General features: G+C 69.3%; 109 protein-coding genes, 3 tRNA genes, 4 pseudogenes and 1 riboswitch (1 of these 117 only partly in view). Of the genes and pseudogenes, 61 read left to right on the top strand and 55 right to left on the bottom strand.

All coding sequences use genetic code 11. From position 1 onward, the window contains the following. A protein-coding gene (locus ACIBK5_RS33420) for a S16 family serine protease (protein ID WP_399025493.1) crosses the window boundary here: on the top strand, window positions 1-595 show its 3' portion. The gene continues 197 nt to the left of window position 1, outside the view; the window shows 595 of its 792 coding nt (coding positions 198-792); the start codon falls outside the window, past its left edge; it ends in the stop codon at window positions 593-595. On the opposite strand, the gene ACIBK5_RS33415 is transcribed toward ACIBK5_RS33420, so the two are convergent. The 7 genes from ACIBK5_RS33415 to ACIBK5_RS33385 are packed head-to-tail and all read right to left on the bottom strand — an operon-like array spanning window position 592 to window position 5579. Beyond that, window positions 592-777: a hypothetical protein gene (locus ACIBK5_RS33415; protein WP_399025491.1), complete on the bottom strand. Its 186-nt coding sequence runs from the start codon at window positions 775-777 to the stop codon at window positions 592-594. The genes ACIBK5_RS33420 and ACIBK5_RS33415 overlap by 4 nt on opposite strands. Window position 778: 1 nt before the next feature. Beyond that, the gene (locus ACIBK5_RS33410; protein ID WP_399025641.1) at window positions 779-1366 is read right to left on the bottom strand and encodes a helix-turn-helix domain-containing protein; all 588 of its coding nucleotides are present in this window, start codon (window positions 1364-1366) and stop codon (window positions 779-781) included. Between the two features lie 56 nt (window positions 1367-1422). Then, on the bottom strand, window positions 1423-2379 hold the full coding sequence (locus ACIBK5_RS33405; RefSeq protein ID WP_399025490.1) for a glycine betaine ABC transporter substrate-binding protein: 957 nt from the start codon (window positions 2377-2379) through the stop codon (window positions 1423-1425). Then, window positions 2376-3191 carry an ABC transporter permease gene (locus ACIBK5_RS33400; protein WP_399025489.1) on the bottom strand — a complete coding sequence of 272 codons (816 nt, stop codon included), beginning with the start codon at window positions 3189-3191 and terminating at the stop codon, window positions 2376-2378. Before ACIBK5_RS33400 ends, ACIBK5_RS33405 begins: the two co-directional genes overlap by 4 nt. Then, window positions 3188-4450, bottom strand: coding sequence for a betaine/proline/choline family ABC transporter ATP-binding protein (locus tag ACIBK5_RS33395; RefSeq protein ID WP_399025486.1), 1263 nt, complete (start codon window positions 4448-4450; stop codon window positions 3188-3190). Before ACIBK5_RS33395 ends, ACIBK5_RS33400 begins: the two co-directional genes overlap by 4 nt. Continuing rightward, window positions 4443-5090 carry an ABC transporter permease gene (locus ACIBK5_RS33390; RefSeq protein ID WP_399025484.1) on the bottom strand — a complete coding sequence of 216 codons (648 nt, stop codon included), beginning with the start codon at window positions 5088-5090 and terminating at the stop codon, window positions 4443-4445. The genes ACIBK5_RS33395 and ACIBK5_RS33390 overlap by 8 nt, the downstream gene beginning before the upstream one ends. An 18-nt stretch (window positions 5091-5108) precedes the next feature. After that, window positions 5109-5579 (bottom strand): Lrp/AsnC family transcriptional regulator, encoded by a 471-nt coding sequence (locus ACIBK5_RS33385; RefSeq protein ID WP_382580320.1) that lies wholly within the window; start codon window positions 5577-5579, stop codon window positions 5109-5111. Between the two features lie 123 nt (window positions 5580-5702). On the opposite strand from ACIBK5_RS33385, the gene hppD reads away from it, so the two are divergent. Continuing rightward, window positions 5703-6848, top strand: a complete 1146-nt coding sequence (gene hppD / locus ACIBK5_RS33380; protein WP_399025481.1) for a 4-hydroxyphenylpyruvate dioxygenase — start codon at window positions 5703-5705, stop codon at window positions 6846-6848. 51 nt (window positions 6849-6899) lie between these two features. Here the strand turns inward: hppD and ACIBK5_RS33375 are convergent, their stop codons facing one another. Beyond that, window positions 6900-8360: a tetratricopeptide repeat protein gene (locus ACIBK5_RS33375; RefSeq protein WP_399025479.1), complete on the bottom strand. Its 1461-nt coding sequence runs from the start codon at window positions 8358-8360 to the stop codon at window positions 6900-6902. A 92-nt stretch (window positions 8361-8452) separates the two neighbouring features. Between ACIBK5_RS33375 and ACIBK5_RS33370 the strand changes: the two genes are divergently transcribed. After that, window positions 8453-9868 carry an FAD-binding oxidoreductase gene (locus ACIBK5_RS33370; RefSeq protein ID WP_399025477.1) on the top strand — a complete coding sequence of 472 codons (1416 nt, stop codon included), beginning with the start codon at window positions 8453-8455 and terminating at the stop codon, window positions 9866-9868. An 11-nt stretch (window positions 9869-9879) separates the two neighbouring features. Here the strand turns inward: ACIBK5_RS33370 and ACIBK5_RS33365 are convergent, their stop codons facing one another. After that, window positions 9880-10290, bottom strand: a complete 411-nt coding sequence (locus tag ACIBK5_RS33365; RefSeq protein ID WP_399025475.1) for an SsgA family sporulation/cell division regulator — start codon at window positions 10288-10290, stop codon at window positions 9880-9882. A gap of 257 nt (window positions 10291-10547) precedes the next feature. Here ACIBK5_RS33365 and ACIBK5_RS33360 point away from each other — a divergent pair, with 257 nt between their 5' ends. Together ACIBK5_RS33360 and ACIBK5_RS33355 are read left to right on the top strand one after the other, a co-directional pair. Next, window positions 10548-12224, top strand: coding sequence for an RDD family protein (locus ACIBK5_RS33360; RefSeq protein ID WP_399025474.1), 1677 nt, complete (start codon window positions 10548-10550; stop codon window positions 12222-12224). A 93-nt stretch (window positions 12225-12317) separates the two neighbouring features. Beyond that, window positions 12318-12992, top strand: coding sequence for an RDD family protein (locus tag ACIBK5_RS33355; RefSeq protein ID WP_399025472.1), 675 nt, complete (start codon window positions 12318-12320; stop codon window positions 12990-12992). 23 nt (window positions 12993-13015) lie between these two features. Here the strand turns inward: ACIBK5_RS33355 and ACIBK5_RS33350 are convergent, their stop codons facing one another. Beyond that, the gene (locus ACIBK5_RS33350; RefSeq protein WP_399025639.1) at window positions 13016-13294 is read right to left on the bottom strand and encodes a hypothetical protein; all 279 of its coding nucleotides are present in this window, start codon (window positions 13292-13294) and stop codon (window positions 13016-13018) included. Window positions 13295-13699: 405 nt separating this feature from the next. On the opposite strand from ACIBK5_RS33350, the gene ACIBK5_RS33345 reads away from it, so the two are divergent. After that, window positions 13700-16060, top strand: coding sequence for an immune inhibitor A domain-containing protein (locus tag ACIBK5_RS33345; protein WP_399025471.1), 2361 nt, complete (start codon window positions 13700-13702; stop codon window positions 16058-16060). Window positions 16061-16182: 122 nt separating this feature from the next. After that, window positions 16183-16524, top strand: a complete 342-nt coding sequence (locus ACIBK5_RS33340) for a hypothetical protein (RefSeq protein WP_399025469.1) — start codon at window positions 16183-16185, stop codon at window positions 16522-16524. 220 nt (window positions 16525-16744) lie between these two features. Here ACIBK5_RS33340 and ACIBK5_RS33335 read toward each other — a convergent pair whose 3' ends face one another. Next, window positions 16745-17335: a nicotinamidase gene (locus ACIBK5_RS33335; RefSeq protein ID WP_399025467.1), complete on the bottom strand. Its 591-nt coding sequence runs from the start codon at window positions 17333-17335 to the stop codon at window positions 16745-16747. Between the two features lie 113 nt (window positions 17336-17448). Further along, window positions 17449-18846: a nicotinate phosphoribosyltransferase gene (locus tag ACIBK5_RS33330; protein ID WP_399025465.1), complete on the bottom strand. Its 1398-nt coding sequence runs from the start codon at window positions 18844-18846 to the stop codon at window positions 17449-17451. Window positions 18847-18961: 115 nt separating this feature from the next. Between ACIBK5_RS33330 and clpS the strand changes: the two genes are divergently transcribed. The 7 genes from clpS (at window position 18962) to ACIBK5_RS33295 (ending at window position 23883) form a co-directional block, all read left to right on the top strand. Beyond that, on the top strand, window positions 18962-19270 hold the full coding sequence (gene clpS / locus ACIBK5_RS33325) for an ATP-dependent Clp protease adapter ClpS (protein WP_020132202.1): 309 nt from the start codon (window positions 18962-18964) through the stop codon (window positions 19268-19270). A 32-nt stretch (window positions 19271-19302) separates the two neighbouring features. Further along, window positions 19303-19911 carry a DUF2017 domain-containing protein gene (locus ACIBK5_RS33320; RefSeq protein WP_399025462.1) on the top strand — a complete coding sequence of 203 codons (609 nt, stop codon included), beginning with the start codon at window positions 19303-19305 and terminating at the stop codon, window positions 19909-19911. 386 nt (window positions 19912-20297) lie between these two features. Beyond that, window positions 20298-21722 carry an amino acid permease gene (locus tag ACIBK5_RS33315; protein WP_399025460.1) on the top strand — a complete coding sequence of 475 codons (1425 nt, stop codon included), beginning with the start codon at window positions 20298-20300 and terminating at the stop codon, window positions 21720-21722. A 134-nt stretch (window positions 21723-21856) separates the two neighbouring features. Further along, on the top strand, window positions 21857-22279 hold the full coding sequence (locus ACIBK5_RS33310; RefSeq protein ID WP_391097849.1) for a Mov34/MPN/PAD-1 family protein: 423 nt from the start codon (window positions 21857-21859) through the stop codon (window positions 22277-22279). Window positions 22280-22435: 156 nt separating this feature from the next. Continuing rightward, window positions 22436-22531: a putative leader peptide gene (locus ACIBK5_RS33305; RefSeq protein WP_391097848.1), complete on the top strand. Its 96-nt coding sequence runs from the start codon at window positions 22436-22438 to the stop codon at window positions 22529-22531. A gap of 116 nt (window positions 22532-22647) precedes the next feature. Then, window positions 22648-22926: a MoaD/ThiS family protein gene (locus tag ACIBK5_RS33300; protein WP_399025459.1), complete on the top strand. Its 279-nt coding sequence runs from the start codon at window positions 22648-22650 to the stop codon at window positions 22924-22926. Between the two features lie 6 nt (window positions 22927-22932). Beyond that, window positions 22933-23883: a PLP-dependent cysteine synthase family protein gene (locus ACIBK5_RS33295; protein WP_399025457.1), complete on the top strand. Its 951-nt coding sequence runs from the start codon at window positions 22933-22935 to the stop codon at window positions 23881-23883. Window positions 23884-23981: 98 nt separating this feature from the next. Here ACIBK5_RS33295 and ACIBK5_RS33290 read toward each other — a convergent pair whose 3' ends face one another. Next, window positions 23982-24425: a type II toxin-antitoxin system PemK/MazF family toxin gene (locus ACIBK5_RS33290; RefSeq protein ID WP_399025455.1), complete on the bottom strand. Its 444-nt coding sequence runs from the start codon at window positions 24423-24425 to the stop codon at window positions 23982-23984. Window positions 24426-24639: 214 nt separating this feature from the next. Between ACIBK5_RS33290 and ACIBK5_RS33285 the strand changes: the two genes are divergently transcribed. Then, the gene (locus tag ACIBK5_RS33285; RefSeq protein WP_399025453.1) at window positions 24640-25392 is read left to right on the top strand and encodes an MBL fold metallo-hydrolase; all 753 of its coding nucleotides are present in this window, start codon (window positions 24640-24642) and stop codon (window positions 25390-25392) included. A 61-nt stretch (window positions 25393-25453) separates the two neighbouring features. On the opposite strand, the gene ACIBK5_RS33280 is transcribed toward ACIBK5_RS33285, so the two are convergent. Continuing rightward, window positions 25454-26716, bottom strand: coding sequence for a PTS transporter subunit EIIC (locus ACIBK5_RS33280; RefSeq protein WP_399025451.1), 1263 nt, complete (start codon window positions 26714-26716; stop codon window positions 25454-25456). A 262-nt stretch (window positions 26717-26978) separates the two neighbouring features. Between ACIBK5_RS33280 and ACIBK5_RS33275 the strand changes: the two genes are divergently transcribed. The 4 genes from ACIBK5_RS33275 (at window position 26979) to rdgB (ending at window position 29377) form a co-directional block, all read left to right on the top strand. After that, the gene (locus tag ACIBK5_RS33275; protein ID WP_189723936.1) at window positions 26979-27212 is read left to right on the top strand and encodes a glucose PTS transporter subunit EIIB; all 234 of its coding nucleotides are present in this window, start codon (window positions 26979-26981) and stop codon (window positions 27210-27212) included. Window positions 27213-27340: 128 nt separating this feature from the next. After that, entirely contained in the window at window positions 27341-28078 is a 738-nt protein-coding gene (rph, locus tag ACIBK5_RS33270; protein WP_399025448.1) for a ribonuclease PH, read from the top strand. Window positions 28079-28220: 142 nt separating this feature from the next. Next, complete coding sequence (locus tag ACIBK5_RS33265) at window positions 28221-28619, top strand: hypothetical protein (protein WP_399025446.1); 399 nt, start codon at window positions 28221-28223, stop codon at window positions 28617-28619. Between the two features lie 155 nt (window positions 28620-28774). Then, a complete protein-coding gene (rdgB, locus tag ACIBK5_RS33260; protein ID WP_399025445.1) occupies window positions 28775-29377 on the top strand; it encodes an RdgB/HAM1 family non-canonical purine NTP pyrophosphatase in 603 nt (200 codons plus the stop codon). A 63-nt stretch (window positions 29378-29440) separates the two neighbouring features. On the opposite strand, the gene ACIBK5_RS33255 is transcribed toward rdgB, so the two are convergent. The 4 genes from ACIBK5_RS33255 to bcp form a co-directional block, all read right to left on the bottom strand. Beyond that, a tRNA-Leu gene (locus ACIBK5_RS33255) sits at window positions 29441-29516 on the bottom strand. A 7-nt stretch (window positions 29517-29523) separates the two neighbouring features. Beyond that, the gene (locus ACIBK5_RS33250) at window positions 29524-30324 is read right to left on the bottom strand and encodes an HNH endonuclease signature motif containing protein (RefSeq protein WP_399025637.1); all 801 of its coding nucleotides are present in this window, start codon (window positions 30322-30324) and stop codon (window positions 29524-29526) included. 56 nt (window positions 30325-30380) lie between these two features. Then, window positions 30381-31004 carry an HNH endonuclease gene (locus ACIBK5_RS33245; protein WP_399025443.1) on the bottom strand — a complete coding sequence of 208 codons (624 nt, stop codon included), beginning with the start codon at window positions 31002-31004 and terminating at the stop codon, window positions 30381-30383. Window positions 31005-31144: 140 nt separating this feature from the next. After that, window positions 31145-31612 carry a thioredoxin-dependent thiol peroxidase gene (bcp, locus tag ACIBK5_RS33240; RefSeq protein WP_399025442.1) on the bottom strand — a complete coding sequence of 156 codons (468 nt, stop codon included), beginning with the start codon at window positions 31610-31612 and terminating at the stop codon, window positions 31145-31147. 94 nt (window positions 31613-31706) lie between these two features. On the opposite strand from bcp, the gene ACIBK5_RS33235 reads away from it, so the two are divergent. From ACIBK5_RS33235 to ACIBK5_RS33225, 3 genes are all read left to right on the top strand, one after another. Beyond that, the gene (locus ACIBK5_RS33235; RefSeq protein WP_399025439.1) at window positions 31707-32036 is read left to right on the top strand and encodes a DUF3618 domain-containing protein; all 330 of its coding nucleotides are present in this window, start codon (window positions 31707-31709) and stop codon (window positions 32034-32036) included. Window positions 32037-32080: 44 nt separating this feature from the next. Continuing rightward, window positions 32081-32437: a co-chaperone GroES gene (locus tag ACIBK5_RS33230; protein ID WP_094052261.1), complete on the top strand. Its 357-nt coding sequence runs from the start codon at window positions 32081-32083 to the stop codon at window positions 32435-32437. A gap of 50 nt (window positions 32438-32487) precedes the next feature. Continuing rightward, window positions 32488-32558, top strand: a riboswitch (guanidine-III (ykkC-III) riboswitch). 34 nt (window positions 32559-32592) lie between these two features. Continuing rightward, complete coding sequence (locus ACIBK5_RS33225; protein WP_184593181.1) at window positions 32593-32913, top strand: multidrug efflux SMR transporter; 321 nt, start codon at window positions 32593-32595, stop codon at window positions 32911-32913. A gap of 6 nt (window positions 32914-32919) precedes the next feature. Here the strand turns inward: ACIBK5_RS33225 and ACIBK5_RS33220 are convergent, their stop codons facing one another. Further along, a complete protein-coding gene (locus ACIBK5_RS33220) occupies window positions 32920-35277 on the bottom strand; it encodes a transglycosylase domain-containing protein (protein ID WP_399025635.1) in 2358 nt (785 codons plus the stop codon). Between the two features lie 904 nt (window positions 35278-36181). Here ACIBK5_RS33220 and ACIBK5_RS33215 point away from each other — a divergent pair. The 5 genes from ACIBK5_RS33215 (at window position 36182) to ACIBK5_RS33195 (ending at window position 40372) form a co-directional block, all read left to right on the top strand. Beyond that, entirely contained in the window at window positions 36182-36613 is a 432-nt protein-coding gene (locus ACIBK5_RS33215) for a hypothetical protein (RefSeq protein WP_399025436.1), read from the top strand. A gap of 421 nt (window positions 36614-37034) precedes the next feature. Further along, window positions 37035-37835, top strand: a complete 801-nt coding sequence (locus ACIBK5_RS33210) for an ABC transporter permease (protein WP_399025633.1) — start codon at window positions 37035-37037, stop codon at window positions 37833-37835. Continuing rightward, entirely contained in the window at window positions 37828-38649 is an 822-nt protein-coding gene (locus tag ACIBK5_RS33205) for an ABC transporter permease (RefSeq protein ID WP_399025434.1), read from the top strand. The genes ACIBK5_RS33210 and ACIBK5_RS33205 overlap by 8 nt, the downstream gene beginning before the upstream one ends. Before the next feature lies 1 nt (window position 38650). Further along, window positions 38651-39652 carry an ATP-binding cassette domain-containing protein gene (locus ACIBK5_RS33200; protein ID WP_399025432.1) on the top strand — a complete coding sequence of 334 codons (1002 nt, stop codon included), beginning with the start codon at window positions 38651-38653 and terminating at the stop codon, window positions 39650-39652. Between the two features lie 33 nt (window positions 39653-39685). Beyond that, on the top strand, window positions 39686-40372 hold the full coding sequence (locus tag ACIBK5_RS33195; protein ID WP_399025430.1) for a DUF1707 domain-containing protein: 687 nt from the start codon (window positions 39686-39688) through the stop codon (window positions 40370-40372). Between the two features lie 57 nt (window positions 40373-40429). On the opposite strand, the gene ACIBK5_RS33190 is transcribed toward ACIBK5_RS33195, so the two are convergent. Further along, window positions 40430-41767, bottom strand: a complete 1338-nt coding sequence (locus ACIBK5_RS33190) for an SGNH/GDSL hydrolase family protein (RefSeq protein WP_399025428.1) — start codon at window positions 41765-41767, stop codon at window positions 40430-40432. Window positions 41768-41960: 193 nt separating this feature from the next. Between ACIBK5_RS33190 and ACIBK5_RS33185 the strand changes: the two genes are divergently transcribed. Then, a complete protein-coding gene (locus ACIBK5_RS33185; RefSeq protein ID WP_399025426.1) occupies window positions 41961-43301 on the top strand; it encodes a DUF445 domain-containing protein in 1341 nt (446 codons plus the stop codon). 67 nt (window positions 43302-43368) lie between these two features. Continuing rightward, window positions 43369-44892: an MFS transporter gene (locus ACIBK5_RS33180; protein ID WP_399025425.1), complete on the top strand. Its 1524-nt coding sequence runs from the start codon at window positions 43369-43371 to the stop codon at window positions 44890-44892. 127 nt (window positions 44893-45019) lie between these two features. Here the strand turns inward: ACIBK5_RS33180 and ACIBK5_RS33175 are convergent, their stop codons facing one another. Both ACIBK5_RS33175 and ACIBK5_RS33170 read right to left on the bottom strand, forming a co-directional pair. Further along, on the bottom strand, window positions 45020-45448 hold the full coding sequence (locus tag ACIBK5_RS33175; RefSeq protein WP_399025423.1) for a hypothetical protein: 429 nt from the start codon (window positions 45446-45448) through the stop codon (window positions 45020-45022). A gap of 184 nt (window positions 45449-45632) precedes the next feature. Beyond that, window positions 45633-47051, bottom strand: a complete 1419-nt coding sequence (locus ACIBK5_RS33170) for an alginate lyase family protein (RefSeq protein WP_399025631.1) — start codon at window positions 47049-47051, stop codon at window positions 45633-45635. A 400-nt stretch (window positions 47052-47451) separates the two neighbouring features. Between ACIBK5_RS33170 and ACIBK5_RS33165 the strand changes: the two are divergent. Both ACIBK5_RS33165 and ACIBK5_RS33160 read left to right on the top strand, forming a co-directional pair. Continuing rightward, a pseudogene (locus ACIBK5_RS33165) lies at window positions 47452-49851 on the top strand (polymorphic toxin-type HINT domain-containing protein); the annotation flags it as partial. Continuing rightward, window positions 49848-50492: a hypothetical protein gene (locus tag ACIBK5_RS33160; protein ID WP_399025421.1), complete on the top strand. Its 645-nt coding sequence runs from the start codon at window positions 49848-49850 to the stop codon at window positions 50490-50492. The pseudogene ACIBK5_RS33165 and the gene ACIBK5_RS33160, both read left to right, overlap by 4 nt. A gap of 168 nt (window positions 50493-50660) precedes the next feature. Here ACIBK5_RS33160 and ACIBK5_RS33155 read toward each other — a convergent pair whose 3' ends face one another. The 4 genes from ACIBK5_RS33155 to ACIBK5_RS33140 form a co-directional block, all read right to left on the bottom strand. After that, window positions 50661-50975, bottom strand: a complete 315-nt coding sequence (locus ACIBK5_RS33155; protein ID WP_399025419.1) for a hypothetical protein — start codon at window positions 50973-50975, stop codon at window positions 50661-50663. 84 nt (window positions 50976-51059) lie between these two features. Further along, window positions 51060-52220 carry an oxygenase MpaB family protein gene (locus ACIBK5_RS33150; protein ID WP_399025418.1) on the bottom strand — a complete coding sequence of 387 codons (1161 nt, stop codon included), beginning with the start codon at window positions 52218-52220 and terminating at the stop codon, window positions 51060-51062. A 144-nt stretch (window positions 52221-52364) separates the two neighbouring features. Continuing rightward, the gene (locus tag ACIBK5_RS33145) at window positions 52365-53435 is read right to left on the bottom strand and encodes a polyprenyl synthetase family protein (RefSeq protein WP_399025416.1); all 1071 of its coding nucleotides are present in this window, start codon (window positions 53433-53435) and stop codon (window positions 52365-52367) included. Then, window positions 53425-53709, bottom strand: coding sequence for a polyprenyl synthetase (locus ACIBK5_RS33140; protein WP_399025414.1), 285 nt, complete (start codon window positions 53707-53709; stop codon window positions 53425-53427). The genes ACIBK5_RS33145 and ACIBK5_RS33140 overlap by 11 nt, the downstream gene beginning before the upstream one ends. Window positions 53710-53944: 235 nt before the next feature. On the opposite strand from ACIBK5_RS33140, the gene ACIBK5_RS33135 reads away from it, so the two are divergent. From ACIBK5_RS33135 to ACIBK5_RS33120, 4 genes and pseudogenes are all read left to right on the top strand, one after another. Beyond that, the gene (locus ACIBK5_RS33135) at window positions 53945-54778 is read left to right on the top strand and encodes an alpha/beta fold hydrolase (RefSeq protein WP_399025411.1); all 834 of its coding nucleotides are present in this window, start codon (window positions 53945-53947) and stop codon (window positions 54776-54778) included. 17 nt (window positions 54779-54795) lie between these two features. Next, a complete protein-coding gene (locus tag ACIBK5_RS33130) occupies window positions 54796-55281 on the top strand; it encodes a MarR family transcriptional regulator (protein WP_399025410.1) in 486 nt (161 codons plus the stop codon). Between the two features lie 79 nt (window positions 55282-55360). Beyond that, window positions 55361-55756, top strand: coding sequence for a VOC family protein (locus ACIBK5_RS33125; RefSeq protein ID WP_399025408.1), 396 nt, complete (start codon window positions 55361-55363; stop codon window positions 55754-55756). Beyond that, a pseudogene (locus ACIBK5_RS33120) lies at window positions 55757-55861 on the top strand (IS5/IS1182 family transposase); the annotation flags it as partial. A 9-nt stretch (window positions 55862-55870) separates the two neighbouring features. Here ACIBK5_RS33120 and ACIBK5_RS33115 read toward each other — a convergent pair. The 11 genes from ACIBK5_RS33115 to ACIBK5_RS33065 all read right to left on the bottom strand — a co-directional run bounded on the left by ACIBK5_RS33115 (window position 55871) and on the right by ACIBK5_RS33065 (window position 63205). Beyond that, the gene (locus ACIBK5_RS33115) at window positions 55871-56398 is read right to left on the bottom strand and encodes a GNAT family N-acetyltransferase (protein WP_399025405.1); all 528 of its coding nucleotides are present in this window, start codon (window positions 56396-56398) and stop codon (window positions 55871-55873) included. 302 nt (window positions 56399-56700) lie between these two features. Continuing rightward, window positions 56701-57258 carry a DUF5753 domain-containing protein gene (locus tag ACIBK5_RS33110; RefSeq protein ID WP_399025403.1) on the bottom strand — a complete coding sequence of 186 codons (558 nt, stop codon included), beginning with the start codon at window positions 57256-57258 and terminating at the stop codon, window positions 56701-56703. 11 nt (window positions 57259-57269) lie between these two features. Next, window positions 57270-58112: a hypothetical protein gene (locus tag ACIBK5_RS33105; protein WP_399025401.1), complete on the bottom strand. Its 843-nt coding sequence runs from the start codon at window positions 58110-58112 to the stop codon at window positions 57270-57272. Continuing rightward, window positions 58096-58998 carry an aldo/keto reductase gene (locus ACIBK5_RS33100; protein ID WP_399025399.1) on the bottom strand — a complete coding sequence of 301 codons (903 nt, stop codon included), beginning with the start codon at window positions 58996-58998 and terminating at the stop codon, window positions 58096-58098. The genes ACIBK5_RS33105 and ACIBK5_RS33100 overlap by 17 nt, the downstream gene beginning before the upstream one ends. Beyond that, entirely contained in the window at window positions 58995-60188 is a 1194-nt protein-coding gene (locus ACIBK5_RS33095) for a cupin domain-containing protein (protein ID WP_399025397.1), read from the bottom strand. Before ACIBK5_RS33095 ends, ACIBK5_RS33100 begins: the two co-directional genes overlap by 4 nt. Window positions 60189-60200: 12 nt before the next feature. Continuing rightward, window positions 60201-60332 carry a hypothetical protein gene (locus tag ACIBK5_RS33090; protein ID WP_399025395.1) on the bottom strand — a complete coding sequence of 44 codons (132 nt, stop codon included), beginning with the start codon at window positions 60330-60332 and terminating at the stop codon, window positions 60201-60203. 96 nt (window positions 60333-60428) lie between these two features. Then, window positions 60429-61274, bottom strand: coding sequence for a helix-turn-helix domain-containing protein (locus tag ACIBK5_RS33085; protein ID WP_399025393.1), 846 nt, complete (start codon window positions 61272-61274; stop codon window positions 60429-60431). 15 nt (window positions 61275-61289) lie between these two features. After that, window positions 61290-61760 (bottom strand): DUF6879 family protein, encoded by a 471-nt coding sequence (locus ACIBK5_RS33080; protein WP_399025629.1) that lies wholly within the window; start codon window positions 61758-61760, stop codon window positions 61290-61292. A 43-nt stretch (window positions 61761-61803) separates the two neighbouring features. Next, a complete protein-coding gene (locus ACIBK5_RS33075; RefSeq protein WP_399025391.1) occupies window positions 61804-62031 on the bottom strand; it encodes a hypothetical protein in 228 nt (75 codons plus the stop codon). 90 nt (window positions 62032-62121) lie between these two features. Beyond that, window positions 62122-62358: a DUF397 domain-containing protein gene (locus tag ACIBK5_RS33070; protein ID WP_399025389.1), complete on the bottom strand. Its 237-nt coding sequence runs from the start codon at window positions 62356-62358 to the stop codon at window positions 62122-62124. Between the two features lies 1 nt (window position 62359). Then, complete coding sequence (locus tag ACIBK5_RS33065) at window positions 62360-63205, bottom strand: helix-turn-helix domain-containing protein (protein ID WP_399025388.1); 846 nt, start codon at window positions 63203-63205, stop codon at window positions 62360-62362. A gap of 217 nt (window positions 63206-63422) precedes the next feature. Here ACIBK5_RS33065 and ACIBK5_RS33060 point away from each other — a divergent pair, with 217 nt between their 5' ends. Beyond that, entirely contained in the window at window positions 63423-64055 is a 633-nt protein-coding gene (locus ACIBK5_RS33060; RefSeq protein ID WP_399025386.1) for an ATP-binding protein, read from the top strand. Between the two features lie 56 nt (window positions 64056-64111). Here ACIBK5_RS33060 and ACIBK5_RS33055 read toward each other — a convergent pair whose 3' ends face one another. After that, window positions 64112-64576: a very short patch repair endonuclease gene (locus ACIBK5_RS33055; RefSeq protein WP_399025385.1), complete on the bottom strand. Its 465-nt coding sequence runs from the start codon at window positions 64574-64576 to the stop codon at window positions 64112-64114. An 82-nt stretch (window positions 64577-64658) separates the two neighbouring features. Between ACIBK5_RS33055 and ACIBK5_RS33050 the strand changes: the two genes are divergently transcribed. Then, a complete protein-coding gene (locus ACIBK5_RS33050; protein WP_399025382.1) occupies window positions 64659-65921 on the top strand; it encodes a DNA cytosine methyltransferase in 1263 nt (420 codons plus the stop codon). A 30-nt stretch (window positions 65922-65951) separates the two neighbouring features. Here the strand turns inward: ACIBK5_RS33050 and ACIBK5_RS33045 are convergent, their stop codons facing one another. The 4 genes from ACIBK5_RS33045 to ACIBK5_RS33030 form a co-directional block, all read right to left on the bottom strand. After that, window positions 65952-66815: an NgoMIV family type II restriction endonuclease gene (locus ACIBK5_RS33045; protein WP_399025380.1), complete on the bottom strand. Its 864-nt coding sequence runs from the start codon at window positions 66813-66815 to the stop codon at window positions 65952-65954. Between the two features lie 13 nt (window positions 66816-66828). Beyond that, a complete protein-coding gene (locus ACIBK5_RS33040; protein WP_399025378.1) occupies window positions 66829-67626 on the bottom strand; it encodes an HNH endonuclease in 798 nt (265 codons plus the stop codon). Window positions 67627-68002: 376 nt separating this feature from the next. After that, window positions 68003-70993, bottom strand: a complete 2991-nt coding sequence (locus ACIBK5_RS33035; RefSeq protein WP_399025377.1) for a Z1 domain-containing protein — start codon at window positions 70991-70993, stop codon at window positions 68003-68005. Window positions 70994-71047: 54 nt separating this feature from the next. Then, on the bottom strand, window positions 71048-72601 hold the full coding sequence (locus ACIBK5_RS33030; RefSeq protein ID WP_399025375.1) for an ATP-binding protein: 1554 nt from the start codon (window positions 72599-72601) through the stop codon (window positions 71048-71050). A gap of 639 nt (window positions 72602-73240) precedes the next feature. Between ACIBK5_RS33030 and ACIBK5_RS33025 the strand changes: the two genes are divergently transcribed. Then, window positions 73241-73828, top strand: coding sequence for a hypothetical protein (locus tag ACIBK5_RS33025; RefSeq protein WP_399025373.1), 588 nt, complete (start codon window positions 73241-73243; stop codon window positions 73826-73828). 15 nt (window positions 73829-73843) lie between these two features. Here the strand turns inward: ACIBK5_RS33025 and ACIBK5_RS33020 are convergent, their stop codons facing one another. Both ACIBK5_RS33020 and ACIBK5_RS33015 read right to left on the bottom strand, forming a co-directional pair. Further along, window positions 73844-74863: an SEC-C metal-binding domain-containing protein gene (locus ACIBK5_RS33020; protein WP_399025371.1), complete on the bottom strand. Its 1020-nt coding sequence runs from the start codon at window positions 74861-74863 to the stop codon at window positions 73844-73846. Between the two features lie 137 nt (window positions 74864-75000). Next, the gene (locus tag ACIBK5_RS33015) at window positions 75001-76476 is read right to left on the bottom strand and encodes a beta-1,6-galactanase (protein ID WP_399025369.1); all 1476 of its coding nucleotides are present in this window, start codon (window positions 76474-76476) and stop codon (window positions 75001-75003) included. A 248-nt stretch (window positions 76477-76724) separates the two neighbouring features. Between ACIBK5_RS33015 and ACIBK5_RS33010 the strand changes: the two genes are divergently transcribed. From ACIBK5_RS33010 to ACIBK5_RS32980, 7 genes are all read left to right on the top strand, one after another. After that, window positions 76725-77036, top strand: a complete 312-nt coding sequence (locus tag ACIBK5_RS33010; protein ID WP_399025368.1) for a DUF6412 domain-containing protein — start codon at window positions 76725-76727, stop codon at window positions 77034-77036. Window positions 77037-77123: 87 nt separating this feature from the next. Continuing rightward, the gene (locus tag ACIBK5_RS33005; protein WP_399025366.1) at window positions 77124-77837 is read left to right on the top strand and encodes a YidC/Oxa1 family membrane protein insertase; all 714 of its coding nucleotides are present in this window, start codon (window positions 77124-77126) and stop codon (window positions 77835-77837) included. Window positions 77838-77981: 144 nt separating this feature from the next. After that, entirely contained in the window at window positions 77982-78839 is an 858-nt protein-coding gene (locus ACIBK5_RS33000) for a fumarylacetoacetate hydrolase family protein (protein ID WP_399025364.1), read from the top strand. A gap of 277 nt (window positions 78840-79116) precedes the next feature. Further along, window positions 79117-80964: a serine/threonine-protein kinase gene (locus tag ACIBK5_RS32995; protein WP_399025362.1), complete on the top strand. Its 1848-nt coding sequence runs from the start codon at window positions 79117-79119 to the stop codon at window positions 80962-80964. A 307-nt stretch (window positions 80965-81271) separates the two neighbouring features. Further along, window positions 81272-81511, top strand: coding sequence for a hypothetical protein (locus tag ACIBK5_RS32990; protein WP_399025360.1), 240 nt, complete (start codon window positions 81272-81274; stop codon window positions 81509-81511). Next, window positions 81486-82049 (top strand): hypothetical protein, encoded by a 564-nt coding sequence (locus ACIBK5_RS32985; RefSeq protein ID WP_399025358.1) that lies wholly within the window; start codon window positions 81486-81488, stop codon window positions 82047-82049. The genes ACIBK5_RS32990 and ACIBK5_RS32985 overlap by 26 nt, the downstream gene beginning before the upstream one ends. 125 nt (window positions 82050-82174) lie before the next feature. Then, the gene (locus ACIBK5_RS32980) at window positions 82175-83317 is read left to right on the top strand and encodes a hypothetical protein (RefSeq protein WP_399025356.1); all 1143 of its coding nucleotides are present in this window, start codon (window positions 82175-82177) and stop codon (window positions 83315-83317) included. Window positions 83318-83334: 17 nt separating this feature from the next. Here ACIBK5_RS32980 and ACIBK5_RS32975 read toward each other — a convergent pair whose 3' ends face one another. The 4 genes from ACIBK5_RS32975 to ACIBK5_RS32960 all read right to left on the bottom strand — a co-directional run bounded on the left by ACIBK5_RS32975 (window position 83335) and on the right by ACIBK5_RS32960 (window position 86370). Then, entirely contained in the window at window positions 83335-84201 is an 867-nt protein-coding gene (locus ACIBK5_RS32975; protein WP_399025354.1) for an LLM class F420-dependent oxidoreductase, read from the bottom strand. A 98-nt stretch (window positions 84202-84299) separates the two neighbouring features. Next, complete coding sequence (locus ACIBK5_RS32970; protein ID WP_399025351.1) at window positions 84300-84698, bottom strand: ACT domain-containing protein; 399 nt, start codon at window positions 84696-84698, stop codon at window positions 84300-84302. Between the two features lie 50 nt (window positions 84699-84748). Continuing rightward, window positions 84749-85270, bottom strand: a complete 522-nt coding sequence (locus ACIBK5_RS32965; RefSeq protein WP_399025349.1) for a heme-degrading domain-containing protein — start codon at window positions 85268-85270, stop codon at window positions 84749-84751. Next, entirely contained in the window at window positions 85267-86370 is a 1104-nt protein-coding gene (locus ACIBK5_RS32960; RefSeq protein WP_399025347.1) for a Gfo/Idh/MocA family oxidoreductase, read from the bottom strand. Before ACIBK5_RS32960 ends, ACIBK5_RS32965 begins: the two co-directional genes overlap by 4 nt. Before the next feature lie 96 nt (window positions 86371-86466). Here ACIBK5_RS32960 and ACIBK5_RS32955 point away from each other — a divergent pair, with 96 nt between their 5' ends. Next, a complete protein-coding gene (locus tag ACIBK5_RS32955) occupies window positions 86467-87567 on the top strand; it encodes an ROK family protein (RefSeq protein ID WP_399025627.1) in 1101 nt (366 codons plus the stop codon). On the opposite strand, the gene ACIBK5_RS32950 is transcribed toward ACIBK5_RS32955, so the two are convergent. Further along, on the bottom strand, window positions 87525-88340 hold the full coding sequence (locus tag ACIBK5_RS32950) for a TetR/AcrR family transcriptional regulator (RefSeq protein WP_399025345.1): 816 nt from the start codon (window positions 88338-88340) through the stop codon (window positions 87525-87527). The genes ACIBK5_RS32955 and ACIBK5_RS32950 overlap by 43 nt on opposite strands. A 129-nt stretch (window positions 88341-88469) precedes the next feature. Here ACIBK5_RS32950 and ACIBK5_RS32945 point away from each other — a divergent pair, with 129 nt between their 5' ends. The 8 genes from ACIBK5_RS32945 (at window position 88470) to ACIBK5_RS32910 (ending at window position 95476) form a co-directional block, all read left to right on the top strand. Continuing rightward, window positions 88470-88688 carry a hypothetical protein gene (locus ACIBK5_RS32945; RefSeq protein ID WP_399025343.1) on the top strand — a complete coding sequence of 73 codons (219 nt, stop codon included), beginning with the start codon at window positions 88470-88472 and terminating at the stop codon, window positions 88686-88688. Window positions 88689-88830: 142 nt separating this feature from the next. Next, window positions 88831-90507: a DUF4157 domain-containing protein gene (locus tag ACIBK5_RS32940; protein WP_399025341.1), complete on the top strand. Its 1677-nt coding sequence runs from the start codon at window positions 88831-88833 to the stop codon at window positions 90505-90507. Between the two features lie 12 nt (window positions 90508-90519). Further along, the gene (locus ACIBK5_RS32935; protein ID WP_399025339.1) at window positions 90520-90642 is read left to right on the top strand and encodes a hypothetical protein; all 123 of its coding nucleotides are present in this window, start codon (window positions 90520-90522) and stop codon (window positions 90640-90642) included. Between the two features lie 108 nt (window positions 90643-90750). Beyond that, window positions 90751-91542 carry a hypothetical protein gene (locus ACIBK5_RS32930; protein ID WP_399025337.1) on the top strand — a complete coding sequence of 264 codons (792 nt, stop codon included), beginning with the start codon at window positions 90751-90753 and terminating at the stop codon, window positions 91540-91542. Window positions 91543-91681: 139 nt separating this feature from the next. Next, window positions 91682-92461, top strand: a complete 780-nt coding sequence (locus ACIBK5_RS32925; protein ID WP_193478283.1) for an HAD-IIA family hydrolase — start codon at window positions 91682-91684, stop codon at window positions 92459-92461. A 123-nt stretch (window positions 92462-92584) separates the two neighbouring features. Then, window positions 92585-93409 (top strand): hypothetical protein, encoded by an 825-nt coding sequence (locus ACIBK5_RS32920; protein WP_399025334.1) that lies wholly within the window; start codon window positions 92585-92587, stop codon window positions 93407-93409. Next, window positions 93406-94089: a class F sortase gene (locus ACIBK5_RS32915; protein ID WP_399025332.1), complete on the top strand. Its 684-nt coding sequence runs from the start codon at window positions 93406-93408 to the stop codon at window positions 94087-94089. Before ACIBK5_RS32920 ends, ACIBK5_RS32915 begins: the two co-directional genes overlap by 4 nt. Before the next feature lie 349 nt (window positions 94090-94438). Continuing rightward, complete coding sequence (locus ACIBK5_RS32910; RefSeq protein WP_399025331.1) at window positions 94439-95476, top strand: glycoside hydrolase family 6 protein; 1038 nt, start codon at window positions 94439-94441, stop codon at window positions 95474-95476. Here ACIBK5_RS32910 and ACIBK5_RS32905 read toward each other — a convergent pair. From ACIBK5_RS32905 to ACIBK5_RS32885, 5 genes are all read right to left on the bottom strand, one after another. Next, on the bottom strand, window positions 95473-99699 hold the full coding sequence (locus tag ACIBK5_RS32905; protein ID WP_399025329.1) for a trypsin-like peptidase domain-containing protein: 4227 nt from the start codon (window positions 99697-99699) through the stop codon (window positions 95473-95475). The genes ACIBK5_RS32910 and ACIBK5_RS32905 overlap by 4 nt on opposite strands. Window positions 99700-99926: 227 nt before the next feature. Further along, the gene (locus ACIBK5_RS32900; RefSeq protein ID WP_399025327.1) at window positions 99927-101867 is read right to left on the bottom strand and encodes a kelch motif-containing protein; all 1941 of its coding nucleotides are present in this window, start codon (window positions 101865-101867) and stop codon (window positions 99927-99929) included. Continuing rightward, window positions 101864-103864, bottom strand: coding sequence for a glycosyltransferase family 2 protein (locus ACIBK5_RS32895; protein WP_399025325.1), 2001 nt, complete (start codon window positions 103862-103864; stop codon window positions 101864-101866). Before ACIBK5_RS32895 ends, ACIBK5_RS32900 begins: the two co-directional genes overlap by 4 nt. A 325-nt stretch (window positions 103865-104189) precedes the next feature. Next, window positions 104190-104903: a FadR/GntR family transcriptional regulator gene (locus ACIBK5_RS32890; RefSeq protein WP_399025323.1), complete on the bottom strand. Its 714-nt coding sequence runs from the start codon at window positions 104901-104903 to the stop codon at window positions 104190-104192. 234 nt (window positions 104904-105137) lie between these two features. After that, window positions 105138-105211: transfer RNA gene (locus tag ACIBK5_RS32885), tRNA-Lys, on the bottom strand. A 201-nt stretch (window positions 105212-105412) separates the two neighbouring features. On the opposite strand from ACIBK5_RS32885, the gene ACIBK5_RS32880 reads away from it, so the two are divergent. The 7 genes and pseudogenes from ACIBK5_RS32880 to ACIBK5_RS32850 form a co-directional block, all read left to right on the top strand. Next, window positions 105413-106759 carry a peptidoglycan-binding protein gene (locus tag ACIBK5_RS32880; RefSeq protein WP_399025321.1) on the top strand — a complete coding sequence of 449 codons (1347 nt, stop codon included), beginning with the start codon at window positions 105413-105415 and terminating at the stop codon, window positions 106757-106759. Between the two features lie 70 nt (window positions 106760-106829). Then, window positions 106830-107951, top strand: a complete 1122-nt coding sequence (locus tag ACIBK5_RS32875; protein ID WP_399025319.1) for an SPFH domain-containing protein — start codon at window positions 106830-106832, stop codon at window positions 107949-107951. 101 nt (window positions 107952-108052) lie between these two features. Further along, window positions 108053-108658 carry a lytic polysaccharide monooxygenase gene (locus ACIBK5_RS32870; protein WP_382494414.1) on the top strand — a complete coding sequence of 202 codons (606 nt, stop codon included), beginning with the start codon at window positions 108053-108055 and terminating at the stop codon, window positions 108656-108658. Between the two features lie 89 nt (window positions 108659-108747). Beyond that, window positions 108748-109212 carry a DUF3592 domain-containing protein gene (locus ACIBK5_RS32865; RefSeq protein ID WP_399025318.1) on the top strand — a complete coding sequence of 155 codons (465 nt, stop codon included), beginning with the start codon at window positions 108748-108750 and terminating at the stop codon, window positions 109210-109212. A 70-nt stretch (window positions 109213-109282) separates the two neighbouring features. Further along, window positions 109283-109486: pseudogene (locus ACIBK5_RS32860) on the top strand (acyl-CoA synthetase); the annotation flags it as partial. A 71-nt stretch (window positions 109487-109557) separates the two neighbouring features. After that, the gene (locus ACIBK5_RS32855) at window positions 109558-110781 is read left to right on the top strand and encodes an RNA-guided endonuclease InsQ/TnpB family protein (protein WP_399025625.1); all 1224 of its coding nucleotides are present in this window, start codon (window positions 109558-109560) and stop codon (window positions 110779-110781) included. Window positions 110782-110840: 59 nt separating this feature from the next. Further along, a pseudogene (locus ACIBK5_RS32850) lies at window positions 110841-111334 on the top strand (acyl-CoA synthetase); the annotation flags it as partial. Here ACIBK5_RS32850 and ACIBK5_RS32845 read toward each other — a convergent pair. Next, a tRNA-Lys gene (locus ACIBK5_RS32845) sits at window positions 111300-111373 on the bottom strand. The pseudogene ACIBK5_RS32850 and the gene ACIBK5_RS32845 overlap by 35 nt on opposite strands. Between the last annotated feature and the right edge of the window lie 281 nt (window positions 111374-111654).

The raw sequence follows: 111654 nt of genomic DNA, 5'->3' as shown, positions 1-111654 counted from the left end.
GCTGCGCATGACGACCATCGAGGCGACCTCCCCGGACACCCGCGTCTCGCTCCCCGACGTCATCGACGGCTGGTTCCGCACCGACCAGGCGGTCATGCCGCGCGACGCCGTCTATCCGAACGGGGACAGCGTCAAGGAGATCGAGCGGCACAACGAGGAGCAGATGAGGGAGTCCCAGGACGCGGCGACGCAGGCCGCGCTGGGCTACCTCGGTCTGGACGCCGAGGACGTCAAGGTGAGCCTGAAGCTGGCCGACGTGGGCGGGCCCAGCGCGGGGCTGCTGTTCTCCCTGGGGATCATCGACAAGCTCGACGGCGACGGCAGCGGCGGGGACCTCACGGGGGGCCGTGTCATCGCCGGTACGGGGACGATCGCCGAGGACGGCACGATCGGTGCGGTGGGGGGTGTCGCCCTCAAGACGCAGGCGGCGAAGCGTGACGGCGCGACGGTGTTCCTGGTCCCGAAGGCGGAGTGCGGGGACGCGCGTGCGGAGCTGCCGAAGGGTCTTCGGCTGATTCCCGTGACCACGCTGAAGAGCACGGTGAGTTCCCTGGTGGCCCTGGAGACGGGCAAGGGGTCCGTGCCCAGCTGCTAGTGGGCCGTGGCAGGGCCCGGGGTTCGGGTGGCGAGCCGCAGTCCGACCTCCACGAGGGTCCAGCCGAGGCGGGTGCGGAGGCGGTGACCCTGCCTGGCTCTGACGGGCCTCGGGGCCCCGGCCTCGGCGCGGAGCTCGGCGGCGCGGGCGTGGTGCAGGGCGAGATGGATGTCGGGGTGCATCTCAGTCCGTTCTGATCGGGAAGGCGTGGGTGTGGAAGCGGACCTGCTCGGCGCCGGGGGTGTCTTCGGCGGCCTCGTGGTCGCGGTAGGACTCGACCAGGGTGTGCATCTTCTCGACGAGTTCCCGTGTCAGCTCGGGCGGCAGACGCAGCGTGAAGCTGCTCATGTCCCCGACGTCGCGCCACTCGTCAGGCCATGAGTCACGGTTGCCCACCCAGGTCGACAGATCCCGGGTCTGGGTGGTCGCGACCTCGTGGAGGTACAGGTCCGCCGCCCCCCGTACCACTGGGTCCGAGTCATTGAGCAGATCGCTGTCGAAGCGCAGCCCCCGGTGGACCGCCCGCCACCAGCGCTCACGCCCCTTGCCCCGCTCGGGGTCGTCCTCGACGAAGCCGTACTCCGCGAGCTGGCGCAGGTGGTAGCTGGTGGCTCCGCTGGACTCGCCCAGCCTCTCGGCCAGCTGCGAGGCCGTGGCCGGGCCGCCGAAGCGCAGGGCGTCCAGCAGTTGCATGCGCAGGGGGTGTGCCAGTCCGCGCAGGGAACGGGCGTCGAGTTGCCTTACGGGTACCTTCTCGGTCTCGCTCACGATGCAAAGCTATCCTTGCAAAGAAGTCTATGCAAGGGTTTCTTTGCAACTCCCACCGGTCACCCTTCCCTGACGAACCCCTCCCCCACCATCCAGTCCAGCGCCACCTGATGCGGATCCTCCCCCTCCACATCCACCTTCGCGTTCAGGTCCTGCGCCACCGTGTTGTTCAGCCGCGCCGTCACCGGGTTCAGGACCTCCGCGATCGCCGGCCACTCCTTCAGCGACTTCGCGTTGATCATCGGCGCCGCGTTGTAGTTGGGGAAGAACTTCCTGTCGTCGTCCATCACCGCGAGGTTCATGGACTTGATGCGCCCGTCCGTGGTGTACACCTCCCCGTACGGGCAACTCCCCTTCGACGTCTGCGTGTAGATGATCCCCGTGTCCATCTGCGTGACGTTCCGCGCCGGCACGTTCATCCCGTACGCCTTCTGCATGCCCGGCAGCCCGTCCGCCCGGTTCGCGAACTCCACCTCCACGCAGAGCTTCACGGCGTCGGGGTCGGACTTCGACAGCTTCGCGACGTCCGACATCGACTTCGTGCCGTACTTCTTCGCGTTCTCCTGGTTCATCGCCAGCGCGTACGTGTTGTCGAGCTTCGACGGCGGCAGCCAGACCAGCCCGTTTTTCGCGTCCTCCTTCTCCACCGCCTCCCACTGCTGCTGCGGATCGGTGATCGGCTTGCTGTGCCCGAGGTACGTGATCCAGGCCGTGCCCGTGTACTCGTACCCGGCGTCCGCCTCGCCCTTGCGGACCGCCTCGCGGCTGCCGATGGAGCCCTGGATGCCGGTGCGGTCGATGACGTCCGCGCCGGCCGCCTCGAACGCGATGCCCATGATCGAGCCGAGGATCAGCTGCTCGGTGAACGACTTCGACGTCACCGTCAGCTGCGCGCCCCTCAGTGGCTCACCCCGGCCGATCGAGCCCGGCCGCACGTCGTCGGTCATGGGGGAGCCGCTGGTCAGCCCACAACCGGACACCGCCATCAGCAGCACCGCCCCCACCCGGGCCCTCATGACTGCAACCCCCGCGGCCGCAGCAACAGCTCCGCGATCGACGCCAGCCAGTCCACCAGCAGCGCCAGCGCGACCGTGAGGATCGAGCCCAGCACCAGCACCGGCATCCGCTGGTTGGTGATGCCGGTCGTGATCAGTACACCGAGGCCGCCGCCCCCGCCGAAGACCGCCAGGGTCGCCGTACCGACGTTCAGGACCAGGGCCGTACGGACCCCCGCGAGGATCAGCGGGACCGCCAGCGGCAGTTCGACCCGGCGCAGCACGCCCAGCGGGGACATGCCGATGCCGCGGGCCGCCTCCAGCAGGGTCGGGTCGTTCGCCTTCAGACCGGTGATCGTGTTCGACAGCACGGGCAGGATGGCGTAGATGATCATGCCGATCAGGGCGGCCCTGCGGCCGATGCCCAGCCAGATGACGAGAAGCGCCAGCAGGCCGATCGCCGGGGTCGCCTGGCCCATGTTGGCGAACGCCATCGCCACCGGCGTGGCCCTGCTGAACGCCCGGCGGGTCAGCAGGATCCCCAGCGGGATCGCGATGATCAGCACGAAGAACGTGGAGATCACGGTCAGCTGGATGTGCTGCCACAGGGCCTTCGAGACTTGGCCGCCCGACAGGGCGTTCCGGGAGAGCGCGTCCAGGTCGGCCTGCTGGAACCAGAGGTAGGTGGCGAGCAGCAGGGCCACCAGGGCGGCGGGCAGGACGGTCAGCTTCTGCCAGCTGATGCGCGGGGGAGCCGGCGGCGTGCGGGGGACCCCGGCCTTCTCCTCGGCCGCCGGACCGGAGGGAACGTTCGTCACCTCGGGCGCGGTCACGCCTTCCGCTCCACGCCGAGGCCCACGCCCGTGACGCTCCCGCCGCCCTCCTGCTCCGCGTGCGTCTGCGAGGCCCGCAGCGACTCCAGCTCGTGCTGGTGCTCCAGCGCGTCGAGCCGGTCGGCCTCCAGCAGTTCGTGCACGGAGTTGATGAGGGTCTCCATGTCGACGACGCCCGTGTACTCGCCGCGCCGCCCGGTCACCGCCACCCGACCCGCGTTGTCGGTGAGCACCGCCTCCAGGGCGTCCCGCAGGGTCGCGTCCCGGGTGACCGTGTCGTGCACCAGTGTCCCGGCCCGGGCCAGAGAGCCCCGGGCCCGCATCAGGTCGCCGCGCCGCAGCCACTTGTAGGGGCGGCCGCGCCGGTCGAGCAGCAGGACCTCGTTGGTGCCGCCGGCCCGCAGCCGGTTGAAGATCTGCTGCAACGGGTCGTCGATCGTGACGGTCGGATAGTCGGTGACCTCGACGTCCCGTACGCGGGTCAGGTTCAGCCGCTTCAGCGCCGCCCCGGCGCCCACGAACCCGGAGACGAAGTCGTCCGCCGGGTTGGTGAGGATGGCCTCCGGGGTGTCGAACTGCGCGATGTGGGACCGCTCGCGCAGCACGGCGATCCGGTCGCCGATCTTGATCGCCTCGTCGAAGTCGTGGGTGACGAAGACGATCGTCTTGTGCAGCTCGTGCTGCAGCCGGATCAGCTCGTCCTGGAGATGGTCGCGGGTGATCGGGTCCACCGCCCCGAACGGCTCGTCCATCAGCAGCACCGGGGGATCGGCGGCGAGGGCCCGTGCCACGCCCACGCGCTGCTGCTGACCGCCCGAGAGCTGGCGCGGGTAGCGGCCGTGGAACTCGCCCGGGTCGAGGCCCACCAGGTCGAGGAGTTCCTCGGTCCGCTCCTTGATCCGGTTCTTCGGCCAGCCGATCATCTTCGGCACGAGGGCGATGTTCTGCGCGACCGTCATGTGCGGGAAGAGACCGGCCGACTGGATGGCGTAGCCGACCTTGCGGCGCAGCTTGACCGGGTCCATGTCGGTGACGTCCTCACCGCCGATGCGGATCCGGCCGCCGGTCGGCTCGATCAGCCTGTTGATCATCTTGAGCGTGGTCGACTTACCGCAGCCCGAGGGGCCGACGAGGATGACGACCTCGCCCGCCTTGATCTCCATGCTCACGTTGTCCACGGCCGGCTGCGCGCTGCCGGGGAACAGCTTGGTCAGGTTCTCGAGCTCGATGGCGGCCCCGTGGTCGCCGGACTCAGGCACGGATCCCCCTGGGAATGGTCAGCCGCCCGATCAGGACGTACGCGGCGTCGAACAGCAGCGCCAGGACGATGATGCCGAGCGTGCCCGCGAGGACCTGGTTGAGCGCGTTCGCGCTGCCCAGCGAGGCGAGGCCGCGGAAGATGACGTTGCCGAGGCCGGGTCCCGAGGCGTACGCCGCGATGGCCGCGATGCCCATCAGCATCTGGGTGGAGACCCGGATCCCGGTCAGGATCGGCGGCCAGGCCAGCGGCAGCTCGATCCGCAGCAGCCGGGCCGACCGGGACATCCCGATGCCCGTGGCCGCGTCCACCAGGGACGGGTCGACCCCGCGCAGGCCGACGATGGCGTTGCGGACGACCGGCAGCAGCCCGTACAGCGTCAGGGCGATCACCGTGGGCGGCACGCCGAGACCCACGATCGGGATGAGCAGACCGATCAGGGCCAGCGCCGGGACGGTCAGGATGGTGGCGGTGGTCGTGGTCGCGAGGTTCCCGGCCCACTCGCTGCTGTAGGAGACGACGCCGATCAGCACCCCGATCAGGGTCGCCACGACCATGCACTGGAAGACGACGCTCGCGTGCTGGTAGGCGTCCGTGAGCAGCTGCTCTTTCCGGTAGCCCAGATACTCCAAGAAGTTCACACGCGCTCACCCCACGACTCAGGTCTCCTCCGCTGCCTGCTCCACCAGCGGGATGATCCGCAGCGGAACGGGGTTCTCCATGACGATCGCCGTGGAGGCCCGGACGATGCCATCAAAACCGACGACCCGGTCGATCACACGCTGGAGATCGGCGTTCGAGCGGGCCACGAGCCGGCACATCATGTCCCCGCTGCCGGTGGTGGTGTGCAGCTCCAGCACCTCGGGCACGGTCGCCAAGTGGGCCCGTACGTCGGCTCCTTGGCCCTGCCGGATCTGGAGCGTCGCGAACGCCGTGACCGGGTAGCCGAGCGCCGCCGGATCCACCTCCGGACCAAATCCGCGGATGACTCCGTTCGACTGAAGCCGGTCCAGCCGGGCCTGCGCCGTGCCCCGGGCCACGCCCAGCCGCCGGGACATCTCCAGCACCCCGATCCGCGGCTCCCGGGCCAGCAGCAGGATGATCCGGCCGTCCAGATGATCGATCGCCACAGCAGCCTCCAGGGGTGGTCATCCTGTACAGAAAGGCCGGTGCACCGGCCGTATTGCTGAACAGATTGCCCAGCGGAAACGCAAACTATTGCGCACCTTGCCGAGCGGGGAGACCCTGCGGCTATGACGCAGACCACACACCACACTCCCGACACCGCCCGGCAGGCCGACCCCTTCCCGGTCAAGGGAATGGACGCGGTCGTCTTCGCCGTGGGCAACGCCAAGCAGGCGGCGCACTACTACTCCACCGCCTTCGGCATGAAGCTGGTCGCCTACTCCGGACCGGAGAACGGCAACCGCGAGACCGCTGCGTACGTCCTGGAGAACGGCTCCGCCCGCTTCGTCCTCACCTCGGTCATCAAGCCCACGAGCGACTGGGGCCGCTTCCTCGCCAAGCACGTGGCCGAGCACGGCGACGGCGTCGTCGACCTCGCCATCGAGGTGCCGGACGCCCGCGCCGCCTACGCCTACGCGCTCGAGCACGGCGCCCGCTCCGTCACCGAGCCGTACGAGCAGAAGGATGAGCACGGCACCGTCGTGCTGGCCGCCATCGCCACCTACGGCGAGACCCGCCACACCCTCGTCGAGCGCTCCGGCTACGACGGCCCCTACCTGCCCGGCTATGTGGCGGCCCAGCCGATGGTCGAACCGCCCGCCCAGCGCACCTTCCAGGCGATCGACCACTGCGTCGGCAACGTCGAGCTCGGCCGGATGAACGAGTGGGTCGGCTTCTACAACAAGGTGATGGGCTTCACGAACATGAAGGAGTTCGTGGGCGACGACATCGCCACCGAGTACAGCGCGCTGATGTCGAAGGTCGTCGCCGACGGCACGCTCAAGGTCAAGTTCCCGATCAACGAGCCGGCCATCGCCAAGAAGAAGTCCCAGATCGACGAGTACCTGGAGTTCTACGGCGGCGCGGGCGTGCAGCACATCGCGCTCAACACCAACGACATCGTGCAGACCGTCCGCACCATGCGCGCGGCCGGCGTCGAGTTCCTGAACACGCCCGACTCCTACTACGACACGCTGGGGGAGTGGGTCGGCGAGACGCGCGTACCGATCGACACCCTGCGCGAGCTGAAGATCCTCGCCGACCGCGACGAGGACGGCTATCTGCTGCAGATCTTCACCAAGCCGGTCCAGGACCGTCCGACCGTCTTCTTCGAGATCATCGAGCGCCACGGCTCGATGGGCTTCGGCAAGGGCAACTTCAAGGCCCTGTTCGAGGCGATCGAGCGGGAGCAGGCCCGCCGCGGCAATCTGTGAGCCCGATCGCCCTCTGAGACGGTGCGGGTGTCACGGGGCACCCGCGCCCTCTCATTCCCCCGCCGTCTCCGGGCCCGTCACCGGCACCTCCGTGTCCGGCGGCTCGCCCAGTGCCTCCAGCGCCGCCCGCGCCTCGGGCACCCGCAGCGGCGAGAAGTGCGGGTTGATCCGCAGGGCCTCCGTCAGGTGCCGCCGTGCGGCCCCGTACCGTTCCAGCTCCCGCTCGATCATGCCGCGGTGGTACATGTACAACGCGCTGCGCACCCCGCCCGAGTGCTTCTCCTCCGTCGCCCGCAGCGCGAACACCAGCGCCTCCTCGTGCTCCCCGGCCCGGTGCAGCGCCCACCCCAGGGCGTCGGCGACCGCGGTCCCCGGCTGCCGTTCCCACTCCGCCCGCAGCCGTCGTACCGCGGCCTCCGCATCGCCGTGGTCCGCCTCGAACTGCCCGAGCACCAGCTCCTCGTCGGCCCCGGCGGCGCTCGCCCCGCGCACCCCCTCCCGCAGCAGGTCGTACTGCACCCGGGCGGCCTCCGCGAGCCCCAGCGACTCGTACAACTCGCCCAGCTCCAGGGCGTAACCCGGGCACGGCTGCTTGGCGAGCGCCACCCGGTAGGCGTTCAGCGCCTCCGTCGTCCGGCCCAGGGCCGCCAGCGCCCGGCCCTGCCCGGCCTGCGCTGCCCGCTGGTCCGGGTCGAGACGCACCGCCTTCTGGAAGTGCCGCAGCGCGTCCTCGAGGTCCCCGCGCTCCCAGGCCAGCTGCCCGGCCCGCTCCAGATAGGCCGCCCGCTCGGCCGGGGCGTGCGCGCCCGCCGCCGCGTCCGCCAGCGCGGCCGCCGCGTCCTCCCGCCGGCCGCGGTCCCGGTAGACGGCGGCGGCCCGCGCCAGCACGGCGGGCCCGGAGCGCAGCTCCGTGAGCCGGTCCAGCATCCGCTCGGCCGCCTGGTGCTCGCCCAGCCCGGTGTAGGCGTCGATGAGCGGCGGATACGTCGTCCAGCGCCGCGGCTGGAGCCTCAGCGCCGCCTCACCCCAGCGGCGTGCGGCGGCGAAGTCCCGGCGGGCGTTGGCCAGTGCGGCCAGACCGCCCAGGGCACGGGTGTTCCGCTTCGGCCGCACCTTCAGCGACGTACGCAGCGCCTTCTCGGCCCGCGGGTAGTAGCCCGGGTCCGCCAGCCGCCGCCCCTGCTCCACATAGGCCGCACCGAGCACCGCCCAGGACCGCGCGTCCCTCGGGTGCGTCCGCAGCCGCTTCTCCCGCTCGTCGATCAGCTCCGCCAGGCCGGGCAGCGCGGCCGGCACCCCGCCGGACACCGCCGCCATGGCCTGCGCACCCGGCGACGGCGGAGCCGGCGGGTCGGGCCGGTCCCACGGCAGCAGCACCAGCACCCCGCCGAGCACGGCACATCCCGCCACGGAGCCGATCAGCACGTGCCGGCCACGCACCCGCCGACGGCGAAAGGGGCTTTTCGAACTCCTGCTCTCCTGTCGCTCCGTGCCCTCCTGATGGTTCTCCATGGCGCTCACTGTGCGTCAGTACGACGACCACACCCGGGCAGGCGAAGGGTGCCGCAGACGGGGTTCACACCGATGGCCCCGGGTGCGAACCTGTGATCATGAGCCGTATCGAAGCGCGCAGCCCCGAGGACGCCGAGACGACCGGCGACCTGGTCGACCTCCTGCTCGACGGCCTCCCCGCCGAGGCGGTCCTCACCGACTCCGACGTCACGGCCTCCTACGCCAACGACATGGCGAGCTTCTGCCCGGCCGGCACCCCGGCCGTGGTCGTCCTGCCCCGCACGGTCGAGCAGGTCCAGCACGTCATGCGCAGCGCCACCGCCCTGCGCGTCCCGGTCGTCCCGCAGGGCGCCCGCACCGGACTGTCCGGCGCCGCGAACGCCTCCGACGGCTGCGTCGTGCTCTCCCTGACGAAGATGGACCGGATCCTGGAGATCAACCCGGTCGACCGGATCGCCGTCGTCGAACCCGGCGTCATCAACGCCGCCCTGTCCCGGGCCGTCGGCGAACACGGCCTGTACTACCCGCCGGACCCCTCCAGCTGGGAGATGTGCACCATCGGCGGCAACATCGGCACGGCCTCGGGCGGTCTGTGCTGCGTGAAGTACGGCGTGACCGCCGAGTACGTCCTCGGCCTCGACGTGGTGCTGGCCGACGGCCGGCTCATGTCCACCGGCCGCCGCACCGCCAAGGGCGTCGCCGGCTACGACCTCACCCGGCTGTTCGTCGGCTCCGAGGGCTCGCTCGGCATCGTCGTACGGGCCGTCCTCGGGCTGCGCCCCAAGCCGCCCGAGCAGCTGGTGCTGGCCGCCGAGTTCTCCTCGGCCGCCGCCGCCTGCGACGCCGTGTGCCGGATCATGGAGGGCGGCCACGTCCCGTCACTCCTCGAACTCATGGACCGTACGACGGTCAAGGCCGTCAACGACCTGGCCCAGATGGGCCTCCCCGAGAGCACGGAAGCACTGCTCCTGGCCGCCTTCGACACCACCGCCCCGGCCACCGACCTCGCCGCCGTCGGCGCGCTGTGCGAGGCAGCCGGTGCCACCCAGGTCGTACCGGCCGACGACGCCGCCGAGTCCGAACTGCTGCTCCAGGCGCGGCGGCTGTCGCTCACCGCGCTGGAGGCCGTCAAGGGCGTGACGATGATCGACGACGTGTGCGTGCCCCGCTCCCGGCTCGCCGAGATGCTCGAAGGGGTCGACCGGATCGCCGAGAAGTACCGGCTCACCATCGGGGTCGTCGCCCATGCGGGGGACGGCAACACCCACCCGACCGTGTGCTTCGACGCGGCCGACCCCGACGAGTCCCGGCGCGCCCGCGAGTCCTTCGACGAGATCATGGCCCTCGGCCTGGAGCTCGGCGGCACCATCACCGGCGAACACGGCGTCGGAGTCCTGAAGAAGGAGTGGCTGGCGCGCGAGATCGGCCCCGTCGGGCTGGAGATGCAGCGGGCCGTCAAGCAGGCCTTCGACCCGCTGGGCATCCTCAACCCGGGCAAGCTGTTCTGACCCGCCCGCTGTCACTGGGCGAGCAACTCGGCCAGCCCGTCGTCGATACCGAGTTGCTCGCCCTCGGTTCCCGGCGGGACCACCCGAAGGGTGCGCTCCAGCCAGGCCGACACCGGGGCCGCCGGCGCCTCCAGCAGGGCGTCCCCGTCGGGTGAACTCAGCGCCATGAGGACGATGCCGCGCCCGTCGGCCCGGGTCGGCCAGACCCGTACGTCCCCCTGACCGCACGGCCGGAACACCCCCTCCACCAGCAGGTCCCGGGCGAACGTCCAGTGCACGGGGTGCTCGGAGGTGATGTGGAAGGTGACGTGGACGGCGTACGGGTCGTCGGAGCGGTATCCGAGCAGGGCCGGTACCGGGATCGAGCGCTCCGGCGACAGGACGAGCTTCAGCTCCAGTTCGCGTTCCACCACGGTGCGCATGGCGGTGTCCCTTCTCCTGATGGTGGCCCCGAGGGCCGGTTACGAGGAGAGAGCGGGCGGGGGCGGGAGCATTACGCGGGTTCCGGAAGTTTCTTCAGGTTGTTCGCCTGGGGAGGTTGTTCGCCTGGGGCTCTCGGCGCGTAGCACATCGGTGCTCGAATGGGGTGGGTCCGGTGGGAGCGGCCGTGGGGCTTGCGCTCGTCTGATAGATGTGGAGGCCCCCAGTTGACCCCCGAGCAGATACGGGACCGACGGACATGAGCGCCCCAACCCCGGCCCCCGGTGACGACAGGCCCCGCGAAGGGTTTTACCCGGACCCGTCCATTCCCGGATATGTCCGGTACTGGAACGGTGCCTCCTGGGTGCCGGGCACCAGCCGTCCGGCGCCCAAGGACGGCGAGACGCTCGCGCCGCCGCCCGGTGCGGGATCCGGCTCCGCCGCCGCGGTCGAGGAGACCGGCCCGCACTTCTTCGACGAGGACCCGGCCGCGGAGCCCGTCCAGGAGCCGTCCGCCGCCGACGCCCAGCACGGCAGCCGTCCCGAGCCCGCGTCCGCCTGGGGCGCCGACCGCTCCCGCCAGTCCGGGTTCGGCGGCGACCGGGACCGCCGTGTCGCGTGGGGCGCCCCGCAGGGGGCACAGGGAGCCGCCGCCGCGCAGGGATCCGACCCGAGGGTGCCGCACGCCGACCCCGGGCCTGACGGGGACTCCGCCGGCCAGGAGACGGACGCCGCGTCCGCCGGAGGCACGTTCGTCTTCCGCCGCCCGACGAAGTCCGGGGGCGGAGCGGCACCGTCCGCCGACGCTCCCGACGAGGGCACGATGACGTTCCGCGCGGTCTCACCGCGCCAGGGCACGGGGACTCCGGGGGCCTCCGACGGCAATGCGGGCGCCGGCGGCTTCGGGCCGGCCGGCAGTGGCCCGGCGGGTGCCGGGGGCTTCGGGCCGGCCGGCAGCGGCCAGGCGGGACCCGCCTTCGGCGGTCAGGCCGGTGCGGCCGGTTCCGGTGGCAACCCGGCGGGACCCGCCTTCGGCGGTCAGTCCGGCTCGGCCGGTTCCGGTGGCAACCCGTCCGGACCCGCCTTCGGCGCGCAGCCCGGTGCGGCAGGTGCCGCGGCCAATGGCGCGGGGCCCGGCTTCGGCGCCGGCAAGGCGGCCGCCGCCCGGGCCGCCGCCGCGCAGGCCGGTGCCGGGGCGGTCGGCGCCCAGTCCGCCGCGGCCGCCCCGACGGCGTTGTCCGGGCCCCAGGCCGCCCCCACCGTGCCCCCGCAGTCCGGCGGACCCGGCGGACCCCAGCCGGGAGGCACTCCCCTCAGCGCGGGCCCCGGCGGCGGTCAGTCGTCCTGGGCGCAGCAGGTGCACCGGCTCGCCGGAACCGGCGACGAGCAGCCCGTCGCGCCCTGGAAGCCTCCGACCGAGGACGTGTTCCAGGCCGCCGCCCGGCGCCAGGCGGCGGCCCGCCCCGCCGGGCTCGGCAAGCGCCTGGCCGCCCGGCTGCTGGACACCGTCGTCCTCCTGGGCGTCACCGCCGCGGCCGCCGTGCCGCTCGGCACCATGGCGATCGACCACGTCAACGAGAAGATCGACGCGGCCAAGCTCTCCGGCGAGACCGTCACGGTCTGGCTGCTCGACGGCACGACGTCGGTCTACCTCGGCATCATCCTGGCCGTGCTGCTGCTCGTCGGCGTCGTCTCCGAGGTGCTGCCCACCGCCAAGTGGGGCCGCACCCTGGGCAAGAAGCTGATGGGGCTCGAAGTCCGCGACATCGAGGGCCACGAGGCCCCGGACTTCGGCTCCGCCCTGCGCCGCTGGCTGGTCTACAGCATCCCCGGGCTGCTCGTCGTCGGGATCGTCGGCGTCGCCTGGTGCCTCTTCGACAAGCCGTGGCGCCAGTGCTGGCACGACAAGGCCGCCCACACCTTCGTGGCGGGCTGAGCGGCGGCACACCCGTCCCGTACTGCCCCGTCCCGTACCCCGTCCGGCGGTCTGCCGGATGCGGAGGCGGGGGGTTCGCGGTCGACTCGGGCCATGAGCAGTGAACCGCCCCCCGGCCCCGGGCAGCAGCCCCCGGACGACGACCCGTTCAGGAAGCAGCCCCCGAACGAGCCGCCCGGTCAGGGCGCGGGCTCGCCCTACGGCAGCGAACCCCCGCCGTACCAGGGCGGCGGCGGGCCGACCGGTGGCGGTCCCTACGGCGGCCCCGGCGGCGGGGACCCGTACGGCGGCGGCTCCTACCCCACCGACCCCCTCGCCGGCATGCCCCCGCTCGCCGACAGCGGCAAGCGCACGCTCGCCCGCATCCTCGACATGATCCTGGTGGGTGTCGTCGTCTGGCTGATCACCTGGGGCTTCAACGTCAACGAGTACGACGTGGACAGCGATCAGATCGAGGTCGGCAAGTCCTTCTGGCAGTCGGGCGTCGCCGCCGTCCTCTACATCGCCTACGACACCGTCCTGACCGCCAGGACCGGCCAGACCCTCGGCAAGAAACTGCTGCACATGCGCGTGGCCAACCTCGACAACGGCGCCACGCCCTCCGTACAGAACTCGCTGCTGCGGGCCGCGGTGCTGTGGATCCCGTTCGCCTTCTGCTGTGCCTGTGTCTGGACGGCGATCTGCGGCGGCTGGAGCTTCTTCGACCGGCCCTACAAGCAGGGCCTGCACGACAAGGCGGCCAAGACGGTCGTGGTCAGCACCGGTTGAGGCAGCCGGGAATCAGCGGGAGGTCAGGAGGCCGCCCGCTCGTGCACCGGCTCCGGGGCCTGGGCCGGGGCGGGGACCGAGGCCCGCAGGGGTTTCACGGGGGCGGGCTGTTCCACCGCGGTCCGGCGTTTGCCGGGCACCGTCATGGCGACCAGCAGCCCGAGGGCGAGCGCCGCGAGGGCGATGATCGCGATCCCCGGACCCGAACTCGTCTGTGACAGCAGCAGCATGGCGAGGGTCGAGAAGATCACGGTGCACGAACCGTAGGCGAGCTGTGCGGCAGTCGGACGGGGCATGGCCATCATGTCCTCGAAAGTGGGGGTCCACGGGGGTGTCGGCCTGGCTTTCCGCCGCTTACCGAGCGTTCCGCCAAGTGACATTCTCAGGGGCAGGGTGCCCGAGTGGAACCGCCGGTAAGCGTGACCTAATCAACAGGTCCGGAGCACAGGGGGCGCACGGGGTCATGGCGTCCACCCAGTGGACATATGCGCGCGCCTGCTGCCAGACGGGCATGCGGTTGGTTGTCCGCAAAACGAACGTGGACTCCGCATAGTGCACTTGACTTGTCCAAGTCAAGGTCTGTCTTTTCTGCTTAACCTCTAGTCAAATGTCGTCACTTGACTACACGCGTTGATCACGCGCGCGCGGACCTTGACTCGACCAGGCCCCCTTCCTTCCGCGCGCCCGGACGCGGGGGAGGAACTCAAGTGACCAGTAGACCCTGGACGTTCAGAGCGGCCGCCATCGGTGTGGCGCTCGCGGCGGCCACCGCCACCGTCTCCACCTATGCGGTGGCCCAGGCCGACGACGCCTCCGCTCCCCGGTCCACCACCGTGGACCGGCACGACCCGGCGGAGCACAAGCACGACGAGCACAACCTCGAAGGCCCGCTGAGCAAGACCCAGGAGGCTCAGCGCCAGGAGGCTCTGAACCAGGTCATCTCCGGCAAGTCCACGGTCAAGAACCGTGAGGGCTCGAAGGTCGTCCAGCTCAAGAGCAAGAAGGGCGACAGCAAGTACGTCGAGCTCGGCCGCGAGAAGACCGACAAGATCTTCACGATCCTGGTCGAGTTCGGCGACCAGATCGACAGCAAGTACGGCGGCACCCCGGGCCCGCTGCACAACAAGATAGCCAAGCCGGACCGCAAGAAGGACAACTCCACGGCCTGGCGGGCGGACTACAACCAGAAGTACTTCGAGGACCTCTACTTCGGCACCGGCAAGAACACCGAGTCGGTCAAGAAGTACTACGAGAAGCAGTCCTCCGGCCGCTACTCGGTCGAGGGCGAGGTCTCCGACTGGGTCAAGGTCCCCTACAACGAGGCCCGTTACGGCAACAACGCCTGCGGCGACACCAACTGCCCGAGCGTGTGGAACGTCGTCAGCGACGGTCTGACCGCGTGGGTCGCCCAGCAGAAGGCAGCTGGGAAGACCGACGCCGAGATCAAGGCGGACGTCAAGAAGTACGACCAGTGGGACCGCTACGACTTCGACGGCGACGGCGACTTCAACGAGTCCGACGGCTACATCGACCACTTCCAGGTCGTGCACGCCGGTGAGGACGAGTCCGCGGGCGGCGGCGTCCAGGGCACCGACGCGATCTGGGCCCACCGCTGGTACGCCTTCGGCACCGACGCCGGCGCCACCGGCCCCGCCGACAACAAGCTCGGCGGCGCGAAGGTCGGCGACACCGGCATCTGGGTCGGCGACTACACCGTCCAGCCGGAGAACGGCGGACTGGGCGTCTACGCCCACGAGTACGGCCACGACCTCGGCCTGCCGGACCACTACGACACCACCGGCGGCGGCGACAACTCCACCGGCTTCTGGACCCTGATGTCCTCCGGCTCCTGGCTCGGCACCGGCAAGAACGAGATCGGTGACCTGCCCGGCGACATGACCGCCTGGGACAAGCTCCAGCTGGGCTGGCTCAAGTACGACACCGCGAAGGCCGCGACCAACTCGTGGCACAAGCTGGGCGTCGCCGAGTACAACACCAAGCACAAGCAGGGCCTCGTGGTGGAGCTGCCGAAGAAGGCCGTCACCACCGAGCTGGTCACCCCGGCCCAGGGCGCCACCCAGTGGTGGAGCGGCAGCGGCAACGACCTCAAGAACACGCTGACCCGGTCCGTCGACCTGACCGGCAAGAAGTCGGCGTCGCTGACCCTCGACGGCTGGTACGAGATCGAGGCCAACTACGACTACCTCTACGCCGAGGTCTCGACCGACGGCGGCGCCAACTGGACCGCCCTGGACGGCACGGTGGACGGTCAGCCGATCCCGCGTGACGGCAGCGACAAGCCGGCGCTGACCGGCACGGTCGACGCGTACAAGAAGCTGGCGTTCCCGCTGGACGCCTACGCGGGCAAGAAGATCGACCTGCGCTTCCGCTACCAGACCGACGGCGGCCTGGCGATGAAGGGCTTCGCGGGCGACCGCATCACCGTCACCGCCGACGGTGCCGCCGTCTTCTCCGACGACGCCGAGTCCGCGGACGCGGCCTGGACGGCGAAGGGCTTCTCCCGCATGGGCGCGTCCTTCACCAAGGACTACGCGCAGTACTACATCGCGGAGAACCGCCAGTACGTGTCGTACGACAAGACCCTCAAGGTCGGCCCGTACAACTTCGGCTTCTCCACGACCCGTCCGGACTGGGTGGAGCACTACCCGTACCAGAACGGCCTGTTGATCTGGAAGTGGGACACCTCCCAGGCGGACAACAACACCAGCGTCCACCCGGGCACCGGTCTGCTGCTGCCGATCGACGCGCACCCGAAGGCGATGAAGTGGTCCGACGGCACGCTGATGCGCAACCGCATCCAGGCCTACGACTCGCCCTTCAGCCTCTACGGCACGGACGGCATCAAGCTGCACAACGCGGACGTCGCGACCAAGATCAAGTCGTCGAAGGGGGTGTCGGTCTTCAACGACCGGAAGAACACCTACTACGACGAGACGAACAAGACCGGCGGCGTCAAGATCACTGACACCAACACCAAGATCAAGATCATCAAGGAGGCGAAGGACGGCTCGACGATCGAGCTCGAGGTCGCCCCCGCAGCGAAGTAAAACGCATTTCCCCAGCTCAGAGCATGATCGGCGGTGACCCCCTGGCGGGTCACCGCCGATCCGTGTTTAGGTGCGTCCTGTGGTTCTCTTATTGACACCGACCGACACGGGGGGATGACCGCATGGCCGCAGGAGGCTTCTGCAAGCTGCCGAACGGCACGGTGGTGGTGGCACTGAACCTGCCCAGCCCCGCCGCCCACGGCCCCGGCTCCGTCCGTGTGCTCGTCCACTCGGCCAACCGCGCCCGAGCCCTGACCAGGCTCCGCAATCTGGGCCTGCGGGCGGTCTACCTGCGGGGCAACGCCGCGCCGCCGACCCCCGACGAGGTCACGGCGGTCCTTCACCACCCCGACGGCCTCATATGGCGCACGGCCCCTGACAACGGTGTCCTGACCCCGGACCTCACCACGGAACTGTGGCGCCCGATCAGATCCCTCCTGAGACGCCCGACGGCCCAGACCTGACGCCGGGACGCCCACTGGGAGCGGGCCCACGCCCGCCCGACCGGGCGAGACGGGGCCGCTGTCACGGCGCGCCCGCGGCGGCTCGGCACGCGGCCACGCCCATCGGGCGCGCCCGGCGGTCCGTAGCGACGGGGTCCGTGCGTCTGACGGGGCCATGACGGGCGTCCGGCCGGCTGCCGAGGCCCCGGACAGGCTCCGCCGGGGCGGGCTCAGCCGCTTCCTACTGGACGACCGGCTTCCCGGACAGCTCCACGCCCGCCTCGCGCAGCTCCTCCAGGGCCCGCTCGGTGGTCTCCTGGGAGACACCCGCCGTGAGGTCCAGGAGGACCTGGGTGCGGAAGCCCTCCCGGGCCGCGTCCAGGGCCGTGGCGCGGACGCAGTGGTCCGTGGCGATGCCGACCACGTCCACCTCGGTCACCTCGCGGGAGCGGAGCCAGTCGGCCAGGTCCGTGCCGTTCTCGTCCGCGCCCTCGAAGCCGCTGTACGCCGCTGAGTACGCCCCCTTGTCGAACACGGCATCGATCGAGCCGCCGGCGACCGCGGGGGCGAAGTTGGGGTGGAAACCGACGCCCTCCGTGCCCGCGACGCAGTGCGCGGGCCAGGAGTGGACATAGTCCGGGTTCGTGGAGAAGTGGCCGCCGGGAGCGATGTGGTGGTCGCGGGTGGCCACCACGTGCTGGTAGCCGGACCCGGCCGCCTGCCCGATCAGCTCCGTGACGGCGGCAGCCACATCGGCACCGCCGGACACCGCGAGGCTGCCCCCCTCGCAGAAGTCGTTCTGCACGTCTACGACGATCAAGGCGCGGCGCATGGTCGGTGTCCTTCGGCTATGAGGTCGGAAAGCCCGGCCGGTGAACTTCCGAGCCTATTGACAGGAGGGAGAGGGCGGGAGGGGGACGGGTCGGCGCATCGCGGCACATCGCATTAGCTACCCGAGGCGCCGTGCACGTACTCCGTGGGAAGGACGGGCTCCCCGCGCGAGAGCTGCGTGGCCGACATCGGGAGCCCCGCGCGCGCCGCCGTGTGCCGCTCGCGCGCCGCGTCCAGCGGCTCGCGCGCCACCACCTCGCCCCCCTTGACCAGCTCCACCAGCAGCTGCCGGTCCGCCAGCTCGGCCGGCACCGGCCCCGTGCCGATCACCTCGGCCTCGGCCACCCCGTGGGCGTCCAGCCGTCGCGCGGCCCACTTGCGCCCGCCCACCGAGGTCTTGCCCCCGGTCGACTTCTTCGCCACCGACACCAGCGGTGCCTTCGGGTCGGTGGACTCGGCCCGCGCGACCAGCTTGTAGACCATCGAGGACGTCGGATGCCCGGAGCCGGTCACCAGCTGCGTCCCGACGCCGTACGCGTCCACCGGCGCCGCCGCCAGCGAGGCGATCGCGTACTCGTCCAGGTCCGAGGTCACGGTGATCCTCGTGCCGGTCGCCCCCAGCTCGTCGAGCTGCTGCCGCACCCGGTGCGCCACCAGCAGCAGATCGCCGGAGTCGATCCGTACGGCTCCCAGGTCGGTGCCGGCGACCTCCACGGCCGTACGGACCGCCTCGGCCACGTCGTAGGTGTCGACGAGCAGGGTCGTGCCCCGGCCCAGCGTGTTCACCTGGGCCTGGAAGGCGTCCCGCTCGCTGTCGTGCAGCAGGGTGAAGGCGTGCGCGGAGGTGCCGACGGTCGGGATGCCGTAGCGGAACCCCGCGGCCAGGTCCGAGGTGGTCGCGAAGCCGCCGACGTACGCGGCCCGGGAGGCCGCCACCGCGGCCAGCTCGTGCGTGCGCCGGGCGCCCATCTCGATCAGCGGCCGGTCACCGGCGGCCGACGACATCCGCGAGGCCGCCGCGGCGATCGCCGAGTCGTGGTTGAGGATCGAGAGGATCACCGTCTCCAGCATCACGCACTCGGCGAAGGTGCCCTCGACCCGCATGATCGGCGAGCCCGGGAAGTACACCTCGCCCTCGGGGTAGCCCCAGATGTCCCCGCTGAAGCGGTAGCCGGCGAGCCATTCGAGGGTCTGCTCGTCCACGATGCCCCGCTCGCGCAGGAAGCCGAGGACGCCCGGGTCGAAGCGGAAGTTCTCCACCGCGTCCAGCACCCGGCCGGTGCCCGCCACGACGCCGTAGCGGCGCCCGTTCGGCAGCCGCCGGGTGAAGACCTCGAACACGCTCCGCCGCTCGGCCGTGCCCGCCGCGAGCGCGGCCCGCAGCATCGTCAGCTCGTACTGGTCCGTGAAGAGCGCCGTCGAGGGAACGCCCACCCGTCGCCCACCGCCACCCTTCTGGGGAAGCGCTTCGCGCCCTTCTTCTTTCGGCAGCCCAAGGTCCGCTGTGTTCATGGCAGGGATGCTACCCCCATTTCGTCAATCTGACGATTGCGTCTCCCGGCGACGCGATCGCCTTGCTTCCAGGCCCGTTTGTGCGACTACCCCCCTCGGGTGGCAGCATGGGCATGTGACGTCACCCGCACCCCTGGAGATCGAACGCACCGAGTCGGCGGAGGAGGTCTTCGCCGTCCCCGAGCCGGACGTCCCCTGGGTCACCATCGTCCACAACGACCCGGTCAACCTCATGAGCTATGTGACCTACGTCTTTCAGTCGTACTTCGGCTACTCCAAGGACAAGGCCACCAAGCTCATGATGGACGTCCACCACAAGGGCCGGGCGGTCGTCTCCAGCGGCAGCCGCGAGGAGATGGAGCGCGACGTGCAGGCCATGCACGGCTACGGCCTGTGGGCCACTCTCCAGCAGGACCGCAAGTAGCCAGCAGCCCGCCCAGCAGCGAAAAGGCGTTCATGCCCGGAACCTTCGAACCGCTTCCCGGCGGCGGCGCGGCCGTCGCACTCGACGACGTCGAGATCTCCATCATCCGGTCGCTGGCCGTCCAGCTCCTGGAGCTCATCGGCCCCGGCCCCGCTGAGGACACCCCGGACGACCCGCTCGCCGAGCTGTTCGCGGAGGGCCCGAGCGAGCCGCCCACCGATCCGGTGCTCAAGCGGCTCTTCCCGGACGCCTACAGCGACCCCGAGCAGCCCGCCTCGCCCCGTGACGCCGAGGAGCAGCGAGCCTACTCCTCCGAGTTCCGCCGCTACACCGAGAACGACCTGCGGGCCGGCAAGCGGGACAGCGCCCTGGCGGTGATCCGCTCCCTGGACGCGCTCTCCTCGGCCTCGGCCGGTGAGGGCGGGGCCGTGCTGAAGCTGTCGCCGGAGGAGTCCCAGCAGTGGCTGGGCGCGCTGAACGATCTGCGGCTCGCGATCGGCTCGCGGCTGGAAATCACCGATGAGGAGGACAGCGATCTCCTCTATCGCCTCCCGGACGAGGACCCGCGCAAGCCGATGGTGATGGCCTATCTGTGGCTGGGCGGACTCCAGGAGACGCTGGTCGGAACGCTAATGCCTTGATCGGTGAACGTTAATGCCCTGATCAGTGCAGGTCCTGTGACCTGCGGGTGACCGATCGGTGTTCGCTCAGAGGACACTCAAATCCGGATAACGATCGCGTCACCGCACCCGCCTTCTATGCCGTCTTCGGCAGCGCTTTGTCCGGTTCTCCCTGTGCGGTGCGTCACAAATCAGCCATGTGATCAATGTTGCGGCCGTGATAAATCTTCACGACCGCCCGGCCGACACCACCCGAATGTCCGGCCGGGTGCGCCACCGAGCCGACAACCGTCGGCCAGGCACGAGCGGCCTTCCGGGGCCGGCTCAGCTCCATCATTCCGGGGGGATCGAGACCCGATCCGAGGCCGACGCAGGCCCGGGTCGGCATGGAGAAAGGCGCACCACACATGACCTCTGCGCAGGTCGACACGGAAAACGTCCCCGAAGAGGGGTACGAGCGCGGACTCGGCAGTCGCCAGGTCCAGATGATCGCCATCGGCGGCGCCATCGGCGTCGGCCTGTTCATGGGTGCCGGAGCGAACATCGCCAAGGCCGGCCCCAGCATCATCCTCATGTACGCCCTCGCGGGCGTCGTCATCTTCTTCATCATGCGGGCGCTGGGCGAGCTGCTCCTCTACCGGCCCGTCTCCGGCTCCTTCGCCGAGTACGCCCGCGAGTTCCTCGGCCCGTTCTTCGGGTTCGTCACGGGCTGGACGTACTGGCTCATGTGGGTGGTCACCGGCATGGCCGAGCTCACGGCCGCCGCGATCTACATCCACTTCTGGTTCCCGGAGATCCCGCAGTGGGTCAGCGCCCTGGCGTTCCTGGTGGTGCTCTTCGGCGTCAACCTGATCTCCGTCAAGATCTTCGGCGAGGTCGAGTTCTGGTTCTCGATGATCAAGGTCACGGCCATCATCGGCATGATCGTCATCGGCCTCGGCGTGCTCACCCTCGGCTTCTCCGACGCCGGTGACACCGCCACCGTCTCCAACCTCTGGTCGCACGACGGCTTCTTCCCGAACGGCATCGGCTCCAGCCTGATGACGCTCCAGGGCGTCATGTTCGCCTACCTCGCCGTCGAGCTCGTCGGCGTCACCGCGGGCGAGTCCGAGAACCCCGAGAAGACCCTGCCCAAGGCCATCAACACCCTGCCCTGGCGCATCATCGTCTTCTACGTCGGCGCACTGCTGGTCATCCTGTCCGTCGTGAAGTGGACCGAGTTCTCCGCAGGTGAGAGCCCCTTCGTCCACGCCTTCGGCAAGATCGGCATCCCGCTCGCCGCGGGCATCGTCAACTTCGTGGTGCTCACCGCGGCCCTGTCGTCCTGCAACTCGGGCATGTACTCGACCGGCCGCATGCTGCGCGACCTGGCCGCCAACAGCGAGGCCCCGCAGGCCTTCGGCAAGCTCAACGCCCGCAAGACCCCCGCCGTCGGCATCACGGTCTCCGTGGCGCTCATGGGCATCGGCGTCGTCCTGAACTACGTCGTCCCGGAGAAGGCGTTCCTCTACGTCACCTCCGTCGCCACCGCGGCCGGCATCTGGACCTGGATGATGATCCTCGTCAGCCACATCCGCTACCGCGCCGCGGTCGACGCGGGCCGGCTGCGCGCCTCGTCCTTCCCCGCCCCCGGCGGAGCGCTCTTCAGCTGGGTCGCGCTCCTCTTCCTCATCGGCGTGACCTTCATGATCGCGTACGACAAGGACGCGCGGATCTGCCTGTACGTCGCGGCCGGCTGGGCCGTCGCCCTCGGCATCGGCTGGGCGATCCTCAAGAGCCGCAACCCGCAGATCGCCGAGCGCCGCGACCCGGAGTTCGAAAAGGTCGGCTGACCTCCCGCCCCGGACGCCCAGCGGTGGGGAGTACTCGTGGCACTCCCCGCCGCTGCCGCTCAGGGCGTCCGGCATATGGGCCGTTCCGTACCAACCCTCGGTACGGAACGGCCCATCTGCTTATCCTGACCAGCATGCTGACCATCACCCAGGCCCTCGTCGACCAGATCGTCGCCCACGCGCGCAAGGACCACCCCGACGAGGCGTGCGGCGTGATCGCGGGCCCCGAGGGCTCGGACCGCCCCGAGCGCTTCATCCCGATGCTGAACGCGGCCATGTCGCCCACGTTCTACGAGTTCGACTCCGGCGATCTGCTCAAGCTCTACCGCGAGATGGACGACCGCGACGAGGAGCCGGTGGTCATCTACCACTCCCACACGGCGACCGAGGCCTACCCCTCCCGCACCGACATCTCCTACGCGAACGAGCCGGGCGCCCACTACGTCCTCGTCTCCACCGCCGACACCGACGGGGCCGGCGAGTTCCAGTTCCGCTCCTTCCGTATCGTCGAGGGCGAGGTCACAGAGGAAGAGGTCCAGGTCGTCGAGGCGTACTGAGCAGGCCTGAAGCAAGCACTGAAGTAGGCACTGAACAAGCCCTGAAGCAAGCACTGAACAAGCCCTGAGCAGTGCGGTCTCACTCCCCGGCCGGGAACCGTCCGCGATGTGGGATCACATTCCAGTACCCGGACCGGGAATCGATACGATGACCCCATGGTTTTCGATGACGTGAGCGACAAGACGCCGGGCGAGCTGCTCGTGGCGCGGCTGCACGTCGACCTGTGCAGGCTCGCCAGCGCCATCTGTTGACGCGGGACCCTGCCGCCGTACGGCCGTGAGCCGCGGCGCCGCACCCACGCACCACCCCGCTGTTCCTGCGCTGCCGCGCGCCCCGACCGACTACTCCCGACAGGAGCCCTGAAGCCATGGCCATCGAGGTCCGCATCCCGACCATCCTCCGCACGTACACCGACGGCCAGAAGGCGGTGGAGGCCAGCGGTGACACCCTCGCCGAGCTGTTCACCGACCTCGAGAGCCGGCACGCCGGCATCCAGGCCCGCATCGTCGACGGCGACCAGCTCCGCCGCTTCGTCAACGTGTACCTGAACGACGAGGACGTCCGCTTCCTCGACGGCATCAACACCAAGCTGTCGGACGGCGACAACGTCACGATCCTGCCGGCCGTGGCCGGCGGCATGGTCTGATCAGCGATGCGCTACGACTCACCCCTGGCCGCGGTAGGCAACACCCCCCTGGTGCGCCTGCCGCGGCTGTCGCCGTCCCCCGACGTCCGCATCTGGGCGAAGCTGGAGGACCGCAACCCGACCGGCTCGGTCAAGGACCGTCCGGCCCTGCACATGATCGAACAGGCGGAGAAGGACGGCCGCCTGACCCCGGGCTGCACCATCCTGGAGCCCACGTCGGGCAACACCGGCATCTCGCTGGCCATGGCGGCGAAGCTCAAGGGCTACCGCATCGTCTGCGTGATGCCGGAGAACACCTCCCAGGAGCGCCGCGACCTGCTCGCCATGTGGGGCGCCGAGATCATCTCCTCCCCGGCCGCCGGCGGCTCCAACACCGCCGTGCGCGTCGCCAAGGAACTCTCCGCCGAGCACCCGGACTGGGTGATGCTCTACCAGTACGGCAACCCGGACAACGCGGGCGCCCACTACGCGACGACGGGCCCGGAGATCCTCGCCGACCTGCCCTCCGTCACCCACTTCGTGGCGGGCCTCGGCACCACGGGCACGCTCATGGGCGTGGGCCGCTTCCTGCGCGAGCACAAGCCCGACGTCCAGATCGTCGCCGCCGAACCGCGCTACGACGACCTGGTCTACGGCCTGCGCAACCTCGACGAGGGCTTCGTCCCCGAGCTGTACGACGCCTCCGTCCTCACCAGCCGCTTCTCGGTCGGCTCGGCCGACGCGGTCACCCGTACCCGGGAGTTGCTCCAGCAGGAGGGCATCTTCGCCGGCGTCTCCACGGGCGCCGCGCTGCACGCCGCGCTCGGCGTGGGCAAGAAGGCCGTGAAGGCCGGTGAGCAGGCAGACATCGTCTTCGTCGTCGCGGACGGCGGCTGGAAGTACCTGTCGACGGGCGTCTACACGGCGACCACGACGGAAGAGGCCATCGACACGCTCCAGGGGCAGCTCTGGGCGTAGCGCACACCGACGGGAAAGTCCGTAGCGCACGACAGGAAAGTCCGTAGCGCACACCGACAGGAAAGGCTGGAGCCATCGCGCTCCAGCCTTCTTGCGTCTCACCCCGCCAGATACCGCACCCGGTCCCACAGCGCCGGGTCCACCACCCCGACCCGGCGCCTGAAGCCCCACACCGGGACCTCCCGCAGCTCGTCCGTCTCCAGGAAGCTCGCACGGCCCCTGGCGTCACCGACCGAACCCGGCGGCAGCGGGATGACCCCGCCCCGCTCGTGCCGGAACCGCGTGGTGATCCTCGCGACGGTCGCCCGCTCCCCGCGCACCGCCAGCACCAGACACGGCCGGTCCTTGGTCCGCGCCTCGTCCTCGAAGGGCACGTCCGCCCACCAGATCTCCGCCGGCTGCGGCAGGCCCGCCACCGCCGCGGACGGCGCGACCGGACGCCGCCGCCGCGCCGACGACCGGCGCCCCCAGCCGTCGACGAGCGTGGCGACGAGCGCGAGCAGTACCACCGCGGCGAGCGCCAGCCACCAGGACGTGTCCATACTGAGACGTTACCGGCGCCATCCCTCCCATGCGCCCTCCCTCGCAAGGATCACGCCCGGACCTGCCGCCCGAACCGGTGACACCACAGGTGAGTTCGCCCACAACAGCCCTTGGCGGAGGAGCTACCGGAGGTTTTGCGCCTTACGCTCGACAAACCGCACGACCCCCGACGCCCCTTACACAGACTTTCCCGCCAGCGGAGGTTTCTGCTTCATGAAGCTCACCGTCGTCGGCTGCTCGGGGTCGTTCCCGTCCGCGGAATCGGCCTGCTCGAGCTACCTCGTCGAGGCCGACGGCTTCCGGCTGCTTCTCGACATGGGCAACGGTGCCCTGGGCGAGCTGCAGCGCCACTGCGGTCTCTACGACCTCGACGCGATCTTCCTCAGCCATCTGCACGCCGACCACTGCATCGACATGTGCGCGTACTTCGTCGCGCGCTACTACCGCCACGAGGGCGGCCGCTGCGACCCGCTCCCGGTCTACGGACCCGAGGGCACGGAACACCGGCTGACCACCGCCTACGCGGACACCCCCTCCGCCTCCTCCATGAGCGAGGTCTTCGACTTCCACACGGTCAAGCCGTCCACCTTCGAGATCGGCCCCTTCACGGTCCACACCGAGCGGGTGGCCCACCCCGTGGAGGCGTACGGCATCCGCATCGAACACGACGGCAAGGTGCTGACGTACTCCGGCGACACGGGCATCAGCCCGGCCCTGGACGAACTCGCCCGGGACGCCGACCTGTTCCTGTGCGAGGCGGCGTTCACGCACGGCAAGGAGAACATCCCCGACCTGCACCTCAACGGCCGCGAGGCGGGCGAGACCGCCGCCCGGGCAGGCGCCCGGCACCTGGTCCTCACCCACATTCCGCCGTGGACGGACCCCCAGGTCAATGTCGCCGACGCCCGCGAGGTCTACGACGGGCCCGTTGCCCTGGCCGCACCGAGGCAGACCTACGAGATCTGATGGTCTACGCGCGCAAAGGCCCCGGAACCAGGCGGTTCCGGGGCCTTCGTCGTGCCGTGTGCTACTTGGCCTCCGCCTTCTGCAACTCGGCGAGCTCCTCGTCGGACTCGCGGCCCGGCGTCGGCAGGTTGAACTTGGTGATCGCGAAGCGGAAGACCACGTAGTAGACCGCCGCGAAGCACAGACCGACCAGGGCCAGGCCCCACGGGTTGGTCGCGATGCCCAGGTTCAGGAAGAAGTCCACCGCGCCGGCCGAGAAGCCGAAGCCGTCCTTCATCCCCAGAGCCCAGGTCAGCGCCATCGAGACACCCGTGAGCACGGCGTGGATCGCGTACAGCACCGGCGCGATGAACATGAACGTGAACTCGATCGGCTCGGTGACACCCGTGACGAAGGAGGTCAGGGCGAGCGAGAACATCATGCCGCCGACGACCTTGCGGCGCTCCGGCCGGGCGCAGTGCACGATCGCCAGGCAGGCGGCCGGCAGGGCGAACATCATGATCGGGAAGAAGCCGGTCATGAACTGTCCGGCGGTCGGGTCCCCGGCCAGGAAGCGCGCGATGTCGCCGCTCTTGCCCTCGTACGTGCCGGCCTGGAACCACGGGAAGGAGTTCAGCAGGTGGTGCATGCCGATCGGGATCAGCGCACGGTTGGCGACACCGAAGATGCCCGCGCCGACGGCTCCGGAGCCGACCAGCCACTCGCCGAAGTTGTGCAGCGCCGTGCCGAGGACCGGCCAGATGTAACCGAAGACGATGCCGATGACCAGCCCCGCGAAGGCGGACAGGATCGGGACCATGCGGCGACCACCGAAGAAGCCCGCCCAGTCCGGCAGCTTGGTGCGGTAGAAGCGCTGGTAGAGGAGGGCGACCACGAGGCCCATCACCACACCGCCGAGCACCTTGGCGTCCACCGGCGCGTCCACCATGACGACCTTGCCGTCGACGGCCGTCGCCACCTGCGGCAGGTTCGGGTCGGTGAACGTGGCGAGCACGTTCTTGAAGACGAGGTAGCCGACCACGGCCGCGAGCGCGGTGGAGCCGTCCGACTTCTTGGCGAAGCCGATCGCGATGCCCACGGCGAACAGCAGCGCCATGTTGTCCAGGATCGCGTTGCCGCCGGCGGCCATGAAGCCCGCGATCTTGGTGATGAAGGCGGGGAACGACTCCCGCCCCAGCATGTCGGTGTTGCCGAGGCGGACCAGGAGGGCGGCGGCCGGCAGCACGGCGACGGGCAGCATGAGACTGCGGCCGATACGCTGCAGGACCGCCATCACCGCAGTCCCCTTCTTCGGGCTCGCGGGCGCGGCTGTGTCTGTGGACATGAACTTCCTCCATGGGGCACGGCGCCGCCCAGGAAGAGTTCGACGGGGGACGGCGGCGTCTCAAAAGGGGAGCGCGGTCTCCGCCGCGCGACCTCCACCAGTCAGTGGTGTAGACCAGTTGTAGCACGGTAGACCGAACGAGTGGAACCCGCGAATTCCGCCCGATTCGACGATCACACCTCGGTGCTTTGTCCAGAGGTGGACTTGTGGTGTAGACAACTGGACTACTGCGACCAAGCGGTTCGGATCAGGGAGAACAGAGATGGCCAGCAAGGCTGAGAAGATCGTTGCCGGGCTCGGCGGCATCGACAACATCGAAGAGGTCGAAGGCTGCATCACCCGCCTGCGGACCGAGGTCGTCGACCCCGCCAAGGTCGACGAAGCCGCCCTGAAGGCCGCCGGCGCCCACGGCGTCGTCAAGATGGGCACCGCCATCCAGGTCGTCATCGGCACCGACGCCGACCCCATCGCCGCGGAGATCGAAGACCTGATGTGAAGAGCGGGGATCATCCCCGGCTTCACCCCCTGAGGTCACCCGCTGAGGTCACCCCCTGAGGTCACCCGCGAGGGCCCTTCCCCACCGCGGGAGGGGCCCCTTCCGCACGTGCGGCTAGGCTCGGCGGCATGTCTCGAATCGACGGCCGCACCCCCCAGCAGCTCCGCCCGATCACCATCGAACGTGGCTGGAGCAAGCACGCCGAAGGCTCCGTCCTCGTCTCCTTCGGCGACACCAAGGTCTTCTGCACCGCCTCCGTCACCGAAGGCGTCCCGCGCTGGCGCAAGGGCAGCGGCGAAGGCTGGGTCACCGCCGAATACTCCATGCTGCCCCGCTCCACCAACACCCGCGGCGACCGCGAATCCGTCAGGGGCCGCATCGGCGGCCGCACCCACGAGATCTCCCGCCTCATCGGCCGCTCGCTGCGCGCCGTCATCGACTACAAGGCACTCGGCGAGAACACCATCGTCCTCGACTGCGACGTCCTCCAGGCCGACGGCGGCACCCGCACGGCCGCCATCACCGGCGCCTACGTGGCACTGGCCGACGCCGTCGCCTGGGCCCAGGGCAGGAAACTCATCAAGGCCGGCCGCCAGCCCCTGACCGGCACGGTCTCCGCCGTCTCCGTCGGCATCGTCGGCGGCGTCCCCCTCCTCGACCTCTGCTACGAGGAAGACGTCAAGGCCGACACCGACATGAACGTCGTCTGCACCGGCGACGGCCGCTTCGTCGAGGTCCAGGGCACCGCCGAGGCCGAGCCCTTCGCCCGTGACGAACTCAACGCCCTCCTCGACCTCGCCGTCGCCGGCTGCACGGAACTCACCGCCCACCAGCGCACCGCGCTTGATACCGTCCTCGAAAAGTAAAGGACGCACCAAGACAGATGCTCGGCACGGGCAACCGTGCCGAGCATGCTCGCGTCTGAAGAGGTACGGGCGCACGGCTCATCCCTGTGCGCTCGGCCAGCCACACGGGCCGACCGGCCCGACCGACGAGAGGGACCGTTCCATGGCCGCGAGCCGCCGACGCCGCACCGCAGCCGTCGCCGCCACCCTGGCGGCCGTCGCGCTGACCGCCGGACTCACCACCGGCTGCGCCGCCGTCGACAAGGCGCTGGACTGCGTTCAGACCGCCGACGCCATCGCCGACAGCGTCACGGAACTCCAGCAGGCCGTCGACAACGCGGCCAACGACCCGACACAGCTCGACAAGTCCCTCGACTCCATCGACAAGAACCTCGGCGAGATCGGCGACAAGACCGACAACACCGACGTCAACAAGGCCGTGGACGACCTCAACAAGGCCGTCGACAACGTCCGTACGTCGATCAAGAACGGCGACGAGACGCCCGACATCAGCCCCGTCACGGACGCGGCGGGCGAACTGACGAAGGTCTGCACGCCGTGACGCTGCGCCAGCGGAGCCGGGCTTCTCGTGTGCGGGGTTCTGTCGGTGGCCGACCGCGGGTTCGTCGTGGTTGATCGCGCAGTTCCCCGCGCCCCTGAAGGGGCGCCCTTTCAGGGGCGCCCCGGCCCGGCGGCGCTGCGGTGATACTGGGGGCCATGACCCGCCTGATCCTCGCCACCCGTAACGCCGGAAAGATCACCGAACTCCGCGCGATCCTGGCCGAAGCCGGACTGCCGCACGAACTTGTCGGGGCCGACGCCTACCCGGACATCCCCGATGTCAAGGAAACGGGCGTGACGTTCGCCGAGAACGCCCTGCTCAAGGCCCACGCCCTGGCCCAGGCGACGGGCCTCCCGGCCGTCGCCGACGACTCCGGCCTCTGCGTCGACGTCCTGAACGGCGCCCCGGGCATCTTCTCCGCCCGCTGGTCCGGCACCCACGGCGACGACAAGGCCAACCTGGACCTCCTCCTCGCCCAGCTCTCGGACATCGCCGACGAACACCGGGGCGCCCACTTCGCCTGCGCTGCGGCGCTGGCGCTGCCCGACGGCACGGAGAGGGTGGTCGAAGGCCGGCTGCGCGGCGCCCTACGCCACGAGCCGTCCGGCTCCGGCGGCTTCGGCTACGACCCGATCCTCCAGCCGGACGCCGAGACCCGAACCTGCGCGGAACTGACCCCCCAGGAAAAGAACGCGATCAGCCACCGGGGGAAGGCCTTCAGGGGGTTGGTGCCGGTGGTGCGGGAGCTGTTGGGCTGAGGGCTGTGCGCCATGAATGCCGAAGGGCGCGGCACCGCGATGGTGCTGCGCCCTTGTCGGCGGTGGGCCCGGTGGGACTCGAACCCACGACACACCGGACCTAAACCGGCGCCCTCTTGGCCAGCTGGGGTACGGACCCATCGCGGCTACTGTACTGGGCCGAGAGTGACGAGGGCGCGGCGAGGTCGAGAGTGGGTCTTCGTCTGGCTGTGGCAGGAGGGGCAGAGGTATCGGAGGTTCTCGGTCCGGTTGTCCAGCCGATCGCCGTTGATGTGGTCGAGTTCCAGAACGAGTCTTCTGCCCTGCCAGTTCTCCCCGGTGCCGCACTCGTTGCACACATGGGGTACGCCGAGGTCGTCGAGTGCGCGTCTGAGGAGGACCGTCTGGGTGCGTGGCGAACCAGGAGCAAGCGTCACCAGGATCTGGGCCGCTGACCTGCGACGCGGGGAGGGCGTGCCACGGAAATGGCCTTGCCCTGTGAAGTGGGCGGTCGATAGACCGTAGAATTCGATGCTGCGTTTGACCTTCACCCGACCGGATCCACCGAGGGGGGAGAGGTCGAGCATTCGCATCACTCCGGCCAAGCTGTGCGACTGGGCGACGGCTCGTGTGATGTCTTCACGAGGGAACAGCGTCCCTGAGTGGCTGCCGCGTCTCCCGGTGAAGTGCGCGGTGTCGATTCCGAATTCGTCCAGCTTCTTTCGGATGTAGCCGTATGGGCTGTCGCGTGGAGGAAGCCCCATGTACTCCACCATTTCTCTGATGCTGTTCGACTGAGCGGCGGCTTCTCTGAGGAGCTTTTCCGGATAGCTGCGCCGTTCGCGTTCCGGTAGCGGCTCCTCGCGGAAGTGTGAGGTATCGATGCCGTAGTGCCGTAGCCGCTTGCTGAGGTAGCCGCGAGGTCCGCTCCCCATCGGAGCTTCCAGGACGCGCATCAGGTCGACCATGCTGGTGGCTTTGGCGGCAGTACGAGTCAGCAGGTCCCGTGTGTACGTCGGCGTGCTCACACGGCTGCCCTCCGCCTGCGGCCCCGGTATGTGTCCGTAACTGAATGGCAGTTGGGGCAGAGCAGCTGAAGGTTCTCCAGACGGTTGTCCCACCAGTCGCCGTTGATGTGGTCGACCTCCAGGCGGAGGGGCTTGTCGTTCCACCTGGGACCGGTGCCACACATGGCGCAGCTTTCCGGGACTCCCATGCGGAGCAAGTGCCGAAGCAGTCGTCTTCCCGGGATCCTGCCGGCCTGTGGAGTCCCAAGGCTCAATAGATCGCCGCGGGAGCGGGTTGACCTCGGCTGTCGTGTCACGAAGTGGGATGTATCGATGCCCAGCATTGCGATACGGCGGCTGATATGCGTGTGATTGCCTCCCACCGGGCTGATGCGCAGGCGGCGAAGCACTTCCTTGACGCTGGTCGACACCGCCACGACGTCGCGGAGTGTCTCCTCGGTGTGGCGTGCCCACCGTGCCGGAAAATGTGAGACGTCCACGCTCGCCTCGGCCATCTTCTGCCGCAGATAGCGTCTGCTGCCGGGTGTGGGTGTGCCGCCGCACCACCGTACGGCGTCGTCCCAGTTCGTTGTCACCCGCGCTGCTTCTTCGAGTAACTCGCGGGTGTACCTGGCCCCCATTGTTGCCTCCGATCTCGACCGCCCGTTCGCGACCTCGCACGGAGTAACGAACCGCTAATCGGACAGTCACGCCCGAAACGCGGAGCGGCTCGTACCGGAGTTCTATCGGTACGAGCCGCTACGGAAGACTCAGCGGGACCTCAGATCCCCAGGTCCTTGATGATCTTGGCTACGTGGCCCGTCGCGCGGACGTTGTACAGGGCGTGTTCGACCTTGCCCTGTTCGTCCACGACGATCGTGGAGCGGATGACGCCCATGTAGGTCTTGCCGTAGTTCTTCTTCTCGCCGAAGGCCGCGTAGGACTCCAGGACCTGCTTGTCCGGGTCGGCCAGGAGGGTGACCTTGAGGGACTCCTTGTCGCGGAACTTGGCCAGCTTCTCCGGCTTGTCGGGGGAGATGCCGATGACGTCGTAGCCCGCGCCCGCCAGCAGCTCCAGGTTGTCCGTGAAGTCGCAGGCCTGCTTGGTGCAGCCGGGCGTGAGGGCGGCCGGGTAGAAGTACACGATGACCTTGCGGCCCTTGTGGTCCGACAGGGACACCTCGGTGCCGTCGGCGTCGGGGAGGGTGAAGGCGGGGGCCACGTCCCCCGGCTGGAGTCGCTCGCTCATCGGACCAGGGTAACCGGGGGTCGGGACAGTGCTATGAGCCGTGGAGCTGACAGACTGTCCGCACAGGCTTTATACCGACTTCGGAGGCGACACGGTGGCGGACACGGCGGACACCAGGACCCCGGCGCAGATCGAGGCGGACATCAGGCGCCGCCGCGAGACCCTGGCCGAGACCCTCGACGAGATCGGGGTGCGGGTGCACCCGAAGACGATCGTCGGGGACGCCAAGGCCAGGGTCGCGTCCAATATCGATCACACACTCGGGCGGGCGTACGTGGGGGTCAACCGGGCCGTCACCGACGTGCGGTCCCGGTTCGTGGGCGAGGACGGGGCGCCGCGCCTGGAGCGGGTCGTGCCGGTCGCCCTCGTGGTGGTCGGTGTGGTCGGGCTGCTCGCCCTCGGCACGCGGCGGCGCAAGGGCTGACCCGACTGCGGACGCATCCGGCGAGGACAGGTAGGTTTCAGGGCGTGAGCGCCAACAGGAACGAGCACAGCACCCATCCGGACAAGCTGCCCATCCGGATGCTGCACGACCGCGTACTCGTGCGGCAGGACACCAGCGAGGGCGAGCGGCGTTCGGGCGGCGGCATCCTGATTCCCGCCACGGCGGCGGTGGGCCGGCGGCTGGCCTGGGCCGAGGTCGTCGCGGTGGGGCAGAACGTGCGGACCGTGGAGCCGGGCGACCGGGTTCTGTTCGACCCGGAGGACCGTGCCGAGGTCGAGGTGCGGGGCATCGCGTACGTGCTCATGCGCGAGCGTGATCTGCACGCCGTGGCCGCGGACCGGTTCGAGGGCTCGGAGGACTCGACGGGCCTCTACCTGTAGTTCCAGCGGCAGAGCAAGGGGCCGGTGACCGTTGTCACCGGCCCCTTCGTCATGACTTTTGCTACGTTGGAGGGACCCGACGAGACGCGCCGTACCGGGACCAAGGCAAAGACGACGCACCCACACCGTCAGCCTGTCTCCCGGAGGTGGCCGTCATGGCCTGGGTTCTGCTCGTCGTCGCCGGTCTGCTCGAGGTCGGGTGGTCGATCGGTATGAAGTACACCGACGGCTTCACCCGCCCGCTCCCCAGCGTTCTCACCGGCGCCGGAATCGTCGTCAGCATGCTGCTGCTGTCCCAGGCGGCCAAGACCCTGCCCATCGGTACCGCGTACGGCGTGTGGGTGGGGATCGGCGCGGCCGGGGCGGCGGTGGTCGGTATGGCCGTGCTGGGGGAGCCTGCCACCGCCGCCCGGATCTTCTTCGTGTGCCTGCTGCTGGTCGCCGTGGTGGGGCTGAAGGCGACCTCAGGTCACTGAGCCGCCCTATTCGCGGCGCGCGCCCTGTGGGGCGAAGCCCCAGCCGGGGCCGGTGGGTGCGCCGCCATTGGCGCCGCCGTCGGCCGTGCCTCCGCCTTCCGTGGTGCCGCCGTCGGCCGCGCCGCCGGCGCCCTCTGTGGTTCCGCCGTCGCCGGTTCCGCCGTCCGCGGTGCCGCCGCCGGTCGGGGACTCGCCTCCCGTGGTGCCGTCGGTGGTGCCGCCGTCGGTCTGGCCCTGGGTCTGGCCCTCGGGCGCGCTCGGGCTCTGGCCGGGCGTCTCGGTGCCGGTCTCCTCGCCGCTGGGTGACGAGCTGGCGCCGTCGGTCGTGCCGCCCGTGGTCGGGTCGACGGGGGTCTCGGGGCTGGGGGCCTCGGTGACGTCGGAGCCCGGCTGGAGCCTGAGGTCGAAGTCCCTGGCCGGCTTGCCCTTGAGGGCGTCCTGGGTGAACTGCGTCCAGATCTCCGCGGGCGCCCCGCCGCCGTTGATGCGGGGCAGGCCCATCGCGCCGTACAGCGACTTGTGGGCGGCGGTGACCGGGTCCTGGCCCATGACGGAGACGACGGTGGCGAGGTCGGGGGTGTAGCCCGCGAACCAGGCGGCCGTGTCCTCCTCGGCGGTGCCGGTCTTGCCGGCGACGGGGCGGCCCGCGGCCTGCGCGGCGGAGGCCGTGCCGTTCTGGACGACGCTCTGCAGCATCGAGGTGGTGGTGTCGGCGGCCTCGCGGCTCACGGCCTGCCGGGTGCGCCGCTCGGGCAGTTCGACGGGCGTGCCCTCCTTGATGACCTTGTCGACCATCGTGTAGGTGCCGTGCCGGCCGTGGTTGGCGAGCGTGGCGTACGACTCCGCCATCTCGAGGACGCTGGCGGTGGCCGTGCCGAGTGCGATGGCGGGGCCGTCGGCGAGGTCCGGGGTGGTCTCGGGGACGCCCAGGTCGATCGCGGTCTGCTTGACCTTCTGGGGGCCGACGTCGGCGGCCATCTGCGCGTACACCGAGTTCACGGAGCTGTCGGTGGCCTCGGTGACGGTGACGGGGCCGTAGGAGTGCTGGTCCTCGTTCTCGGGGGCGTACGGGTCGCCGGCCCAGCCCTGGACCGTTCGCTTGTTGGTGCCGTCGTAGATCGTGTTCGGGGTGATCACGCGGCCGTCCTGGGTCCGCGAGCCGTTCTCGACGGCCGAGGTGAACACGAAGGGCTTGAAGGTGGAGCCGACCTGGAAGTCCCTGCGGGTGGCGTTGGGGGTGTACTGCTTGACGTAGTCGACGCCGTTGTACATCGCGACGACCTCGCCGGTCTTGGGGTCGACGGCGGCGCCGCCCGCGCGTACGTACGTGTCGACCTTGTTGTTCTTCTTGTCCAGTTTGGACATGAGCTTGTCGTTGACGGCCTTCACGAAGGCGTCCTGCTTGTTCTTCTGCAGGGTCGTGGTGATGCGGTAGCCGCCGGCGTCGAGCTTGTTCTCGTCGATGATGTTGTTCTGGGTGAGGTAGTCCTTGACGATCCGGACGATGTAGCCGCGCTGCCCGGACATGCCGGTGGAGAGGGTGGACTCCTTCGGCATGGGGAACTTCATGCCGGCCCGCTCGGACTCGCTGAGCCAGCCCTTCTTGACCATGCCGTCCAGGACGTAGTTCCAGCGGGACTCGGCGGCCTTGCGGTTCTCGGGGTGGGCGACGACGTCGTACTGGCTGGGCGCGTTGACGAGTGCGGCGAGGTAGGCGGCGCGGGCCGGGTCGAGTTCGGTGGCGTCCATGCCGTAGTAGGCCTGGGCGGCGGCCTGGATGCCGTAGGCGTTGCGGCCGAAGTAGCTGGTGTTGAGGTAGCCCTCGAGGATGTGGTCCTTGCTCTGCTCGCGGTCCAGCTTGATGGAGATGAAGAACTCCTTGGCCTTGCGCGTGACGGTCTGTTCCTGGCGCAGGTAGTAGTTCTTCACGTACTGCTGGGTGATCGTGGAGCCGGACTGCTTGCCCTTGCCTAGGGCGGTGTTCCAGGCGGCGCGGACCATGGCCTTGGGGTCGACGGCGGACTCGGTGTAGAAGTCGCGGTCCTCGGCGGCCAGGATCGCGTGCTGGGCGTCCTTGGAGATCTGCGCGAGGGTGACGTTCTCCCGGTTGATCTCGCCGTCGCGGGCGATCACGGAGCCGTCCGCGTAGAGGTAGACGTTGGCCTGCTTGGTGGCGAGGGCGTTGGCGGGCGGGATCTGGACCAGCGAGTAGCCCAGGAAGAAGCCGCCGATCAGCAGCATGACGACGATGATGAAGCCGCCGAGGGTCATGCGCCAGGTCGGGATCACCCGGCGCCAGCCGGTCCGCTTCCGTTTCCCGCCGGGCTTGGCCTGCGGTTCGTCGGGGTCGCCGATCACCTGCATCTGTGCCGTGCCCGGGCCGTCGCCGGCCTGGGGGCGCGGCGCGCCCTGGGCGCTGTCCGTCCGGGCCTGAGCCGCGCCCGGGGCGCCGCCCGTCCGGCCCCGTGCCGCGCCCGCGGCGCCGACGGCCCGGATCTGTACGGTGCCCGGGTCGTTGTCCGCTTGGGGGTGTGGCGTGCCGGGTTCGCCGTCCGTCCTGGCCGCCGGCGTGCCGGGGGTGGCGTCCTTCCGGCCTCGTGCCGCGCCCGCGGCGCCGACGGCCCGGATCTGTACGGTGCCCGGGTCGTTGTCGGCCTGGGGGTGTGGCGTGCTCCGGTCGTCGGCGGCCTTGGCCCGGGGCGTGCCCTGGGCGTCGTCCGTGCGGGCCGGTGGCGTGTCCTGGGTGTCGTCCTGCTTGGCTCGCGGTGCGCCCTGGGTGTCGTCCCGCTTGGCCCGCGGTGCGCCCTGGGTGTCGTCCCGCTTGGCCTGCGGTGTGCCCGGTTCGTCGTCCCCCTCGGCCCGTGCGGGGCCCGGCTCGCTCTCCGGCCGGGGGCGTGCCGTGCCCGGGGCGTCGTCAGCCCGGTCTCGTGGCGTGCCCGGGGCGCCGTCCGGCTGCGGCTCTCTCGGTGCCCGCCCCGGTGTCGGCTGCTGCGGCTGAGGCTCGTCACTCATGTCGTGCACGGACTCCTGTTTCGCGTCGTACGTCGTTCCCGTACGTCTCTGCTCGCTCTTGCGCCCCTGTGATGAAGACTGTCCCATCCGGCGATCAGTTCCCTGATCGAGGGCCGTGTCGCGAGCCGTGTGGAGAGGCTGGCGGCGTGCGGGCGAACGTACAGGCGGCCGCAGGGTCAACTGAGCTATCCTGCACGCCTGTTCGAATCGCGATCTTGCTTGCGCGAGATTCGCCTGAAGGGGGACTCGACCGAAGATGCGACTGCTCGCACGCTCCGCGCTGGCCGGCACCGCCGCCACACTGCTCGCCCTGGCCACGGGCGCCTCTGCCCACGCGGACGGAACGGATCGTACCGTCTGGGCCGGTGCCGACTGGAACGTCACGCCCCACGCGGACAACGGCGGCAAGGCCCACATCCAGACGTACGGCGAGGTCTTCACCATCACCGACCTCGCGAAGGACGGCCACTCGACCATCGGGATCATCTCGATCGGCGGCGAGGGCAACACGTACTACTACTGGAACCGTGACGGAGTGAACACGACCCGCACGCTGAACCTCGACATCAAGGAGGGCACGCCGATCACCATCAAGGCGTGCATCGGCGACTGGAAGGGCAACCCGGACAACCCCACCGCCGGGATCATCTGGGAGAAGTGCAGCGGCTGGGCGCAGACCGACGCCTGATCGAACCGAGCGTGGGGGGGCCCCGGGCCCGCCCCGGGCGCCCCCCCGCGGTCCCGGGCGGGGCAACCCCGGCCCGCGCAACCCCCCCGCCCCCCCCCACCCCCCGCGCCCCCCACCCCCCCCGCCCCCCCCGGCGTCTTTTGGGGGGGGCCGGGGGGCGGGGGGGCCCCCCCCCCCCGCGCCCCCCCCGGGGGGGGGGGCCCCCCCCCCCCCCCCGCGCCCCCCCCCACGGCGTTCCCGGGCGGGAAAACCGCGGCACGCGAAAGCCCACGGCACGCAAGATCCCACGGCGCCCGAAACCCACCGCGCCCGAAACCCACGGCACACGAGATCCCACGGCCGCGAAAACCCATGGCACGCGTGATTCCCGGCCCACTAGGCTCCTGCGCTTCGGTGTCCGGAGGCGAGGAGGGCTGTGGATGTGGGCTCGGGACGGTTGTACGCGGCCGTCGCGGCGGGCGGCTTCAGGCGGTACGCGACCTATCGGGCGGCCACGGTGGCCGGGGTGTTCACCAATACGGTCTTCGGCGTCATCCTCGTTTACACGTATCTGGCGCTGTGGGACGAGAAGCCGCATCTCGGAGGGTACGACCAGGCGCAGGCCGTGACGTACGTGTGGCTGGGGCAGTGTCTCTACGCCACGCTGGCCATCCAGGGCGGCGGAGCCGAGAAGGATCTGATGCAGCGCATCCGCACCGGTGAGATCGCCGTCGACCTGTACCGGCCGGCCGATCTGCAACTGTGGTGGCTGGCGGGCGACGTGGGGCGGGCGCTGTTCCAGATGCTGGGGCGGGGTGTGATCCCGTTCCTGTTCGGCGCGGTCTTCTTCCCCATGGCGCTGCCGACGTCGGTCACCCCCTGGGCGGCCTTCGTGGTCACGCTCCTGCTGGCGACCGTGGTCAGCTTCGCGATCCGCTACCTGGCGGCCCTGAGCGTGTTCTGGCTGATGGACGGCATGGGCGTCAACCAGGTCCTGATGGTCACGGGGATCTTCTTCTCGGGCATGGTGCTGCCGTTGAACGCCTTCCCCGGGGCGCTCGGCGAGGTCGTGCGGGTGCTGCCGTGGGCGGCGCAGATCCAGATGCCGGCGGATGTGCTGATGGGGGAGACGGACCCGCTGCGGGCGTTCGCCTTCCAGGCGGCGTGGGCGGTGGCGCTGCTGGCGGCGGGACGGCTGCTGCAGTCGGCCGCGACGCGTCGGGTGGTGGTGCAGGGTGGCTGAGCGGAGTGTCCTGGCCGAGGGGCTGCGGGCCTACCGGCTGATCGCCGGGATGTGGATCCGGTCCAGCATGACCTACCGCACCTCCTTCGTCGTCACGGTGTTCGGCAACCTCACGGTGACCGGACTGGACTTCGTGGGGATCCTGCTGATGTTCTCGCAGGTCGACTCGCTGGGCGGCTGGTCACTGCCCGAGGTCGCCTTTCTGTACGGGCTGTCGGTGACGTCCTTCGGCATCGCCGACCTGATTCTCGGCTCGATGGACGTCCTGGGCGCCCGGATGCGCGACGGCTCGTTCGACACGCTGCTGGTGCGTCCCGCGCCGGTGCTCGCCCAGGTCGGTGCCGACCTCTTCGCGCTGCGCCGCCTGGGCCGGATCACCCAGGGCGCCGTGGTGCTGTGCTGGGCGCTGTTCTCGGTGGACGTCGACTGGAGTGCGCCGAAGGCGCTGCTGGTGCCGGTGATGGTGGTCAGCGGCGCGGCGATCTTCTCGGCGGTGTTCGTGGCGGGCGCGGCCTTCCAGATCTACGCCCAGGACGCCGCCGAGGTGCAGAACGCGTTCACGTACGGCGGTACCACGCTGCTGCAGTATCCGCCGAGTGTGTTCGGGAAGGACCTGGTGCGCGGCGTGACCTTCATGCTGCCGCTCGCCTTCGTCAACTGGGTGCCGGCCGCCTATGTGCTGGGGCGGCCGTACCCCATCGGCCTGCCGCCCTGGGCGGCGTTCGCCTCGCCGCTGGTGGCGGTGGCCTGCTGTCTGCTGGCCGGGGCGGCGTGGCGGGCGGGGCTTCGTTCCTACCGGAGTACAGGGAGTTGAGGTGACCGAGGTGGACAGCGACGGTTCGGACAGCGCCTTCATCGAACTCGACGGTGTCGAGAAGGTCTTCGACGTACGCAAGAAGACCGGCTTCATGAAGCGGGAGGTGCGGCAGGTACGGGCCGTCGACTCGATCTCCTTCCGGGTGGAACGCGGCGAGATGGTCGGCTACATCGGCCCGAACGGCGCCGGCAAGTCGACCACGATCAAGATGCTGACCGGCATCCTCACCCCGAGCGCCGGCCGGCTGCGGGTCGCGGGCATCGACCCGTCCCGCGAGCGCACCCGGCTCGCGCACCGCATCGGTGTGGTGTTCGGGCAGCGCACCACGCTGTGGTGGGACCTGCCGCTGGTCGACTCCTACCGGCTCATGCACCGCATGTACCGGATCCCGGACGCCCGTTACCGCGAGAACCTCGACCGTCTGGTCGAACTCCTCGACCTGGGCGACCTGCTGGACGTGCCGGTACGGCAACTCTCCCTGGGCCAGCGGATGCGCGGCGACATCGCGGCGGCGCTGCTGCACGATCCGGAGGTGCTGTACCTCGACGAGCCGACCATCGGTCTTGACGTCGTCTCCAAGTCCAAGGTGCGGGACTTCCTGCGGGAGATGAACGCCGAGCGCGGCACGACGGTGCTGCTGACCACGCACGACCTTCAGGACATCGAGCAGTTGTGCAAGCGCGTGATGGTCATCGACCACGGGCGCATGATGTACGACGGTCCGCTCGCCGGGCTGCACGAGGCGGGGGAGAGCGAGCGGACGCTGGTGGTGGACTTCGAGCGGGAGCTGCCCCCGATCGACGCCCCGGCACCCGCCCGGGTGGTCCGGGTGGACGGGCCGCGGCAGTGGCTGGCGTTCCCCGCCGCGGAGTCGGCGGCGCCGCTGGTGGCGCGGATCGCGGCGGAGTACCCGCTGGTCGACCTGTCGGTGCGGGAGCCGGACATCGAGGCGGTGATCGCGAAAATGTACGCGGAACAGGCCGAGCGGGCGATCTCGTAGCCGCCGGCAGGGCGAACTCGTAGGCTGCTGTACATGACCGACGACGCAGTCCCGGATCTCCGCGCCTCCGACGCCGACCGTGAACGGGTCGCCGAAGTCCTGCGGGACGCCCTTGCGGAGGGACGTCTCGACATGACGGAGTTCGAGGAGCGGCTGGACGCGACGTACCAGGCGCGGACCTACGGGGACCTGGTGCCGATCACCCGGGACCTGCCGGCCTCGGGCGTCGCGGTGCCCGCCGTGTCGCTGAGCAAGGACCCCGCCACGGGGTCGGACTGGCCCGGGCGGATCGTCGGCGGCGAGGGGTCCTCGACGTGGGCCGTCGCCGTGATGTCCGGCTTCCAGCGCAAGGGGCACTGGACGATGCCCCGCCGGTTCACCTGTCTGGCCTTCTGGGGCGGCGGGGAGATCGATCTGCGCGAGGCGACCTTCGCGGACCGCGAGGTGGAGATCAACGCGATCGCGATCATGGGCGGGGTGGATGTCATCGTGCCGCCCGGCGTCGAGGTCGTGGTGCGCGGCATCGGGATCATGGGCGGTTTCGACCACCAGGAGGACGGCGTGCCCGGGGAGCCGGGGGCGCCGCGCGTGATCGTGACCGGGTTCGCCTTCTGGGGCGGCGTCGGGGTCCAGCGGAAGGTGACGCGGGCGGAGAAGCAGCGGCTCAAGGAGGAGCGGCGGCGGGAGAAGCTGGAGCGGCGGAGCAACGGCGAGTACTGAGCGTCGTCGGTCAGTACTCGGCGTTGACGCTGGGGCGGGTCGGCCCCGGGCGGGCGCCTACAGCTCGGCCGGGGCGGACCCCTTCAGGGTCTCCAGGTCGAACTCCTCGGCCATCCGGGCGTACCCCTTGTCGCTGGGGTGCAGATGGTCGCCCGAGTCGTAGTCGGCGCGCAGCCGGCGCGGGTCGTAGGGGTCACGCAGCGCCTTGTCGAAGTCGGCCACCGCGTCGAAGACCCGGCCCGCCCGGATCTCGGCGTTGATCTGCTGGCGGACCGACTCCCGCGGGTCCGTGTAGCCGCGGTGCCCGTAGAACGGCATCAGGGTCGCGCCGACGACCTTCAGGCCGCGCGCGTGGGCCTGGCCCACCATCGTGCGCAGGCCGGTGAGGATCGCGTTCGGGTCGGCGAGCCGCGGGTTGCGCAGGATGTCGTTGACGCCGAGGTCGATGACGACGACCTTGGCGTTCGTGCGCTCCAGCACGTCCCGCCCGAAGCGGTTGAGCCCGCTGGGGTTGTCGGCCGGGCGGCCCAGCCCGTCCGTGAGGACCCGGTTGCCGCTGATGCCCTGGTTGACGACGCTGTAGCGGGGCAGGTCGTCCCGCCCGGCGGCGATCTCCGCGCGTAGCCGCTGGGACAGCACGTCGGTCCACCGGCTGTTGGCGCCCGCGGTGGAGGTGATGCCGTCGGTGAGGGAGTCGCCGAGGACGACGACCGTGCCGTCGGACTCGTTGCTCAGCACGTCCAGCGCGGTCAGGTAGCGCCAGGAGTCGGTCTGCTCGGTGTACGGCGTGCCCGTCGTGTCCTGGGCCTGGTTGCCCTGGGCGACGTAGGAGGTCTGGCGGGCGTGGCGGTGGAACGTCACCGGGCCGGAGCTGGTCGGTGTGTACGTGGTGATCAGGACGTCGGCGTCGGGCGGGACGACGACGCGCACGACGTCGCTCATCACCTGCCGGCCGGGCGGGATGACCACCGCGGGGCCGCCGTTGAAGGTCAGCTGCCGCATGGTGTCCGAGAGCGCGGCGGGCGTGCCCGCGGCGGCCGCCACGGCGATCGAGGCCTGTGTGATGCTCAGCGGCGACTGGCCGTAGAGATTGGACAGCGTCACGCGGGCACTCGTACCGCCGACACTGGTGTGGACGACGTTGCGCACCGAACGGTCCGCCATGCCGGTCGTCTCGGTGCCGGGTTCGGCTCCGGACGGTGAGGTGGACCAGGTGCCGACCCAGGTGCCGGTCGAGGCGGGGGCGGCGGGATTGTTCGGCAGACGGCCGTCTGCCCGGGTGTTCCGGGTCTGCGTGCCGTCGTCGGTCGCCACTCCGACATATATGGCGGCGGAAAGGGCCACAACCGCTGCGACGATCGCCGCGAGCAGGGAGTAACCACGACCCCGGGTCATGCTGTTCAGTTCTCCTCCAGCGATGGGAGCCCAAGGCTCCGATCTGATGTGCCCATGATGCGTCATGGGCAGGGGGAAGCTGACAGGACCCCTGGCATTACCCCCTTCCGACAGACGCCGGGAACTCCTGTTCCGTTCCAGGAGTCGGTCAGGAAGGGACAATGTGTGCGGGATCACCGAGCGGGTGGAGCGGATGGAACGGATGAAAGTGGAAGAAAAGGGCGGCGTCGAGGGGCAGCATGCCCGCCCCGGCGCCACCGTGAACCGTGCGATGACGAGCTTCAGCCCGGCGGACGAGGAGAAACAGCGCGGCGTACGCCGTATGAAACTCACCGCCACCGGGCTCCTGGTGTTCGTGGCCGTGGTCTACATCCTCGCCAAGTGGGCCCAGAACTCCGGCGCCGGTCCCTGGGCGGCCTATGTCGCCGCCGCCTCCGAGGCCGGCATGGTCGGCGCGCTCGCCGACTGGTTCGCCGTCACCGCCCTCTTCCGCCACCCCCTCGGCATCCCCATCCCGCACACCGCGATCATCCCCACCAAGAAGGACCAGCTCGGCGTCTCCCTCGGCGAGTTCGTCGGCGAGAACTTCCTCTCCGAGGCCGTCGTACGGCAGCGGCTGCGCGCCGTCGGCATCGGCAGCCGCCTCGGCGCCTGGCTCGCCGTCCCCGAGCACGCCGACCGGGTCACGGCGGAGCTCTCCACGGCTCTCAGGGGCGCCCTGACGGTCCTGCGCGACTCCGACGTCCAGGCCGTGGTCGGCGAGGCCATCACCCGGCGCGCCAACGCCCAGGAGATCGGGCCCGGCATCGGCAAGATGCTGGAGAAGGTCGTCGCCGACGGCGGCCACAAACGCGTCGTCGACCTCGTCGTCACCCGCGCGCACGACTGGCTGGTCCTGCACCGCGACGAGGTGATGGACGCCGTGGAGGGCGGCGCCCCCGGCTGGACGCCGAAGTTCGTCGACCGCAAGGTCGGCGAGCGGGTCTACCGGGAGCTGCTGCGCTTCGCCACCGAGATGCGCGACATGCCCGCCCACCCCGCGCGCGGCGCCCTCGACCGCTTCCTCACCGACTTCGCCTCCGACCTCCAGTCCGACACCGAGACCCGCGCCCGCGTCGAGCGGCTCAAGGGCGAGGTGCTGGGCCGCGGCGAGGTCCAGGACCTCATCGCCAGCGCCTGGACGGCCGTACGATCCATGATCGTCGCCGCGGCGGAGGACGAGCGCAGCGAGCTGCGGCTGCGCGTACGGGCCTCGCTGATCTCGCTGGGCTCCCGGATGGCGGGCGAGCGCAAGGTGCAGGACAAGGTCGACAAGTGGGTGGAGGACGCCGCCGTCTACGTCGTCACCACCTACCGCAAGGAGATCACCTCACTGATCACGGACACCGTGGCGAGCTGGGACGCCGAGCACACCACGCGGAAGATCGAGGCGAACATCGGCCGCGACCTCCAGTTCATCCGGATCAACGGCACGGTGGTGGGCTCGCTGGCCGGCCTGCTGATCTACACGATCTCGCACGCGCTGGGGGCGTGACCCTTCAGGCGTAAGAGAAGCCGGTCAGGGCACTCGAACCGGGTTCCGCTCGACGAGGAGGGGGCCCATGAGCACCGCGCAGGCCGGGACCGGCCGGACCATCACCACCGACATCCCCGCCCGCCTGGACCGCCTCCCGTGGTCGCGCTGGCACTGGACGATCGTGATCGGCCTCGGCACCGTGTGGATCCTCGACGGCCTCGAAGTCACCGTCGTCGGCAACATCGCCAGCCGCCTGTCGGAGCCCGACAGCGGACTGCCCATCACCTCCGGCCAGGTCACCGGCATGGCGGCCGCCCTGTATGTGGCCGGAGCCTGCATCGGTGCCCTGTTCTGGGGCCGCCTCACCGACAAGTGGGGGCGCAAAAAACTCTTCATGATCACCCTGGCGGTGTATCTGGGGGCGACGGCGCTGACCGCCATCTCCTTCGACACCTGGTGGTTCTTCCTCTTCCGCTTCCTCACCGGCTTCGGCATCGGCGGCGAGTACGCGGCCATCAACTCCGCGATCGACGAACTGATCCCCAAGGAGTACCGCGGCCGCACCGACCTGATGATCAACGGCAGCTTCTGGCTGGGCGCGGTCTTCGGCTCGCTGCTGTCGATCGTCGCCCTGGACACCGCCATCTTCGCGGCGAACGTCGGCTGGCGCCTCACCTTCGCGCTCGGCGCGGTCCTGGCCCTGGTGATCCTCCTCGTCCGCCGGCACGTCCCGGAAAGCCCCCGCTGGCTCCTGATCCACGGCCGCGACGACGAGGCCGAACGCATCGTCTCCTCCATCGAACGCAAGATCGAGGAGGAGCGGGGCGAGCCACTGCCGCACGCGGAGGGCGAGCTCACCATCCACCAGCGCCGCAGCGTCTCCTTCCTGGAGATCGGCCGCACGGTCTTCTCCGACTACCGCAAGCGCGCGATCCTCGGCTTCTCCCTCTTCATCGGCCAGGCCTTCCTCTACAACGCCATCACCTTCGGCTTCGGCGCGATCCTGACGACGTTCTTCGACGTCCCGAGCGGCAACACCGGCTACTACTTCGCCGTCATCGCACTCGGCAACTTCTTCGGCCCGCTGCTCCTGGGCAAACTCTTCGACACGGTGGGCCGCCGGATCATGATCTCCGGCACCTATCTGCTCTCCGGCCTGCTCCTCTTCGGCACGGCCTGGCTCTTCGACCAGGGCTCGCTCAGCGCGACCACCATGACGGCGTGCTGGTGCGCGGTCCTGTTCTTCGCCTCGGCCGGCGCGTCCAGCGCCTACCTGACGGTCTCCGAGGTCTTCCCGATGGAGACCCGCGCCATGTCCATCGCCTTCTTCTACGCCATCGGTACCGCGGCCGGCGGCATCAGCGGCCCGCTCCTCTTCGCCGACCTCACCGAAACGGGCGTGGTCGCCGACACGGCCCTCGCCTTCCAGATCGGCGCGGCCCTGATGTGCCTGGCGGGCCTGGCAGCGGCGATCCTCGCGGTAAAGGCGGAACGCCGCTCCTTGGAGGACATCGCGAAGCCGTTGACAGCGGCGGAGGTCGGGCCGAGTCCGACGGGCAGCGGCCAGGGCGACGACGGGGGCACGGGCACAGGGAGTCGCGGCCGGTGACGGCGTAGGGAGTCGCTTCAGCTGGGAATCGTTCGGCTCGGCGCCCAAACGCCTGGAGGATCGAGGTGCGAGGGTCCCGCCCCGTTTCCGGGACGGGCCCCTCGCACACGCCCGGCCGCTTTGGCGCTCAGGCTGTAACGGTGAGGCCGACGCCGCATTCATCCTCTTCGTACCAGGTGGAGCCCCACTCAATGGGGCACACTCTGTAGTACAGCTTGTAGCCCTCGGTGAAGTCCTTGTTCTGGTAACGGCCTTCGCCGACGCCTTCCGTCATCCAGATCGAACCGCCTCGCACGAGCGTGCCGCCGGTGTTTCTGAGCTCCCATTTGATGACGGCGGACTTCCCGTCCTTCGCGTTGTCCTTGACCCAGAACCAGTCGCCGTCCGCAGCGAAGCGAGCTGTCCCGTACGCGGTGACTTCACCGGACCACGGCGGGCTCGCGGTCGTGGTGGTGGCGGTTGCGACGTCCTTCTCCCAATCGATGGCTGAGGCCTGGGAGGTGAAAAGGGTGAACGCCGCCGCCGTAGCGGCGAGAACCGTGCCTGTGCGCTTCATCTGTACCTGGTTTCCTCGGAGTTGGCTTGTCAAATGCCAGAACACATTAACGCCAAGACTTCGAAACCTTGAGCCATAAAGGTGTCATCCGTCGCCATCCGGGAAGAAGTAGCGACCCTGAATTGTGTCAAAACAGAGCAGCCCCTCCCTAATTCACTCACTGCGTTTCCCAACGCACCAGTCGCTACCCGACCCGCCCCCGCCGCCGCAGCATGAGCACCCCACCCGCGACAGCACTGACCCCCACCGCCGCGGCCCAGCCCACAGCACTTCCGGAACCGGTGGCGGCAAGGTCGTCGCCCGCGGCCGGGGACACTGAACCCTGCGGCTGGACACCCCCGGCATCCGCCGGCCGACCGGACGGACGTGGACTCGGCGCCCCGGCCGCCACTTCCCCCCGGTCCCGACTGAACGTGAGCGTCCCGAACCCCAACTGGTCGAACCCCCCACTGTTGGGCCCGTAATCCCCACCCCCACCCTCAGGCGCGGCCTTCACCGCCGCCCGGGTCACATACGACGCCGACAACCCCCGCCGCTTGGTGTAGTGATTGGCGATCATCGCCCAGATGGGCCGAGTCATCCCCGGATCCACACCAGCCGCCTCCGTAGCCGTCTCACTCCCCGACCACCCCCCGATCGCCCCCTTCCTCCGCGTGTTGGCCGTATACGGCACATCACCCCCCAGGCTCCACTTGGCCACGTACTCAGCGCCCTTGAGGAACCGGCTGTCGTCGTACCCGTACAGATCGATGCCCTGGTTCCACGCCATCTCGCACACCGTGCCCATCAGCCCGACCCCGAGCAGCGCATGCCCCTGATCGCGCCCGGCCTCGACCCACTCCGCGAGCCCGTCGTCGTGCACCACGGGAATGGCATGCCGGACCGACCCCATCCCCTCCCCGTGCTTGAAGTACTCCACGGCCCGCTCCACCACGGCCCGGTCATCGCAGAAGATCCCGGTCGCGAGCACACAGGTGAGGGCCGTCAGATCCCAGTTGGGCCAGTAGTTGGTGACGACCGCGTTGTTGTGATGGCTCAGAAAGTCGTCGCTGAGCGGAAGGAAGACGTCCGACAGCAGCTCCCGCGCCCGCCCGAGCTCGAAGTCACCGTGGTCGCGTACGAGTTCGGCGGCGTTGGCGAACTGATACCCGTACAGCCCCGCGGCCAGGAACCGGTCCGCCGAGCCCTGGATCGACGTCAGCTTCCCCGACCAGGCGTTCAGGATCGCCACGGCGGTGTCGGCGTGCGCCTCCTCGCCGCTGACGTGGTACCGCAGGGCGTTCTGGTAGGCGGCGTGGATGTCGTTGTAGAGCGCCGCGTAGTTCTGGGGCGACCCCGACCCCCGGTACACCGTCGCCTGCGGATTGGCCCGCCAGCCGCTCTGCGCGTGCCGGTTGGCGGTGAGCTTGGCGAACCCGGCCGCGTAGGGCCTGGCGCCCGCCTTCACCTTGGCGGCCATACGGTCCAGGTCGGTCCGGGTGTGCAGCAACCCCGGGTGGGCGAAGGGGTCGTCGGAGGCGGAGGCGGAGGCGGAGGCGGGGAGCGCCAGGGCGGCCGTACCGATACCCATACCGGCGCCCGCCGCACCCGCTGCTTTCAACATGCTCCGGCGGCTGATCTGTCGTGTCACGTCGTCGTACCTCAGCGTCGTAAGTCGCGTGCCTGTGGGGGACGGTGAGGAGACGGGCGGGCGGTGAGGCGATAACAAAAACTGCGGTACAGTTGATCTGCATCCGGTCGCCGGAACTCCGGCTGAAGGATCGTGCGTTGGTGGTCCAAGGAAAGACGCCCCGCTTCCTGCGGGGAAATGCAGGTGCAAGGCCTGCCCGGCGCTCCACACAAGAACCCGGCCCTGGGATTCAGGGCCGGGTTTTTGTTGTCCCCACTGCCTCTCCCTGGCTGTGCCCGCCGTCCCTCGCCGCCCTCGCTTCGCATGTCCCACGGCTGACACCGAGTGCCCTCAACGCCCTACCGGCGAGTAGATAGATTTCAGACAAGTTTTGGCCGCGAAGCTGAAGTCCGACGCCGCGCTGAAGACCGCGACGAGCGCCGCGGCTGACGCCATCAAGGCGTCCGAGCACGCCTCCTCCGAGGCCAAGACGGCCGTCGAGCTGGCGGACGAGGCGGAGAAGCTGGCCAAGACCGCCAAGTCCCAGGCGGACGAGGCGAACAAGGAGGCCGCCAAGGCTCTGGTCGCCTCGGCGAAGGCCGCGGGCTTCGCCCACGTCACCGCGCAGGCCGCCGTCGACGCGGGCAACGCCGCCGTCCAGGTCGCCAAGCCCGCCAACGACGCGATCGAACTCGGCTCCCCCTACGTCACCACGGACTCGGCCGCCGGTCTGGTCGTGCTGACCGGGCAGGCGTCGAAGTCGCTCGCCGAGCAGCAGCGGGCCGTCGCCGACGCCCACGCCGAGAATGCGCAGGCGGAGGCCGCCGCGGCCAAGAACCTCGCCGAGCAGGCGACCGGCGACGCCAAGGCCGCCTACCAGCACGCCGCCAACGCCGCCGGACACGCGGCCACCGCTCGCACCTACTCCAAGGAAGCACTGGGCTACGCCGCCGACGCCGCCAAGGCCGCGTCCAAGGCGACAGCGTCCTTGGCCCGCACCGTCGAGTACAACCGGCAGGCCACCGAGGACGCCGAAGCCGCCGACAAGGCAGCCGGCCGCGCCGAATCCCACGCCAAGGACGCCCGCGACTCCGCCGACCAGGCGGCGCTCGACGCCGAAGCCGCTCGCGACGCCGCCTCCGAGGCCGAACAGGCCGCGAAGGACGCCCGCGCCGCCGCGGACCGCGCCGACACCGCCGCGACCGAAGCCGAAGAAGCGGCCAAGGACGCACTGAAGTACGCCAAGGAGGCACAGGAAGCCGCGGAGTCCGCGGCACGCAAGCAGGCCAACCAGCAGGTCGCGTCGGGCGCGGGCACCGGCCTCGGCGGCACCTGGTACGTCGTCGACGACGACACCATCTCCATCACCGACGCCAAGCAGCAGAACGACTGCGTCATCGAGATCGGCTTCGAGGGCTGCACCGTCACCTTCAAGGTCACGTTCGACGCGACGGTCGACTTCTTCCTCTGCACCGACTCCGACGTGCCGGCCACGGCAACCGGCTGCGCGGCGGCGGACACGGTCCTGGTCAAGAGCGAGCGCTTCACCGGGCTGGAGAAGGATGTCACCCAGTACTTCAGCAAGCTCGACCTGATCAAGCAGACCGTCGTCTACCAGATCCTGAAAGCGGTTCTGATCCAGGACTTCGTCGACTGCTGGCACGGCAGCGTCAGCGGTTGCGCGTGGGCGGCGAGCAACTTCATCCCGGGCAAGGCGTTCACCAAGATCGCCGACGCGCTCATCGCCCTGGACGTCGCGCTGCGGACCGGCGTGAACGTCGCCGATGCCTTCAAGGCCCTGAAGGGCCTGGACATCGACCCCAGTTCGCTGGCGGCCCTGGAGCGGCAGGCCAACATCGTCGAAGACGCGTTGACGAGCTGCCGCGTCAACAGCTTCCCGGCGGACACGCCTGTGCTGATGGCGGACGGAACCCGTCGGCCGATCAGCTCGGTTCGGGAGGGTGACCTGGTCCTGGCGACGGATCCCGAGACCGGTGTAAACGCGCAGCAGCAGGTGACGAACACGTTCCGGCACGGCACTCGGCGCCTCGTCGACGTCTCCCTCGTCGACGGCACCAGCCTGACCAGCACCGCCGGACACCGGATCTACGTGGACGGGCGAGGGTGGACGCTCGTCGCCGACCTGCGGACCGGCGACCGGCTGCGCCGGCCGGACGGCACCTCCGGTGTCGTCAGCGCGTTGCACGACCGGTCAGGTCTGGCACCCCGCTCGGTCTACGACCTGACGGTCGACAAGCTGCACACCTTCTATGTGGGTACGGAGGGGACGGCGGGCGCGCGGACCACGGACATCCTGGTCCACAACTGTCTGAACCTGCGCCTGCACGAGAACGACCGCGGTGCCCACACCATCGGGGTCCACGTCGACACCACTCCGCAGAAGGCGATCAACAAGGCCAAGGCCGACCTTGCCAAGAACCCCAACGCCCCTGGTGTGACCGGTGTCTGGAACGATCTCGACACGGCCCAGGCCGCCGTCGACGAGGGGATGAAGAAGTGGCTGACGGGCATGTCCCCGAAGCAGAACAAGGCGAACCGGAAGAAGCTCGACAACTGGATCCAGTCGACCCCGAAGGATTCCGAGAGCGCCGCTCACCTCTTCTCGTTCGACGTGACGCTCGACGACACGGCGTCTCTGGGGAAGATCTACCACCACACCGGTGACAGCTGGGCGGCCCAGAACATCGTGTCCATCACCCTCAAGAGGTCCGCGCACAAACCCGGCTACATGGTGTACACCTCGTACCCCAAGGGAAAGAAGCCCACCTCGTGACGGCACAGCGGCAGGACATCTGGGTCGACTTCGGCCTCAGCGGGCTCACCAAGTGGTTCGCCGGCCCCTGGGTCAGCGAGGCGACGCCGGAGGAGATCGTCACCGGTGCCGCGGACTGGGGGGACGGGGTCTACGCCGCCACTCTCGTGGAGGATGCTCTCCGGCTGCTGGAGTCACCGCTGCCCACCCGGACGATCGAACTCCTGTGGCGGTCGGCGATCGGACTCTCGTACGACCCGGATGGCATGTGGCTCGACGGGCGTGCATGGCTGCGCGACATCGTCCGGATCTCCGTCGACCGGATCCACCGCGACGAGCCGTCCTTCTCGGCTGTTCCGCCGCCGCCTTCCGCGGACGGGCCACTGAGGCAGGAGATCCTGGAGGCGATCCGTGAGGTCACTCCGGGTGTGGAGGGCGCGGTCGGGGCCGGCGGGGCGGAGGTGACGGCCGCGCTCGAGGAACTGGTCGTCGAGGTCGACCCCGACCTGGGGTTCCGGTTCCTCCTGCGGGTCCTCAAGGCCCACTTGGTTCCCGTCACGGAGTCTCAGTACGACCGGTACCACGCACTCGGCGAGCGTCTTGGCTACCACGAGCTCGTCGTGGACGACGGAACGCTGCAGTCCGTTCCCGACCCGGACTGACGCACCGCGGCACACCGCACGACCCGGAGCAGGCCCGCACTCCGCGAGGCCTGCCCGGCGCTCCACACACAAGAACCCGGCCCTGGTATTCAGGACCGGGTTCTTCGCTGTCCCGTTACGGTCCGGACCGATCGCGGTTACCCTCCGGACCGGCGCGTCGGTCGGCCACTACTGTCCGGGCCGGCCCCGCCGGTCGGCCACCACCCACGACGCCACGGCCACAGCGCCCGCGACCCCGAACACGGCAGGCCAGGCGCCCACCTTCTTGGCCAGGGGATGAGACCCGGCGAAGGCGGCGACATACGCGGCCGACAACGCCCCGGCCGCCACCCCGCCGGCCTGCTGTCGCCACTGCCGCGCGGCCGTAGCCCCGGCGACCGCGAGCACGGCACCGCCGAGCGGCCGCTGCCTGGTCCAACGGGCCACGCCGTACCCGCCGACCAGCCCGCTCGCGGCGACCACCGCGCTGGGAACCTTCACCATGTTCCTGCCTCCTGCTGTACTCGTGCGGCTTCCAAGGCTAGCTCCGCTGGCCGGTGGCTCCTGGCGAGGCCCGGGAAGGGGGCGTCAGGAGAAGGTGGGGGCAGGCGGAGCCCACCGGCTGGTGCGCGGCACCGCGCTGGAGACGCCGTAGTCCTTCCTGAGCTGTTCGGGGATCGCGTAGTGCATGACGCGTCCCCGGGTGAGGGTGGACAGCTCCAGAACGCTGGTGAGATGGCCGAGACGGTCCAGGGCCCAGGCGCCGAACGGCGAGTGGTCCTCGATGGTCTCCAGGACGCCCAGGAGATGGGGCGCGGCCTTGACGACGGTGTCCCACGAGGTGCGCGGCACCTGGAGCCAGTCGGCGCAGGTGTCACCGACGAGGTAGCGGATCAGGGCGGACACGACCGGGTCGAAGAAGGTGCCGGGCACCACCTCCTCGTAGAGGTCGATCAACTGCCGGGTCAGATGCGTCCCCTCCTCGGAAGGGCCCATGTGCCGGACCATGTACAGATCGAGGAACCGGCGGGCCTCGTCGAGGCTGTGGGGCACGGCGTCCTGGTCGACGCCGAGCATCGCGCCGACGACGCGCCACGCGTAGTAGTAGGCGTCCGCGCCCTCCTCCGACATGTGGATGCCGAGGCGATGCAGGCTGTCCAGGACGAGCATGGAGAAGAACATCTGCCCGCCGATCATGTCCTCCTGGCAGATCGGCGTCCCGAGGACCTCGGTGTCCCAGCGGTTCTCGCGGACGAGGTGGTGGCGGATGGACGCGTGCAGGAGGCGGACCTTCTGGGCGGCGGGGACGAAACGACCGCCCGCCTCGAAGGCGTCGGGCTGCATCAGATAGACCGTGAACTGCCCGGTCTCCGCCATCCGCTTGGACGGGTACTTCAGCCCGTGCGTCGCCGACAGCAGCTTCGCCACATGCGGGACGAGGTAGCAGGCGGGCATGGAGGCGAAGGACAGCGCGGTGGAGATGTGCACGTTGTTGTCGATGAAGAAGAGCCGCGCCTTCTCCATCTCCCCCCAGTCCACCCAGGCCGGCGGGGTGCGGGTGCTCTCCAGGTACTCGCGGGCGACGTCGGGCAACCCGTCCGGCAGGGGAGCGCCGGCCGTCGAGACGTACCGCATCAGGGTGTTGAACTTGCCCACCTCCCCGCGTTCGAAGAGCGTGGCGACGGTGGCGTCGGCGAGTTCGTCACCGGCCTGCCGCAAAGCGTCCATCGATGCCTCGGTACAGGTCATGGCAGGGCTCCTTGTCATCCACTTGTCAGCCACCCGTCATCCACGGGTTCGTTTCCACGACGGACGGGAGACCGGCCGCCGCCGGGCCAGTCCAGGCATGCGCCGACCCGGTCCAGGCATGCGCCGACCCGGCGCGGCGGCCGGTCAGAACAGGCGGACCGCCGCCGAATGCGCGAGCGCGGTCAGGGCGGCTGCGGAGCGTGTCGGCACATCCAGCCCGTGCAGGGCATCAAGGGCCTCCTCGACCCGTGCGCTGATCATGTCCTCGATACGGTCGGGCGCCTTCAGCCGGCACATCACCTCGCGCACGGCGTCCAGCTCCCGCGCCTCCAGACCCTCCGAGTCCAGGTCGTCCCGGCCCAGCAGGGCGCGCAGCGACTCCCGCTCCTCCTCGCCGGCCAGCCGCCACGTCTCCGCCAGCAGGGCCGTGGGCCGTCGGCCGCGCACATCGTCGGCGTTGGCCTTCCCGGTGTGTTCCGGGTCCCCGAACAGGCCGAGCAGGTCGTCCCGGAGCTGGAAGGCCTCGCCCAGCGGCAGTCCGTACGCGGAGTAGCCCTCGCGCAGACGCGCGCCCGCACCGGCCAGGGCGCCGCCGATGAGCAGGGGCTGCTCGACCGTGTACTTGGCGGTCTTGTACCGGATCACCTTCAGAGAGACGGCGGTGTCCGGACCGGCTCCGGTCCGCAGGATCTCGAGACACTCGCCCGCGATCAGCTCGCGGGCCATCAGCGACCACAACGGCCGGGCCCGGACGAGATACGCGGCGGGCAGACCGCTGGTGGCGAACAACTGCCCGGCCAGCGCCATCAGCAGATCACCCACCAGCATCGCCAGCGACCGGGCCGCGGCATCGGCGTCCGGCCGGCTCCCGACGGCACCCCGCAGCGCGACATGTACCGTCGGCCGCCCGTGCCGCAGCGGACTGTCGTCGATCAGATCGTCGTGCACCACGGCCGCGGCGTGCACCAGTTCCATGGAGGCCGCCGCCCGCACCAGCGCATCACTGTCCGGCTGCCCCGCCGCACGCCACCCCCAGTAGCAGAAGGCCGCCCGCAGCCGCTTGCCGTCCGCGACCGCCGCCTCCAGGTTCTCCGCCACGCCCGCGAGGACCGGGTCGACCGCCGCGAAGGCGTCGGCCTCCTCGGCGACGAACCGTCGCAGCACCTCGTCGACACGGACCTTGAACGCGGCCGGCTCCCACCGGTCAGACGCCACCGGCGGCCCTCCGGGCCTGGGCGTGCCGGGCGAGGATCTCCAGGTGGGCCGGAGGCACGGCCGCGTACCGGTCCAACGCCAGCCGCCCCCGCGCCACCAGCTCGTGCTCGGCGTCCGCCGCCAGCTCCACGGCATCGGAACGCCGCAGCAGCCCCCGCACCGTCCCCACGGCCGAACTCACCGTGCTCACCGCCAGATCGGCCAGCCCCGCCGCCAGCAGCACCGCCTGCCCCTCCAGGCCACGGCATCGTTCCGCTTCCGCTTCCCGCGTCATGTCATCCCCCACCCGACGATGAACATCCGGGCAGCGCTGGTCATACGCCGCCCCTTCGAGCATCCGCTCGCGGGGGCTGCGGGAGCGGAGAAACTCACGATCGAGTGACGCAGCCGTCCGGCTGTGCGAATCGCGGGGCAGCGCTACGGGGATTGCACCCGCCGGTCAAACGACTGGCGCCGCCCACCGTCCACGGTCAGGCTGGCCCGACCACCGCCGCCCAAGGAGGGCCAGTTTGCAGACCCCCCACCCGAAGAGTGTCCGCACCACCTCCACGACCCTCACCACCCCGGACGGCACCCGCATCGCCCACCACGACCACCGCCCCGAGCGGGAGTCCGCCACCCCCTTCCTCCTCCTGCACGGCCTGGCCGGCCACCAGGGCGAGTGGGACGCGGTCGCAGCCCGGCTCCTGTCCGACGGCCACCGCGTGGTGACGTACGACGCCCGAGGCCACGGCGCCAGCACCCGCACCCCACTGACGACGACCCGCGAGGCCCACGTCCAGGACGCGGTGACCCTGATCGAGGAACTGGCCCTGGCCCCCGTAACCCTGCTGGGCCAGTCCCTCGGCGGCCACACGGCGATGCTGCTGGCCGCCTCCCACCCCCACCTGGTCAAGTCCCTGATCCTGGTCGAAGCGGGCCCGGCGGGCCCCACCCCGGAACTCCCCGCACAGATCGCGACCTGGCTGGACAACTGGCCGACACCCTTCGAGTCGTTGGAGGCTGCGGAGACCTTCCTGGGCCATGAGGCCTGGACGAGAACCCTGGAGCAACGAGAAGACGGCTGGCACCCCACCTTCGACCGGGCCACGCTCATCTCGTCGGTCGCCGAACTGGCCACCACCGCCTACTGGCCCCAGTGGTCACAGATCACCTGCCCGACCCTCCTCGTCCAGGGCGAACACGGCACCATGCGCCCCGACGAACCGGCCACGATGCTCACCCACCGCCCGGCCACCCACCTCACCCGCATCCCCGACGCGTCCCACGACGTCCACCTGGACCAGCCGGCCCGCCTCTACGAGGCGATCAGCACCTTCCTCCTTGACCTCAACTTCGCTTGAGGTCCTACGTTCACCGCATGACCACGCAGACGGAGAACCTCAAGCAGTACTCCCAGGAAGAACTGGCCGCCCAGCCGATCGGCGCCTGGACCGGCGAGGCCTACCGCAGGGTCGTAGGGTCCATACGAGCCCAACTCGCGGTCGAGAACCTCACCCAGCCCCACTGGTGGACCCTCAACCACGCGTCCGGCGCCCCCGGCAGATGGACCCGCCCCACCCTGACCGCCCGCCTCACCCCCTACGACGACCAGGCCACCGACTTCGACCAGGTCTACGACGACCTGACCACCCGAGGCTGGCTCACGGAGGACACAACGGGCGGCATGTCCCTCACGGAGACCGGCGAGGCGGCCCGCCTCCGCGCCCACGAACGCAACCTCCAAGTCCACCACACCACCCACGAGGGCATCCACCCGGCCGACTTCATCACCACGATCAACGTCCTGCGGCGCATGGTCGCCAACCTGGGCGGCAACGGGAACCTGCCCGACGACGGAAAATAGTTCGACAGGACGCGGTCTCCCCTCCATCCTGCGACGCAGCGCCGTGCGCCGCACTCAACACACCTGAGGGAGAAGCCCGTTGACCCCGTCGAACCCCACCATCCGCCACATCACCTTCGACTGCACATGCGAGCCGTACGAACTGGCCCGCTTCTGGAGCGAGTTCCTCGGCCACCCCATCTCCGACATCGACAAGCCCGGCGACGACGAGGTCTTGGTCGAGCTTCCGAACTACACCCCCGGCCTGCTCTTCGTAAGAGTCCCGGAAGGCAAGACGTCCAAGAACCGCATCCACTTCGACCTGGGCCCCACGGGCCGCACCCGCTCCGAGGAGGTCGAACGCGCCGTATCCCTCGGCGCCCGCATCGTGACGGACCGCACGCTCCCGAACGGCAGGGGCTGGGTGGTCATGGCGGACCCGGAGGGGAATGAGTTCTGCATCGAACGGGGCGAGCTGGACAAGGTGGAGGACTGACGTCGGTTCCGCATCCGTTACAGAAGACGTGCTGACCTTCATCAGGGCCTGCGCGAACTGGCCTGCAGCCTCATATGCGTCCGCCGCCTGCGGACCTGGCTCTGAAACGATCAGTTAGTCGCCCAGGATCCGCTCCCACAGCAGCCCGTCCCGCCAGCGTCCGTCGAGAAAGATCGAGGAGTGAGCGACGCCGTACGGGCTGAACGCGTTGCGGCGCAGCACTCGCTGCGACGGCAGATTCTCCAGGCTGGTGGATGCCTCGGCGCGGTGCAACCCGAGTTCGTCCGCCATCACCCGGAGTACGAGCCCGACGGCGCGCCTGGCGTGCCCTTGATTCTGGGCGCCGCTGGTGATCCAGTATCCGACGGAGCCGCGGCGAAGGTGCGGCTGCGGCAGGATGCCTCCGACGGTGACCTGCCCGATCACCTGGTCGTCGGCGAGGACCACGCCCGGCCAGACCACACCGGCCTGGTATCCCGCCAGCAGCCTCTCGATCCGCTCCGCCTGACCCTCCGGAGTGAAGAAGTCGGCTGGCTGGGCCGGTTCCCACGGTCGAAAAGCCTCGATGTCCCGCATCCGGTGTGCGGCGATCAGGGCGGCATCGGTGGGCTCTATCAGACGGATCCTGGTGCTGTCGTGCATGGGCTGATCCTCGTCGCGGCGCGTCGAATTGGCCACCCGGCGCCACCCAGCTGACAGCGCCGACACCCACGGTCGACCTCCGCCACCCGGCCACGGCCCCGCACCCCCACCCCGTTCCCCGCCGCCCTCTCTCCGGGCCGCCCGGCCATCAAAATCCCCGCGGTGGAGGGGCGAGAGTCAAGAGTGAAGCGAAGCGCAATCGGCGCCAGCCGACGCCCGAAGGGCGCTCTTGACACTCGCCCCGGAACCGCCAACCTCGGGAGAACCGGGCGGCCGTGAGTACTTTGCAGCCAACGTGACGATTACAGGCCCGCCACCCAATCGCCGAGCAGCTCCCTTGCCGCATCGTCCACACAAGCATGCTCGGCAAAGTAGTCGAACAACTGGCCGTAGTGCTGAACGCCCGCCGCATCGCGCAATACCACCCGACCAGTGAAGACTTCCAACGTCGTCATGGTCGCGTCGTAGACGGTGAAGGTGTTGAACGGGACTTCGGAAACCCGAACCGACAGTGGAAGAACCCGGAGAGCCACATTCGGACGGTGCGAGAGGGCTACGAGATGCTCGATCTGCCGTGCCATGACGGCGGTATCGCACAACTGCCACCGAATCGCCGACTCCGTGAGCAGGAACTCGAATCGCTTGTCGAGGTCGTCGAGTACGGCCTGCCGCTCCAACTTCTGTGCGATTACGTACTCGTTGACCCCCACGGCGGACACCGACGTCCGGGTCATGACCTGTCGCATGTACTCGGGCGTTTGGATCAGGCCGGTGGGAATCGCTGGGAGAAAGTACCGCAGCCGCCTCGCGCTGCTTTCGTGAGCTGCTAGGTCATGCTGGACATCGACCGCGCTGCCCACGGGGTCAAACGTCATATCGAATCGACCAACAACTCGCCAGCCCGTTGCCGAAGTGGGCCCGCGAGCTCCAAGTTGTCGCCCCGGCTATTGGTCTGAAGCAACTGCGTGATGACCACCAACTCGGCGAAGCGTCCGGTCGGCGTGTCGAGCACATGGTCCAGATGTCCTCGTACCTGCGCACTGACGCTGGGGACTAGGAGACTGTACGTGTGCAGCATGGCTGCATCGAAACCCGCCGGTGCGATGCCCCACCCCTCCCAGTCCAGCATGGTGAGTGTGGGACAGGTCAGGTTCGCCCAGTGCAGGTCGCCGTGGGCGGTCGACCAGGCGGGGACGGTCGTGTCGATCTCTTGCCCCAGGAACTGGGGCATGGCCCGGTCGAGGTAGGCCTGGCGAACCGCCACCCGATCTGTTGGTACGGCGGACACCGTGTCCAGAGCGGTTCGCAGGCTTGTCCACCAGGCACCGGACAGGTCAGGGCGGTGGCGCAGAATCGGACCGTCCGTGGTGACCGTCGGCTCGGACACGAGGTCGTAGAGCTCCGCCAGGTAGCTGTCGGAGCTCTCGGTCCAGGTCAGGCGCTGACGGAGACGCGGCCGGGGCACAGCGGTCGGCATGCAGCTCTCCGCGGTCCTCGGCCCGTCCCAAAGTTTGTCGCTGCTCCTGTCCGCGTGGGCGTGGACCAAGCGCAGCCAGGCAGGGCCGTCTGAGGCCTCAACGCGACCGCTCAACGTACGTCCCTGCCAGCCCCACGACTTCGGAGCCGCGGCCATGGTCACATTCAGCTGATCGCCCGCTTCGGCGAAGGCCGGCAGCATCCGCTGGGAGACTTCGCGCTCAGGTTCCGAGAACATCCACGACCCTTCTCAGCCGGTCCGGTGACATCGCGGGGTGTTGTTCGACAGCGGTCACGGCTTGGGCCCAGTGTTGCGGGTTGTCCGTCGACAGCAGAACCCGGCCAACCCCGGGAGCGGAGGCCACGACCGCCAGACCAGCGCTCGAGGGACTGCTCCCGGGACGGATCAGCTCGGCCAGTTCCGGCGTGACCATCTCCGGGACCGTGCCGCCGTGTAGTGGGGCTGAGGCCAGCACGTCGAGTCCTGCTGCTGCCGCGTCGGCGAGTACGCCGGCCCCGTCCAAGGCGTGGGCGATGGGTGCGAGATTGACGATCGACAGCGGGAGTTGAACAGCCCGAAAGTGGTGTCCGCGGCCACCTGCCTTGACGGCCAGCTCCAGCAGCAGCGGCACCGTGAACAAACCGTCGGAGAAGCCGCTCCAGGTGGCGATGCCGTAGGCGCCGATCCGACCTTCCTGCGCGGCCTGCTCCAGCGCTCCGAAGGCCTCGTACAGACGCTGGATCTTCAGATCGGCGGACATGCTGCCGTGTTCTGGGTTGTGCAAGAAAACCGTCTGGGGTTCCCGGCCGAGAACGCGTTGGCTGCGACCGACCTGCCAAGCGATGAAACGAGGTGACAGGCAGTAGCTGTCCTGGGCCTCGGAGGCGGTGACCACGCCTGCCCTGAGCGCGCGGTCGCATGTGACAGCGGTCAGGAAGCCGACCTTGGTCGACACCTTTACGCGAGGCGTGCCAGGGACGACCAGGGCCAGCTGCTGTTCCGCCTGGCCTTCGGCGTAGTTCGGGGCTGTGTCGATCCAGTCGGCGCCCGCACGGACGGCCATCGCGGCTGCCCCTGCGACATCGCGGCACCGATAGGTGCCCAGCCCCAGCCGGGCGGTCACTCCGCACCCCTCTTGATTCCTGCGACCTGGCCGTTGACCAGCTCGGATACGACGAGGGCCGTCTCGGCCACTGTGAGGCTGCCTGACTCAGCCAGCGTGCTGAGCTTCTGGGGGAAGCCCGATTCCAGGAGCTCCAGCAGCGGACGCACACGCCGCGCGAAGGTCCACTCCTCACCGCCCGCTGTCAGCCGGACATCGCCCTCGGGCGTTGTATCGAGTGCCGGTCGCGTGACCAACAGCTGGACCCACAGCTGCGGGTCCGAGGGTACGGCTCTGACGTACGGCAGCGACGGGGCCAGCCGTGCCTGTTCGGTGGCATCACGAGCGGCCAGAAACCGGGGGAGGAGGTCAGGGGACGTCAGCTCGGACATGACGAGCTTGGCCAGGTGCTCAGTGAAGGCGGCTTGGTCGGTGGTGCTGCCGAACCGGGGCACGTCGGAGCGCACCAGTTCATGGGTCCGAAGGCTGTCCGACAGCCAGGCGATGACGTCGGCACCTGTCGTGGTCTGGAGCCCGCAGGTGAGGTGGAGCGACGCTTGTCCCGACGAAGCGGCCACGGCGTGCCACCAGCCCCGAGGCAGGTAGAGCACGTCGCCGGCATCCAGAACCAACTCGGCTACGGGATCGGCCGGGGGGCTATCCGGCGCCTGGACGTCCCGGTGCATCGGGGCAACCCGGGTCGGACCATAGAGCCGCCAGCACTTGGACCCGTCCAACTGGATCACAACGACATCGTGGTCATCCCAGTGGATGCCGAATCCCTCGGTGCTTGTCCAAGACGCGTACAAGTTGATCTGTACCGCTGTGCGTAGCCAGCGCTCCAGATCCATCGCGAGCTGGGCAGCGCCTGGGTGGAGTTCGTCTACGGCGTCCAATACGAGGGTGGCGCCTTCCGCGAGCTGCTGATGCAGGTCGGCAGGCTGCAGACGCTGCCAGGCCGTCCGTCGGCGGGTGACGGTCGGACGGCTGTACGTGTGTGTGGCGAGTGGTTGACCGTCCTTCGCAAGGCGCAGGCGAGGTGCATCCAGTCGGTGGTGCGTAAGGATGGCGTTGACGTCGTCCCAGGTGAGCAGTGAAGCGGCGCGGTGGGAAGATCCCCGGCTGACGTGATATCGCTGGCCGAACGTCTGGGCGAGGAAGTCGTCCCCGCCCAGACATTGGGCCACCGAGAAGGTCATCTCAGTGGTCATGGGCGTGGTCTGTCAGTCGTTGGTGTCGCTGACACCGGTCGATCCGCCGTCGGACGGCTGCTCGGACCGGGCCCTGGCGGCCATCACCTTGCTGCGGGCGACGAGCAGGCCGTCGCTGGACTGAGTTGACTGCTCCTGAACCATGGCGGACTCCCTGTGAGGAAATACGAGGGCAACTGGGAATCACGCTACGAACGGGACAGAACCTGCCTCTACGAATGTGCGCGAACTTGCGCGCAGTCACTCAAGAGAGTCGATCGCCGCTGTGATCAGGGACCGTGCCGCAGCACCGTAGACGGCCAGCTCTGCCAACTCGGCGAAGGTCTGCGCGTACATGGCAATCTCAGTGGGTTGAGTGATGGTCAGGTGTGCGGAGACGAGCTCCACGTTGACCTGCGCGTCGTCGTACATCGTGAATGCCTCGACGGGCCAGCCCGTCCCACGCGGCACACCCGTCGGAATGATGCCCAGCGACACCGACGGCAGCGAAGCCATGGCGATCAGATGGCCCAATTGGCCGGCCACGACTTCGGCATCGCCGATGACGGTCCGCAGCACCCACTCCTCGACCAGCACCGCGAACCGGTGATCACCGGTGTGAAGCACCCGCTGTCGCTCCATGCGCACGGCCACAGCTGCGTCGATGTCGTCTGGTACGTCACGCAAGGCGGTGATCGTCCTCAGTACGGCCTCGGTGTAAGCGGGGGTCTGGAGGAGGCCGGGCACGACCCAGGACTGGTACATGCGAAACCGTCGGGTGCGCTGGAACAGCGGGGCGACCGACTCCTGCACCTGCTTCAGTCCGGCACGCTCCATGCGGCGCCACTCGACGTACATCCCCTCCACGGCACGCGCAGTGGCGAGGAGATCCGCTGTCTGCTCCTGAGCTCGGCAGTGCAGTGTCCATGCCCGAATGTCCGCGTCCGAAGGTGGTGTTCGTCCGTGCTCGATGCGAGAGCACTTGGACTCATGCCAGCCCGCGAGGCCCGCCAGCGCCCGTGCGGTGAGACCCGAGTCCTTCCGGATCTCACGCAGGCGCCGGCCGAGCGCTCGCCTGGCCTCGGCAACACTGGACGATGAGGGCAACGGATGAAATCTCCGTCAGGTCTGGCGGTGGGGCGGCTGGTATTGCTCATGCGGTGTGCCCCGCTCCCACACTGCCTCGAACGCGGAGCCGCACAGCTTCACGGTTGCCGGGTCATCCGTGCACGTCTCGTCCTCAGGCGCGAGCTCACCGTCTCCGCCGAAGTGGTGAAACACGACGACGCTGCCGTCCAGCAGCCAGAAGTCATTGCCGGGCAGAGCGACGTCCGATGCCCGGCGCCGCGGCAGCCAACGGACCTGCTCGCCCGCTGCGACATTGGCGGCGGTCACATGGTGCTCGAACTCGATGTAGTCGCTCACGGGCTCGGAGACGATGCGGGCACGGCGAATTTCGATGCCCCTGCCCACCAGCTCGGACGTCAGGGCGAGCCAGGGCCGCAGGACCGGGTCGTTGTCCTCGGGTGCGTTGCGAACGCCCCGCTGCCATGCGACGAACCGGGGATCGGAGCGCATATAGCCATCGCGCATCTCCAAATGCACAGCCGAGCTCCGGCAGCTCCGCAACCGTTGCTCAAGCGTCGGTGCCGCCCCCACCGCTCACCTCCGGGAAGAACTGCATCATGCGCCTAGGGAACTCGATCACCGTCTCATGCCCGGGGATGTCCATCTGAGCCAGCCGTTCAGCGTCGGTGATCTTCCAACCCTGGAGGATGTAGTTGCCGGTCTGGTCATCCAGGTACACAGTGGGCGACTTCCCGTCGGGACTCTCCGGGTCCTGACCCAGCTTGATGAGTGCCATGTCTGCTCCTCTCGGACTGCCGTGTGTCCGATCTTTCGCCCAAGGACGAGCTGCGGCCAGGAACTTGCGTGAACTTGCGCGCAGAACCGCTTACCGGGAGCCGCCGGAGTCCCCAGGCAGACTCAGGCTGCCGTGGCAGATCGCATCCACGAAGCGACGCCATGCATGGGCGCCAGTTCGCGCGACGGGCCCATCCGGTCGCTTGGAGTCGCGTATGAGCGTGCCATGGGGGCTGTATGCGCACTCCAAGCACTCGGTGGTGTTGCCGCCGCTGTATGACGACTTGAACCACCTGAGCTCGGGGGCGATCTGCGGGCCAAGGGACATTTCAGAGCTCCTTGCGGGCGCGATGGATCAGGGTGGAGGAAGCCTCCATGTCCAACGCTTGTGCGCGCAGGTACTCGAACGCAAGTCTGTATCGGTACAGTTCCGCTTCCTTCTCCAGGAAGAGCGAGCCCGTGTGGAAGTCGACGTACACCACATCAAGGGCCGGTTCAGGACCGCCGATGATGACGAAGCTCCCGAGCGCTGCGGCGTGCGCGCCCTTGGAGAACGGCAGCACCTGGAGTGTGACATGAGGGGACTCGTTGGCTTCGAGAAGCCGGTCGAGCTGCGCCTTCATAACCGACGGCGACCCCACGATGCGGCGGATCACCGACTCGTCGAGGATTGCCCACAGGTGCAACGGCTTGTGACGGGTCAGGATCTCCTGCCGCTTCATGCGGATGTCGACGAGGCGCTCGACCTCCGCCGGTTCCAAGGGCACCTCGTTGGCCTTCTGGAGCGCCGTGCTGTAGTCGCGCGTCTGCAGAAGCCCAGGGACATAGGCGCAGCAGAAGTGGTTCTCACGAACTGCTTCGTCCTCAAGGGTGAGCAGCAGGTTCATGCTCTCTGGGATGGAATCGGCGAAGGAGTTCCACCAGCCCTGCTCTCTGGCGTTCTTGGCGAGGTTGACAACTGCTCGCCGCTCGGCGTCAGTTGCTCCGTACTCACGACACAGCGCGTCGATGACGATCCACTTGACCGGTCCGGCCGTGGTCTCGTACCTGCTGACGGTCGCTTTCGAAACGCCGACCAAGTGCCCGGCTTCCTCAAGTGTCATTCCCGTGCGGGAGCGCAACTTGCGCATGGTGGCGCCCAGCTGGCGGCGTCGTGTCGTGCTCCGATCGGGCATGCGGCTCCTTCGCCATGTACCGGGCCGCAGCCCGGAGGACGCCATCAGGCTAGGTAGCGGTGAACCGGGCTCACCACTAGATTCACCCGATAGGTTCTCATGAGAAGTTACACAGTGAGATTTCTCTGTGCCATGCTCTTCTCAGTCGCTACGCAGCGCAGTCGTACAGATACGGCATGAACTCGGCGCCGCGTGGCCAAGGGAGGGAGAAGTGGTCATGTCCGGTTGCGAAGCCACGGAGCCTCACCCCCGCTGCGTTCTGCCCTTCGCGGCAGCGCCGGCGGAGGTGCGCCTTCTGAGGAGAGCAGTCGTTCGGCAGCTCACGCGCTGGGACGTGCTCATCGCCGCTGATGAAACCGAACTCCTCGTGACGGAGCTGGCCACCAATGTTGTGAAGCACGTTGGTGCAGGAGGGTCAGCAGCCCTAATCCTTGAGAGGAGGGGCGAGCGACTCCGCCTCGAAGTCCACGACCAGAGTCCCGTCCTGCCCGTCGTCAGGACCGCCACATGCGGTGATGAGTCCGGTCGTGGCCTGCGTCTGCTCGCGGCCACGGCTGTGGACTGGGGCACAGTGCTGACTGCGGCGGGCAAGGCGGTCTGGTGCGAGATTCCGCTTGCGGACGGGCATAAGTGCCGAAGAGTCGAGCGGGCTGTGCTGGCGCTCGAGAACTATGAGAGGGATGCGTGCGTGCTTGGCCTACACGGACGAGGGCGAGAGGTGAGCCTTGTGGAGTCGGCGGTCGAGTTGATCGCTGATCTGCTCCACTGGACCACTGCCCGCGGCCATGATCCCGACGACATCCTTGACCGCGCTCAAATGCATTATGAGGCTGTATCGGCAGCTGCCTGACAGAGCCATAGGGGGCGCTAGCAATAGCCCACGGCAAGGGGCCGCGGAGTCTGACTTCAGTTAGTTCGTGAACCCCGATTGTCGAGGGCTGCGGCGTCGAGAACAGCGATGATCCGTGCTGCCGCCACGTCTGGGTCCTCGTGCTCCCATACACGGACGACAGACCAGCCTGCCGCTGCGAGAGCTACGTCGGCGGCCCTGTCCCTGGCCACATTGCGCTCCAGCTTCGGCCCCCAGTAGCCACCATTTACACCGGGCTGCCGGCCATGCTCGGGGCAGCAGTGCCAGAAACAGCCGTCGACAAATACGGCTACTCGCGCGCGTGTAAAGGCAATATCCGGCCGCGGGCGCGCGCCCTCCAACTGCAGACGGTAATCAACGCGGTACCGCTTCCCTGCAGCGTGGAGCAACGACCGGATGGTCCGCTCGGGCTTGGTGTCCCGCCGCTTGATCGCCGCCATGTTGCGTGAGCGACCAGGCGTCGGCGGTGTCGGCGATGCTGGATCAGGGCTAGAGGTCATCGTGTCCACCGTAGCCCTAGTGTCAGACCCACAGTGTTTGATGGGTCAGGATGGTAGACCTGTGCAACACAGACATGGAGGTATGAGCGTGGCTGATCTGTCCGCCGTGGAGATCTGCGCGGGCGCTGGGGGCCAGTCGCTCGGCCTTGAGCTGGCAGGTTTCGATCACGCCGTCGCCGTCGAGCTCGACGAGAACGCCGTCAACACCCTTCGAGCGAACCGCGACTGGAAGGTGGTGCACGGTGACGTCGCCGACGAGGACCTCTGGAAACCAGGCAAATACGTAGATATTGACCTTCTTGCGGGAGGGGTGCCATGTCCTCCGTTCTCGATTGCCGGTAAGCAGCTCGGTGCAACCGATGAGCGTGATCTTTTCGCATGGGCCGTTGAACTGGCTGGCAAGATGAAGCCTCGGGCGCTCCTTCTTGAGAACGTGCGCGGCCTCTCAATGCCTCGCTTCTCTGCCTACCGTCAGCATGTGAAAGATCGTCTGAGAGACCTGGGCTACTGGTCCGACTGGAAACTCCTGCATGCAAATAACTACGGTGTCCCTCAGTTGCGACCGCGTTTCGTCCTCGTTGCCATGCGTCACGAATATGCCCAATGGTTCGAATGGCCTGAAGAAAAGCCCACCGCAGTAACCGTCGGAATGGCGCTGCAGGGCATGATGGCCGCTAAGGGCTGGCTGGGGGCCGAAGCTTGGGCGAAGAAAGCGAACGACATCGCCCCCACCATTGTGGGCGGTTCAAAGAAGCACGGTGGCGCGGACCTTGGGCCAACTCGCGCGAAAGCGGCCTGGCGCAACCTCGGCGTAGACGCAATGGGAGTTGCCGACTCGCCACCGGATGGATCGACTCCAGTGGATTTTCTGCCGAAGCTCACCACAGAGATGGTGGCTCGCATCCAAGGGTGGGGCGAGGAGCGGGACTACGAGTGGGAGTTCACCGGACGCAAGACGACCAGGTATCGCCAAATCGGCAACGCATTCCCGCCGCCCGTGGCGCGTGCGATTGGCACCGCCATCGCCAACGCGCTAAACCGGAAGGGTGAACCAAAGCAGCTGGCCGAAGTAGAGCACGAAGTCATGCACGACGGGCTCTACTTGGCCTTGAAGAATGCCTCAACTGCGTTGACAGAGAAAGAACTTGTGCGGCTCGCTGGTGAGAAGATGGATTCCTTGGCCTTCGAGCGTCGGATGGCCCTGCTAGCGCGGGACTTCGTGATCGACGAGGATGATCAGCTCGGAGGTCGTGCGTACCGGCTCACGGGCTTCAAGGGGTTCACAGGCCAGGAAGACCACGACAGGCACGCACGCTTCGCTGAGCTGCGTTCCCGTATCAGCTAGCCGCGTCGTGTCGGCCAGTGTGGCCTGCCGCTAAATCGCCAGATCGAGTGGCAGGTCACTGATGTCGCGCAGACGTTTACCGGTAACGAGGGTGTTGAGCATGCTGACTGCCTCGTCGTTATCCGTTTCGTGCACCGCTTTGATTAGCTCCGGCAGGGCGAAGTGATACACGGTATCGATATCACCTGTGCCAAGCGCTAGCGATGCCAGCCGAGAGGGCGAGGGTTCTCCGGTGACAACGGCGATGTGTGGAGTGCGTCCCTTCCGGTTCCGGATTACGTTAAGGGCCTCCGAGCGCGCATTTTGGGCGCGATCGCTGCGAAGTGTCCACTTGCATGAAACTATGGCGTGGACAATAGGGCGCTCCTGATTGACCGTCCTGATGACGGCGTATCGTCCAGACCCCGAGTCCACCAGATCAGAATCGCGATTGATGTTCTCGTCTGGTTCAGGCTTTCGGAGAATTAGAATGTCCGGGCTGATCTCGTAAGAATTCCCGAGTACCGAGGCGAGATTCCTGTCGTTTTCAATTGCATTCGCCAGGTCGGCTAGGTGTGTGTAGGGCTCGTACCTAGAAATCTGGTACTCGGCCCGGGAGCCGCCGACGTTCTCGATGCTCCAATCGCCTGGCCGGAGTGTCTGAAACAGGGGAAAGGTACCTGACAGGAACCCCTCGACAGCCTCTTCGAACTGCTTTCCAACTCGCTGCCCGGTGAGTTTCTTGGGAATAGTCCCTGCGGAGAGATCCTTTGCGATGCTTAGCCCGATGCTGACGCTAGTCTTCTGGCTACTGTCAGCATTTGAGGCCACGCCGTCAGGGGACAGGGAAAGGGTGTACTTCTCGATAAGGTCATCGTGGAAGTTCTTCCTGGCTGCCGTAAGTGCTGCTGTCACGTGAGGAGGACTCCTAACTCGAGCTGCCGGAGCTGGTCTGCAAGTAGGCGATGAGATCCTCCCTCTCCTTGTGTGAGAGGACCCGAGCTAGATCGTAGATACGGTCAAGCTCTGAACGAGTACGTTCTGCTCGATGCAGCCAACTGAGTAGCGTTTGCTTGTTTCCTCGGCTTAGGCGCCGGGCCTGTGCTAGTACCTCGTCGTATTGCCATGGATCGGGAATCTCGTCTCGAACTGGCTCGTTGCACCGCGCACACTCAGTACGCCAGTTGTCGATGTCGTCGGCCGCTCTCCGCGTCCTCAGGCGTTCCTGCGGCACTCGATGCCCGATGGTGAGCCGGGCCTTGCTGTCGGGCTCACCTGGGTACGATTCCCCGGCAGCAGCTCCGCAGACAACGCAGCGCCCGCCGTCGCGATCCATGACGTCGCGCCGTACACGCGCTGACGGCGCAAATCGCTTGTGAGCTTGACGGTCCGCGTCGAGCCAGTACCGAGCCCCCTTTGCCTGAAGCCGATACTCGTCCGTTCCCAGCGAGCCGTCATCCTTGTACGACGGGATGAGCCATCCCACCGAGCGCAGGGTGCGGAGACGGCGATTGAGGTGCTCGGACTTGCCGACGATGTCAGAGCCCAGCGCATCGCGGAGCTCGTTCATCGTGAATATGTCACCCATTTCCTTGTTGAACCAGAGCCAGGCCGCCAGGCGCCGTTCTTGACCAAACGGCCTGTTCCGGGTGCCTGGCTGGACTGTGAGCTCCCACCAAGGTGTTCCGTCTGGGGCTATCGGCCCGTCGCTTGCGTCGCCGTCCATGCTTCGGAGTATGGCCGGCCTGTTGGATCATCACCAAGGGGTTCAGGCTGGCGGCATTGGCGCGAATGCGGCGGACACTTCAGCGAGAAGGACACAGCTAGCGCGAGCTCGCGACCATGTCCCGTGCGGAGGCGCCTCGTAGGAGGTAGCCGCCGCCGTTTTCCCTCGGGGCAGCGCCCGGGGAAACGGGCTTCATCCAGAAGGCAGCGCGACGCCCGCCCACTGCCCGTTCCGAGTCAGGGTGCTCTGGGCGTCTGCACTGCCCGGAGGGCAAGGACCAAGACTTGCCCTCCTATGCCTCTGCGGACCGTCCTGAAAGGCTTTGCCTGCGGTTGGCCCCCGCGGCAGCGGCCATGACGTTGAAGGGGAGCGGAATTCAGGACGAACTCGCTGGAATCGTTGCCTCAGAGGCGAATCGCGAGTTCTTGGCACGGAAGCGCACCAGGCGACGGTCGGCGCTCACGGCCGAGGCGGGCGGGATCAAGGTGAAGGCCATTACGATCTTCGCTGGGTCGGCAGAGCCGTTCCGCACGACCGCCTGCACGTCGCTGTGGCTGTCCCCCTCCACGACGGGGTACAGGAGTGCCACCCCTGTCCTAGACCCGATGCTCTCACCAGGACGATCCTCAGCCGACGAGCGCGCCGCATCGATCAGGCGCTGGGCCGCTGTGCGGTGCTCGACGCTGGCGATACGGCCGAAGGAGGTCTTCCCGGCTTGTCGGCTTCGGCGGACGAGGGACAACGGCAGCGAACCAATCACGCGGGCCTCCACTCGCGTGCTGGCGGCCAGGCGAGGGGAGATGAGTAGCCAGTCGTCCACCGTGGCGAGCGCGCCGTCGAGCTGGCTGAGGTAGGTCAGATGAGGATCGAAGTGTCCTGGCCGCTCCCATTCGATCTTAGACAGCACGCTGACGAGGTCGCTGTGGGCGACGGTCCCGGTCAGGGCCTCGAAGGTACGAGTGAGAGAGCTGGAAGCATCTGGCGGATTGCTGAACGTAGTCGGGACTGCGCTGAGCGAGTCCAGCAAGGGGCGCCAGCGCTCGGTGTTCCGTTTAAGCGCCGCGCTACTCCCCGGGTATGACGCAGGCTCAATGGGGCGGCCAGGCGACCGGATCTCCACGAGTTCCGCGTTGAACATCTTGTTTCGGGCCGAAGGCCTGATCCAGGGCAGGTGCTGCGCCACGAGGGGAGGCACTTGCATGGGTGTTATCTGAGGCTGTCCATCGACCACTACGGCGTACTGCGCCAGCTGTTCCCGGAATGTTTCCTCGTCGCGGCAGATCGCTTCGTAGGCCTCATACAGATCGGCATACCTGTTACGGCCGAAGGGCTCCTCCCTTCCGATGTAGAGCCGGACCAGGTCCCGGTAGCCGGGACGGAAGCCGAACCAGCGTCCCATCTGCATCAGCGTGTCCGCCTGCCGAGTGGTGCGCCGGTAATACGTGATGGTTAGGCCTTCTACGGTGAATCCGCGAGAGAGCTTCGTTCCGCCGACCAAGATCTTCCAGACGTGCGGGGTCCGGTCGAAGTCAAGGTTCAACTGATCGAAGTAGCGGTCGGAGTCCCCATTGACGACGATGACTGGATTGCCTCCTGAGCCGATGCGCTGGCGCGCGGCATTGACGTAGGGGCGTAGTTCTCCGTAGGAGGCAGGGACTGGGAGGTCTGATGCGCGCACCTCGCTGACTGGAGCGAAGTCCGAAGCCCACAGGGCAGCAAGACGTTCATGGCCAGCAGCCGAACTGTAACCCGCCTGATGCCACATGGAATTGATACACAACGCGAGTTCCGCGTGATCGTCCTTCCGGACAGACTGATGAGCGAGCATCGTGTGGTGACGGAACGGGCCGTCGTCCACACCGTGGTCTGCCCGGTACAGCTTCAGGGCGCCAGACAGGACGAAGGCGTCCATGGCCTCTTGGAGACGGTCACCCGTTGACTCCTGGATGTCCCGGATGTGTGCCTGCTCCTGAGAGTTGGCGTACGTGCGCTCATCCCGGGGGATCGCAGAATCCAAATCATGGAAGTCCTGGGCGCCCATGTACCCGGAGGGACGAGGAAGCGAGATCAGGAAATCGCTGGGGAAGATGTCCTCGTCGTCACCGGGGTCAATGAAGACGTTGGCGAAGGGAGTAGCCGTGTACCCAACGTACTGCGCGCGCGGAAGCAGCTTAAGCAGCTGGGAGAGCAACCCGTTGATGGCCGTGCGTTCAGTGTTGCCTTGCTCCCACTTCTTGGGGTCCAGCGTGTTCACGGAAGCCTGGTCGGACTCGTCGTCAATGATCAGAGCAGGCAGCTCACCCAGCAGTCCGTGAATCTGCTTCAGGTCCTTGACGAGCTTTGTCAGAACGGACTTGTTCTTCTTCACCACCAGGACGCGGGCCGCTGCGTGGTGGAGGTTCGCCGGATCATGCAGAGGGCGGGCCGGTTCGCGCTTCTCAAACTCAAGCGCCCTGATGCCTTGCGCCAGGCTTTTGTAGTCATTGTCGCGAGTAGTCAGACGCTCGATGTCGAACGCACCGAGCACAGATGGGCGCGCGCCGTGCTGGACGAACTCGTCCCAGTCCGCGTCATCGTCGCCTACGTAGTCCACGCCTACGAGGGAGTCAAGGTCCGTGATATCCGCACCGCGCAGGATGTTCTCCTGCCCGATTAGCTCCATGTCGAGGCGGCGCTGGGTCTGAGCGCGCAGCAGGTTGAGTGTCCCGCCCAGCACGATGACGAGGCGGTACCCGGCGTCGATCGCCTTAGCGGTGACGCCAGTGAAGTTGGCTGTCTTGCCCGACTGCACGTATCCGACGACTAGGCCCTTTGCCTGCCGAGCCCTCGGCTGCTCTGGATCGGTGAGGCGTTCAACAACGGCCCGGCTTGCTTCATCGAGGCTTGCGATCGCGGCGTCAGACCATCCCTTGGCACGGAGCTTCTGCTCGTACGACGCCCAATAGAAGGAACGGGCGGAACCACGGTCAGGGGTGTACCAGGGGATGAACTCACGCGTGATCACGGTGGGACCTGCGATCTTCGCCACGGGTACGGCGTCATCTAGCGCCTTCCGCAAGTCATTACCAAACCGCAGCCGGTCATACACCGCTGTACGCCGAGCATCGGTGCGGGCAGGTATCGCCAGCGCCCACTGAGGACCTTCGGCGAAGTCCCAGGCGGTGAGGTGACGGCTCCATAGAGCTCTGAGTGCCTCGTCACCGTTGACGAGGTAGGCGCGAAACACTTCCTCGCTCAGGTCGGCGTCCGGATAGTCCTCGTCGGCGGCGACGGATGCCCAACGCGCGAAGTGCCGTGGGATGTTCCGCATGCCGGCCAGCGCGTGGGTGTGAATGTCGAGGAGCGCGTTGGCTGGGATGTCGCTCATGTGAAGGAGTCCTCAGTCCGCATGGGGTGAAACGTGGATTACTGCGCTTTGGTGTCAGGAGAGTTGTTGCAAACGCCGAGTGCGCTGGGCATCCACGGAAGCCAGGAGAATGGTGTTCCAGTAGTCCAGACGGTCTTGGCGACTACGTTCCCAGCGCCCGAGGCCGAAACAGTCCTCAAGAAGCAGATATAGCAAGGTCTTCGTGACTGGGGCGTCGTTCGCGCCGCCGCGCCTTCCGTCGTTGAAGTCCTCCCGGTAGGCCTTGTTGAGGATGACCGAATTATGTTCACGGTCAAGGTCGAAGAACTGGTTGGGGGGAAGCGTGCCCCAGGTGAAGGCGATCGGTTCCTCGTCCGGTTTCTCAGGAAGTTCTTCCTTGATGACTCGCTTGACTTTGGGATCCAGTCCCTTGCCCGGGGGAGTTACAGGCTTGCGGACGATCTCATTACGCCTCGAACCGTCCCGGTAAGCAGTCTCGGCGTCCAGCGGGTAACTCCGGAATAGATGCCCCCTGGAGTCCGCGGCCTTGTCGAGGCCGTCCGTGAAGGCTGAGGTGACGGTGATGCTCTCCTTCTTCACATCAAGGCTGAGGACGTTGTTCTCGCGGGACGGAAGGTCGATAGCGATCCGGGCGAGAACATGGTGCCCCTCAGGGCTCCGCCACCCGTTCCATCCTCCTGCCTGCACGAGGCGGTCGTTCCTGTAGAAGTAGAAGCCTTGCCTATCCATGAGGGACCCGATCTGGCGAAACCCCGCTTGTTTGGACTTGGCAGGCCAGATGTGGGCGGTGAGGCGTAGGTCTCCCAGGCTTTCCACCGGGGCAACGAATTCCCGGGGATATCCGGACTTGCCCGGCACCTTGTAGCCGAACGGATCCAGGGCTTCTACGGCGATGTGATCCACTTCCTCGCCGAAGCCGGGCTCCCCGCTGCTCACGTCCCACACTGCTATGTCGAGTTTCAGACCTCGCTGTAGGTACCGGTGTAGGTAAAGGCCAAGGTGGGTCTCAAGGCGGGAGATGGCCTTGGATAGGAATTGGTCGCTCTGGCCGCGTGCGACTGTCTCAAAGGCCCGCACGCCATCCCAGCGCACGATGGTTCCCTGCCACTCGATTACGCCGTCGTAGCGGTCTACGAGATTCTGCGCGTATAGCGGGTCGACGGTGTCGCAGCGGAAGCTGTCCTCGATGCCCGCTGCGGTAAGACGCCGCCCTGCAGCTCGGCTGCGCCTAGTGCGGCTGACCACAGTGAGTGATGAGGCATGGGAGAGAGAAGCGGCCTTGAGGCCTGTGCCGTACATGCCGAGGGCATCCTCGCCGTAGTCACGGCGGCGTCCCACCGTCATCGCGGCATCCAGTCCCTCATCGTCCATGCCGACGCCGTTGTCGATGATCAACAGCGTGAGGATCCGGTCGGCATCACGCAGAAAGTGCACGACGATCTGGTCGGCACCGGCGTCGATGGAATTGTCGATGAGGTCAGCGACGGCGACCTCGAAACCGTAGCCCTGGTTGGTCAGGGCCTTTCCGTACCCCGCGTCGGGCGGCAAGTGCGCGCTGCCGGTTGTGGGGACGTCGTACTGCCAGTCGGTGCCAGGTTGGTAGGGCATGCTTCCTCAAATGCACAGGTCAGGACCTGCTCGCGAAGTAGCAGCCCCTTACACACAACGGAGAGTGTGACGGTACTGCAAAGGTTGGACATAGGGGGAGGTGGGAGCGGAACAGGGGCGATAAGTCCCTTATTTTTCAAGAGCTTTGGCCACGGATATTCCTTAGATGCCCAGCTTTATAGGCATTTGCAACCTGGGGCGAACTGAGTCCGAGCTGGTTGCGGGACGTTGGCGGTGGCGTCGGATCCAGGTGCGGGTCGGGCCGCCCGCTTCCTGGTCAGTGTCGTGCCTCCGCGCCCCGCATCAAGGGCGCTCCACTCCGCTGCGCTGCGTTCCGCGTCGGCTGCGCCGATGGCCCTGCGGGCCACCCTTGACCCGGGTCGCTCCAGCACGGGAGAGAAGCGAGCGGGCGGCCCGGGGGAGGCGGGGGCCAACGGGGCGGTCGCGGCATGGGTTGGCTGTTCGGGTGCTCTGCGGGGACGGGGGTGCGGCAGCATCTCGGTGTGCGTCACGCCGGTCGGCCGGCTCCAGCGCGGCGTCGTCCACCGCCGGGCAGGAGAGGTCTGGTCGGGGGGCTGCCGCAGTGGGTGCGGGAAATGTGGTGGCGGGGGTCTGCCAGGGCGTGTGAGCGTTTGGGGTATGGGGAATTCCAAGGCCTATCCCGTTCTGCGGACCACCGACGCGGCCCTGGCGTACGCGCAGGCCAAGCGGCTGTGTGGGCTGTTGGCGTCGTGTGATGACGAGGTCGAGTTCTTCGCCGAGCTGCGGACGGTCGCGGACGTGCGGCAGATGGCCGCGGTCCTGCCTGAGGCGAAGTTCGAGTACGCGGAGGCGCGGATCGGTCCGGCGGGTGAGGACCTCCGGTTCGACCTCGATGTCGCGGCGGTGGACGACGCCGCGCTGGAGCCGCACCTGCCACTGGACGTGATGGTGGATGCTCCCAGGGGGAGTGTGGAGGAACGCTTCGTGGCGGCTCTTGGCCAGGGCGTGGCCCGTATCGACTGGCAGGGCGTGTGGCCGGATGAGCCGGAGGCGGGTCACTACGGGTCGGTGAACTACGACGGGGTTCAGGTCGTGTTCCACGGGGAGCGCGCCCAGTGGGGGCCGTGGGCCGAGCAGCACACCGTCTTCGTGCACGTGACCAAGTACGGTGACCTGGCCCGGGCCCAGAAGCTCGCCGCGCACATCGGCAGCGAGGTCCTGGGCGACTCACAGCTCGGGTGGTGAGGGACTGCCGGGACTTCAGGCGGTCGTGGTGCCGTGGCACTCTCCGTACGAGCGGCCTGAGCCGCACCAGCACCCCGCCCCCTGCTGCGGAGGCCAAGCCACCGCCCGGCCCCGTGCCGCCAGTGTCGTCGCGTACTGGGGGAGCAGGGTCGCGTCGGTCGGGGAGGAGAGTTCCGAGGCCGCGAAGGCCTCGTAGGAGGGGACCGTGCCGGTGACGATGCCGAGGTTCGGGGTGCCGGAGGAGGCCAGTTCCCGGAGGGCGGACTCTATGGTCGCGAGGTGGGTCTCGTGGGTCGGGTACTCCGACTCCAGCGTCGGGTACGCCTCCAGGAGTTCCGTGAGTTCCGTGGCCGGCCAGTGGAGGATCGCCACCGGGAAGGGGCGGGAGAGGGCTTCGCGGTAGGCGCCGAGTTCTGCTCTCAGGCGGAGGATCTCCGCTTCCAGTTCCGCCGGGTTCTCCGAGCCCAGGGACCAGACGCGCTTGGGGTCGTGGAGTTCGTCCAGGGTGATCGGGAGGGAGTGGACCGTGTCCGCCAGGGCGTCCCATTCGTCGTGGGACTCGCCCAGCATGCGGCGGACACGGTGGCGGCCGAAGAGGAGGGGGTGGGTCGGCTGCGGGGGCTCCGCCACGCCCGTCAAGAGGTGGTGCACGGCCTCCGTGAACGTCTCGTGAGCCGCTTCCAGTTCGTCGTGGGATTCGAGGGATTCGGCCACGATGACCCAGGGGGCCGGGTCCTGGGGGGAGGCTGCCCGGACGCCCTCGATGATCGCCCTGGCCTCGGCCTCGTGGCCGTACTCCCAGAGGTTGGAGGCCTTGAGCGCCCGCACCAGGTGGGGGTTGTCCAGGTCGGCCGTGGAGGACAGCAGGCGGTCGTAGAGGGCGGACGCGGTGGGGCGGTCGCCGGAGAGTTCCAGATGGGCCGCGGCCCGTAGCAGCAGGGCCTCGGCGTCCTCGGGATACAGGCCGGCGGTCCGCTCCAGGCGTGCCGCTTCGGCGGTGTGGTCGACGTTTTCGGCAGGCGTGTCGGGGCGCATGGGGGACACCGTACTGCCGGGAGGTGACGAGCGTGAGAGATGTGCAGGCCAGACACCTGTACCCGCGGATTTCCCCGTGCTCGTCACCCGGGCTTTACGGATCGCCCCGAACCGCCGCCGTACCGTACGCCGCCGACCTACAGCGTCACGCCGTCCACTTGGAGCGTTTGGACTGATTTCGCTGCGAAGGGGACGCTTATGGATTTTCCGGTCAAGCGGATGTCCGAGCGGGGGGTGTAGAGGTCGCCGCCGCCCGTCGTCACCGTGTTCCAGCGGGGGACCAGGCCGCCTGAGCCGCCCGTCACCGTGGAGAAGCGGGAGAGGTCGAAGGTGAGGGTCTGGGCGGAGGCGGCCGTGTTCACCGCGACGATCACCAGGCGGCGGGATGTCGCGTCGTACGCCGCTACCGCGTAGCTGACACCCGTGTCCAGGATCGTCATGCCGGGGCGGATGTGGCGGCTGAACTGGGCCAGCACGTAGTGCTTGGTCTGGACGGTGGTCGGCTGGAGTGTGTTCGCGTCGTAGGCGATCATCGCCCAGCCCGTCGACGGGTCCATGACCTGCCAGTAGCACCAGGCGGTGGGGTGCAGCCAGCGGAAGTCGTAGCAGAGGTTCGACGCCAGGGTCAGGCCCGTGCCGTCGCTGTCGCCCGTCTCGGAGTTCCACAGCTTCTTGCGGGACGTCGTCACCACGTCCGTGTAGAGGAGGTCGCGGCGGCCGCCCGAGCCCTGGTAGCCGTGCACGTTGACTTGTGAGACCAGGGCCTTGGTGGCGGAGTCGAAGGAGGACCAGGTGGAGCGGGCCGTGTCGATGTTCGTTTCGTCCGAGGCCGCGATGCGGATGCCGCCGAGTCCTCGCTTGTCCAACTCGCTGCGCATGTACGGGAGTACGGCCGCCTGGACGGCCGGGTCCATGTGGCAGCCCTCCTGGGTGCCGGTCGCGGTCCACCAGGTGGAGGCCGGCTCGTTGAAGGGGTCGACCGTCGCGAAGTTCACGCCCCAGTTGTTGCGTGCGTACAACGCCGTCGCCGCCAGGTGCGACGCGTGCTGGCGGTAGTTCCAGGTCTGGAGGTTGTTGCCGCCGCCCGCCGCGCCGGAGGGGTTGTGGTTGGAGCACATCCACCACATCGGCGAGTTGGCGAACAGCTCGGTGATCGCGCCCCGTTGCGTCGCCTTCACCAGCATCGCGCGCTGGTTGGCGTCCGCCGACCACTTCCAGGCCGAGGAAGTGGGGTCCTCGTTGTTCCAGTCCTGCCAGAAGCCCTCGATCTGTTTGAAGCCCGGGATGTTCGGCGACTTCACCATCGTCTCGCCGCCCACGCTGTTCCAGCTGCACGCGCCGAGGTTGTAGCGGGCGATGTTGAGGCCCAGGCCGGGGAGGGAACGGCCGTTGTACGTCACCGACTTGGTGGTGAAGAAGAGGTCCGCGAAGTCGTCCCGGGCGCCGAAGACGTTGGCCCACCAGGCGAGGGAGGTGCCCCAGCCTTCCCAGGTGCCGTATGTGGTCGAGGGGGTGACGGCGATGGTGGCGTCCGCGTGTGCGGTGCCGGTCGCCAGGGCGCTGCCGAGGAACGTACCGCCTGCTGCGGACAGCAGGGTTCTGCGTCGTATCACGGCTCCTCCGTAGGGGAACTCGGCGGAATTCAGGGGGATTCGGGGCAGGCGCCGGTCACCCCCCGGCCCGGCGTCGCGGGTTGCCCCGTCGATGGCATCGAGAAGCATCGGGTGTGGCGGGTGGGTTGTCGAGAGTTATGGCGAACCTTTCTCAAACCCGTGTACGAAGTCTCGGACGCACGCGGAGGAGTGATCCTGTATAACGAAGAGCAGGACATACACATGTACGAGAGGAGGGGCCGCCGCCGATGATCCGCCGTTGGGTGAATCCGCGTGCCGCTCTCGTACTGCTCTTCCTGGTCCTGGAATTCGCGCTGCTGGACGCCGGCAGTCTCACCGCCACCGTCGCGTTCGCGGCGACCGCCGCGGCCTCGGCCGCGCTCGCGGTCTGTGCCGTCATCGCCTCGCGCTGCGCGCCCGCCGTGCCACGCACCCGGGTACGTACGGCCATCCGCGACCGGGACCTCCGTACGGCCTTCCTGCCGCAACGCGACCCGGACGCCAAGGGGCGCCCCCGGCCCCGGGCACCCGGACACGCCCTCCGGGCGACCTTCGCGTAGGGGCACAAGCACGTAACCGACCCCGCGCGGGTCGTCATGCCGTCATCACTGACTTCCGGCACGACGAGACCCCCGGAGGGCTCACGCATGTCCGTCTTCGCCAACCTGGTCGAGCACCTCGCCGACCTGCTCCAGCCGTTGTTCGGCGCCTCCGCGGCCGCCGCCGCGATCGTCCTGTTCACCGCGCTCGTACGACTTCTCGTCCACCCCCTGTCACGGGCCGCAGCGCGCGGCCAGAAGGCCCGGACCGCGCTCCAGCCGAAGATCGCCGAGCTGCGGAAGAAGCACGGGAAGAACCCCGAGAAGCTCCAGAAGGCCGTGCTGGAGCTGCATGCCGAGGAGAAGGTGTCGCCGCTGGCCGGCTGTCTGCCCGGGCTGCTCCAGGTGCCCGCGTTCTTTCTGCTCTACCACCTGTTCTCCAGCGACACGATCGGCGGGCGGGCCAATGAACTGCTCGGCCATGAGCTGTTCGCCGCGCCGCTGGGTGAGCGGTGGACGGACGCGCTCGGGGCAGGGAGTGTGCTGAGCGGGGCCGGGCTCGTGTACGCCGGGCTGTTCGTGATCGTCGCCGGTGTCGCGGCGTTCAGCTACCGACTGAGCAAGCGGATGATGGCCGCGAGTCCGGCCCTGCCGGCCGGTGACGGTGCGCCGGTGCCGGGGCTCGGGGTGGTGACCAAGGCGATGCCGTTCATGTCCTTCTTCACGCTGGTCACCGTGGCCGTGGTGCCGCTGGCCGCCGCGCTGTACGTCGTGACCAGTACGACGTGGAGTGTCGTCGAGCGGGCCGTGCTGTACCGGTGACCAGGCGACCGGGGTCCAGTACGTGAACCGGGTATTGCGGAGTGGACCGCCAGCTTGGAGGATCGACCAGTCCTCCGATCGCTGTCCCCGCCGCATCCGGGTCGCGCGCATCGGCGGGCGCCCTCGATCTAGGGAGACGTGATCATGAAGCTGCTGCGAGTCGGTACGGCGGGGGCGGAGCGGCCCGCGCTGCTCGACGCCGAGGGGACCCTGCGGGACCTGTCGGGCGTCGTCGCGGACATCGACGGCGCGCTGCTCGCCGACGAGGCCGCACTCGGCCGGGTGCGGGCCGCCGTGGACGCCGGTGAGCTGCCCGTCCTGGACGCGACCGGGCTGCGGATCGGACCGCCGCTGGGCCGGATCGGCAAGATCGTCTGCATCGGGCTGAACTACCACGACCACGCGCGCGAGACGGGAGCCGAGCCACCCGCCGAGCCGGTCGTCTTCATGAAGGCGCCGGACACGGTCGTCGGGCCGCACGACACGGTGCTCGTGCCGCGCGGGTCCGTGAAGACCGACTGGGAGGTCGAACTGGCCGTCGTCATCGGGCGTACGGCCAGGTATCTGGAGTCCGCGGAGGAAGGGCTCGCGCATGTCGCCGGGTACGCGGTGGCGCATGACGTGTCCGAGCGGGAGTTCCAGATCGAGCGGGGCGGGACCTGGGACAAGGGCAAGAACTGCGAGACGTTCAATCCGCTGGGGCCGTGGCTGGTGACGGCGGACGAGGTGCCGGATCCGCAGAGCCTGTCCCTCAAGCTGTGGGTCAACGGGGAGTTGAAGCAGGACGGGACGACGGCTGAGCAGATCTTCGCTGTGGGGGAGGTCGTGCGGTACCTGAGTCAGGTCATGACGCTGTACCCGGGCGACGTGATCAATACGGGGACGCCGGCGGGAGTTGCCATGGGGGAGCCTGAGCCGAAGCCGTATCTCAGGGCCGGGGATGTGGTCGAGCTGGAGATCGAGGGGCTTGGGCGGCAGCGGCAGGAGTTCAAGGACGCGTAGGGCTGAGTGACGCCCTGGGGGCGGGGAGCTGTCGTTCGGTCGGCGGCTCCCCGCCCGGCGTTTGGCGCGCATATTGCCGGTCGGGGGTGCGCCCCCAGCGCAGTTGTGCGCCATGGGAGCGCGCGCAAGGTGCGCGCTCCTATTCGGACACTCATGGCGCTCAATGTGTGGAAATCAGCCAGTACGGTTGGCGTGCGGGTGGGCTGATTCATGGCGCGCTCCAGGGGCGGCTTTTGCGTGGGGGGTTCGCACCCTGACGCTGAACGGGGGGAGCGCCGTGCGGGTACTCGCCGAGCGGTACGAGCTGATCGAAGAAGCAGGACGTGGCGGCATGGGCCAGGTCTGGCGCGCCACGGACCGGGAGCTCGGCCGTCTGGTCGCCGTGAAGCTACTGCCGCCGGAGCTGACCAGGCACGAGGAGTTCCGGGTCCGGTTCCGCCGGGAGGCCCGTACCGTCGCCTCGCTCAGCCACCGCAACATCGCCGTCCTGCACGACGTCGGTGAGGACGTCCGGGACTCCGAGACGACTCCTTTCCTCATCATGGAGTTCATCGAAGGCCGCACCCTGGCGGACGCACTGGCCGAGGGGCCGTTCGAGGTCGAGCGGGCGCTCGACGTCAGCCAGGGGATCGCCGAGGCCCTGGCCCACAGCCACGGGCGGGGCCTGGTTCACCGGGACATCAAGCCTTCCAACGTCATGCTCACCTCCGAAGGCGACGTCAAGGTCCTGGACTTCGGGATCTCCAAGGTGGTGGCGGAGACCACTACGCGCCTGACCGCGACGGGAATGACGGTCGGCACCCCCGCCTACCTGTCACCGGAGCAGCTGACGGGTGAAACGATCGACGGTCGCTCCGATCAGTACGCCACGGGCTGCCTTCTGTATGAACTGCTCACGGGACGCCCGCCTTTCATAGGCGACTCCTCGTTCGCCGTGATGCACCAGCACATCAGCAAGGAGCCCGTCGCGCCGTCCAGGCTGCGGCCGCAGATCCCGGCGGCGGTCGACGCCGTCGTGCTCCGGGCGCTGTCGAAGGACCGGGAGCAACGCTTCGCAGGCATAGGCGAGATGCAGCGGGCTCTGGCCCTCGCAGGGACAGAAGCCCCTGCCCTGCCGGTGGACCCTCCGGCCCCGCCGGCACCGGCCCCGGCACTCGGGGCGGGGCTCGGGCGGACGATGATGGCCGAACAGCAGACCCAGGCCGCGTCGATGCCGAAGCAGGCGGCTCCCGCCATCCCGGCGCATCCTGCCGCCCCCGCACCTCCCAGCGCCCCGGCACCTCCCACCACCCCGCCGCCTCCTGCCGTACCGGGCGAGACAGCGACCACCCAGGGCGATCAAGCACCGGCCGCACCATCTGCGGCGACCGCCACCGGTCCCGACCAGACAGACTCCGCCGTCACGCCGTCCGCGCGCAGATGGCGTCACCTTGCGGCCGGGAACCGCGTCGTCGCCCTCCTGGGGATCGTGGTCTCGGCCGTGGTCGTCCTCGGCTACCAGGACCTTCAGCCGGGGAGCGGCTACCTCTTACCGTTGTCGGCGATCGTCGTCCTCGGGCTGGCCGCGTTCCGCTGGTGCCCCCTGACATCCGCTCTTCTGTGGTGGGGAGCCGGCGCCCTGGTCATCGCCGGCGTCACCGCCGGGGCCGCAGTCGAGGAGAGCGACATCGCCTCCGTGTCCGAAGCCGACTTCGACGGCCCTCTCTACTACTACGGCACCTACTACAAGGACTACTACGAACTGAACGAGGACCCTTCCGGCCACACGCTGTTCGAGGAGGGGTACGACGGAGAGTACGAGCCTGCGTCGGATCTGGTCTTCCTGGACTACACGGGGCACGAAACGATGTCCGTCCTGGCAGTGCCGGTCCTCGTTCTCGCTGTCCTGTGCCTGGTCCGGACTCTGCGGCCCCGGCGGCACTCGGCTCTTCTCGCGGCCTCCGGCATCACGCTGGCCGGGCTGGGGGTCAGCTGGCTGGCTGTCGGAACCGGTGCCCAGATGACAGCGTTCTCCGTCGCCTGGGGCCTCACGGCACTCGTGGCTCTCGTCCAGGAGTTGCGCGGCCGCGATCGCGGTTCGGGCCTGCGCCCCCGGCGCCGTCTCCGGTTCGTGGTCGCCGAGTAGACAGAAAGACAGGGCTCAGCTCATGACGTTCTTATGTGTGCGCAGAATCGCGGTAGCTGTACTGGTCGCGGCAATCGTCGCGGGGTGCGGAGGAGGTTCTGGAGAATCCCCTCCGCCCAGTCCACCGCGTTCCACGGAATCGGCTGACGAGACCCCCGATCCACCGCCACCCACTGAAACGACGGCCGACAGCACAGAGCCGCCCTCGCCCACGCCACCGGAAACCCCGCCACCAGCGACATTCGAAGCGCCGAAGGGATCCGTTCCGAGCGAACTGGTCGGCGAATGGGACGGGGACGGCACGGCCGTGCGCTTCGACAAGATCCGCTTCTTCGACGACGGCGGTGTGAGCCTCATCTACAACAACGGCCGCGTGCTCGAGGGGACAGCGGTTGTCAAAGGCACCTCCATGACTCTGTACGTGCCGATAGGTCCCATCCCGTACGAGTACTGGTCGATCGAGGAATTCGACGCCGGCTATGGATACGTCTTCGAGAATCTGAAGCTGGACGGGATCAGTTATGTCCGTCAGATCGCCGGTGGCTGACGTGGTCGTCACCGGTGCGGTCCGTGCGGTGCTCTGCGCCACCGTGCTGCTCGGGAGCGTCACGGCTTGCGTCTCACGAGGTGACCCGCCCGGCCCGGCGCCCACATCCACGACAGCCTCACCCACGCCGGCGCCGCCGCGGACCACCGATGCCGCCACGGGTGAACAGGTGCTCCCTCAGTCCTTAGTCGGGACATGGCGGAGCGACACGAAGAACAGTGACGCCAGCCTCACCTACAGCTTCCGGGCCGACGGCGACTACACGTTCGTGGGCGTCCTCGCGTACGACTCCCCGGACGGCATCGTCCAGGTCACCCGCACCTCGGAAGGCTCGGCACGGGTCGAAGGGGCGCACCTCGTCCTGAAACCCGAGAAGGCCGCCACATCCCGCGGGGACCCGGGCGATCCTGAGGGCGACTTCGCGGCGAGGCCCGCTGCGCCCACTGCCGAGCGTCACACCTGGGAGGTGACGGGCGATGCCCTCGCTCTCACCGACAAGAAAGGGCTGCGGGTCACGTACGAGCGGGGATCGCGGTGAACCCGTCGACCTCACGGTTCAGTCTCCGCATCCGGATCCAGATCTGCCTGCTCGCCGTCATCGCCGTGGCGACACCCCTGTCCGCCTGGGCGTTCAGCGAGGCGTCCGGAACGTACCAGGACGCGGTGCGTCAGGAGATCACGCGTCAGGAGACGCTGCTGGACGATGTGCGCAAGGTGTACACCGACGACGCGCGTCTCGCCTTCGACGTGGCCGCGGCCTCGGCGCGCGCAGACGCACTGCGACCGATCCGTCATGAGGGCAGGACTGCCGCGGCGGAGTACGAGATCGCCGCCCAGACCGCGTTCACTCTGCGCGGCGCGGCCGATTCCGGGAGTTTTCTGCACGACGCCTACCGGCACAAGAACCTCGGCTACGACCTGCCCCGCCGACTCGGGGACCTGCAACGGGACAAACCCAAGCCCTACGGACTCGCTCCAGAGACGACGATGCGGTCCGGGGACACGTGGGTCATGTGGGGGCTCGTGTTCGCCGGGCTCGTCGGAATGGCCGTGATCGCCGGTGTGGCCGCCGCGAACGTCGTGCGGCCACACTCCCTGCGCAGGCCGCCGGGTCCTGACCGCCGGCGCGTTGTCAGGGGTCTGCAGCTGATCCCTCAGCCGGCTGTCGTTCCGAGCGGTGAGAGCCGCCCCGCTGCGCTGCTAGGTCTGTTCATCGTGGTTCTGCTGATGGTGCTTCCCCTCGGGGGGATCTACGCGTCGGGTGTCGAACAGCGGGCCCAGGCCGAGGCGGCCCGCAAGGCGACCCAGCTCGGTACCGCTGCCCTGGCCTACGGTCAGCGCACGGCATTCCTGGACGGAAGCCGCCGAACCGCAGAGCTCACCGAACTCCAGGCGATGGCCCGCGAACGCGCCTCGCTGGAAACCGGGGTCACACCCGCTCAAGCACGGCACGAGCGAGTGGTGGCCGTGGTCGAGACACGTGCCGCGGAGCGTGTGCGCAAGATCGCCGACTACATGGGGCGTCCTCCCACACGTGCCGACCGAGTCGACGCCGCGGCGGTGAGGGCCTTGGGTAACGAATCCGAGCACCTGTCGTCTGGTCTTCGGGCCGAACAGAAGCGTCAGGTGAGCCTGGCGGAGCAGGCCAGCAGCCGCGGCCTGTATCTCGGCGCGGCTGCCGCCCTCGCAGCCGTGGCGGAGATGCTGGCCGCCGCCGCTGTCTCCGACGGGCGCCGGAGGTGGCTGGTGTGGCCTGGGACCGCCGCGGGATGCTCGATCCTTCTGACGGCCTTGGCCCTGATCTGAACCACGCCCGACAAGGGTCAGCCGAGCAGAGCCGCCAAGTCGCGCCACGCCTTCCTCGGGAGGGTGTCCTTCGGGGAGTCGTCGATCAGTTGGAGGGCGAGGTGGTCCGCGCCCGCCTCGAAGAATGAGTCGATCTTGGCGCGGATCGCCGTCTCGTCGCCCCAGGCGAACAGGGCGTCGATGAGGCGGTCGCTGCCGCCGTCGCGCAGGTCGTCCTCGGTGAAGCCGTGCCGGAGGAAGTTGTTGGTGTAGTTCGGCAGCGAGAGGTAGAAGGCGATGAAATCGCGGGCCAGGGTGCGGGCGCGGGTCGGGTCCGTCTCCGGGACCACGCCCAGTTCGGGGGCGAGCAGCGGGCCCTCGCCGAGGAGTTCCCGGGCGTGGGCGGTGTGCTCGGGGGTGACCAGATAGGGGATCGCGCCTGCGGAACGGTCGCGGGTCAGCTTCAGGCTCTTCGGGCCGAGGGCGGCCAGGACTCGGCGGTCCGCGGGCACCCCGGCGGCGTCCAGGCCGTCCAGGTAGGCGACGAGGGCCGAGTACGGGCGGCGGTACTGCTCCGCCAGCTTGGCGTGGCTGACGCCGAGGCCCAGCAGGAAACGGCCGGGGTGGGCGGCCTCCAGCTCGGCGAAGCTCGCGGCGGCGGCGTCCGCCTCGTGCTGCCAGATGCTCTGGATGCTGGTGCCGACGGTGAGCCGGGAGGTCGCCTCGATCAGCGGGGCGGCGTTCGCGGCCGAGCTGCTGCCGCCCAGCCAGACGGCGCCGTAGCCGAGTTCCTCCAGTTCAGCGGCGGCCTCGGCGAGTTCGCCGCGCCGGTCCGGGTCCTCCGAGCGCAGGCCCACGCTCCAGATGCCGTACCGGCCGACGGTCTCCTTCAGGGCAGTGGTCATCGGTTGCGATCCCTCCGGTTGGGCGCCGTGCTTGATCACGCGTACGCGGGTGCCAACCGGAGGGGGCCGGTGATGATTCCGCGGAGCCCGGAGGGCGTTCAGGCGGAGCGGTGCGCCAGGCTCTCCAGGGCGGCCACCGCCTGGCCGGCGTGCTCGTACGGGACGAACAGGTGGTCGTGATGGAACCCGGCGACGACATTGCAGCTCAGGCCGGCGTCGGCGAGTTCCCGCGAGACCGCGGCGGTCAGCCCGACCGCCTCGAGCGCGGAGTGGATACGCAACGTGATCCAGCCGGCGACGTAGTCGTACGCCAGCCCCACCGCATCCGCCTCCTCGAGCGGCACCACCAGGGTCAGGCCCTCGGGCTCGGCGACCGTGACCACAGGGGAGATGCCGGAGGGCACACCGCCCTTGATTGTTGTGAACACATAGCGGCCCGCCTTCAGCTCGGGACGCATGCCGCTCAGCAGTTTCCGCAGATCACTCTCACCAGACACGATCATCACCCTACGGCCGCGCGTCACGGCCGCAGGGTGCGCGACAGGCCCTAGCGGTCCAGGAACTGCTCCAGCGCCTCCACCACGAACCGGTGGTCCTGGAGCTGTGGCAGGCCGGACACCGTCACCGCGCCGATCACGCCCACGCCCTCGACGGTGATCGGGAAGGAGCCGCCGTGGGCCGCGTAGGTGTCGGGGTCGAGGCGTGAGGACTCCTCGAACGTCGTGCCCTTGGCGCGGAAGCGAGCGCCCACCAGGTAGGAGGCGGAGCCGTAGCGCTCCACGACCCGGCGCTTGCGGGCGATCCAGGAGTCGTTGTCCGGGGTGGAGCCGGGCAGCGCCGCGTGGAAGAGCTGCTGGCCGGCGCGGTGGATGTCGATGGCGAGCGGGGCCTGTCGCTCCCGGGCCAGTTCGACGAGGAGCGAGCCGAGCGCCCAGGCGTCGTCGTGGCCGAACTGGCGGAAGACCAGGCGGCGTTCCTGCGTCTCCAGTTCCTCCAGGCTCGGCGTGAGCTCCGGCTGGAACTTGGGGCCGAGTTCCTGGTGGTGGGAAGGGTTGCTCTTGTGTGTCACAGGGTCACCGTCACCTTCTCGCGGGCCGAACGGCGGGCGGCCTCCAGTACGTCCAGGGCGGCAGCCGCCTCCAGCGCGGTCACCGGGTTGGGGCCGCCCTCGAGCAGGGCCTTCGCCACGGCCGCATAGTAGGCGGGGTAGTCCCCGGGGAGGGTCGGTTCGGGGCGGCCGCCGCCCGTCACGGGGGATTCTCCGGAGCCCACGCGGCCCCACTCCGACTCGGGCTCGACGCCCCAGCCGGGCCCGGGGCGCAGGCCGTCGCGGAGTGCCGCCTCCTGGGGGTCCAGGCCGTACTTGACGTAGCCGGCGGTGGAGCCGAGGACGCGGAAGCGGGGGCCGAGCTGGGCGGTCGTCGCGGAGACGTAGAGGTGGGAGCGGACGCCGTTGGTGTGCGTGATCGCGATGAACGTGTCGTCGTCCGTCTCGGCGCCCGCGCGGCGGATGTCCGACTCCGCGTAGACGGAGGCCGCCGGGCCGAAGAGGGCCAGGGCCTGGTCGACGACATGGCTGCCGAGGTCGTAGAGCAGACCTCCGATCTCTGCGGGGTCGCCGGACTCCCGCCAGCCGCCCTTCAGTTGCGGGCGCCACCGCTCGAAGCGGGATTCAAAGCGCCAGACGTCGCCCAGCTCGCCCTCGCTCAGCAGCTTGCGCAGGGTGAGGAAGTCGTTGTCCCAGCGGCGGTTCTGAAAGACGGAGAGAAGCAGGCCGCGCTCCTCGGCGAGGGCGGCCAGCTCGCGGGCCTCGGCCGCCGTGCCCGCGACGGGCTTGTCGACCACGACCGGCAGACCGGCCTTGAGGGCGGTGCGGGCGAGCGGCACGTGCGTCTTGTTCGGGGACGCGATGACGATCAGGTCCAGCTCGGCGGCCCGGTCGAACAGCTCGTCCGGGGTGGCGGCGAAGCGCACGTCCGGGAACTCGGCACGGGCCTGCTGCTGCCGTTCGGGGTTCGAGGTGACCACCGTGTCGAGGGTGAGGCCCTCGGTGGCGGCGATCAGCGGGGCGTGGAAGACGGAGCCGGCGAGGCCGTAGCCGACGAGGCCGACGCGGAGGGGCGAGCCGGGCGCTGTGCCGGGGCCCGTGCCGAGGGGAGTGCCAGTCATGGCACCCACTTTCGCAACGCTGTTGCCAAAGTGCAAGCGCCGGGGACAATGGGGGGCGTGAACAGGGCGGACGACCGTACGGGCGGGATGGGCGGCATGCGGGGCACCGGAGGTGGGGTGAATCTGCTCGCCCTGCGCAGTCACAACGCAGCGCTGGTGCTCGACCTGCTGCGGAGGGCCGGAGCCGACGGCATCAGCAGGCTCGAACTCGCCGAGCGGACCGGGCTCACCCCGCAGGCGGTCAGCAAGATCACGGCCCGGCTGCGGGAGGACGGCCTCGCGGCGGAGGCCGGACGACGGGCCTCCACGGGGGGCAAGCCGCGGACCGTGCTGCGGCTGGTGCCCGAGGCGGGGCACGCGGTCGGCGTCCATCTGGACCGGGACGAGGTCCGTGCCGTGCTGGTGGATCTGCGGGGAACCGTGGTGGGGGAGCGGCGGGCCCCGCTGGACCTCGGGGCCGGGGCACCGGCCGTGCTGACGGCGGTGACGGAAGCGGTGCGGGAGACGGTGGCCGGGGTGCTGCCGGCCGGCCTCGACGAGGCGCTGCTGGGGGCCGGCGTCGCGCTGCCCGGGCCGCTCGACCATGGCCGGGGGGTGCTGCACCGGGTGACCGGATTCCCGGAGTGGGACGGCTTTCCGCTGCGGGAGGCGCTGGCGGAGCGGCTCGGGGTGCCGGTGGTGGTCGACAAGGACACCAACGCGGCGGCGCTGGGCCTGGCCGCCGGGGGCGAGGGCGGCTCCTTCGCCTATCTGCACCTCGGCACGGGCCTGGGCGCCGGTCTGGTGATCGGCGGGACCGTGCACCGGGGGGCCAGGACCGGGGCCGGGGAGTTCGGCCACCAGGTGATCCAGCTCGACGGCCCGCCCTGCACCTGCGGCGACCGCGGCTGCGTCGAGGCGCTGTGCCTCGATGCCGTGGCGCGCGGCGACACGGGGGAGGCGGCCCGGGTCCTGGGCGCCGGGGCGGCGAACCTGGTGGGTCTGCTCGACATCGACGTCGTCCTGCTGGGCGGCCGCACGGTGGCCGCGGCTCCGGAGGCGTTCGTACGGGGGGTCGGGACGGTGCTGGAGGCCTGGGCCCGGCGGACGGGCCAGCGGGCCGTGCCGGTGCGGGTCGCCCCCGGGGGCGGGCGAGCCGTGGCGGTGGGGGCGGCTCAGCTGGTGCTGGGGCCGGTGTTCGGGCGTGGGGGCGGGTGAGGGGAACTGGTGCGGATCGAGCTCTCGGCGGGGAAGAGCCGTGCCAGGTGGTAGTCCAGGACCTTCCGCACGTCCGTGAGGGAACGCCGCTCGTACAGGACGTCCAGGCCCAGCCCGACGGCTCCCGACACCAGCAGGTCGGCCTCGTGCGCGCGGTCGATGCCCAGGGCTGTGAGTCCCGCCGCCTCGCCCACCCCGATGAGGTCCGCGACGAGTCGTTCCAGCGGCTGCTCGGCGGCCAGGAAGACCGCCGCGAGTTCGGGGTCGGTCAGGCTCCGTGCGTAGTACGCCGTGAACACGCGCAGGGCGAAGGCCCGTTGCTCGTCCAGCGGCAGGAACTCGTCCAGCACCGCACGCAGCAGCGCGGACGGCTCGGTCGTGTCGTACGGGATGCGCCCCTGGGCCAGCCGCTCGTTCTCCTCGTGCAGCAGGCGCAGCGCGTCGACCAGCAGGGCGTGCTTGGAGTCGAAGTGGTACTGCACGACCCGCAGCGACACCTTCGCCTCCGCCGCGATCCTGCGCATGCTCGCCGCGTCCAGCCCCTGCCGGGCCGCGATACGCCACACCCCCTCGGCGATCCGGCGCCGTTGCCGCGCCCGGACCTCCGACGGCCGGGACACGGGCGGCGTGCCCGGCTCGGGCAGCGGCTGTCTGCGCCGGCGGTAGGCCCGCGCCTGGCAGCTCCGGGAGCAGTAGACCGGCGGGCGACCCCGGCTCGGACGGGCCGTGGGGTTGCCGCACACCGGGCACGTCCGCTTCTTTTCGTCACGCACCCTCTCACGATAGCCCGCCCTTGAAAGTGTGACGTAAATCGGAAATCGAGGGTGGTAAGAGGCTAATACGCATTCGCCGATTGGTACGTTCGTAACGTCAACTCGTCGCTCCCGCTGGAGGGGAAGCCCATGAAGTACGACGTCCTTCAGGTTCTCGGCATGGTGCTGCTGGTCGCGTGCGCCCAGGCGCTCGTCCGGCTCCTCGTCGACGACGGTGAGCGAGGGCTGCTGGGCGGGCTCCCCGGTGGCTTCCTTCCGCTGCTGCTGGCCTACGCGGTGCTCACCGCCGCCGGTGTCCTTCTGACCGGCTGGTCCCACTCGCGCGCGAAGGCTCTGGGGCGCCGCTAGGGCAGGGCCTCCCGGACCTCGGACGCTGCCCCCAGGTGTGCGCGTACGGGCATGTTCATCCAGCGGCGGTTTCGGTAGACGTGGATCGGTTGGTCGGCTGAACGGTCGATCGGCTGTCCGGTTCCGGGGAGAAGGAGAAGACATGCGGGCCGTCCACCAAGGGCATGCCGGTGCGGCCGGCCGGTCAGCGGGCGGATCCTCCGTCAGGCCACCGGCGTCACCGCTGAGCGCGGCCTGGATCCGGCATGTGCAGCGCGTGGCCGCGGCGGGCCACGACACCCGTGAGGCGGCACCCGAGGCCGAGCACGCCCAGGTGCAGCGGGCCGCCCTCGACCGGGCCCTCGGTTCCCCGGCCAGGCCCATGGAGCCGGGCCTGCGCTCCGAGATGGAGCAGCGCTTCGGCGGTACGGACTTCAGCGGCGTCCTCGTGCACGACGGGCCCGCGGCACGCGAGTCGGCGGCGGTCCTGGAGGCCAAGGCGTTCACCAGCGGTCGTCATGTCGTCGACGGCGGCGGGATGACCAAGAAGGACTGGGCGCACGAACTGGCCCACTTCGAGGACCAGCAGACGGGACCCGTACCGGGCACGGACAACGGGGCGGGCGTCAGCATGTCCACCCCGGGCGACGCGGGCGAACGCCACGCGGAGACGAAGGCGGACCGGGTGATGAGCGGGCCGGCGCCCGTACAGCGCACCGCCAGTACAGAGAAGGCCGCGGCCGCCGGCTGCCCGGGCGGGGACGGCTGCGGCGACGGGGCCACGGCGGTCCAGCGCCTCCACGTCATCAAGGCCGGCTCCACGGAGTACCCCAAGAAGCAGCCCGACTCCGACGACTTCTTCGTCGGCCAGGACACCAACGACCAGGGCAGCTGGTACGACGAGCGCTCTCGTTACGCGCCGCCCAAGCCTCACCTGGTCTACGCGGGCGAGGTGGACCTCGCCGTGTCGGACAAGTTCGACCTGGCCGTGGAACACGCCGGCGGCGGCAAGGAACCGAAGAACTTCTTCGCCACCGACAAACAGCTCAGCGCGTCCATCAAGAACCTCCCCGGCGCCGGCCAGAAGCGCGGGCTCTCGCTGTCGAAGACCGGCCGGACCCTGACCATCGAGGGGTCGGACCGCAAGGTCGTCCTCTACGAGGTCGAGCCCAAGTACCGCAAGGAGAAGGGCGGCGAGAAGACCAAGGGCCTCGACGTCCTCACGCCGCAGCGCTGCAACGCCATGGTCGGATGGGTGACCGGGAACCAGTCCATGTACCGCGAGGCGGACAACCGCTACTGGGAGACGATCGAGCAGTTCCTCGCGCGCATGGAGCCCGGGGGCGGCTGGCAGGGTCAGTTCCAGGAGGCCATCGACGGCGGCGACCCGGCCGGATACGACCGGATCACCTTCGGTATGAGCGGCCGCTTCCAGCAGCTGGTCCGGGAGTCCCCCGAGAACGCCGAACGGGTGCTCCAGGACCTGGAGGCCAACCAGCACGCCGCCATCCCCAGGGTCGGCGACGGCATGGTGACCATGGCACGGCCGGACGCCGAGCAGCACGAGGCGCGTAAGGAGGCCCGGCGCGAAGGCTCCGACAACTACATGGACTACCACTACGGCGGTGTGGTCGCGGTGAGCGGCAGCGACTACATCACCATGGAGAACTACGCGCGCGAACAGCACGACGACAGCATGCCCACCCTCGACCGCAACGATCCGCTCTGGTACTTCCGGATGTACGGCAAGGAGGCCGGCCGGACCTGGCACGAGGGGTGGACCGGCTCCGCCGACAACGGGTTCCTGGGCGCCACGCTCACGCTGACCCTGCGCCGCTGAGAAGGGCCGCTGGTGCCGCCGGCGCAGAAACCACCCGACCCCAAGGTCGTCGAGCATCTCCGGCACGCCCAGCGGTGCGCCGGCAACGCGGCCGTCGTCCGTATGCTCCGCGCCGGAGGGAGCGGCACGGCCTGAGACCCGCTCCCGGGGGCCGGCTGTCCGCCGACCGGGCGGATCCGCACCGCCGTTCGGGGGCCGTTCCGGGCCGCGTCGCTCGCGAACGCCCCCATCCGGCAATGTCACATGTCCATGCGACTCTGCACGCCCGCTCACCTCTGCCTGGCGGCGGCAGCCGCCGTCCTGCTCCCCGGTGCTCACCCGGCGTACGCGGACGATCCGGCGCCCGCCTGCGCCGCGCCCGACGACCACACCTTCCCGCTCACCACCCGCATCCACGGCGGGCCGGACTCCTACGCGGCCGGGGGCGGGTACGGGACCTGGTACCTCGACCTGACCAACACGACCGACCGGACCTGCACCGGAATCCACCCCGTCGTCGTGCTCGTGGACGACAAGCGGGCCCTGGAGCCCTCCCAGCCCCGGCTGGAGTTCTTCGAGGGCACGCGGTCCCACACGGCGCGGTTCGAGAAAACCGGCGAGGACGAACTCGTCGGGGCGCTGGCCGACGACGAGGGCCGGTTCGCCGGGTTCACCGTCGGGCCGGGAAAGACCGTCACCGTGCAGGTACGGCTCGCGGTCACCTCGGACGCCGTGCCCAACCAGGTCACCGCCAACGCCGCCGTCGTACAGCGGCACGACGACGACGGAGACTGGGTCGGGCAGTCCAACGACTACCGGTTCGGCATCGCGAGTGATGCCCCGGTCGACGGCGGTGACGGGGAGATCGACGGCGGCACCGACTCCCAGCCGGAGACCGAGCCGGAGCCGGAGGCCTCGGTCCCGCCCCGCGAGGACCGCTTCCCGTTCGCCGAGGAACTCGCCCGCACCGGGATCGGCGTCCGGGTCGCCGCGGCCGCGGCGGCGCTGCTGCTCACCGGGGGCGGCATGCTGCTCCTGGCACGCAGGCGCCGCTGAGGCGGCCGTACCGCGGTGCGGGTCCCTGTGCGCCGTCCCGCCCCTCGGGACGCCGTGACCGGCCCATTCCACATGATCCGGCCACTGTTTAGGCTTGGTCGCACGCTGGACCGGACTCGTACGGCAGGAGATCCCGCACATGGCAGACCGCAAGCCCATCGAGTCGTGGCTCACCGACATGGACGGTGTGCTCATCCACGAGGGCGTACCGATCCCCGGCGCCGACGCCTTCCTGAAGAAGCTGCGCGAGTCGGGGAAGCCCTTCCTGGTCCTCACCAACAACTCGATGTACACCCCGCGCGACCTGCATGCCCGGCTGCGACGGATGGGCCTGGACGTGCCGATCGAGAGCATCTGGACCTCGGCCCTGGCCACCGCCCAGTTCCTGGACGACCAGCGGCCGGGCGGATCGGCGTACGTCATCGGCGAGGCGGGGCTGACCACCGCGCTGCACGACATCGGCTACATCCTCACCGACCACGAGCCGGACTACGTCGTCCTCGGCGAGACCCGCACATACTCCTTCGAGGCCATGACGAAGGCGGTGCGGCTCATCCTCGGCGGCGCCCGCTTCATCTGTACCAACCCCGACGAGACCGGCCCCTCCACCGAGGGCCCGCTGCCCGCGACCGGCGCGGTGGCGGCGCTGATCACCCAGGCGACCGGCAAGAAGCCGTACTTCGCGGGCAAGCCGAACCCCCTGATGATGCGGACCGGGCTGAACGCGATCGGGGCGCACTCGGAGTCCAGCGCGATGATCGGCGACCGCATGGACACCGACGTGCTGGCCGGCATGGAGGCCGGGATGCAGACGTTCCTGGTGCTCACCGGCCTGACCCGGCCCGACCAGGTCGAGGACTTCCCGTACCGGCCCTCGCAGGTCCTGGACTCCATCGCGGACCTCGTCGACCGGGTCTAGACGGCCGGGCCCACAAGGGCAGCGCGGCCAAACCCGTCGCCACCCGTTCGGAGCAGTCGCCGCGTTCCTGAGGATGCGTCGGCCCACCGTGCGGGGGAGGCTCCAGGCATCTGGAGGTTCACGATGGGTTCCCTGAGGTTCACTCTCTGTACGAGCGTCCTGGTCGCGGCGGCCCTCACCCCGGCGGCGTTCGCGGCGGACCCGGGGGGCGTCTCGGTGACCCCGGCGACCCCCGCACCCGGCAGTGACGTCGCGCTCCGTGTGACCGGCTGCGCGGCGCGGACGGCCGTCGCCGCCTCGGCGGCGTTCGTCGCGGACGCCCCGCTGACCGTCACCGACGGTGAACTCATCGGCGAGAGCCGCGTGCCCTCCACGCTCAAGGCGGGGACGTACACCGTGAAGATCACCTGCGGGGGCGCCGAACGGACCGGCACGCTCACCGTCGGGGAGAGCAGGGAGAGCAGGGAGAGCAGGGAGAGCAGGGAGAGCCGGGAGAGCCGGGAGGGTGCGGGCCCGTCTGCGACCAGGGCCGCGACCGGGGCCGCCGGGCAGCCACCCGCGCCGGGAACGGGCGGGCGGCAGCCCCTGCCCGAGGGCGGCGGGGCATCACCCGAGTCCGAGTCCGAGCCCGAGTCCGAGCTCGAGCCCGAGCTCGAGTCCGAGCCCGAGCTCGAGCCCGAGTCTGAGCTTGAGTCCGACCCCCTGCTCGATCCCGGGCTCGAGGACGAAGGCCGGTCGTCCGCCTCCCGGCGGCCCGGCGCGCACGCCTCGCCCGTCGCTCCCGTCGAGGCCGGCGGTGGCGGCGCCGCCCACCTCGTCGCCGCCGAGGACCGAGGCGCCGGGCCCGGCGCCGCGCAGGGCGTGATCGGCCTGGTCCTCGCGGGAGTGGCCGCGGTGGCCGTCGCGCTGGACAGTGTCCGCCGGAAGCGCGGAACGGACCGACCATGACCGACCTCGACCTGGACCGGGTGCGCAGACGCCCCTCGGGCACCGGCCGCCTGCTGGCCGGTGTGGCGTGGGTGGTGCTGCTGCTCGGGCTCTGGCTCTGGGGCCGCGAGGTGACCGACGTACGGCACGGCATCTCCGCGCCCACCACGGGCGACATGGCCGCGGCCGGACGCCCCCCGGACGTGAAACTGCCCCCGGCGCACCGCCCGCTGGGCGACGCGCTGCCGCAGCGCGTCGACATCCCCGGCATCGGCGTCCAGGCACCGGTGGTGGCGCGCGGCCTGGACCGGCGCGGGGCGCTCGATCCGCCGCCGTACGACCAGCCGGGCGTGGTCGGCTGGTACGCGGGCGGGACGGCACCCGGGGCGCCGGGGACCGCGCTGCTGGTCGGGCACGTCGACAGCGAGACCAGGCCCGCCGTCTTCTACAAGGTCAGCGCCCTGCGGCCGGGCCAGACGATCCGGGTGATCCGGGCCGACGCCAAGGTCGCCGAGTTCACCGTCGAGTCCGTCCAGGTCCTCACCCGGGACCGCTTCGACGCCCACCAGGCCTACGGTCCCCGCCGCTCGGGCCGGGCCGAACTGCGGCTGGTCACCTGCGGCGGCAGCTTCGACCGTACGACCGGCAGCTATACGGCGAACGTGGTGGTGTCGGCGTACCTCACGGGTACCGGACTGTGATGAGACGCCCACCGGACCGCGCTGAGACGCCACCTGACCCGGCCGACGACCCGCTCCCCCTGAAGTCGACGACCGGGCCGGTCCTCGACCACGCGCGCACGGGCTGCGGGAGTAACCCGGCGAACTGCGCGGGAGGCCACGGGAGCCACGGTGGGTGAAACTCTGGCCGGAGGCCGGGTCGTGCTGAGAAGACTGTAGAACCAAAGGGCCACCCGGGCCTAGAGGTTGAATACGTCAAGTCCCGATACGGTGGCTCTGCGTCATCCACCCAGGTGGGTTCCGCCTCGTGGGTGTCGCGGGACGTATGTCAGGATTGAGACTTGGAACGGTGCACCCAAGGGGGAGTTGGATGTACGGCAGCAGGGGGGCCGGGACGACCGCCGGGAGGCGGATGTCCGCAGTGGTGCTGGGGGCGGCACTGCTGATCACGGGGTGTTCCTCCTCCGACGGAGGAGACGGATCGGACGGCGGCGCGGACGCCGGCGCCGGGATCACCCAACAGCCCAAGGAAAAGGCCCCCTTCTGGGTCAACCCGGACGGCACAGCGGCACAGCATGTCGCCGAGCTGGAGAAGTCCGGCAAGAAGCAGGACGCCGAGCAGATCCGCAAGATCGCCGAGCAGCCCGTCGCCGAGTGGGTCGGCCCGGACGATCCGCGGGAACAGACCCAGGGCTTCACCGAGGCCGCCGACAAGGCCGGCCGTACGGCCCTGCTCGTGCTCTACAACATCCCGCACCGCGACTGCGGCCAGTACTCACAGGGCGGCGCCGCCGACGGCAACGCCTACCGCGACTGGCTCGACGGCGTGGCGGAGGGCATCGGCGACCGGTCGGCCGCCGTCATCCTGGAACCGGACGCCCTGCTGCACCTCGTCGACGGCTGCACGCCGGAGCAGTTCCACGAGGAGCGCTACGACCTGCTCAAGGGTGCCGTCACCAAGCTGAAGTCGCTGAAGAACACGAAGGTGTACCTGGACGCGGGCAACGCCGGCTGGGGGCACCCGGACCAGATCTTCGAGCCGATGAACCGGGCCGGCATCGAACAGGCAGACGGTTTCTCGGTCAACGTCTCCAACTTCTACTCCACCGACGAGTCCATCGCCTACGGCAAGCAGCTCTCCGCCAAGGTCGGGGGCAAGCACTTCGTCATCGACACCAGCCGCAACGGCAAGGGCCCCTACACCCAGGGCAAGCCGGACGAGCGCTGGTGCAACCCGCCCGGCCGCGCCTTGGGCGAGACGCCCACGACGAAGACGGCCGACCCGCTGGTCGACGCCTACCTGTGGGTCAAGCGCCCCGGCGAGTCGGACGGCGAGTGCAAGGGCGGCCCGAAGGCGGGCCAGTGGTGGTCGGACTACGCGCTGAAGCTGACCAAGGCCAGTTCCTAGAAGCCCGGGCAGACGTCGTCGACCTGGTCGGGGTCGACGGCGAGCTTCTTCTCCGCCTCGCTCAGCTCCCGCTGCGCGAGGGAGCACAGCCGGTCCATCCAGCGTTCGGGGGCGAGGGGGACGGTCGAGGTGCGTGAGCCGTCGACGATGGTGAGGGACTTGCCGTCGGTGCTCGGTGAGAGGACCGAGCCGTAGCCCACGTAGTAGCGGTAGGTCTCCTGACGGTCCGCCACGTCCCAGACGACCTGTTCGCCGGCGGCGGTGGTGGTGTGGAGCAGGCGGTCGCCGAGGAAGCGGCCGAGGTAGTGGACGCCGTTGGTGGTGAGGTACGGGAGTTCCTGCTTCTTCTCGACGTCCCACAGCTCCACCCGGCCGCCGGCGTACTGCATGGCGAGAACCTCGCCGTCGGGGGAGAGGGCGAAAGACTGGATCGACCGGTCATCGTCTTCCCTCTTGATCCACCTCTTGAGCTCGCCGGTGCGGAAGTCCCAGGTGCCGATCTCGGCGACGGTGCGCACCACCGCCTGGGGTGTGCCGGGCAGGGCGGTGGCGTACGTGCCGGCCGCCTCGTTGGCGAGCTGCGCCTGTTCCTGGACGGGCGGCCGGTAGATCTCGCCGTCCATACGACCGGTGTCGAGCCGCCAGCGGGAGACGTACGAGAGCCCCGAGATCACCGCGTGGTCGTTGTCGGAGAAGCTCAGGTTGATCCAGGACGGGGTGAGCCCGGTCCGGCGGTCCGCTCCCGGGGCCGTGATGCCCGGAGGGACCGGCAGCTCCAGGACGTGTTCCTCCTTCATCGAGCCGCCTTCGATCCGCCAGACGAGGACCGTCCGTTCGTCCTGGGCGACGGTCAGCATCCGTCGCCCGTCCGGGCTGAACGCGGCGTACAGACGGGCCAGCGGCCGGGACGGCCGCGCGGTCGCGAGGAGCCGGCGGTCGGCCAGGTTCCACAACTGCAGCCCTGTGCCGGCCGAGTCGACGACCGCCATTCTGCCGCTCGGCCCGTCCGGGGTGCGGATGCGGTTGATGAGGGAGTTGGAGTCGAAGGACGCGGGCGGCTCGACGCGTACGGTGACGATGCTGCCGCCGACGGAGACGGCGGCCCGCAGATCGTCCGGCGGACCGGCGAGCGCGACCGCCGGGGCGAACGAACGGCCGGTGATGTTCTCGTCCTGCGGAGCGGCGGCCGGGGTGTCGAAGGTGGACGGCCAGCCCTTCTCCAGATCGATGACGAGGAACCGCATCCGGCCGAGGTCGGTGCCGATGCGCCCGGTGGGATTGACCAGGTAGCGGCCGGTGGCGTCGAGCCGGGGTGTGTACAGCGGGCACAGGCCCGGGAAGCTGTCGTTGGCCCAGTTCTGGAAGAGCCGGGGCGTGCTGCCCAGCCGCCACGCCTCCAGCGCGCCCTGTTCGGTGCAGGTGACCAGGACGCGGCCGTTGCCGCTGACCGTGGCGGAGGCGGTGACGCGCTCGTCCCAGGGGCGGTGCCGCGAACCCCGGTCCAGGTCCCAGGAGACCAGCCGGCCACGCACGTCGTCGGACTCCGCCCCGGAGGGCACGATCCGGCCCACGACCGTGTCGTCCGCGGCGAACCAGGCCTGTGCGGTGTCCCAGCCCTTCGGCGGGGTGAGCGTGCGGCCCGTGCGGCGGCCGTCGTCGGCGTTCCACACGAGGACGCCCTCGTTCGGGATCGCGGCGAGGACCCGCTTCCGGTCCCCGTCGAAGCGCAGGTCGTAAGGGGCACGCGGGTTCTCCCGGACGGCCTCGCCCGTGCGCAGGGCGATCGTCCGGAACTTCTGCGAGCCGGGGGAGACCGGAATCCCGAGGGAGATCTGCCCCCAGTCACTCGCCCGGGCCACCCTCCGCCCGTCGGCCGACACGGCGATCCGCTCGGTGTCGAGCCGTGTCGAGAAGAGGCGAGGCTCCGGCGGTTCCTTGCCCCGCAGGTCCAGCCGCACGAAGGAGCCGTTTCCCAGTACCGCGTAAGCGAACGAGCCGTCGTCCTGGAGCGCGATGTCCTCGACGTCGTCACGCCCCTCCATCGCCACCCGCTCGACGTCCTGGAGGCGCAGGTACTGCGCGAGCAACGCGGACCGCGCCTCGGGCCGGGCCTCCGCCCGGTACGCACCCACCGCGTACAGCGAGGACATGGTCAGCGACGTCCCGTCGAGGCTCGCCGCCTGCTGCGCCAGCCGGTCGGACGCCAGCCGCCGCTGCTCCGTCAGCAGGTTCAGATACAGCACGGACACGACCGCCGCCGCCACCACGGCCAGTACCGTGACCACCGCCCACAGCACCCGCAGATACCGTTTGCGACGCTCGGACCGCGCGGCCTCCCGCGCCTTGCGGTCCCGCAGTCCTGCACCCGCCTCGACGTACTCCCGGTCCTCCTCCGTGAGTTCGTCACACCGGTCCGCGAGCCACCGCTCCGCCGCCGAGAGCGCCGGATCCTCCAGCAGCAGCCCGTCCGGCCGCCCGGCACGCCACCAGCGGGCCCGGTCGTAGCGCAGTTCACCGCGCCATGTGAGGAACGTACGGTCCGTTTCCAGCTGATCGGCCAGCGGCTGCCAGTGCTCGATGAGGGCCTCGTGGGCCAGCTCGACCGTCTCACCCCGCTCGGGATCCGCGCCCACCACCAGGACGCGGGCCTCGGCGAGCTCGCGGGCGACGGCCCACCGCTCCTCGCCCGCGTCACGGCGTGCGAGCCGGGCGCGCAGGGCCGTGGCGCTGCCGGGCGGGACCTGGATCAGCGCGCGCAGCAGCCCGGTCGCCGCGCCCGGCGCCGCACCCCGCAGCGCCCGCTGCCACGCCGAGTCGGCCCTGCTGCTCAGCACTCCGCCGAGGCCGCCCAGTTCGCGGTAGGTGTCGAGGCGGAGCCGGCCGCCGACCTGCCGTTCCCACAGGGTGGTCAGGACGAAACCGAGCAGCGGCAGGGCGCCGGGGCGGCCCGCCGCGTCCTCGATGAGGCGGTCGGCCAGACCGCTGTCGTACTCCACGCCCGGATAGGCCCGCAGCGGCAGCCGCACCACCTCGGTGAGCTGCTCACGGGTCATCAGGCCCAGTTGGTGCGCGGGCGCGCCGCCGACCAGCCGGCTCAGCTCCGGGTGGCGCAGGGCCGCGTCCTGGAAGTCGGTCCGCAGCGCCACCAGGACGGCGACCGAGGGGTGGCGGCAGGCGTCGAGGAGCGCGTCCACCAGGGCACGGAGCTCCTCGTCGGGGCGCAGCAGCAGCGCCTCCGACTGGTCGAGCGCCAGCACGAGCCCGGGTGCGGACCGGTGTCTCTCCAGGGCTTCCCGGACGGTCGAGGCGTCCGGCCGGCGGCCCTCCGCGCGCAGGGTGACGACCTGCACGTCCCGTTCCCTCAGGCGGGGCAGTACGCCCGCCATGAGCAGGGACGACTTGCCGGAGCCGGAGGGGCCGGTCAGCGTCACACAGCCTTCGGGCAAGGAGCCGTGCGGGCACAGCAGGTCGACGACCGCCGTGACGTCCTCGTCCCGGCCGAAGAAGTGCGCGCTGTGCTCCTCGGTGTAGGGGCGCAGTCCGGGGAAGGGGGAGGAGGGCGCGAGCAGTTCGGCCAGGTCCGGTAGCTCGTCGAGGATCGTGCGGGTCGGGATGCAGAAGCTCTGGCCCCGGTGGGCCGGGGAGATCGAGGCGACGACGCCGACCACGGCACCCAGGTCGTCGTCCCACACGGCCGAGCCGCTGAAGCCGGGCTGGATCGGGTCCGACTGGCCGTCCTGCGGCGACATCTGCAAGCGACCGGTGCCGGTCCGGGCGCGCAGCCGGGCCGTGTGCCAGCCGCCGCCGGTGTCGTCCCTCGGCAGTCCGAAAACGATGGCCCTGTGGTCCCAGACGTCCCGGGGCGCGACCATGACGACCGGCCGGGCCTCCGCGAGCGGGCCGGCCAGGGACAGTACGGCGATGTCCCCGGTGCCGTTCGCGCGCACCGGCACCCAGTCGCGGACGACGGCGTCCGTGGTCCCGCCCTCGCGCAGGGCCAGGCGGACCGCCACGGGGCCGTCGGGGCGCTCGTCGCGGGCGACCGGGAGTCCGAGGGCGTCCAGTACGACATGGGCGCAGGTCAGGACCAGGGTGGGCGCGATGAGCACCCCCAGCCCGCCGATGTGCCCGCCGCCGATGTGTCCGTCCGTGCCCGAGACCTGGACGGTCGCGGCGGCCAGGACATCCTCGGCCACCGGGTCCGACGTGGTCGACTCGGTCATCTCCCGTATCCCCCGCCACCGTTGACCACACGCGTTGCCGATGTCGTACCCGAGATCACACCGAATTACGTGCACAGGTCAAGTACGTTTCCCGTCACGCCCTCGCGGCGGGCATGCGAAAGGGGCGCCCTCCACACAGGAGAGCGCCCCGATCAGCAGGGAACCACGGCACCTTCAGCCGGGAACCACGGCCCTTCAGCCGAGAACAACGGCTCTTCAGCCGGGAACTACGGCACCTTGACCCACTGGGCCTTGCTCGGCGTCCCCTTGTCGTCCGTCACGAACAGCATGTACCAGCCCGCCTGGACCAGGTTCCGGTTCTCCGGGACGGTCACGGTCAGCTTGTCGCCGGACGCCTTGAAGTCCAGGGCGATCGACCGCTGGTCGACGTCCGTGACGTGGGTGGCGGCGCTCGGCCGGATCAGCCGGACCTTCTTCACCTTGGCCGCGCTCGACGAGGTGAACGTCCCCGTCCCGCCGCGCTCGATGGTCTGCGGCCCGCCGGACAGCGAGGGCCGGTCCCCGTCGCCGTAGAGATACGGCGGCGTGTAGATCTCGATGCGCTGCTCGAACTCGCCCGGCTTGGTGTTGGCCTCGTCGCCGTACAGCGAGTCCGAGCCGAAGAACATCAGACGGCCGTCGGGCAGCAGGATCGACCCGGAGTGGTAGTTGCGGCCCACCAGCGGGTCGGCGACCCGCTTGAGGTCGTTCTTCTCCGTGTCGTAGAGGTGCGCCTGGAAGATGTTGGAGTCGCCGCGGCCCCGGTAGTCCTCCGAGCCGCCGGAGATCAGCACGTTGTCGTCGGGCAGGATCGAGGCGTTGGGGTAGCGGGTGCCCTTCTCCAGGGACGGGCCGTCCTCGAAGCTTGGGTCCGCGTCCTTCAGGTCGACGATCCGGGTCTTCTCGCTGGACTCCTTGGACTCGCCGACGCCACCGCCGCCGACCACCATGTACTTCTCGTCCTGCGCGGGCGGCAGCAGCACCGTGCCGGACGTCTCCATGAGCTTGGGGTCGCTCAGCCCCGGGATCTTCTTGAACCGGTTGGTCTCCACGTCCCAGACGCCCGGCTCACGGCCCACGTCGTCCGGTCCGTAGCCCGCGTTCGAACCCGAGTAGAAGATCTTGCCGTTCTGCATGAGGAACAGCGCCGGGTAGGTCGGGAACTGCCGGACCTTGTCCGTGTAGGTCCACTTCTTGGTCTTCGGGTCGAAGACCTCGTTCTTGCCCGGGACGAGCTGCCCGATGTCGTCGAGGCCGGAGACGCTGAGGATCTTCCCGTCGCTCAGGGTGGTGAGCGTCGGGTACCAGCGGGCCTCCTTCATCGGGTCGACCTTGATGTACTTCTCGGCGACCGGGTCGAACTCGAAGGCGTCCCGGATGCCCTGGAAGTCCTTCTTGTCGAGGGCGAGCTTCTGCGCGATGCCATAGGTGTTCTTGGCGTCGGCGCCGCTCAGGCCGTGCACCTTGTAGTTGTCCTGCGTGCCCGTCTCGTACTTCTGCCCGCGCTTCTGCGCCTCGACGTAGATACGGCCAAGACCCGGGTCGTTGCGCAGGAACCTGCCGGTCGCCTTGTCGAAGACCTTCTTCGCGCGCGGCACCAGCACCGGGTCCTTGGAGACGAAGGTCTTGCCGTTCTCCTTGCCCGTGAACCTGGTGCCCGCGGGCAGCGTGATCGGCTCGTCCGGGTTCTCGTTGTGGACGATCATCAGGCCGCCGGCCTTGGTGACGTCACCCTTGAGCTTCTCGTACCGCTTGGTGCCGCCCGCGATCAGCAGATTGCCGTTGGCGAGCTGGGTGTGGCCGGTGCAGAACAGGTCGGCGGGCGTGGGGACCTTCTTGATGGTGCCCTTGACCGGGTCCCAGATCCGGGTGTCGAACTTCTTCGCGTCGAAGTTGTCCTGGTTGTTGCCCGACCCCGCGACGAGCAGCACCTTGCCGGTGCGCAGCAGCGCCGCGTGGATCGTGTTCTGCCGGTACTCCTCGGGGAAATCGATGATCTCCCACTTGCCGTTCGCGGCCTTGTACTCCGGCTTGTTGATTGTGTACTGGTGGTATTTCTCGGTGCCGAAGCGGTAGAGCCACGGCCCGTTCATCCCGGCCAGCGCGAGTACCACCGCCGTGCCGATCGCGAGTCGACGGGCCCGGCGGCGGCCTGCACGGTCGTTCATTCCTTACGTCCCCCAAGTCCACCAAGGGCGATCTGCATGGTCTGGTCGGATCCCCCGACCTCCCCGTCGCCGCCGGGACCGGCGGCCCAACTGGGCTTGTGCTGCGGGGCGTGGGCGGCAGGCTGCTGCGGAATCGGCAGCGGCTGCGTCCGGTACGGCCCCGCGGAGTCCTGCGGCTGCTCCACCGCGGGTTCGGCGGGCTTCTTCGCGTCCTGCTTCAGCTGCCAGCGCCAGGCGAAGACCGGCGAGGCGGTGATCAGCAGCGCGAACGTCGCCCAGATGATCATCGCGGGGTGCGCGTGGCCGAAGACGAAGCCGGCGGCGATCGACCCGCCGAAGATCGCGACGAAGTACCAGTGGTAGCGGAACGTCCCGAACCAGCGGTCGGGGCTCGCGGAGTCGCCCTTGGGCGTGACCACGAACTTGCTCTTGCGCCGCAGCACGGAGTCGATCAGCGCCTTGGCGTACAGCGGCGCCGACAGCGCGGACATCACCATGCCGGCCACACCGCCGGAGCCCTCCGGCTCGTGCGGCGAGACGTTGTGCCGGCGGTTCCAGACGTACAGACCGATCTGCAGGGCGGAGGCGTTGCCGTAGAGCATCAGCCAGACCGCCGGGTCGATGTTCACACCCGAGGCGCCCAGGCCCAGGAACAGGCAGCAGCTCAGCGCCGCCAGGATCCAGTTCAGGGCCGACATCGGGTAGAAGATGATCATCATCGTGTAGTTGAAGAGCTTGCTCGGCGGCAGCGAGTACCAGCCCTTCCAGTACTGCCCGATGATCGTCTCGTAGGTCCCTCGCGACCAGCGCATCTGCTGGGTGAAGAAGTCCGTCCAGGCGCTCGGGCCCTCACCGACCGCCAGCACGTCCGGCGTGTACACCGAGCGCCACTTCCGGCCCGTGGCCGGGTTCTTGTGGCGGTGCATCTCGAAGCCGGTCGCCATGTCCTCGGTGATCGAGTCGTACAGACCGCCGATCTGCTTGAGCGCCTTGATGCGCACGGCGTTGGACGTGCCGACGAACATCGGGGAGCCGTAGCGGTTGCCGGCGCGCTGGATCAGCGCGTGGAAGAGGAACTGCTGCGACTCGGCGGCCTTGGTGATGGGGTTGTCGTAGTTGCCGTAGACCTGCGGGCCGATGACGAAGCCGACGTCCGGGTCGCGGAAGAAGCCGAGCATCCGCTCCAGGTAGTTGGGCAGCGGCACGTGGTCGGTGTCGACCGAGGCGAAGAAGTCGTAGTCGTCGCCGTGCGCCTCGAGCCAGGCGTTGTAGTTGCCGTGCTTGGTCTTGGCGCGGTGCGGGCCCTTGGCCTGGTTCCACTTCGCGACGCCCTTGCGGGAGAAGTGGTGCACACCGAGGCGCTCACAGACGGCCTTCACGTCGGGGTCGTCGCCCTCGTCGAGCAGCCAGACGTGCATCAGGCCCCGGTGGCGGATCTTCACGGCCGCCTCCAGGGTCTTCGTCACCATCTCCAGCGGCTCCTTGCCGGGCACGAAGGAGGTGAGGAAGGCCACTCGGGTGCCGCTCTCGGGCACCACCGGGATCGGGTCGCGGGCGACGAGCGTGGCGTGCGCGTTCGACAGCACGTTCATGCAGCGGAAGAACTCGATCAGGCCGATCGAGACGAGCATGACTATGTCGAGCGTGGGCAGCCAGTCGAAGGCCGGGTAGTCGCGCTCGGTCCAGTGCTCGGGCTGGAGCAGCCAGAACAGCAGCACCAGGGACAGCACCGGGGCCGCGGCCAGCATCAGGGCCACCCTGATGCGGTGCGGCTCCTGCGAGATGAGCGAGCGGTACTGCACTCTGTACGGCTTGTTCGGATCAGGCTGGGTGAGGGGACCCGCGAGCCGGCTGTAGTGCTCGTAGTCATATCTCGGCAGATTCTTCTTGATCCGCCGGAACGTCCCCGTCGTGCTCATCCGGTGCCCCGGCACCCTGAGCTGAGTGGTCTGGGACGGGTCGTGGTCCTGCCGGGCACCCGTGGGCCTCGACGTCATGAGTCATCCCCCCACACGCGGAAAGCCGCGTGTTTCGTCGCTTCTTACCGTCCGCGTCAGGTCCCCCTCGACCTTCACAGACGTATCAGTGGTGGATCGCAGTCACCACGTCATCCACACCCTATAGACACGGCAACGCGACCTTCCGGTTGCATGATGCCCCCCTCGGCATCGCTCCAGGAACAGGGCCCCTACCCCCGCCCGGCCGGCAACCGGTCCTTCTGCCCCCCAACTGCCGCGAATCCGCAGCATCTTGAAAAACCAGATAACCAGGGTTCTACGGCGTCCATCATGATCGCAAGATGCGAAACACGGTGTTTACCGGTCATACGCGTTCATTGTGACGCGTGTGGGGACTCTGTGGAGCCGTTGTGGACAGACGGGCGCGGATGTTGCCGAAGTGCTCTCTTATGGCCCCCTCCGCCCGCATCGAGTCACCGGACCGGACCGCGTCGAGGATCTCCCGGTGCTGCCGGCAGGTGACCTTCGGGTCCTGCGGCTCGCCCCCGAGGTCCGTACGGACCCGGTGGAAGGCGTCCCAGAACGCCTCCAGGACCTCGCACAGCAGCACGTTGTCCAGCCCCCGGTAGAGGGTGGCGTGGAAGGCCCGGTCGGTCTCGGCGAGGCCGGCTCCGCGCGCGGCCTCCTCATCCATACGGTCGACGAGCGCGTCCAGTTCAACGAGGTCCGCGTCCGGTATCCGCCCCGCGAGCCGGGAGACGAGCCCCGTCTCCACGGCCTCCCGCAGTTCGAGCAGCTGGAGCAGGGAGTCCTCACCCCGGTAGTGCCCGGCGACCGTGCGGAAGGCGAGGCCCTCGATCATCGGGGCCAGGGACATCGGGCCGACGTACGTCCCGAACCCGTGCCGGATCTCCACGATGCCCATCGCCTGGAGCGCCTTCAGCGCCTCGCGCACCGAGTTGCGGCTCGCGCCGAGGTACTCCATCAGCTCGGGCTCGGTCGGCAGCGGGGCCCCGGAGGCCAGCCGGCGGTCGATGATGAGCTTCTTGATCCGCTCTTGTAGGTCACGCGCTGCCATGGCGAGAGGGTATCCGGCCAATCGTGCGGTGCACCGGGTTCCGGCCAAGCGGGGAGGTCTCTGGAATGAGGGGCTCAATGAGACACAAGAAAGCCCCCCGCTTCCGCGAGGGGCTTTCCGGTCGGTGCGTCTATGTCGAGCCGGGCTTCTTTCCCCGGCTCGCTCCGACGCCGAGAAAAGACGGTGGCGGCTTGGGTTCGCGTTGTCTGCGAACACAAGCCGCCACCGGCATCGTGCGCCGCCAGGGACTCGAACCCCGGACCCGCTGATTAAGAGTCAGCTGCTCTAACCAACTGAGCTAGCGGCGCGCGCTGACGTCGTAACTCTACCGGACGCCAGGAGGTGCTCCGGACCACCGGCCCCCGGCTGGGGGCGTACCGGCAAGGGGGCCGGTTACATCATTCGGACCGTCAGCATGCGAGTGCGGAAGACAGTTGAGAAACTGACGACGCGCGCCCGGGGCTGCACCGGGCGCCGCCATTTTCCGCCGGAACTGTGAGGGGAATCGCATGAAGTCGCCGGTATTCGAGGAATTCGACCCCGGGGGCGACTGCGACTGCCCCGGCTGCGTCCACTGGCGCCGCGTCCTGCCGCGTTCCCCGGCCGGCCGCACCACCACCCATCCGGCCGCGCACCGGGCTCTCGCCCTGGCCGCCGTGGCCGCCGCCACCCTCGGCGCGGGCCACGCCGTACCGGCCGCCGCCGCCCCGCAGGCACCCCACCGATCGGGTGTTTTCGCAGATGAAGATCCCGAGACCCCGCAGGGTGACACGGCCCCGCTGCACGGCTCGGACGGCCGCGAGGGCAAGCCCTCCGACTCCGTCGAGCTCGCCGCCATCACCCGTGCGGAGATCATCGACCGGGCCAAGACCTGGGTCGCCGCGAAAGTGCCGTACAACATGAACGCGTACTGGTCCGACGGTTACCGGCAGGACTGCTCGGGCTATGTGTCGATGGCCTGGAAGCTGCCCGGAAACGAATGGACCGGCAGCCTCGCCCAATTCGGTGAACGGATTTCCAAGGAGGAACTCCAGCCGGGCGACATTCTGCTGTTCCACAATCCGGCCAACCCGGAGAGCGGCTCGCACGTCGTCATTTTCGGCGGCTGGACGAACACGAAGCACACCTCCTACACGGCCTACGAGCAGGCCCGCCCGCACACCCGCCGGCAGACCACCCCGTACGCCTACACGAGCGACTCCGACCGGTACGTCCCCTACCGCTACAAGGGCGTCACCGCGCAGGAGGAGCCGCCTCAGGCCAAGGACCGGCAGGAGGAGCCGGCCCCGGCGAAGGAGCGGGGGATGCCGGGCGCACCGGCCGCCACGCCCTACCCGGGAGCGACGTATTTCGGCCCCGGCGCGAACAACAAGTACGTCACGCAGCTCGGCCGCATGCTCGTCGCGCGCGGGGCCGGCGCCTCGTTCCCCTCGGACCCGGGCCCGCGCTGGTCGGACTCCCACCGGCGGGCGACCCGGGCCTTCCAGCTGGCCCAGGGCTGGAAGGGTGCGGACGCCGACGGGCTGCCCGGCCCGCGCACCTGGGAGTGGCTGGTCACGGGGAAGGGCAAGGACGTCACCGCGGCGGAGGCCGGGCCGCCGCCCTCCTCCCACGGTGTCCCCGGCTACCCGGGGCGGGCGATGTTCCGGCCCTGTGCGAGCAACCCGTATGTCACCCGGCTGGGGCGGCAACTGGTGCGGAAGGGCTTCGGCAGGTTCTACCCGGACCGGCCGGGGCCGCGCTGGGGCGAGTCGGACCGGCGAGCCGTCCAGGCCTTCCAACGCACCCAGGGCTGGCGGGGCGGAGCGGCGGACGGCTTCCCGGGGCCGGAGACCTGGCGGCGGCTGTTCTCGTAGCACTCCTGGCACTCTCGGCACGGGGGGCCCACCCGTTGTGACGCAGCTGGCGCGGAGGCTGGAGGCACGCATGACCACGACCACTTCCCACACGTCCGAGCCCGAGGGACCGGCCGAGGGGCCGGCCAGGACCGCCCGGCTCATCCAGAACGAGTCGACCACCGAGATCCCCGTCCATCTGCTGTTCCGTGACGAACCCGACCCGGCGCCGGTACCGCTGAGGCCGGCGGTCGTCGGCCGCCGGCAGGGCACGGGGGAACAGCCACGACTCAGGCGCCCGGCCGCCCTGACGCCCCGTCCGGTGCCGGAGGCCGACCCCGGCCTGGTGGAGCGGACCGCGCGGGTGCTGCCCGGTGCGGCGGGCGTGCTGGCCGGAGTGTGCGGGGCGGCCGGGTGCGTGGCCACCTCGTGGTGGGCCGGGGTGCTGCCGCCGCTCGCGGTGGAGGCGCTGCGGCTGCCCGCCCACGCCGGGGCCGGGCTCGGGCCCGCGCAGTGGGCCGCGTACGCGGGGGCCGGGGCGCTCGCGCTGTTCGGGTTCGGCGGGCTGGCCCGGGGCCGGACCGGGCGTGCCTGGGTGCTGGATCTGTTCGGCCGCTACCGGGGAACCGTCCGGCGCTCCGGCCTGCTCTGGGTCAACCCCCTGTTGCTGCGCCGCCGGGTGGACGTACGGCTGCGGCACTGGCGCAGCGAGCCGGTGCCCGCGACCGACGCGCACGGGGTCGCGCTGCGGGTGGTCGTCCTGGTCGTGTGGCGGGTGCGGGACACCGCGCGGGCCACGCTGGGCGTCGAGGACCACGAGGCGTACCTGCGCGAGTGCGTCGAGGCGGCGCTGGCCCGGGTGCCCGTGGCGATGCCGGGCGGCTCGGGGGGAGCCGGGGAGGCGGCGGCCGAGGTGCTGACCCGGCTGGTGTCGGCGGAGGCGGCCCCGGTCGGCCTGGAGGTGTTCTCGGTGCAGCCGCTCCGGGCGGAGTACGACCCCGAGGTCGCCGCCGCGCTGCACCGCCGCCGGATCGCGGCGCTCGACGCCCAGCACCGGGCGAGTGTGCTCACCTCGGTCGTGGACTCGGTGGAGGACACGGTGACCCGGCTGACCATGCGGGGGCTGGTCGAACTCGACGACTACGAGCGGAAGGCGCTGGTGAAGGACCTGACGGTGGCGTTCTGCGCGGGGCGCGGGGAAACGTCTCCGTGATTGGTATGGACATGTTCAACTAACCGTCCTACATTCAGACTTGGTCTAGACCTACCTGCACGGCTCACTGAACATCCCCCACGTTCTCCAGGAGCGGCAGCATGCGCACTAGGACCAAGTTGTCCGCAGCCGCGGTGGGACTGGCCACGACCGGAGCCCTCGTACTCTCCTCCGGCGGCGCCAGCGGCCACGGCTACACCGACCTCCCCATCAGCCGGCAGAAGCTCTGCCAGAACGGCACCGTGACCAACTGCGGCTCGATCCAGTGGGAGCCGCAGAGCGTCGAGGGCCCGAAGGGCTTCCCGGCGTCCGGCCCGGCCGACGGGCAGATATGCAACGCAGGACTCGGCCACTTCGGCCAGCTCAGCGCACCGAGGACACCGTCCGGCGGCGCCTGGCCCGCCACCAGGGTGACGGGCGGCCAGAACTACACGTTCCGCTGGCAGTTCACGGCCATGCACGCCACGACCGACTTCCGGTACTACGTCACCAAGCCGGGCTGGAACCAGAACCACAACCTGGCCCGGTCCGACCTCAACCTGACGCCGTTCTTCACGGTCCCGTACAACGGCCAGCGGCCACCGCAGACGCTCTCCCACAGCGGCAGGCTGCCGTCCGGGCTGAGCGGTCGTCATGTCATCGTCGCCGTATGGACGATCGCCGACACGGCCAACGCGTTCTACGCCTGCTCGGACGTGACGTTCTGAGCTTCCCTTGAGTCACCGGTGCGGCCGGTGTGGGTAACTTCCTCTCACGCCGGCCGATCGAAGGCCGCGTGGGGCCTTCGGGGGAGCTCATGGAAGTCTTGTTCTACATCGTGCCCACGCTCATGATCGCGGTCGCGTCCTGCGCCGTGGTCGTGGTGATACGCCGCTCCGTGCGGGTCAGCCGCGCCTGGAACAGCGGCCTGACCGCCGAGGCGCGCTGTCTGCGGACGTACACCACGACGAGTGGCGGCGGCGACAGCTCGGTGCGCACGACCCTGCACCACGTCTACGAGTTCACCACGCGCGAGGGGCGCGGCGTGCGGTTCGAGGAGCCGGGCGGGCCGGGGACGACCCTGGAGGGCGACATCGTCACCGTGCACTACCCGGCCGACCGCCCGGAGCACGCCACGGCCAGGCCCCCGGCACGGGGGAAGCTGGCGGTGGGCACCGGATGCCTGCTCGCCTTCCTCGGCACGTTCATCCTCTTCGCCCTCGGCTTCATGGCCGTGACGTACGCGATGTTCTCCGCCACGGGCGAGCTCCTGCAGCCTTAGCCCTCCACATCCGAGTTCCCGCAGCCTTGGCTCTCCACATCTGACGGTACGTCAACTACGGTGCGCCTTCATGGGAGCCACTACGGGGCGCACGGTCGCGGAGCTCGTGGCGGCGCGGTGGGGTGACCACCGGCCGGGGCTGTGGTTCGAGGGCGGGGTGCTCACACAGCACGAGGTGGCGGCCGGGGCCGCCGTCCGGGCGGCGCTCCTCGCCGACCTGCTGCCGGCCGGCGCCGAGCCGCACATCGGGGTGCTGCTCGACAACACCCTTGAGGCGGTCAGGGTGATGATTCGTCCGCATGTTCTCTCTGGTGACACCTGTGCGACGTTCCTAGTGTGATCGTCATGCAGCTCAGGTACGCCCTTAGGTTGTACCCGGACACCGGCCAGCAGAGGGCGTTTGCGCGGGCGTTCGGGTGCGCTCGTGTCGTGTTCAACGACGCGGTCCGCGCCCGTGAGGACGCCCGTGAGGCCGGGCGGCCGTTCCCTCCGGCCGGGGAGCTGTCCAGGCGATTGATCACCGAGGCCAAGCGGACGGTGGAGCGGTCCTGGCTGGGTGAGGTTTCCGCGGTGGTGCTGCAGCAGTCCCTGCGGGACGCCGAGAGCGCGTACCGCAACTTCTTCGCCTCCCTCAAGGGCACCCGCAAGGGCCCCAGGGTTGGCCCGCCCCGCTTCAAGTCTCGGAAAGACGCCCGGCAGTCGATCCGGTTCACTGCCAACGCCCGCTGGAGTATCACCGGCAGTGGCCGGCTGAGCCTGCCGAAGATCGGTGCGGTGAAGGTGAAGTGGTCCCGTACCCTGCCCGCCACCCCCAGCTCCGTCACCGTGATCAAGGATGCGGCGGGGCGGTATTTCGCCTCCTTCGTCATCGACACCGATCCGGCCGCCGACGCGGCCCGGATGCCCGAGACCGACCAGACGATCGGCATCGATCTCGGCCTGACGCACTTCGCGGTCCTGTCCGACGGCACGAAGATCGACTCCCCGCGCTTCCTGCGCCGCGCGGAAAAGAAGCTGAAGAAGACCCAGCGAGAGCTGGCCCGCAAACAGAAAGGCTCGAAGAACCGCGAAAAAGCCCGTCTCAGGGTCGCCCGCGCCCACGCCAAGGTCACCGACGCCCGCCGTGAGTTCCACCACCAGCTCTCCACGAAGCTGATCTCCGAGAACCAAGGGATCGCCGTGGAGGACCTGTCGGTGACGGGACTGGCCCGCACCAGGCTGGCCAAGTCCGTGCACGACGCCGGGTGGTCCTCGTTCCTCAGCATGCTGGAGTACAAAGCGGCCCGCTACGGCCGCACCCTGGTCAAGATCGGCCGGTTCGAGCCGACCTCCCAGACCTGCTCGACCTGCGGAGTCAAGGACGGGCCCAAACCCCTGAACGTGAGGGAGTGGACCTGTACCGCCTGCGGCACCGTCCACGACCGGGACACCAATGCCGCGATCAACGTGAAGACGGCCGCCGGACTGGCGGTATCGGCCTGCGGAGCGCCGGTAAGACCGGGAGCGATCCCGGCACAGCGCGAAGAAACAGGAAGCCACGGATTCTCGACCGGACCACGTGCCGCCTAGCGGCACAGGGATCCGGCCGAGAAGGCCAGAATCCTCGCCCTTCAGGGCGAGGAGCATGTCAATGGCGCAACCCGGCGGCGGAGGCGGAACGCCACCGGGAGGACCGGTACTGGACGGGCGACCTCTTCTGCCGGGACGCCGACGGCTACCTCCGCTTCGCCGGCCGCATCGACGACCGCCTCCGCGTCGACGGCGGCTTGCGTGTACGCGGTGCCGGACCGGCGACCAGGTGATGGCGACGGTCGCCGGTTCGTTCGATCCGGAGAGCTTCACGGATTTCCTGCCGGACCAGCCCGACCTGGGCACGAAGATGGCCCCTCGGTTCGTCCGGGTGACGGACCGCATGCCGGTCACGGCCACGAACAAGATCCACCGGGCGGCTCTGCGCCGGGAGGGCTTCCGGTGCGCCGATCCGGTGTGGTGGCGGCCGCCCGGGAAGGGCACGTACCGCAGGCTGACCAGGGAGGACCTCGAACACGCCGAAGGGCCTCTCGCTCCCACGAGAGGCCCTTCACCGGTGCGCCGCCAGGGACTCGAACCCCGGACCCGCTGATTAAGAGTCAGCTGCTCTAACCAACTGAGCTAGCGGCGCATGACTCCCGCCGACCGGCGAAACCGTGTTCCGCGGTGGGCGACGGGAAAATACTACCCGGTCTCCGGGGGTGCTCCTGACCACCTCGCGGCCGCGGATGATCCGAAGGACCGGGCCTAGGGCCTGTCGTTTGGATCATGTCGGCGTCGCGGGGCGTGGCACGCACATCTGCCGCGTTGTCGTCGGTCGCCGAAGCTCCGCTTCGACTCCCTCCTCCGCCTTGCAGCTGCACGCACCACGCCCCGCTCGGGTCGGTTGAAAGGCGCAGTCTCTCTCAGCCG

The sequence above is a fragment of the Streptomyces sp. NPDC050546 genome (assembly GCF_044457425.1).
GTDB lineage: Bacteria > Actinomycetota > Actinomycetes > Streptomycetales > Streptomycetaceae > Streptomyces.
Note: the sequence above shows the minus strand (reverse complement) of the source record. Positions and strands in the feature narration are given on the sequence as shown.

Excerpts from the sequence above, each read along its gene's own strand:
- ACIBK5_RS33080 (WP_399025629.1), bottom strand. The coding sequence starts at position 61,760 with ATGCGCGATGGCTATATGCGCTCCGATCCCCGGTTCGTCGCATGGCAG.
- ACIBK5_RS33075 (WP_399025391.1), bottom strand. The coding sequence starts at position 62,031 with ATGGCACTCATCAAGCTGGGTCAGGACCCGGAGAGTCCCGACGGGAAG.
- ACIBK5_RS33055 (WP_399025385.1), bottom strand. The coding sequence starts at position 64,576 with ATGACCTCTAGCCCTGATCCAGCATCGCCGACACCGCCGACGCCTGGT.
- ACIBK5_RS33115 (WP_399025405.1), bottom strand. The coding sequence starts at position 56,398 with ATGCACGACAGCACCAGGATCCGTCTGATAGAGCCCACCGATGCCGCC.
- ACIBK5_RS33035 (WP_399025377.1), bottom strand. The coding sequence starts at position 70,993 with ATGAGCGACATCCCAGCCAACGCGCTCCTCGACATTCACACCCACGCG.
- ACIBK5_RS32920 (WP_399025334.1), top strand. The coding sequence starts at position 92,585 with ATGGGTTCCCTGAGGTTCACTCTCTGTACGAGCGTCCTGGTCGCGGCG.
- ACIBK5_RS33285 (WP_399025453.1), top strand. The coding sequence starts at position 24,640 with ATGAAGCTCACCGTCGTCGGCTGCTCGGGGTCGTTCCCGTCCGCGGAA.
- rph (WP_399025448.1), top strand. The coding sequence starts at position 27,341 with ATGTCTCGAATCGACGGCCGCACCCCCCAGCAGCTCCGCCCGATCACC.
- ACIBK5_RS32905 (WP_399025329.1), bottom strand. The coding sequence starts at position 99,699 with ATGACCGAGTCGACCACGTCGGACCCGGTGGCCGAGGATGTCCTGGCC.
- bcp (WP_399025442.1), bottom strand. The coding sequence starts at position 31,612 with ATGAGCGAGCGACTCCAGCCGGGGGACGTGGCCCCCGCCTTCACCCTC.
- ACIBK5_RS32900 (WP_399025327.1), bottom strand. The coding sequence starts at position 101,867 with ATGAACGACCGTGCAGGCCGCCGCCGGGCCCGTCGACTCGCGATCGGC.
- ACIBK5_RS33030 (WP_399025375.1), bottom strand. The coding sequence starts at position 72,601 with ATGCCCTACCAACCTGGCACCGACTGGCAGTACGACGTCCCCACAACC.
- ACIBK5_RS33175 (WP_399025423.1), bottom strand. The coding sequence starts at position 45,448 with ATGAAGCGCACAGGCACGGTTCTCGCCGCTACGGCGGCGGCGTTCACC.
- ACIBK5_RS33375 (WP_399025479.1), bottom strand. The coding sequence starts at position 8,360 with ATGGAGAACCATCAGGAGGGCACGGAGCGACAGGAGAGCAGGAGTTCG.
- ACIBK5_RS33330 (WP_399025465.1), bottom strand. The coding sequence starts at position 18,846 with ATGAACACAGCGGACCTTGGGCTGCCGAAAGAAGAAGGGCGCGAAGCG.
- ACIBK5_RS33155 (WP_399025419.1), bottom strand. The coding sequence starts at position 50,975 with ATGGTGAAGGTTCCCAGCGCGGTGGTCGCCGCGAGCGGGCTGGTCGGC.
- ACIBK5_RS33365 (WP_399025475.1), bottom strand. The coding sequence starts at position 10,290 with ATGCGCACCGTGGTGGAACGCGAACTGGAGCTGAAGCTCGTCCTGTCG.
- ACIBK5_RS33250 (WP_399025637.1), bottom strand. The coding sequence starts at position 30,324 with ATGGTCGACCTGATGCGCGTCCTGGAAGCTCCGATGGGGAGCGGACCT.
- ACIBK5_RS33300 (WP_399025459.1), top strand. The coding sequence starts at position 22,648 with ATGGCCATCGAGGTCCGCATCCCGACCATCCTCCGCACGTACACCGAC.
- ACIBK5_RS32940 (WP_399025341.1), top strand. The coding sequence starts at position 88,831 with ATGCGGGCCGTCCACCAAGGGCATGCCGGTGCGGCCGGCCGGTCAGCG.
- ACIBK5_RS33070 (WP_399025389.1), bottom strand. The coding sequence starts at position 62,358 with ATGTCCCTTGGCCCGCAGATCGCCCCCGAGCTCAGGTGGTTCAAGTCG.
- ACIBK5_RS32985 (WP_399025358.1), top strand. The coding sequence starts at position 81,486 with ATGTCCGTCAGATCGCCGGTGGCTGACGTGGTCGTCACCGGTGCGGTC.
- ACIBK5_RS33220 (WP_399025635.1), bottom strand. The coding sequence starts at position 35,277 with ATGCAGGTGATCGGCGACCCCGACGAACCGCAGGCCAAGCCCGGCGGG.
- ACIBK5_RS32960 (WP_399025347.1), bottom strand. The coding sequence starts at position 86,370 with ATGACTGGCACTCCCCTCGGCACGGGCCCCGGCACAGCGCCCGGCTCG.
- ACIBK5_RS32945 (WP_399025343.1), top strand. The coding sequence starts at position 88,470 with ATGAAGTACGACGTCCTTCAGGTTCTCGGCATGGTGCTGCTGGTCGCG.
- ACIBK5_RS33065 (WP_399025388.1), bottom strand. The coding sequence starts at position 63,205 with ATGCCCGATCGGAGCACGACACGACGCCGCCAGCTGGGCGCCACCATG.
- ACIBK5_RS33320 (WP_399025462.1), top strand. The coding sequence starts at position 19,303 with ATGCCCGGAACCTTCGAACCGCTTCCCGGCGGCGGCGCGGCCGTCGCA.
- ACIBK5_RS33295 (WP_399025457.1), top strand. The coding sequence starts at position 22,933 with ATGCGCTACGACTCACCCCTGGCCGCGGTAGGCAACACCCCCCTGGTG.
- ACIBK5_RS33000 (WP_399025364.1), top strand. The coding sequence starts at position 77,982 with ATGAAGCTGCTGCGAGTCGGTACGGCGGGGGCGGAGCGGCCCGCGCTG.
- ACIBK5_RS33170 (WP_399025631.1), bottom strand. The coding sequence starts at position 47,051 with ATGTTGAAAGCAGCGGGTGCGGCGGGCGCCGGTATGGGTATCGGTACG.
- ACIBK5_RS33050 (WP_399025382.1), top strand. The coding sequence starts at position 64,659 with ATGAGCGTGGCTGATCTGTCCGCCGTGGAGATCTGCGCGGGCGCTGGG.
- ACIBK5_RS33315 (WP_399025460.1), top strand. The coding sequence starts at position 20,298 with ATGACCTCTGCGCAGGTCGACACGGAAAACGTCCCCGAAGAGGGGTAC.
- ACIBK5_RS32915 (WP_399025332.1), top strand. The coding sequence starts at position 93,406 with ATGACCGACCTCGACCTGGACCGGGTGCGCAGACGCCCCTCGGGCACC.
- ACIBK5_RS33245 (WP_399025443.1), bottom strand. The coding sequence starts at position 31,004 with ATGGGGGCCAGGTACACCCGCGAGTTACTCGAAGAAGCAGCGCGGGTG.
- ACIBK5_RS33060 (WP_399025386.1), top strand. The coding sequence starts at position 63,423 with ATGTCCGGTTGCGAAGCCACGGAGCCTCACCCCCGCTGCGTTCTGCCC.
- ACIBK5_RS33190 (WP_399025428.1), bottom strand. The coding sequence starts at position 41,767 with ATGACCCGGGGTCGTGGTTACTCCCTGCTCGCGGCGATCGTCGCAGCG.
- ACIBK5_RS33180 (WP_399025425.1), top strand. The coding sequence starts at position 43,369 with ATGAGCACCGCGCAGGCCGGGACCGGCCGGACCATCACCACCGACATC.
- ACIBK5_RS33310 (WP_391097849.1), top strand. The coding sequence starts at position 21,857 with ATGCTGACCATCACCCAGGCCCTCGTCGACCAGATCGTCGCCCACGCG.
- ACIBK5_RS33215 (WP_399025436.1), top strand. The coding sequence starts at position 36,182 with ATGCGACTGCTCGCACGCTCCGCGCTGGCCGGCACCGCCGCCACACTG.
- ACIBK5_RS33275 (WP_189723936.1), top strand. The coding sequence starts at position 26,979 with ATGGCCAGCAAGGCTGAGAAGATCGTTGCCGGGCTCGGCGGCATCGAC.
- ACIBK5_RS32925 (WP_193478283.1), top strand. The coding sequence starts at position 91,682 with ATGGCAGACCGCAAGCCCATCGAGTCGTGGCTCACCGACATGGACGGT.
- ACIBK5_RS33010 (WP_399025368.1), top strand. The coding sequence starts at position 76,725 with ATGATCCGCCGTTGGGTGAATCCGCGTGCCGCTCTCGTACTGCTCTTC.
- ACIBK5_RS32955 (WP_399025627.1), top strand. The coding sequence starts at position 86,467 with ATGCGGGGCACCGGAGGTGGGGTGAATCTGCTCGCCCTGCGCAGTCAC.
- rdgB (WP_399025445.1), top strand. The coding sequence starts at position 28,775 with ATGACCCGCCTGATCCTCGCCACCCGTAACGCCGGAAAGATCACCGAA.
- ACIBK5_RS33130 (WP_399025410.1), top strand. The coding sequence starts at position 54,796 with ATGACCACGCAGACGGAGAACCTCAAGCAGTACTCCCAGGAAGAACTG.
- hppD (WP_399025481.1), top strand. The coding sequence starts at position 5,703 with ATGACGCAGACCACACACCACACTCCCGACACCGCCCGGCAGGCCGAC.
- ACIBK5_RS33265 (WP_399025446.1), top strand. The coding sequence starts at position 28,221 with ATGGCCGCGAGCCGCCGACGCCGCACCGCAGCCGTCGCCGCCACCCTG.
- ACIBK5_RS33090 (WP_399025395.1), bottom strand. The coding sequence starts at position 60,332 with ATGGTTCAGGAGCAGTCAACTCAGTCCAGCGACGGCCTGCTCGTCGCC.
- ACIBK5_RS33225 (WP_184593181.1), top strand. The coding sequence starts at position 32,593 with ATGGCCTGGGTTCTGCTCGTCGTCGCCGGTCTGCTCGAGGTCGGGTGG.
- ACIBK5_RS33105 (WP_399025401.1), bottom strand. The coding sequence starts at position 58,112 with ATGTTCTCGGAACCTGAGCGCGAAGTCTCCCAGCGGATGCTGCCGGCC.
- ACIBK5_RS32870 (WP_382494414.1), top strand. The coding sequence starts at position 108,053 with ATGCGCACTAGGACCAAGTTGTCCGCAGCCGCGGTGGGACTGGCCACG.
- ACIBK5_RS33195 (WP_399025430.1), top strand. The coding sequence starts at position 39,686 with ATGACCGACGACGCAGTCCCGGATCTCCGCGCCTCCGACGCCGACCGT.
- ACIBK5_RS32930 (WP_399025337.1), top strand. The coding sequence starts at position 90,751 with ATGTCCATGCGACTCTGCACGCCCGCTCACCTCTGCCTGGCGGCGGCA.
- ACIBK5_RS33025 (WP_399025373.1), top strand. The coding sequence starts at position 73,241 with ATGGGGAATTCCAAGGCCTATCCCGTTCTGCGGACCACCGACGCGGCC.
- ACIBK5_RS32875 (WP_399025319.1), top strand. The coding sequence starts at position 106,830 with ATGACCACGACCACTTCCCACACGTCCGAGCCCGAGGGACCGGCCGAG.
- ACIBK5_RS33005 (WP_399025366.1), top strand. The coding sequence starts at position 77,124 with ATGTCCGTCTTCGCCAACCTGGTCGAGCACCTCGCCGACCTGCTCCAG.
- ACIBK5_RS33185 (WP_399025426.1), top strand. The coding sequence starts at position 41,961 with ATGGAACGGATGAAAGTGGAAGAAAAGGGCGGCGTCGAGGGGCAGCAT.
- ACIBK5_RS33140 (WP_399025414.1), bottom strand. The coding sequence starts at position 53,709 with ATGACGCGGGAAGCGGAAGCGGAACGATGCCGTGGCCTGGAGGGGCAG.
- ACIBK5_RS33150 (WP_399025418.1), bottom strand. The coding sequence starts at position 52,220 with ATGACCTGTACCGAGGCATCGATGGACGCTTTGCGGCAGGCCGGTGAC.
- ACIBK5_RS33305 (WP_391097848.1), top strand. The coding sequence starts at position 22,436 with ATGGTTTTCGATGACGTGAGCGACAAGACGCCGGGCGAGCTGCTCGTG.
- ACIBK5_RS32890 (WP_399025323.1), bottom strand. The coding sequence starts at position 104,903 with ATGGCAGCGCGTGACCTACAAGAGCGGATCAAGAAGCTCATCATCGAC.
- ACIBK5_RS33020 (WP_399025371.1), bottom strand. The coding sequence starts at position 74,863 with ATGCGCCCCGACACGCCTGCCGAAAACGTCGACCACACCGCCGAAGCG.
- ACIBK5_RS32895 (WP_399025325.1), bottom strand. The coding sequence starts at position 103,864 with ATGACGTCGAGGCCCACGGGTGCCCGGCAGGACCACGACCCGTCCCAG.
- ACIBK5_RS32855 (WP_399025625.1), top strand. The coding sequence starts at position 109,558 with ATGCAGCTCAGGTACGCCCTTAGGTTGTACCCGGACACCGGCCAGCAG.
- ACIBK5_RS33340 (WP_399025469.1), top strand. The coding sequence starts at position 16,183 with ATGGCCGCAGGAGGCTTCTGCAAGCTGCCGAACGGCACGGTGGTGGTG.
- ACIBK5_RS33290 (WP_399025455.1), bottom strand. The coding sequence starts at position 24,425 with ATGGACACGTCCTGGTGGCTGGCGCTCGCCGCGGTGGTACTGCTCGCG.
- ACIBK5_RS32975 (WP_399025354.1), bottom strand. The coding sequence starts at position 84,201 with ATGACCACTGCCCTGAAGGAGACCGTCGGCCGGTACGGCATCTGGAGC.
- ACIBK5_RS32880 (WP_399025321.1), top strand. The coding sequence starts at position 105,413 with ATGAAGTCGCCGGTATTCGAGGAATTCGACCCCGGGGGCGACTGCGAC.
- ACIBK5_RS32865 (WP_399025318.1), top strand. The coding sequence starts at position 108,748 with ATGGAAGTCTTGTTCTACATCGTGCCCACGCTCATGATCGCGGTCGCG.
- ACIBK5_RS33335 (WP_399025467.1), bottom strand. The coding sequence starts at position 17,335 with ATGCGCCGCGCCTTGATCGTCGTAGACGTGCAGAACGACTTCTGCGAG.
- ACIBK5_RS32910 (WP_399025331.1), top strand. The coding sequence starts at position 94,439 with ATGTACGGCAGCAGGGGGGCCGGGACGACCGCCGGGAGGCGGATGTCC.
- ACIBK5_RS33360 (WP_399025474.1), top strand. The coding sequence starts at position 10,548 with ATGAGCGCCCCAACCCCGGCCCCCGGTGACGACAGGCCCCGCGAAGGG.
- ACIBK5_RS33355 (WP_399025472.1), top strand. The coding sequence starts at position 12,318 with ATGAGCAGTGAACCGCCCCCCGGCCCCGGGCAGCAGCCCCCGGACGAC.
- ACIBK5_RS33350 (WP_399025639.1), bottom strand. The coding sequence starts at position 13,294 with ATGGCCATGCCCCGTCCGACTGCCGCACAGCTCGCCTACGGTTCGTGC.
- ACIBK5_RS33095 (WP_399025397.1), bottom strand. The coding sequence starts at position 60,188 with ATGACCACTGAGATGACCTTCTCGGTGGCCCAATGTCTGGGCGGGGAC.
- ACIBK5_RS33280 (WP_399025451.1), bottom strand. The coding sequence starts at position 26,716 with ATGTCCACAGACACAGCCGCGCCCGCGAGCCCGAAGAAGGGGACTGCG.
- ACIBK5_RS33040 (WP_399025378.1), bottom strand. The coding sequence starts at position 67,626 with ATGGACGGCGACGCAAGCGACGGGCCGATAGCCCCAGACGGAACACCT.
- ACIBK5_RS33405 (WP_399025490.1), bottom strand. The coding sequence starts at position 2,379 with ATGAGGGCCCGGGTGGGGGCGGTGCTGCTGATGGCGGTGTCCGGTTGT.
- ACIBK5_RS33415 (WP_399025491.1), bottom strand. The coding sequence starts at position 777 with ATGCACCCCGACATCCATCTCGCCCTGCACCACGCCCGCGCCGCCGAG.